This is a genomic window from Phreatobacter sp. AB_2022a, assembly GCF_026847585.1.
Classification (GTDB): Bacteria; Pseudomonadota; Alphaproteobacteria; order Rhizobiales; family Phreatobacteraceae; genus Phreatobacter.
The window spans coordinates 1-112305 of sequence record NZ_JAPSET010000019.1 but is presented as its reverse complement, the minus strand read 5'-3'; the positions used below and the strand labels follow the sequence as shown (position 1 = coordinate 112305).

The following is a 112305-nucleotide window of genomic DNA, read 5'->3' as shown; positions in this document are numbered from 1 at the left end:
ACGGCCGCAAGGGCCGGGGCCGCCGGCACGGCGCGCGCCGGCGGCGGCGCCGAGCTCGCCCCGCCGATGAAGACCGGGACGGGATCCATGGTCGGCCGATAGGGGCCGAGCAGCGAGGGAACCTGGCCGGAGGCGGCGGCAATGGCCTGCATGCCGGCCGAGCGGCGGCCGGCCGAGGGCTGCGCCATCATCTGCGCGTAGCTGAGATTGCCCGGATCGGTCGCCGAGGCGACCGGCTCGTTCTCCAGGTCCTCGCCCGATTCGATATAGACCGGGCCGCCACGGCCGCGGCGCCGGCAGGCCTGGTCGCGAATGTTGGCGGGCGCCGAGAACGTGTCGTTGGCGACGCTGTCGAGGCTGACGCCGGTGCCGCCGAAACTCGCGAAATGGCGCTCGAACAGGCCGGCGGCGGTCTCGGCCCGGCCGCGCGCCGAGGTCGCGCCGAGCACGACGACGATGAGCTGGCGTCCGCCGCGGGTGGCGGTCGCCACCACGTTGAAGCCGGAGGCGCAGGTGAAGCCGGTCTTGAAGCCGTCGGCGCCCGGATAGCGGCCGATCAGGTGGTTGTGGTTGCGGATGACGCGGTTGCCGTAGCGGATCGCCGGCATGCGCCAGAGCAGCGACTGGTCCGGGAATTCGCGCATCAGCGCGCGGGCGAGCACCGCCATGTCGCGCGCCGAGGTCTGCTGCCCGGTCGCCGGCAGGCCGTTCGGGTTGACGAAATGGGTCGCGGTCATGCCGAGCCGGCGCGCCTCGGCATTCATCATGGCGGCGAAGTTTTCCACCGACCCGCCGAGTCCCTCGGCAATGGTGATGGAGACGTCGTTCGCCGACTTCACCATGATGATCTTCAGGGCATTGTCGATGGTGAGGACGGTGCCCGGCCGGAAGCCCATCTTGGAGGGCGCGGCCCGCGCCGCCCGCTGCGACACGGTGAGGCCGGTATTCAGGCTGACCCGGCCCTGGCGTACCTGCGACAGCGCGACATAGGCGGTCATCATCTTGGTGAGCGAAGCCGGCAGCCAGGGCGCGCCGGCACGGTCGGACTGCAGGACCTGGCCGGTCGCGACGTCGACGACGATGGTCGGGCCGACCTGCTGCGCGGCGGCGGGCGGCGGCATGGCGACGCCGGCCCCGAGGCTGAGCGCGATCGTGGCGGCGAAGGCTGGGGCGCAGATCCGCAAAATCGAGCCTCTGTCGGAACAATGAGGTGGGAACTGACGTCTTGTACCTGCTTCGCGGGGCCTTCGCCAAGCCGTGGCGACGCCGCCGTGGCGGCGCCATGGCGATAGCGTGGCGCCACTGTCGTCCGCGGAACGGGCGAGGCGACGCCGCAGACCCTCTCGAAAGCCGGTCAGGACGGGCGAGGCCGGCTATCAAGCGCCGGAAGGCGGCCAAAGCATGGCCCCGCCTGCCCGCATGCTGCCGCATCGATGCACGCCTGAATTGATCGGCGCGCAACCTGCCGTAGCGACAGGCCGGGCTACCAGCGGACGCGATGGTCGTAGAGCCAGCCGAAATCGGGCGGCGACAGCCTGAGGACGAGGCGCAGGACGAGGCTCTGCACGTAGGCGCCGATCGGCCCGCGCTTCTTGGTCGCGCCGATCCGCCGGCTATAGGCGACGACGCGCTCCACCCGTCCGCGCCGCTCGCTCTCGAAGGCGGCGAGGGTGGCGGCAAGGTCGGCGAGGCCCCGCTCGCGCAGGAGGCGCGCCAGCGTCGCGGCATCCTCCAGCGCCATCGAGGCGCCCTGACCGGAATGGGGCGCGACGGCGTGGGCGGCATCGCCGACGAGGACGGCGCGGCCGCGCCACCAGCGCGGCAGGCTGGCAATGTCGAAGATGTCGATGGGCGGGATCATCTCGGTGGTCGTGCCGAGGATCTGCCGCACCATCGGGTTCCAGCCGCCGCCGGCGGCCAGCGTGGTGTCGAGACCGGCCTTGCCGGTGAGCGCGACGCGCGCGGCGGCATCGAGCGGCGCATCGCGGGCGAGCGAGGACCACCAGGTGCCGGCCGCCGCGCCGTTCTGTTCGGCCTGGGCGCAGCCGATAAAGGCGCCGGCGCCGAAGAACAGCGTCATGGCTCCGGCCCCGGGCAGGCCGGCCCGGGCGAGGGTCGCGGCCGGCACCCAGCCGCCGGTTCCGGTCAGCCCGGTATAGGTCGGTTCCGGCCCGTCGGGCAGCAGCACCCGGCGCACGCGCGAATGCAGGCCGTCGGCACCGACCAGCAGGTCGCCGCGCGCCGTCGTGCCATCCTCGAAGCGCGCGATGACCGCATCGCCGGTCTCCTCGTAGCCGGCGAGCCGCTTGCCGTGGACGACCGGAATGCCCGCGGCGAGCGCCTGGTCGTGCAGCACCTCCTGCAGGCTCGCGCGCGCCATCATGACCGGCAGACGGCCGCCGGCGGCCGGGCGGTTCGCCATCGTGCCGAGCAGACGGCCGCGGCCGTCGCGGAATTCGGCCCGCTCGCACAGGCAGCCGCGGGCGCTGAGCGTCTCGGCCAGCCCCAGCGCATCCAGCACGGCAAGGCCGTTCGGCGCGATCTGCAGGCCGCCGCCGATGCCGCGAATGTCGGGATAGGCCTCGAAGACCTGCGGCCGGAAGCCGGCCTTCGCGAGGAAGAGGGCGGTGGCGCAGCCGGCAATGCCGCCGCCGATCACCAGGATGTCGCCGGCGGTCGCCGGATGGGCCTTGTCGCTCATGGGTCGATGTCCTCGGGGGGCGCCTGGGAGCCATCGACGCGGCGGCCGCTCCGTGGCACAATCTTGAAGAGTATATATCTTTGTGGCTAAGAATAATGGCAAATGAGATAAACCGTCAAGGCCCGGCGGCCGATGTCGCCGCGCGCCTGATGCTGGCGCTGCGCCGGTCCTCTGCTGTCGGCGTGCTGCACAGCCAGGCCGTCGCGCGCCGGATCGGCATCAACGCGAGCGATCTGGAATGCCTCGACCTGATCCTCATGGGCGGCCCGGCGACGGCGGGCGAGATCGGCCGGCGGACCGGGCTGACCAGCGGCGCGGTCACCGGCCTGATCGACCGGCTGGAACGCCACGGCCTGGTCGAGCGGACCGCCGACGCGCGCGACCGGCGCAAGGTGCTGGTCAAGGTGCGCGAAGAGCGGATCGGTGAATTCGCCGTCCATTTCGAGCCGATGCAGCGGGCCATGAACGAGCTTTTCGCGCGTTATGATGCCGACCAGCTCGGTCTCATCGCCGAATTCATCGAGCGCGCCATCGATCTCTCGATGGTCAGGGTGACCGAGCTCAATGCGGGCCGATAGGAGGCTGCCGGACGGCGGGAAAGACCGGCCGGGGCTGCGATATCGCGCATCCCGCAATATGTCCTGATCGGTCTGGCCGCGGCGTCCTGGGCAGCCGTGGCGACCGCGCTTTGCGATCCTGGACCTGTGCCGGTGCGCGCGACCGTCTCGGCGGCCCGTCCATGTCCGGCGGGCACGGCCGGCAATGCCACCGGCACGGGCGGTGTTGCGGTCCTGCACCTGCGTTCGGGTGCGAAGGGGTGGGCCCTGGCCTGGGGCATCACGGCCCCGACGCGCCGGACCGCGCTTCCATCCGCCGGATGCGCCAGGCGGGGACGGTGCCGCCGGGCGGCGAAATATACCGTGGGCAGGCGAGACATAATGGGCTGCCGCTTGCGTGCGAAGCTTGTCGCCTGGCCGGGTGGCGCCGGGGCCGCGCGCGGCGGCGAGGCTTGTGGGGGACGCCATGACATCGACGTCGACAGGGCTGCGGGCCATCGAATATCTGCTCTACGCCGCGGCCGTCGTGATCTGGATGATCGCGATCATCGCCTATTTCGACGTCACGGCGCTGCCGTTCGCGGTGACCGTGTCAGGCAGCGGCCCGCCACGGATCGGCCTTCTCGCCAATGCCCTGGCCAGCGCCGGGATCGCCATCGGCTACGGACGGCAGGGCCGCCGCAAGCATGTCCTCCTGTTCGCCAGTCTCACCCTTCTCTGGGCGCTGCTCTCGCTGCCCCTCTGAGCCGCTCAAGGCGCCGGGCTCTCACGCGACCCGACCTGTCGGAACGGCAGGCATGCGCCTGATGGACGATGGCGAGAGCGGGGTGGCGCACCTATAATCAGGGCAACCCCCTGAGGAGCTTTCGCAATGACCGCCTGTATCGTGGGCTGGGCCCATACTCCCTTCGGCAAGCTTGAAAACGAAACGGTCGAAAGCCTGATCGTCAGGGTCGCGACCGACGCGCTCGTCGATGCCGGCATCGGCCCGGGCGATGTCGACGAGATCCTGCTCGGCCATTTCAACGCCGGCTTCTCGCCCCAGGACTTCACCGCCTCCCTCGTGCTGCAGGCCGATCCGGCGCTGCGCTTCAAGCGCGCGACGCGGGTCGAGAATGCCTGCGCCACCGGCTCGGCGGCGGTGCACCAGGCGGTGCGCGCGGTCAAGGCGGGCGACGCCCGTGTCGTCCTGGTGGTCGGCGTCGAGCAGATGACCAAGACGCCGGGGCCGGAGATCGGCAAGAACCTCCTGAAGGCCTCCTACCTGCCCGAGGACGGCGGCACGCCGGCGGGCTTTGCCGGCGTGTTCGGCCAGATCGCCCATTCCTATTTCCAGCGCTGGGGTGACCAGTCCGACGCGCTCGCCATGATCGCCGCCAAGAACCACAAGAACGGCGTCGACAATCCCTATGCCCAGATGCGCAAGGATTTCGGCTACGAGTTCTGCCGCACCGAGAGCGAGAAGAACCCCTTCGTCGCCGGCCCGCTGAAGCGCACCGACTGCTCGCTGGTGTCGGATGGAGCCGCCGCGCTGGTTGTCACCGACGTCGCGACCGCGCTCAGGCTGAACAAGGCGGTGGCCTTCCGCGGCGCCGCCCATGTGCAGGACTACCTGCCCATGTCGAAGCGCGACATCCTGAAATTCGAGGGCTGCACGGTGGCCTGGGGCAAGGCGCTGGCCGAGGCCGGCATCTCGCTGAGCGACCTCTCCTTCGTCGAGACGCATGACTGCTTCACCGTGGCCGAGCTGATCGAATACGAGGCCATGGGCCTCACGGCCGAAGGCCAGGGGGCGCGCGCCATCAAGGAAGGCTGGACGGCCAAGGACGGCAAGCTGCCGGTCAATCCGTCGGGCGGCCTCAAATCCAAGGGCCATCCGATCGGCGCCACCGGCGTGTCGATGCACGCGCTCAGCGCCATGCAGCTGATGGGCGATGCCGGCGGCATCCAGGTGAAGGACGCCAAGCTCGCCGGCATCTTCAACATGGGCGGCGCGGCCGTGGCCAATTACGTGAGCGTGCTCGAGCGCCTGCGCTGACCGCAGGCGGTTCCGCGATCGAGAAGCCCGCGGCCGGAGACGGTCCGCGGGCTTTTTCTTAGGGTTCGGGCGATGGGCTCGGGCAGGGCGCGCGGCACCGGGCGAGCCCGTGGTTCGAGGCCCGCGCGAGGGCGTGGGCGCCTCATGAGGTTGGGAGGTGAATGGCAGCAGGGTTGCTCATGAGGCTCCGAGCACGGCGCTTCGCAACCGCGCGCGATACCACGCTTTCCCGATCCTCATGGCGAGGTGCTCGCCCCCTTTGGGCGAGCCTCGAACCACGGCCCGTCCAGATGCAGCGCCGATGACCCGGCGCTCCGGCCCTACAGGAGATCGGCCGCCATCGGCATGGCCGGCACGCCCGGGCCGCTGACCGCCTTGGCGTTGAGCACGGCTCTCAGCACCGCGGCGGTGGTCACCTGGGCGGCGATGGCGCCGAGCGCCATCATGTTGCCGGGGAGGCCGCTCTTGCCCGTGCCGAGGGCGAACATCGTGTCGCCGTCCCACATGGTGTGGATCGGGTCGATGGCCCGGGCGAGGCCGTCATGGGCCATCTGGGCGAGCTTCTGGGCCTGCGCCTTGGTCAGCACCGCGTCGGTCGCGACGAGGCCGATCGTGGTGGCCATGCCGGCCTGGATCGAGGGCGGCAGCTCGCCCCGCAGGATCGCCTGGGTGACGCCGAGCGTGCGGCGGCCGTCCTCGGTGCGGGTGCCGGCGACGACCTGGCCGCTCGCAGGATCGATGACGTCGCCCACCGCATTGACCGCGACGATGGCGCCGACCGTGATCTTGCCGACCTTGACCGCTGCCGTGCCGATGCCGCCCTTCATGGCGCGTGCCATGCCGTAGAGCTTGCCGACGCTGGCGCCGGTGCCGGCCCCGACCGAGCCCTCGGCGGGCGCCGCCGTGCTCGCCGCCTCGCAGGCCTTGTAGCCGGCGGCCGCGTCCGGGCGGATCCGGTGGTCGCCGACGCCGAGGTCGAACAGGATCGCCGCCGGCACGATCGGCACCTTGGCGGGGCCGGCGGGAAAGCCGATGCCCTTCTCCTCCAGCCAGCGCACCACGCCGGTGGCGGCATCGAGGCCGAAGGCGCTGCCGCCGGCGAGCAGCACGGCATGGACCTTGTCGACCATGTTGGTCGGGTTGAGCAGGTCGGTCTCGCGCGTGCCGGGCGCGGCGCCGCGCACGTCGACGCCGGCGGTCGCGGCCTCCTCGGGGATGATCACGGTGCAGCCGGTCGGCCGGCGGTCATCGGTGAAATGGCCGATCCGGATGCCCGGAACGTCGGTGATGGCGCCGCCGAGCACGCGCGCCTTCAGCGCCTCCAGCGCCGGCCTCGGCGCCGGCGCCTGGGTCGGTGCCTGGCCCTGGGCGCCGGCTTCGCCAGCGGCGAGCGGCAGCAGCGCCGTGCCGAGCCCGAGGGCCGCCTTCGACCCGAATGTGCGCCTGTTCATCGTCTCTCCCCCCGGGGCCATCACATGCCTCTTCGGCGGGGAAGGATAGGCCGCCCGGCGCGCCGGTCAATTCGTGCCGATGCTCAGGCGCCCTTCGGGCGGAAGGCGATGCAATGGGCCGGATTGGTTTCGAGGCGCGGCCCGCCGATCAGGTCGATGCAATAGGGAATGGCCGGCATCACCGCGTCGAGGCATTCGCGGATCGCCGAGGGCTTGCCCGGCAGGTTGACGATCAGCGAGCAGCCGCGGATGCCGGCGGTCTGGCGCGACAGGATGGCGGTCGGCACCGCCTTCAGGCTGACCGCCCGCATCAGTTCGCCGAAACCCGGCATCAGCTTGTCCGAGACCGCCTCGGTCGCTTCCGGTGTCACGTCGCGCGGCGCCGGGCCGGTGCCGCCGGTGGTCAGGATCAGCGGGCAGCGTTCGGCATCGGCGAGGGCGATCAGCGTTTCGGCGATCAGCGCCCGCTCGTCGGCGATAACCCGCGCGACCGGATGCCAGGGCGAGGCGACGAGCTCGCTCAGCGCCGCGACGATGCCGGGGCCGCCCTTGTCCTCGTAGAGGCCGCGGCTCGCCCGGTCGGAGACGGTGACGACGCCGATGGGGACGGAGGTTTCGGTCATGGCACCCTCGATGCTGGCGCGCGCCCCGCTCAGGCGGAGGCCGGGCGCACGATCTCGGTATCGATATGCCGGACGAAGGCGCGCCGCGCCAGACTGTGGCGCTGCGATTCGCCCGTGCGTGCGAAGCCGAGCTTGTCCTGAACGTGCAGCGAGGCGGGGTTGTCGAAGAAGGCGCCGGCGACGATACGGTCGAGCCGCGGTTCGCGGAAGGCCACCGCGATCAGCGCCCGCGCCGCCTCGGTGGCGAAGCCGCGGCCCCAATAGGGCCGGCCGAGCCACCAGCCGATCTCGACCACCGGCAGCGCGCCGATGAACGACATGACGCCGATGAGCAGGTCCGGCGCGCCCTTCTCGGCAACCGCGAGGCCGAGGCCGCGGCCGTCGGCATTGATCGCTCCCATGGCGGCGACGAAGGTCTCGGCGTCCTTCTCGTTGTAGGGCAGGGGCACCACCGCCAGCATGCGGGCAACCCCGATATCGCCGACATAGCGGGCGATGCGGGGCGCATCGCCCCGCCGCAGCTCGCGCAGCACGAGGCGGGGCGTCTCGATGGGAACCGCGCCGCGCCAGGGCGATGTCGTCTCGGTCATGTCCGGGCCAGCCTGAAGCCGCAAAAAACCCCCGGCCCGTCGCGGGCCGGGGGTGGTTGAATATCAGCCGAGCTCGCCGATCACCACCTTCGGCGCGCTGCGCCTGAGGATCGGGTCGCGCCAGGCCTTCAGGCTGGTCCAGACGCTGCGGTCGAGCAGGAACTTGTCGACCGGCACTGAGCTCGCGAGCAGGCGCGAGCGGGTGAGGCCGGCGCCGACCCACTGGAAGCCGCATTTCTCGATGACCCGGCGCGAGGCCGGATTGACCACGCGGGCGCGGGCGGCGACCGCCTTGGCGCCATGGTCGGTGAACAGATGATCGACCACGGCGCGCGCCGCCTCGGTCGCGAAACCCCGGCCCCACCAGGCGGTGCCGATCCAGTAGCCGATTTCGGGATCGCCGATCTCAGGCATCACGAAACCCGTCGCTCCGATCAGGGCGCCGTCGGTTTTCGACGTGATGAGAAAAGGATGATCCTCGCCTTGCCAGGCATTGCTGATCCAGTTCTCCGCGTCTTTTTCCGCATAGGGATGCGGGAGGTTCGCCGTCATTTCGGCGATACGGCGATCATTGGCTACGCCAGTGATCGCACGCGCGTCCTCGAAACGCGGCGCACGGAGGACGAGCCGCTCAGTCTCGAGGACGGGGATACTGCATTCGGTGGAAAGGCCGCTTCCGCGGCATTCCAGGATGGTTTCCAGGGCGGTCATGACGAGGCTCCTTGGGCCTGATGCGGACCCCGAGACCATCCCGAGGACCAAAGAAGAAGGGGCGCCGGCCTTGCCGCCGGGCGCCCCTTGATCCTTGAACCCTGATCATCGGAGCTGCCTGGCGTCTTCGCCGGCGGCTCCGATGGGATGCCGCCGTCTTATTCGGCTGCGGCAATCATCGGAACGACCGACACATAGGTTCGGTTGTTCGATTTCGTGCGGAACTCGACGCGGCCGTCGGCGGTCGCAAAGAGGGTGTGGTCGGTGCCAAGGCCGACATTGGTGCCGGGATGGAACTTGGTGCCGCGCTGACGGACGAGGATGTTGCCGGATACGACGGCCTGGCCGCCGAAGCGCTTCACGCCGAGGCGCTTGGAGTGGGAATCGCGGCCGTTACGCGACGAGCCGCCTGCTTTTTTGTGAGCCATATCAAGCTCCCGATCTGTTCAATCTATAAAACGTGGTCTTGGTTGCGAAGACAAGCGGGAAACCGCTTACTTGTCCTCGCCGGATTTCAGCTCGGCCTGGTCGACCTTCGCGCGCGGCGGCTTGCCGGCGAGAAGCTCCTTGGCCTGCTCGACCCATTCCTCGCGGGTCGCGCGGCCGCGCAGCGCCAGCTCCTTGTCCTTGGCCTCGATGTCGGCCTCGGTCCAGGCGGCGATCTGCTCCCAGGAGGTGATCCCGGCAGCGCGCAGCTTCTTCTCGATCGTCGGGCCGATGCCGGCGATCAGCGACAGGTTCGAGGTGTCGCGCACCTCGCCCGCCGCGGCGGCAGCCTCCGCCTTGGCCGGCTTCGCGGCCTCGGTCTTGGCGGCCTTCTCGGCCTTGGCCGGCTTCTCGGTGGCGGCGGCGATGGCGGCCTTCGAGGTGACCGTCGGCTTGGCGCCGCCGGTGAGGATCTCGGCGATGCGCACGATGGTCAGGTCCTGGCGATGACCCTTCTTGCGCTTGGAATTCTGCCGGCGGCGCTTGCGGAAGGAGATGACCTTCGGGCCGCGCGCCTGGCGAACGACCTCGGCCGCAACGGACGCGCCCTCGACGAGCGGGGCGCCAACCGTGATGCCGGCGTCGCCGCCGACCATCAGCACCTCGGGGAACACCACGATCTCGCCGGCTTCCGCCGTCAGCTTCTCGATGGTGAGCGTGTCGGCCGCGGCGACCTTGTACTGCTTGCCGCCAGTCTTGATGACTGCGTACATGTTGAACATCCTTGCATTCGACGAACCTTGGCGCGCCCGATGAGGCCCGCCGGCCGTCTTCTTGGTTGATCTTGCCGGCCCTCGAAGGGGCACGGTTCTCACGACGAAAAGCGCGTGCCAGCCGGACGGGCCGCCGGGCGCGCGCTTCTTCAAGCGGCGCTCAATGCGGGAAAAGCCGCGCGAAGTCAAGGAAAACCGTGGGCGGTTTCATCATCGCCTCGTTATTCCGCGCCGAGGCGCTTGAACCGGCGCGCGCCTTCCGCTAAACGGCGCATGCTTTCGACGGGAGAGGCGGTCTTCGACCCGCTTTTTCTGGCACCGCGGAGAGGTGGCTGAGTGGTTGAAAGCACCGCACTCGAAATGCGGCATACGGGCAACCGTATCGGGGGTTCGAATCCCTCCCTCTCCGCCATCCTGCTTCGCTCTGCGAGCTTCGCAGGATTGGCAGTGTCCGCCGCGCGAAGCACGATGCCCTCCGGAGCTTCAGCGTAGGAGGGCCGTCTCGATGCGCTATGTCTACCTGCTCGAGAGCATCGAACATGCCGGCCAGCGCTATGTTGGCGCTACCTCCGATTTGAAACGCAGGCTCGCCGAGCACAATGCCGGCAAGTCACCTCGTACGTCGAAACAGCTGCCCTGGCGTCTGGCGGCCTACATTGCGTTCTCGACGCCGGACAAGGCATCGGCTTTCGAACGCTATCTGAAATCGGGCTCCGGCCACGCGTTTGCCCGGAAGCGGCTCTGGCAGGCGGTACGATCCCTTCGCAATTCAACTGGCTGCCTCCGACACGGCACTCTCGGCCAAGTGTGCCTGAGAGGCTTCACCAATCCATGGCGATGCAGGACGGCGTGGATGGTGCTGCGGGCCGGCACGCGCATGTCGCTGGCCAGCCGCCGCACGATCCGTTCGCGCAGATTGCGCGCGCGCCAATGTGGCTTGTCGCGCTTGAGCGCCGCGATCAGGCCTTCGGCCTGGCCGGGCAGATGATTGGCATAACGTACCGGCCGGCGTTCAGCGATCGCTCAGAGCCTCACGTCCGTGCGCGCGGTAGCGGCTGAAGATTGTGTAGCCCGTCTTGCGCGAGATGCCGAAGGCCCGGCAGGCCTCCGTCATCGCCTCTCCATCCAACAGGCGGGCAACGAAGCGCAGGCGTTCGTCCATGACCGAACTCTCCTTCCATGGCATCCCACCCTCCGCTTCCAGAACAAAAGCGGACAATGGAACCCATGTGTCCCGTACGGTCTGTCACCTGCGTCTCAGGCCGCTCATTTGGGTCGCGCGCCCTCTTACAGCTTGAACAGCAAGGAAATTTTCGAGTTCGAAAAGCCGAGCGACCTTATGGTTCGCGGAGGGATGGCGTACGAATGTGATCACTCTATCTTTCCACTATGGTCGATACGCTATCGGAAAAAGCTCGCTCCGAACGCATGGCGCGCATTCTCGGGAAAAACACCGGCCCCGAAATGATCGTTCGCAGGCTTGTCCATGGACTGGGCTACCGCTATCGGCTGCATGGCAAGCATCTGTGCGGTCGACCGGATTTGGTGTTCGCAAAGCGTCGCAAAGTCATTTTCGTCCACGGGTGTTTCTGGCATCGTCATGACGATTCGGCGTGTAAGCTCGCACGGCTTCCCAAATCGCGACTCGAGTTCTGGCTGCCCAAGCTGACTGCCAATGCCGAGCGCGACAAGCGGAACGTGGCGGAACTCACGGCATTGGGGTGGGACGTCATGACCATTTGGGAATGCGAGCTCAATGATTTGACGTTCCTTGGGCATAGAATCCAGGCATTCTTGCGATGATGAAGTCTATCGAATTATTCGCGGGAGCAGGCGGCCTCGGCATCGGATTACACGAAGCCGGTTTTAGGCCCATAAACGTTATTGAATGGGATTCTTACTGCTGCGATACTATCCGCGAAAACAAGACGCGCGGCATTAACGCGGTCAATAAATGGAATCTGACTGAAGGCGATGTCCGCTCCGTCGATTTTCGCGAATACGAAGGCCAAATCAAGTTGATCTCTGGCGGTCCGCCGTGCCAACCGTTTTCCCTTGGCGGGCGCCATCGTGCCTACGACGACGCGCGCGACATGTTCCCGCAAGCGATCCGCGCCGTGCGTGAAGCGCGACCCCAGGCCTTCATTTTTGAGAATGTGAAGGGGCTTACCCGTGCCACCTTCCGCAACTACTTCGAATACATCCGGCTCCAGCTTGAGCACCCCGATATAGTGGCGCGCAAGAGCGAGGATTGGGCTGATCATCTTGCCCGCCTCGAGCAGCACCACACCAGTGGTCGCCGAAGCGATCTAACGTACCATGTTGTGACGCAGGTGTTGAATGCCGCCGACTACGGCGTGCCGCAAAAGCGTGAGCGCGTGTTCTTCGTAGGGTTTCGCGATGATCTCGGCGTTAGTTGGCACTTTCCGCTTTCGACCCACTCGCACGACGCGCTGCTTTGGGATCAAGTGAAGGGTGATTACTGGGACCGCCACAAGGTGGCCCGCAAGGATCGCTTCATTTCCCGGAGCACTGATCACATTCGACGCATGGACGGGCCGCCTATCGAGCATCCATGGAATACGGTCCGTGATGCGCTAGTGGGGCTTCCGGATCCAGAGCATCAGCCCGACGTTGCGGCGACGCTCCTCAATCACCGCTTTCAGCCAGGCGCGCGTTCCTATCCAGGCCACACCGGCAGTCCGCTCGATGAACCTGGTAAGACGCTGAAGGCAGGCGTGCATGGCGTGCCGGGCGGTGAGAACATGTTGGTGCGTCCCGACGGGAGCATTCGGTACTTCACCGTTCGTGAGAGCGCTCGCCTGCAAACGTTCCCCGACGACTTTCTCTTCCACGGCTCATGGACAGAGACGATGCGGCAACTCGGAAACGCGGTTCCCGTCAAGCTCGCCCGCGTGGTGGGTGAGGACGTGGCCCGCCATCTGAAGGAAGCCGCATGACATCCGGCTTCGTTGAGTTCGAATTCGATCTCCCGGACGCGCTTCTCACCAGCCTTGTTGGTATCTTCGACAAGATGAAAGCCGCTCCGCTCACGCCCGAAGCCGTCGCGACGCTTCCCGACGAGCAAGGAGTCTATCAGTTATTGCTGAACGATGAGATCGTCTACATCGGCAAGACCGACGGTGATGCCGGGCTGCGCAAGCGTCTCAGCCGCCACTCCTTCACGATCCAACACCGTCAAAACCTCGATACGGCAACGGTGGTGTTCAAGGCTGTGCGCGTCTTCGTGTTCACGGCGATCGATCTTGAAACACAACTGATCCGTCACTACGGCGCGACGAAGCCGGTGGCTTGGAACAACAGTGGATTTGGGTCGAACGACCCTGGTCGCAACCGCGACGATACCGATCTCAAGCCGAAAGGCTTCGATGCGAATTATCCAATCGATCTAGATCAGCCGATTGACATCGAACTGGTACCAGGCGCTTCACTCGCCGCGATCATCAGCGCCATCCGTCAGGCCTTGCCGTACTATTTCCGGGCCGAGGCGGCGGCGCCGCGCAGCCGCGTCTCGCATCCCGATCTCCAGGCGGCAACGTTCGTCGGACCAGCGCTTTTCAAGCCCACGATGCGCACTGCGGTGCTTTCCATCCTGGCTTCACTGCCTGCAGGTTGGCAGGCGACGCTCCTGGCTGGGCGCGTGATCCTCTACAAGGAAGCGAAGGATTACCGCTGGGGCGTCACGATTGGGCGGTCCTAGGCGCGCGTCCGATGGCGCTCTATTCAAGCCAGACCAGCTTTTGAATTTCGAGTTTCTTGGCTGCGCTCTCGACAACAGCACGTGACTCTGGACTGGAATGCCGGGCATTCGCCTCAAATAGAACGGCACCGAATGCCGTGGCGTTTCCTTCGAACGCGCGCTCGTGCAACGCAAGTAGGGTTGCCTTCCACTCCGTGGCGCGGCTCCACGCAATTTCGCGGCCATCCGTCAAACGCCGTCCGTGGGGTTTAATATACGTTGTGCTGAAATCGATATTGCCGGGCAGGCCTAAGACACGGAGGACACGCGAAGCATCGGACGTGCGTTCTCGAGTGTAAGCCTTCAACAACGTATCCTTGATGTAAACGCGGACTTGGCGCGCATCCATGAAAGCCCCAAGGCGCCCGCCAAGGTCGGGTGTCTCGGTCCAAATAGTGTAGTAGCGCGACTTGGCGGGTAAGGTCAGTGTCGGCCAATCGAGGCGATCGGCCTCTGACCACAACTTTATCCGAACATCTTCGCGAATTGACTCTGGAATCCTCAATCCACGCCTCCCGGCAAGGGCGTATTCGGATAATCGAATTTCGGGAGCTCGAGCCGTGCGTCGCCCTCGCGAAGCATGAGATCGGCCTGATCCTTCATCCATTCGAGCATGAAGCTCCCTGCTGACTCGTCCCTGAAGCTGATCAGATGATGGCCCAAGGGCAGCCGTTCGGTTGGCCCGGAGGACGCCTTCTCCAATTGAATAACTTCGGCGACGCGCTGCAAGTCCGTCACGAAGTCCAGCACCACGACCTTGTCCTTGTTCGGGCTCATGCGAAGGCCACGCCCGAGCTGCTGAACGAAAATGCGTCGGCTGTGGGTTGCCCTCATGAAAACGATCAGATCGACATCAGGAACATCAACGCCTTCATTGAAGAGATCGACACTCGCGAGAACATCAATATCGCCGCGGCGGAACGATGCCATTAACCGGTCGCGCTCTCGATCGTCCTGATGAGATGAGATCGCCTCCGCGCGCAGGCTAAATGACCGCAAATGACCGGCGAAGCTCTCCGCATGATCGACGGTCGGGGAGAAGATTATCCCGCCACGCCGCTTCTCCGTTTGGAAGACATCCGCGATTTGTCGAGCGGCTTCCTCGTCACGTGTCGGAATGAGAAGCTTCTTATTCAGTTGCGTGAGTGAGTATTTGTGGTGTGAAAGCTCTTGAACGAACTTCCAGTCAACATTGTCGGCTAGAAGCCGGTAATCGACTTCGCAGAGATACTTGTTCTTGAGACCATCTGAAATGCCGACCTGTGCGAGCGGATGGCCAAGAATCTCATTGATGTCGAACGCGTCGCCTCGCCAGGGCGTTGCCGTCACGCCGCCCACGTGTGGTGGCCGAAGTAGTTCCAGGGCCCGCCTGAACGTCGGGGATCCAATGTGATGCGCTTCGTCAACCAGGACCAAACCAAACTTGGGGAGACTATCGGTGCGTCCTATGACGCTCTGCACTGTCGCAAAAGTGATTCCGTCCCAGAAGCTGGGGCTTTCGTTGCCCGACAGCAAATGCGTCGGGATGGACTTGGGTAGCTGATACCAAAATCCGAACTGCAGTTGTTTCACGAGCTCACGCTTGTCAGCGAGGACCAGAACGCGGCCCCCCTCGATCAGGCCATCGCGATAAAGATCAGCGACCAGTTCGGCCATGACGACCGTTTTGCCCAGGCCCGTGGCCAGCACGACCTGCGCCCTGCCGGTATCGAGAAGCCCTTCTCGGAACGCCTCGAGAGTGGCTTGCTGGTAAGGCCGAAGCCCGCGGCGCTATTTTGAATATTCCGGCACCGAAGACACAAAGCTCCGGAGCTTCGCGGGATCGAGCGTCTCGACGATGATCCCCACGCGCGCGAAGCGTTCGATCTCGGCCTGCAGGCTTCCGCCAATCGCGCGCGATGTGGCCACGAGCAGCCGGTCGGCCTTATAAAAGGCCCCCGCATCAACAATCTCTTGAACGGCGCTCTTTTGAGGGGGGGCCGTCGTTGTGTGCTTGCATTGAACGACCCATATCTGGCCGTTCTTCACTCCAACGATATCGGCGCCCTTATCACCGCTGCCGCCGACGACGCGCACATCCTCGAAGCCGGCGCAGATGAGCAGCCGTGCGACATCCCTCTCAAACGCTTGCCATGGCCCCTTTAAAAGGCGTCGCTCATCGAGAAACGATGGAGCCATCAGGTTGGCTCCGCGTCGGGCCTCAGTAGCCGCAGCGACATCGTCGCCCTGATCAACTCTTCCCGTGGGGCGTTCACAAGGTCGCTGCTGTCCTGCCTGGATAGCCAAATCGCATCGTTGAGCAACCCAATATACTTGGAGACGATTCCTGATCGGACACCGTCGGTGATTTCGGTGTCCCCGTAGTCAAGGGATTCATACGGCTCATCCCAGATCTTGCCTTCGAAGCAATACTCTGGGTGCTGCTCGATCAACGAGCGCAAGATCTCCATGGGCGCATATTGCAAGAACGATCCGTCGCCTGTCACATCCGTGGGCTTGATCTTTTTCGCGGCAAGCGCACGCATTACCATTTGCTGGTTCGCGACAGTCAGCTCGTTGAACAGCGCTGCTCGATCTTCTTCCTTGCAGCTTTGAACGAAAGCCCTGGCGATGTCGGTGAGAATGTTGGAGGCATCCGCTCCCATGGTCTTCGCGTCGAGAAGCGTTTCATCCCCATAGTTGGACCGAAGCTCCGCTAAGATTTCTCCGAGTTTTGGGCCTTCCTGCGATGTCCGCAGCAGCTCGCCCGTTAACCAGGCCAAATCGGTCAACAAGGCGTCGCGCGGTGTCATGGTGATCGAATGAAAGACCTCGTGGGCCGGGTCATAGAGGAAGTGATACGTCCTGGTCGCCACATCGGCCAAAACAGTCACCCAGGGCGAACCGCCCGGAAGCTGCGGATCCGTCGAAGCGACCTCGAAGGCGACCACCGGCCATGAGGTATTTGATTTTTGATAGAGATATTTACGCGACAGGCTCGGAATTTCACGCCGTGCGGGCGGTTTCGGCGGCTCGGGCGTAGATCCCTGCGGGTCTGCCGGCAGCGCCGATTTTGCACTATCATCGGGATCAAGAAGGCCAGCGGGGAGGGTTTCGCCTGGCTTCTTGTCGTCGTCATCGGATTTGGGTTTTCCGCCAGTGCCATAAAGCAACTCGCGATCCGCCTCCTCGACCAATTCCCACCACTTTGTGTCATCCTGATATTCAGGATTTCCATCGTGGAAGAGGTTGGCCATCTCCGACGCGCGGGCGTTGTCCTTCACAATCATGATGCGCGCATACGCGCCAGCGGTCTTGCTGTGTGGGCTTGTACGCCTGAAGGCCTTGAACAGCGCGAACAGGGGAGCGTCATTTTGAGAGTAGCCAAGGCTCTTCGCCTTCTCGGGGCGAAGCGGCCCTTCTCCGCGGATCAGCCTAACCATTTCGTCCCAGGACGGATCGGTGCGGTCGAACCGATCCTTGGCGTAGCTTACACGGCAATGGTCGATATGGATTTCTCCAACGATCCGGCCCTCGTTTCGGGGATCGTCGATGGGATATTCCCGCTCTTCACCATCCTCCCCGCGGTAGATAAAGAGATCCTTGTTCGATATCTCGATTTTTCGCCCATTGCGAATGAAGTCCAGACCGAACTCATTCTGATTGCGATAGCGCTGAATACCAATCCAGCCCGTGACCTTGCGGCTCCGCTTCGTCACTGTTCCCTTTGAAATACAGATGGGGCACGGGGCACTTGGATCGACATCCATTAGCCAGCTCATGCAGTTCGTGCAGTAAAAGCGCTGAGCCATTGAATGGTTGATCGGGATAACAGCGTGCACGGTCCCGAGGTCCGGTAAATCGACTTTCCTATCTTCGCTCCAAGTGCAATGCCGCAACCCTTCCACGCGTTTGTTATTGATGAAAAGGTCGAAGGAAATCGGAACGCCATTCTTGCGGAGCATCGATGAATAGGTTTGCGAAAGCCGTTTGCGCACGCCAGTCTGATTGGCGGGACGAGCCAGCCATTTCCTCTGCTCGGGCTTGAGCCGTTTGATTGTCACCTCCGTGCCGTGCTGATCTATGTCGGCCTTGGGACGACGAAGATGTGGCGTCTTGAAGTGGCGTTGGCTACGCAGCTGGTCGAAATCGATCGACAGCCCATGCCATTCAGCTTCCCCTTTGCGGGTCGTCCACACTTCCGTGACCGACCCCAAGCGAGCGGTCGCGATGTTGAAGCCCATTCCAAAAAGGCCAAGATTGTCGATGGGGTTGTTCCCCGACCAACCCGCGCGGACAGCACGCTCCAGCACTTCCGGGCTCATGCCACCGCCGTTGTCTGTAATTTTTAGTTGAGCGCCTTCCTTATCAGCGTTGGGCAGTGTCACATCGACACGAGGCCCCGTGATAGAATCGCCAGCGCGATGTGAGTTCAGAAAGCCGTCAATCGCATTGTCCACGAGTTCGGCGATACACCGCCACTGATCGATGTTGATCTCGCCGAGCATTGGCAGAACGCGCGTATCCGGCTGAAGGTCAAATTCCTTCGAGCCCGCGCCCGCTGACGTATCGTTCATGCCTTCCCCCCAATGCAACCACTTGGTATTTTGTGTTAAGAATACGCACAGATAATATCTAAAATGATATCTGCCAAGCGTACTATCGAAAAGGGAAAATTTGTCCGACATGCATCCACCAAGTGGAAAGCCAATACCGCAATCCAGCTTGGATGACGTGCTTGAGCGGCTACGGCCTACTATCGACGATACGATGGACAAACTCCGGCGCTCGACGTTCCGCGAGGATCCCATCGCGGATCGAAAATACTCACGGGCCACGAGCATTATAAGCTCGGCCTACAAGCGCCACGGACAAATTATCGACCAGGCGATATTGGAAAGACTGAAGGATTGTCCGCGCTTTAAAGTTTGGCGCGAGGATGAATTCAAGCTATCGCATGCGTCACTGAAAGAATTGAATGTGCATCAGCGTGTGGAAAAATGCCTGCGCATTGAACTTGCCTATGGTGATAGAGAGCGCGCAATTCCGATTGATATCCTGGTTTTTGACAACGAAACACGCCGCCTAACGTCGTATAATATCAAGCGTGGGAATGGTTCATACGATGGAGGAAGGCGGGGCATTATCAAAGCAGATCTACTGCGAACCAACATGCACCTGCTGGATTACGGCAAAAGCGTGGGCATTGAACCCATATCAGCCCAGGCTCACATCGTATTTTACTATGGACTGCTGTCGATTCCAAAACCCCTGGCAATTGCGGGCAGTGAGTTGGATGACCACTTCTCGTTTCCCGTGATCGGAGCCGTTGAGCATGTGAACAGCTACTTCAGACGGGCGCTTCACCAACTCATCGAAGAGGAATGATCGCTTCGTTTGAATGGGAACCCATTATGACCGACATTCATTAGGTTCCTGGTGAGCTGCCTGCTTTGCAACGGAGGCTAGCGGATTCCTGCCGGCGCGCAAGCACGAGGACACGTTCCCGCAATAGCCCCCTCACCTCCCTTCCCCAGAAACCCCTGCAGCCGCGGCACCACGAAGTCGAGGAACACGCGCACGCGGTGGGGCATGCGGGGGCCGCCGAGGAAGACGGCGTGGATCGGTTCCTCGTCCGGCTCGATCACGTCGGCGAGCACTTCGACGAGGCGGCCGGCGGCGAGGTCGGCGCGCACGTGATAGTCGCCCATGCGGGCGAGGCCGGCGCCGGCGAGGGCCATGCGCCGCACCGTCTCGCCATTGTTGGCGAGCAGCGGTCCGCCGACCGCGCGGTCGACGGTGCGGCCGCTCTCGCGGAGCGGCCAGACCGGCGCGGAACGGCGGAAATTGAAGCCGAGGCACTGGTGCCGGGCGAGGTCGTCGACCGTGCGCGGCGTGCCGTGGCGCTGGAGATAGGCGGGGGCGGCGACGATCTTGCGGTGGGCGAGGCCGATGCGCCGCGCGATCATGCCCGAGCTCGGCAGGGGGCCGATGCGGAAGGCGATGTCGGTCCGGTCGAGATAGAGGTCGACGATCTCGTCCGGTCCAAGGCGCCGATCGTCACCAACCAGGTCGAGCTGCACCCCTATCTGCCGCAGGCCGCGCTCGCCGCGGCAGCGAGGGCCGCCGGCATCGTGCTGACGGCCTATTACGGGATGGCCGACGGCGCCGTGCCGCAGGACGCGGTGCTGCAGCGGATCGGCGCGAAACACGGCAAGAGCGCCGCCCAGGTCGGGCTGCGCTGGCTGATCCAGCAGGGCCATGTCGCGCTCAGCAAGACCGCCCGGCCGGACCGCGTGAAGGAAAACATCGCCATCTTCGATTTCAGCCTCGCCGAAGCCGACATGGCCGCGATCGCCGCGCTGGCGCGACCGGACGGCCGCATCGTCAGCCCCGCCGGCCTCGCGCCGGACTGGGACGCATAAGGACAGGACCCGTGACCAGCTCCGCCTCGACGGCCACTGTTGCGGCTGAACCCTCGACTCATGCCCGCTGGGCGCTGCTCGCGCTCGCCATCGGCGCCTTCGGCATCGGCACCACCGAATTCTCGCCGATGGGCCTGCTGCCGGTCATCGCCGAAGGCGTCGACGTGTCGATCCCGACCGCCGGCCTGCTCATCAGCGCCTATGCGATCGGCGTCATGGCCGGCGCGCCGGTGATGACGCTCGCCTTCAGCCGCTTCGGCAAGCGCACCGCGCTGATCCTGCTGATGGTCATCTGCACCGCCGGAAACCTGATGTCGGCCATGGCGCCGGGCTATGTCACGCTGCTGGCGGCGCGGCTCGTCACCAGCCTCAACCACGGCGCCTTCTTCGGCCTCGGCGCGGTGGTGGCCGCGAGCGTCGTGCCGAAGGAGAAGCAGGCGAGCGCGGTGGCCGCCATGTTCATGGGCCTGACGATCGCCAATATCGGCGGCGTGCCGGCCGCGACCTGGATCGGCCAGCAGATCGGCTGGCGCATGGCCTTCGCCGGCACCGCGCTGATCGGGGTCGCCGCCATGGCGGCGCTGTGGCTCGCCCTGCCGCAGGGCGCGCGCGGCCGGATGCCGGATGTGCGGCGCGAGCTCGCCGTGCTGACCCGGCCGGTGGTGCTGCTCGCCATGGCGACCACCGTCATGGGCGCGGGCGCCATGTTCACGCTCTACACCTATGTCGCCCCGACGCTGAAGACCCTGACGGGTGCGTCCGACGGTTTCGTGACCTTCGCCCTGGCGCTGATCGGCGTCGGCTTCACCCTCGGCAACTGGCTCGGCGGGCGGCTCGCCGACTGGTCGCTGGACGGCGCGGCCAAGATCTTCCTCAGCGCGCTCGCCGCCATCATGGTGGTGCTGCCGCTCGCCTTCGCAAGCCATGCGGCGACGGCGATCGGCCTTCTCGCCTAGGGCGCCGCCGCCTTCGCCATCGTCCCGCCGGTGCAGATGCGGGTGATGCAGGCGGCCGCCGAAGCGCCGGGCCTTGCCTCCTCGATCAATGTCGGCGCCTTCAATCTCGGCAATGCGCTGGGCGCGGCGCTCGGCGCCGGCGTCATCAGCCTGGGGCTCGGTTACGCCGCGGTGACGGTCGCTGGTGGCCTGCTCGCCGCGGCCGGGCTCGGCCTGGTGCTGATCGGCGGCCGCGAGACGTCCCGCCAGCTCGCCGATTGCGAGGCCTGACGCGGGCGATAGGCCGCCCCTCTCCCGCGAGCGCCCGGCCGGCACGACGGCCGGGCGCATCGCCCATTCCGGGCGCCAGCTTCGCGCCCGTGCCGCCTCACGCATAACGCTTCAGCATCACCTCGGTATTGGCCTTGCGGTCGGCATTGACGCGCCGGACATGCGGGCGCTCGGCGAGGCGCTGCAGATAGGGCAGGGCGTCGGGCACGAGCTCGGCGAGCAGGTTGCGGCCGTAGATGATCTTGGTGGCGCTCGCCAGGATCGGCAGGTGGGTGACGGCGGCGCAGTCGGCCATGGTGAACATGTCGCCGGCGATGAAGGGCGTGTCGAAGCGGGCGAGCTGGGCGAAGGCGGGCAGGCTCTTCTTCAGCTGCCGCTCGGTCCGCTCCTTGACGGCGTCGTCGACCGTGCCGCCGAAAAAGGCTTCCGGATAGAGGTTGCGCACGACCAGCTCGAGATGCAGTTCGAGATAGATCGTCAGCTCGCGCACCTTGGCGGCCGCGAAGGGATCGGCCGGCAGCAGCGGCACCTGCGGATAGGCCGCCTCGATATATTCGTTGATGGCCGAGGATTCGCACAGCTTGCCGGCTTCGGTCCTCAGATAAGGCACCTTGCCGAGCGGCGAGGCGGACCGGTCGACCTCGCCGATCCAGACCAGTTCCTCCTCGAACGGCACGTCCTTTTCGAGCAGCGCGAGCTTGACCTTGTTGTAATAGTTGCTGGCGGCAAAGCCGCTGAGGATCAGCATCGGACCATCCCTCCCTCATCTGCCATGATCGGGAGGCTAGTCGGCGGCCGGCCGCAAGGCCAGCCCGGCCGAACGGCCGGCGGATGCGGCGCGCCGCGCCGTTTCCGTCAGCCTCAGGCGGCGTCCGGCTGGCGCCAGTCCCCGGCCTCGACGATGCGCCGGTATTCGTCGAGCAGCAGTTCGGCCGGCCGCGACAGGGCGCGCCCCGGCCTGCGCAGGATGCGCGAGCGGAACGACAGCGGGATCGCGAACGGCCGGACGACCAGGTCGCGGCCGGCATGGGGGCCGAGCGCGGCCTCCTCGACCAGCCCGACGCCGGTTCCGATCCGCACCGCCTCGATCAAAGTGGGCGAGGCGGTGATCTCGACATCCACCTGGAGGTCGTCGCCGGAGCGCGCGAAGGCCGCGCTGATCCAGCGGCCGAAGGTGGTGTTCGGCCCATAGGAGACGAAGGTCTCGCCGGCGAGATCGGCGCGCGACACCAGGTCCAGGCGGGCGAAGCGGTGCCCTGGCGGCGCGATGCAGAAGACGCGCTGGTCGCCGAAATCCTCCGTCTTCAGCTCCGGCGTCACCGCGATGGAATGGGCGAGGCCGAATTCGGCGCGCCCGGAGGCGACCGCGTCGATGATCGGCTGGTTGGCCAGGATCTCGAGCTTCACCCTGACGTCCGGATGGCGGGCCCGGAACGCCTTGATCGCCGGCACCATGAAGCGGGTCGCCTGGGTCGGGATCGCCGCGACCGAGATGGTCGTCCCGGCGTCGCCGCGCAGCGACGCGGCCAGCCGCTGGATGGACTCGTAGGTGCCGAACAGCCGCTCGACCTCGGCCTGCAGCAGCTCGGCCTCGCGCGTCAGGATCACGCGGTTGCCGTCCCGCTGCATCAGCGTCAGCCCGAGGCTGCGCTCGACCTGGCGCAGGATCTTGCTGACCGCCGGCTGCGACACGTTGAGCAGCCGCGCCGCCTCGCTCACGCCACGGGTCGCCAGCACCGCCCGCAGCGCGTCGAGCTGGGCGAGGGTCAGCCGCGGGCTCAGCGGACCGGTCTCGGTCATATCCATGGTCACCCTGCCTCAATCATGAGTAAAGGATATATGTCTTGCAATGAATCGACAAAAAGTTATCCTTCGCACAACTGCGGATCTGGGGAAAACGCTGCCATGGCCGATACGGGCTACCTTCGCGACGCACTTGCGCTTGCGCTTGAGACTAACGTGCAGCAGCCCGTCCAGCGACGCCAGCTGCTCGCCGCGCTCGGCGCGGCGGGGCTTGCCGGCATTCTGCCTGCCTCGGCGCAGATCCGGCGCCTCGTCGTCTGCAACTGGGGCGGCGACGCGCTGAAGCACCAGCCCACCGCATGGGGCCAGCCGTTCGAGCGGCAGTCGGGCGTGAAGGTCGAGTTCGACGGCTCAGGCCCGAGCTTCGGCAAGATCCGGACCATGGTGGAAAGCCGGAACGTCGTCTGGGACGTCTGCGACGCCAATCTCGCGGCCGCCTACAATCTCGGCCGGCGCGGCTATCTGGAGCCGATGGACTGGAGCCGCGTCGACCGCAACAAGGTGCGGCCCGGCTTCTACAACGACTGGGGCATATCGCATTTCCTCTACAGCTTCGTTTTGACCTACGACCGGCGGCGCTATGGCGACAACCCGCCGAAGAGCTGGGCCGACTTCTGGAACACCAAGGACTTCCCGGGAACCCGCACGCTCCCCGACCGCATCCTCGGCGCGCTCGAAGGGGCGCTGATGGCGGACGGCGTCGCCGCCGAGCGGGCGACGATCTATCCGATCGATGAGAAGCGGGCGCTGGAGAAGATCCGGGCGATCAAGGCCAATACCGTGTTCTGGAAGACCGGCGCGGAAAGCCAGCAGCTGATGCGCCAGGGCGAAGTGTCGATGGGCATGCTCTGGCACACCCGCGCCGTCGTCATGCGCCGCGAACGCAACAGCCGGATCGACTTCACCTGGAACCAGGGCATCCTGATCCCGGCCGGCTGGCTGGTGCCGAAGGGCAACCCCGCCGGCGCCACCGTGTTCGACTTCATCGCCTCCACCCAGTCGCCGGAATCGCAGGTCGAGCTCCTGCGGCTGATGGGCAACGGCCCGGCCAATCCGGCCGCCTCCGCGCTGGTGCCGGCGGAGCTGAAGCCGGACAATCCGACGGACGAGGCCAACATGGCCGTCCAGCTGCTCGCCAACCCGGAGTGGCACGGCGAGAACCAGGACCGCGTCTACAACGACTACGTCAAGGTCATCGCCGGCTGATGTCTGATACCGTCGACCTGGTGCTGACGCGCGGGCGCATCGCGACGCTCGATGCGACAAGGCCCTTCGCGGAAGCCCTCGCCATCGGCGGCGGGCGGATCCTTGCCGTCGGCAGCGACGGCGAGGTCGCGCCCTATGCCGGCCGGGCGGCCCGTGTCGTCGATCTCGGCGGCGCCTTCGTCATGCCGGGGCTCGTCGACAGCCACTGCCACCCCGACGGGGAGGCCGCCAAGCGCAGCCGCTGGCACGACCTGTCGACGCTGAGCGGCAGGCTCGACGATCTGTTCGCGCGGATCCGCGCCTTCGACGCCGCCGCGCCGGCCGGCCGCTGGTTCCTCGGCTACCGCTACGACGAGCAGGCCGTCGGCGGGCGCCACCCGACCCGCGCGGAGCTGGACGTCGCCGCGCCCGGCCGGCCGGTCTTCCTGCTCCGGCGCGACGCCCATGTCGGCATCGCCAGCAGCGCCGCCTTCGCGCTCGCGGGCATCGCGACACGCCATCCCGCGGCCGCTCCGGACCAGGTCGCTGTCGACGGCGGGGGCGAGACCACCGGCCGTACCGGCGGCCGCATGACCCAGCACGTGGTGAAGGTCGCCAATGGCGGCCAGGGGATCGGCGACTTCCTTGCCGGCTTTCCTTTTGTGTTCGGGGAAATCGCTTCCTTCGGCATCACCGCCGTTCACAATGCGCTCACGGCCGCCGACGCGATCGATGCCTATCGCCGGCTCCACCAGGACGGCCGCCTGCCGATCCGCGTCGCGATCATGGCCGACGGCCGCGATGAACAGCTGCTCGACCGGCTCCTCCGGTCGGGTCAGCGCTTCGGTGCCGGCGACGCGCGCCTGCGCCTCGCGGGTGTCGAATTCGGCTTCGACGGCAGCACCGGCGGCCGCACCGCGGCCTATCACCGGCCCTACCGGCCGGTGCCGGGGGATGACGGCGAAACCAGCGGCTTCGTCAACTATGCGGCCGAGGACATTGCCGAGAGGGGGCGGGCGGTGCGCGCGGCCGGGCTGCAGTTCTGCCTCACCGGCAATGGCGACCGGGGCATCGACCTCGCGCTCGACGCGATCGCGGCGAGCGCGCCGGCCGGCGCCGGCGGCCCTCCCGCCCGGGTCGAGCACTGCTGCTGCATGCCGCCGGCGACGCAGGCGCGCTTTGCCGCGAGCGGCACCATCGTCTCGTCGGCCGCGGCCTTCCTGCACGATCTCGGCGACAGCTATCTCAGCCAGCGGCCGGAGAGCGATCATCCCTGGCTCTGGCCGCACCGTTCGATGATGGCGCGCGGCGCGCTCGTCTGCGCCCATACCGACGCGCCGGTCTGCGGCCGCAGCCCGTTCACCACGATCGCGGCCATGGTGACCCGGCGCACCTGCTCCGGCGCGCTGATAGGGCCTCATGAAGCGATCGGGCGGCTGGAGGCGCTGCGCGCCTACACCACCCATCCGGCCATCGCCGCCGGCCTCGGCCATGAGCTCGGAATGCTCTCGCCCGGCCGTCTCGCCGACATCACCGTGGTCGATACCAATCTCCTCGCCTGTCCGGACGAGGCCATCGCGGCAGCTTCCGCGGTCATGACCATCGTCGGCGGCGCGATCATCTTCGACCGCGCCGGCGCCGGGCGGCCCAAGGCATCGGCCCTCCATGAGTGACAGCCGCTTCTCCACCTCCTGGGCCCTGGTTCTGCCCGCCCTCGCGGTCACGGCGGTCTGTTTCGCCGTTCCCGTCGCCAATGTCCTCAGGCTGTCCTTCGTCGAGCCGGCCGCAGGCTTCGGCAATTATGTCGAGCTCGTCGCCGAGCCGCTGTACCGCTCCATCGCCGCGACCACGCTGCGCATGGCGCTGGCGACCACCGCGATCAGCGTGCTGCTCGGCTATCTCGTCGCCTATGTGATCGCCCATACCGCGCCGCGCCACCGGCAATGGCTGCTGCTCGCCGTGCTGATGCCGTTCTGGCTGTCCGTGCTCGTCCGGGCCTTCGCCTGGGTCGTCCTGCTGCAGCGCGAGGGCCTGGTCAATGCCGCGCTGATGTCGCTCGGCCTCGTCGACCAGCCGCTGGCGCTGCTGCGCAACGAGACGGGCGTGCTCATCGGCATGGTGCACTACATGGTGCCCTATGCGGTGCTGCCGCTGCTCTCGACCATGATGGGCATCGACCATCGCCTGGTGCCGGCCGCGCGGGCCTGCGGCGCCGGGCCGGTGCGCAGCTTCCTCAAGGTGTTCCTGCCGCTGTCCCTGCCCGGCATCGTCGCCGCGACGATCCTCGTCTTCATCCTGTCGCTGGGCTTCCTGGTGACGCCGGCGCTGCTCGGCGGCGGCAAGGTGGTGATGGTCGCCCAGTATATCGAGTTCGGCATCAGCGAGACCCTGAACTGGGGCATCGCGACGGCGCTTGCCACCTGCCTCCTCATGCTGGTCGTGTTCTCCCTGGCGCTCGTCGCGAAGCTGGTTCCGGCCGACAAGCTGTTCGGTGCCAAATGACCCTCGTTCCCTCGGCCTGGTTCCAGTTCTGGCGGATCATGGCGGTGGGCGTGCTCGCCTTCCTGGTGCTGCCGGCGCTGGTCGTCGTGCCGGTGTCGCTGACCGACACGACATGGCTCGCCCTGCCGCAGAACGGCCTGTCGCTCGACCATTGGCGCACGCTCGCCAGCGAGCCGCTCTGGCGCGACAGCCTCGTCCGCAGCGTCGTGGTGGCCGTCGTCTCGACGGCCCTGTCGGTGATCCTCGGCACGCTCGCGGCCATCGGCTGCCGCAACCTCGCGCCCTCGATCGCCGGCCGGCTGCGCCTCGCCCTGCTGCTGCCGATGATCGTGCCGGGGGTGGTCGCCGGCCTTGCCTGGTACCGCATGTTCATTCCGCTCGGACTGCTCGACACCTATGCCGGCGTCGTGCTCGCCCATACGGTCGGCGGCATCCCGCCCGTCTTCGTCACCGTCTCGGCGGCGCTCGCCGCCTTCGACCCGCGGCTCGAACAGGCCGCCCGCTCCATGGGCGCCGGCACCGGCATCGTGCTGCGGCGCGTGCTTTTTCCCGCCGCGCTTCCGGGCATGGCGTCCGGCGCCGTCTTCGCCTTCATCGCCTCCTGGGACGAGGTGGTGGTGCTGCTCTTCATCACCAGCCGCCACGTCTACCTGCTGCCCCGCGCCATCTGGGACGGCATCAACGAGAATGTCGACCCGGTCATCGCTGCGGTCGCGACGCTGATGATCCTGGTCACCGTGACGGGGCTCCTGATCGTGCAATGGCTCGCCTGGCGGGCCGGAAGGAACTGACATGGCCGATCCGCAGGATCTGGAGGTCGTCGATCTCGTCAAGCGCTATGGCGGCGTCACAGCGCTCGACCGCGTCAGCTTCACCATGGCGGCGGGCGAGTTCCTCACCCTGCTCGGCCCGTCCGGCTCGGGCAAGACGACCACGCTGATGGCGATCGCCGGCTTCGTCCAGCTCGACAGCGGCGAGATCCGGATCAGCGGCCGCAACTTTGCCGGCGAACCGCCCGAACGGCGCGGCTTCGGCGTGGTGTTCCAGGGCTACGCGCTGTTTCCGCACATGACGGTCGCCGAGAACGTCGCCTTCCCGCTCGACGTGCGCGGGCTCGGCCGGGCCGAGCGCGACGCCGAGGTCAGGGCGGCGCTCGAGCGCGTGCAGCTGCTGCCCTATGCCGACCGCAAGCCGCGCGCCCTCTCCGGCGGCCAGCAGCAGCGCGTCGCGCTGGCCCGGGCGCTCGTCTACAAGCCGAAGGTGCTGCTGCTGGACGAACCCTTGAGCGCGCTCGACCGCAAGCTCCGCGCGGAGCTGCAATGGGAGCTGCGCTCGCTCCACCGCGATCTCGGTGTCTCCTTTCTCTACGTGACCCACGACCAGGAGGAGGCGCTGACCATGTCGGACCGCATCGCCATCTTCGAGCGCGGCCGCATCGTCCAGCACGGCACGCCCGAGACCCTGTTCGAGGCGCCGGTGAGCCATTTCGTCGCCGACTTCTTCGGCCGCAGCAACTTCTTCCCCGCCACGGCCCGGGCGGCCGAGGGCGGGGCCATCCGCGTCGCCTGGGAGGGCGGCGAAAGCGCGGTGCGCCGGACCACGGAGATCGCGCCCGGCGCCGCGGTCCAGGTGGCCATCCGGCCCCATCGCATCCGCCTCGCCGAGCCGGGCGCGGCCGCGCTCACCGGCGTCGTCACCGAGCGGTCCTATGTCGGCAATGTCCTGCACTGCCTCGTCCGCACGCCGGCGGGAACCGTCGTTCTCATCGAATTGCCCGCGGTGAGCGGCTATAGCGGCGCGCCCGAGATCGGCCGGACGGTCGGCCTCGCCTTCGACACGTCCGCCATGGTCGCCGTGCCGGAGGGCGGCCCGGCGCCGTCCCCGGCCCATCGGGCGCAGTGAAGGGCATTGCCATGAAGATCGTCTCAGCCGTCATCGCCCACGAGACCAACACCTTCTCGCCGCTGCCGACCGGCCTCGACCGCTTCGGGCCGGGCGGGCCGCGCCACGGGGCGGAAGCCCTTGCCTGGGTCAAGGCCGGGCGCCGGTCCATGACCGGCATGCTGGCGGTCGCGGAGAAGGCCGGGGCCGAGGTGGTCATGGCGGTGGCCGGCAATGCCCAGCCCTCGCGCGCCGTCGACGAGGCGGCCTACGAGCAGATGGCCGATGCCCTCTGCCGCGCCGTGCGCGAGGGCTGTGACGCAGTGTTCCTGGAGCTTCACGGCGCCATGGTGACGAGCCATCTCGGCGATGGCGAGGGCGAGCTGCTCGCCCGCGTCCGCGCCATCGCGCCGGATGTCCCGATCGCCGTCGCGCTGGACCTCCACGGCAATATCTCCGCCCGGACGATCGAGAACTGCACCACGCTCGTCGGCTACAGGACCTATCCGCATGTCGACATCGTCGAGACGGGCGTGCGCGCGGCCGAAACCCTCATTGCCGCGATGCGCGGCGAGATCCGCCCGACGCTCGCCTATGCCCATTGCCGCATCATGCCCAACATGATCCGCATGGCGACCGACAGCGGCGCCATGGCCGAGATCATGGCGATGGCGGCCAAGGCTGAGGCCGACGGCGCGCTCGCCGTCAGTGTCTTCGGCGGCTTCCCGCTGGCCGACTGCGCCGACACCGGCATGTCCGTCATCGCCATGACCGACGGCGACGCCGCCCGGGCCGAGGCCATCTGCGAGACGATCCGCAAGGCCGCCTGGGCGCGCCGGGACGCTTTCCAGATGGCGTTCGAGCCGCTCGGCGACACCATTGCCCGGGCCCGGCGGGCGACAGCCGGGCCCGTGCTTCTGGTCGACCATGCCGACAACTGCAATTCCGGCGGCACCCAGGATTCCATGGACGTCATCGCCGAGGCGCTCGCCCAGGGCCTGACCGGCATCGCCGCCGGGCCGATCGCCGATCCCGTGGCGGTGGCGCGCATGATCGAGGCCGGGGTCGGCGCGGTCGTCGAGCTGCCGGTCGGCGGCCGGACCGACCTGTCGCCGGTCGGCGGCTCCTGCGGGCCGCTGACGCTCCGGGGCACGGTCCGCACGATCTCCGACGGCCGCTTCACCGTGCGCGGGCCGGTCTTCACCGGCTCGGTCATCGACCTCGGCCGCACCGTGGTGCTCGATACCGGGGCCCTGAAGCTGATCGTCAGCGAGGGACGCTGCGAGCCGCTCGACCTCGCCATGTTCCGATTCGTCGGCATCGAGCCGACCAGCGAGCGCTACCTGATCATCAAGTCGAAGATCCAGTATCGGCCGACCTTCGGCGCCATTGCCGGCGAGATCCTCGAATGCAACGGCGCCGGCTATGCCAGCCTCGACTATTCGAAGTTCGATTTCCGCAAGGTCCGGCGCCCGATCCATCCCTTGGATCCGCACTGAAGGCGCCGGTCCGGGACACCAGAAACCGAGAGGGGGACTAAACCATGAGGCGCAGGGATTTCGTGATGGGCGTCGCCGCCGGCGGCGCGGTGTCCGCGCTTTCGACGCCGGCGCTGGTCCAGCCGGCCGCCGCGCGCATCCTGCGCTTCGTGCCGCAGGCCAATCTCGCCCACCCCGACCCGGTGTGGAGCACGGCCACCATGGCGACCATCAACGGCTTCATGATCTGGGACACGCTTTATGGCGTCGACCGGACCCTGACGCCGAAGCCGCAGATGTGCGAGGGCAGCGAGGTCTCGGACGACGGGCTGGCCTGGACCTTCACGCTGCGCGAAGGCCTGATGTTCCATGACGGCGAGCCGGTCCGGGCGGCCGACTGCGTCATGTCGATCCGGCGCTGGGCCGAGCGCAACCCGTTCGGCCAGCTGCTCGCCGCGCGCATGGACGAGATCGCGGCGCTCGACGACAGGCGCTTCCGGATCCGGCTGAAGCGGCCCTATCCGCCCATGCTCTATGCGCTGGCCGGCACCTCCGCCTGTTTCATGATGCCCGAGCGCATGGCCGCGACGCCCTCGAGCAAGGCCATCACGGAGTTCGTCGGCAGCGGGCCCTACCGGTTCCTGCCGGACCAGTGGGTTTCCGGCGTGAAGGCCGAATATGCCCGCTTCGACGGCTATCGGCCGCGACAGGAAGCTCCGGACTGCTATGCCGGCGGCAAGGTCGCCCATTTCGACCGGGTCCACTGGTCGATCCAGCCCGACCCGGCGACCGCCGCGGCGGCGTTGCGGACCGGCGAGGTCGACTGGGTGGAGCAGCCCCTGCTCGATCTCGTTCCCTCGCTCAAGCGCGCGCGCGGCGTGAAGGTCGAGCCCTTCGATCCGATGGGCACGGTCTATATGCTCGTGTTCAACCACCTGCAGGCGCCGTTCAACAACGAAAAGCTCCGGCGTGCGCTGCTGCCGGCGGTGGACCAGGCCGATTTCGTGCGCGCGATCGTCGGCGACCAGGACGATCTCGGACGGACCGGGGTGGGCTTCTTTCCCTTGGGATCGCCTTCCGCCTCGACGGTCGGCATGGAGGCCTTGACGAGCCCGCGCAGCATCGCCCGCGCCCGGGAGCTCGTGGCCGCGTCCGGTTATGCCGGCGAGCCGGTCGTGCTGATGGAGCCGAGCGATGTCGCGCCGCTCAGCGCGGTCGCGCAGGTCGCTGCCGACCTGTTCAAGAAGGTCGGCCTCAATGTGCGCTCCGACACGATGGACCTCGCCACCATGGTGGCGCGCCGGAACAAGAAGGAGCCTGTCGACCAGGGCGGCTGGAGCTGCTTTCCCGTGCAATGGAACGGGCTGCCGGTCGCAACCCCGCTGAGCAACCCGCTTTCGGCCAGCGGGCCGAACGGCTGGATCGGCTGGCCGAGCTCGCCGGCGCGCGAGGCGCTGCGGTCGGAATGGCTCGACGCCGGCAGCGAGGCGGAGCGCAGGCGGGTCAGCGAGGCGGTTCAGCGCGAGGCCTTCGCCTCGGTGCCGTTCATTCCGGCCTGCCAGTACTATCAGCCCGCAGCGTTCCGCGACGACCTGACCGGCTTCGTCAAGTCGCCGTTCTCGGTGTTCTGGGGCGTACGCCGCGTCTGATGCGTTCCGGACGTTGAGCGGATGCGCGGTGGCGCGTCCGTCCAGACGAGTTCCGCCAGCGGCGCCGCGGCATTGCGGCGCAGCCGTTTCGGTGTCGCGCCGAACCAGCGCTGGCACGCGCGGGTCAGGACGGACTGATCGGCGAAGCCGAGGAGATCGGCGACCTGGGCGAGGCCGAGGCCCTGCTGAAGCAGCAGCTGGCGGGCCCATTCCTTGCGCGCGGCGTCGCGCAGATCCTCGAAGGCTGCGCCTTCGGCCTTGAGCCGGCGCTGCAAGGCCCTGGGATGCTGCCCGAGGACGCGCGCCACCGTGCCGAGATCGGTCATGTCGGTGCGCACGAGATTGCCGAGGACGTTGCGCACCTGGTCGGCGACGGGCTGCACGCGGGGCGGCGACAGCCCCATCAGGAAGCCGCCGACGAAGCGCTGCAGCAGCTGGTTGTGCTGCGGCGACCGGTCGTTGGGCGGCAGCGGCCGCCGCCAGGCCAGCGAATTCACCGAAACGCCGTCGAAGGCGGCGTTGAAGCGCGGCATCTGGCCGAGATGCCGGCAATATTGCGCCTCGCTGCCGATCGGGGCATGGCGGAAATGAATGGCGGCCGGGCGCACCGCACCGCCGGACAGGAGGACGAGCAGGCGGCACTGGTAGGACACGCAGATCTCGGTGACCTGCAACATTTCGGCATCCGCTTCGAGGCGCTGGAACACTTCCAGGCATTCCAGTTCGCCGCCGGGATCCATGAAGCTGCGGTAGCCGAGCGCCGAATTGTGGAAATAGACATAGCGCGCGCCCAGCATCATGGCTTCGCGGACGCTCGAGGCGGACTGCATGACCAGGGCCAGCAGGCCCAGCGAATGGACGTCCTGAAGGGCGCAGAGGCGCAGGCCGAAATCGGCCGTGGCGAGGTTGCGCGCCGCCATGTCGATCGCCCTGGTCACGTTGCGGTAGGGCAGCGAGCGGTCAGGATCGGCGAGGGCGGCCGGGTCCAGCGCGCAGGACCTGAGGATGGCGGTGGGATCGCCGCCAAGGCGGCTGACGAGGTCGCCGAAGCCTGCGAGGGCCGCGGCCCGGACGACGTTCAGATGCTTCGGATCGCCTTGCATCGGGCACCTGCTGTCGCGCGACATCAAAACCCTGTCACATGAAAGCAAGATCCGCCGGCACATTGAACCTATCCTTTCAGCCGGGCTCGCCTGCCCCAAAATCAGGAGGAGACAGGTCTCATGGGCACTCTTTCGGATACGGCAACCGGCCACGCGGCTGCTCCGGCCCTCGATCGCGCGGATTTCGATTTCCTCATCGTCGGCGCCGGCATTTCCGGCATCGGCGCCGCCTGCAATCTCCGGCAGCGCTTTCCGGAGGCGACATTCGCCATCCTCGATGCGATGGCCGGCTTCGGCGGCACCTGGTGGACGCACCGCTATCCCGGCGCACGCTCCGACAGCGACCTCTATACCTATGGCTACAGCTTCAAGCCCTGGCGCGGCCGGTCGATCGCGACCGCCGACGAGATCCGCGCCTATCTGGGCGAGGTGATCGCCGAGAACGATCTCGCGCCGCATATCCGCTACCGGCACAAGCTGACCGCGGCGGACTGGTCGTCGCAGCACCAGCGCTGGACGCTGACGGTGGTGCGCACCGACACCGACGAGACGCTGACGGTCACCGCGCGCTTCCTCTGGATGTGCGCCGGCTACTACGACCACGGCAAGGGCTACACGCCGCAATGGCGCGGCATGGCGGATTTCCAGGGTCGGGTGGTGCATCCCCAGCACTGGCCCGAGGATCTCGACTGCACGGGCCGGCGCGTGGTCGTCATCGGGTCCGGCGCAACCGCCGCCACCCTGATCCCGGCCCTTGCGGACAAGGCCGGCCATATCACCATGCTGCAGCGCTCGCCGACCTTCTTTTCGGCGGATCCGCGCACCCATCCGCTGGAGGAGCCGCTGCGGGCGCTGAACCTGCCCGACGACTGGATGCACGAGATCATGCGGCGCGCCCATATCGCCCGCGGCGCGGAAATCATCCGCATGTCGTTCGAGCAGCCCGACGATCTCAGGGCCTTGTTCATCGAGCAGGCCGGTGCCCGCCTGCCCGAGGGCTTCGACATCGACCGGCATTTCAACCCGGCCTATCGCCCCTGGCAGCAACGCATCGCGATCACGCCGGACGGCGATCTCTACGCCGCCATCCGCTCGGGCAAGGCATCGGTCGTGACCGACACGATCGAGCGTTTCGATGCGACCGGCATCCAGCTCGGCGGCGGCGCGCATCTCGATGCCGACATCATCGTCACCGCCACCGGCTTCACCATGCAGCTCTTCGGCGGCGTGCCGTTCAGCGTCGACGGCACGGCGGTCGATTTCACCCGGCGCGTCACCTGGCGCGGCGTGATGATCGAGGGCGTGCCCAACATGGCCTATGTCATGGGCTATTTCCGCTCGAGCTGGACGCTGCGGGCGGACCTGATCAGCGATCTCATGTGCCGCGTCATCGACCATATGCGGCGCGAAGGCCGCGCCGTGGTCGAGCCGCGGCTCACCGCGGCCGATGCCGGCATGCCGCGCCTGCCCTGGATGGATCCGGACAATTTCAACGCCGGCTACGTGATGCGCGCCCAGGACCGGCTGTTCCGGCAAGGCGACCGCGCGCCCTGGAAGCACCTGCTCGAATATGCCGAGGAGGCCGCCACCCTGCCTGCCGTGCGGCCCGACGAGGCCGCACTGACCTATCGCTGACGTCGGCCGCGGCCCTGCGGGGCCGTCACATTCAACGAAAACACGAAGTCCGGGGAGATACAGCCATGGCGCTCGACACCCACCTTGCCAATGTCCTTGCGATGCTCGCGGTCCCCGAAGCCAAACCCATGTCCGAGGGTTCGCCCACGGAAGGGCGCGCCTCCTATCGGGCGCTGACGGCCGGCACGCTCAAGCCCGAGGAGGTCGTGCCGGTCGCCAGCGTAGAGGACGCCATCGTCGATGGCGCGGCCGGCCCGTTGAAGGCGCGCCTCTACCGGCCGGAGGGCGAGGGCCCGTTCCCGACCGTCGCCTTCTTCCACGGCGGCGGTTTCGTCATCGGCGATCTCGACACGCACGACAATATGTGCCGCGACATCTGCCGCGGCGCGCGAGCGGTGGTGGTCTCGGTCGACTATCGCCTGGCGCCCGAACATCCCTTTCCCGCCGGCATCGAGGATGCGCTGGCGGCAACCCGCTGGGTGGTTGCCCATGCCGCGGCGCTCGGCGGCAGCGACCGCGTCGGCGTCGCCGGCGACAGTGCCGGCGGCAATTTCTCGGCCGTCGTGGCGCAGCAGCTGCGCGATGCCGGCATTCCGCTCGCGGCGCAGTTCCTGATCTATCCGGCCGTCGATCATGCCGCGGCCGTCTATCCGAGCGTCGAGGCGAACGGCAGGGGCTATCTGCTCGAAACCACCACGATGGCCTGGTTCTACGACCATTATGCCGGCGGCTTCGGCAATGGGTTGGATCCGCGCCTCGCGCCACTGCGGGCGGAAAATCTCGCCGGCCTGCCGCCGGCCCTGGTGGTGACCGCCGAATTCGATCCCTTGCGCGATTCCGGCGCCGCCTATGCCGAGGCCCTGCGCGCGGCGGGCGGCAAGGTCGAACACATGGCCGGCCCCGGCATGATCCACGGCTTCTTCGACATGGGCCGCTGGTCGCCCGCCGCCCAGGAGCTCATCACGCGCAGCACCCGTCGTTTCGGCGAGATGCTGCGCGGCGGCTGAAGGCAAGCCAACTTTTTTGACGCGTTTTCTTCACGCGAACCGGTGCCCACTTCGCTTGAAAACGCTATGGCAGGGGCGGGCGGCGCGCCGTGATGATCCAGGCGCGCGAATCGAAGAGCACGCCCTCGGCGGTCGCATGCGCCGCCAGCACGTGGCGCAGCCGTTGTGACAGCGCGCCGGGCGGCTCTTTCGTGTCTGCAAGCGCCTGCCTGACGAACTGGAAGCCGGCGACGGCATCGAATGCCGCGTCGACGTCCGGACCGTAAAAAACCGGCTCGCGCACCTCGGCAAAGGCGATCGCGGCAAAGCCGGCCGTGCGCAGAAGCTCCGTCGCGGCCGCGACATTGCCGAGCGAAAAGGCCGGCAGGGTCCTGGCGGCGGCGGCGTCCAGGCCCAGGGCCTCGCGGATGGCGACCGACCAGGCGTTGCGGTCCTGGCTCTGCCACACCATCCATGCCAGCCGGGCGCCGGGCCGCATCGCCCTGCCGATATTGGCGAAGGCCGCCGCCGGATCGGCGAAGAACATGGTGCCGAACCGGCTGATGCAGAGGTCGAAACCCGAGGCCGGGAAGGCATGGGACTGCGCGTCGCCCTCCTCGAACACGACATTGCGCAATCCGTCCCCGGCGCAGCGCTGCCGCGCGATCGCCAGCATGTCCGCCGATGTATCGATGCCGAGCACACGGCCGTCCACGGCGCGGTGGGCGGCCTCGCGTGCCGTCTGGCCGGCGCCGCAGCCGATATCCAGCACCCGGTCGGCCCATCCGACATCGGCGGCGGCCTGGAAGTGCCCATTGTGGCGGGCGAGTTCCGCGTCATAGAAGTCGGCGCAGTTCAAGGCCATCGCACTCACCTCGTCCGGTCCCGGCACGCTGAAGATCGCGCCGGCCCTATCGGCCCCATCCCGCGCCGGACTGCAAGGGGTCCCAAGGGTCGCCATGGAGGTCGCTGAGGATCGACCCCGCCACGGGATGCCTGCGCTCCGGTTTTCGGGGGTCGATCCAAGCCATCTCGAATGGAGATGGCTCATTGAGGAAGGATCACTTTTTGGAACGATGGTGCGGGTGCTAGCTTTCCTCAAAATTGCAACAGGGGGAATGTCATCTTGGCTCCTGCCGATGCCGCAACGTCGAAACCGGCATGGTCCGGAACGCTCCCGCAGGCCCCGGCCGGGCCAGCCGCCATCACCTTTCGACAGGTCACGCAGCGCTTTCGGAGCGCATCGGGCCAGTCCTTCCAGGCGCTGAGCGAAACCGACCTGACGATCGCCGACGGCGAGTTCGTCTCCATCGTCGGCCCGACCGGCTGCGGCAAGTCGACCCTGCTCAACATTGCCGCCGGACTGGCCGCGCCCGTCTCGGGCGAGGTCGAGATCTACGGCGCGCCGCTGACCGGCCGCAACGAGCGGGCCGGCTACCTGTTCCAGGCGGAGTCGCTGATGCCCTGGAACAATGCGATCGACAATATCAAGCTCGGCCTCGTCTTCGATGGCGTCGGCGCCGACGAGGCCGAGGAGCGCGCGCAGGACTGGCTGCAGCGCGTCGGCCTCGGCGGCCATGGCCACCGCTATCCGCACCAGCTGTCCGGCGGCATGCGCAAGCGCGTCGCGCTGGCGCAGGTGCTGATCAAGAACCCGCGCATCATCCTGATGGATGAGCCGTTCAGCGCCCTCGACATCCAGACGCGGACGCTGATGGAGAACGAGCTTCTGTCGCTGTGGTCCGAGGATCGCAAGTCGATCATGTTCGTGACCCACGATCTGGAGGAGGCGATCTCGATGTCGGATCGCGTGATCCTGCTGGCCGCCGGCCCGGGATCGCACCCGATCGCCGAATTCCCGATCGATCTCGAACGGCCGCGCGACGTCGCCGAAATCCGCCATACGCGCGCCTTTGCCGACCAGCACGCCATGATCTGGGACGCCCTGCGCGCGGAAGTGCTCAAGGGCTACGCCCAGTCGAAGCGCTGACGGCGCCGGGGCAGGACATGAAGAACCAGACAAGACTGCATTTCGGCCTCTACCACGCCGTCATCGTCGGCGGGCTGTTCGCGCTCTGGCAGGTGCTCAGCAGCCGCGGCCTCATCTCGCCGTTCTTCTTCGGCGAGCCGGCCCATATTTTCGGGGTCATCGGCCGCTGGTTCACCTCGGGCGAGATCTATATCCACCTGCTGGTGACGCTCGCCGAGACGCTGTTCGCCTTCGCGATCGGCGCGATCCTCGGCATGGTGCTCGGCCTCTGGCTGGCGCTGAGCCCGTTCTGGTCGCGCCTCTTCGAACCCTATATCAAGGCCGCGAACGCCATGCCGCGGGTCATCTTCGCGCCGATCTTCGCGATCTGGTTCGGCCTCGGCATCTGGTCGAAGGTCGCGCTGGGCGTGACGCTGGTGCTCTTCGTCGTCTTCTTCAACGTCTATCAGGGCGTGCGCGAGGTCAGCCCGACGCTGATCGCCAATGCCCGCATGCTCGGCGCCTCGAAGAAGCACATGCTGCGCTACGTCTATCTGCCGTCGGCGGCGAGCTGGGTGTTCTCCAGCCTGCACAATGCGATCGGCCTCGCCTTTGTCGGCGCGGTGATCGGCGAATATCTCGGGTCCTCGCGCGGCGTCGGCCATCTCATCCTGCAGGCGGAAAGCGTGTTCGACGTGAACACCGTCTTTGCCGGCATCATCGTGCTGTCGGCCTTCGCATTGACGCTCGATGCCGTCATGACGCGGATCGAACGCAAGGTCCTGGTCTGGAGCCCCAACCACGGAACCTCGTCGCAGGCCTAGCAGCCAGGAAGCCGGCCGGCGCAGACCCGCCGCACCAGCAGGGGAGAGGAATCATGACGACATCGCGCCATCCAGAAGCCGGCTTGCCCGGGATCGTTCACGCGCCCGCCGGCGGCCACGCCGACACGGCGGCGACCACGGAGGGAGCGGCGATCAGCCGGCGCGACGCCGGCCTCGGCCTCCTGTCGGCCGCCGCGCTGGGTCTTGCCGCGCCGCGCCGCGCGCGGGCTCTCGAGAAGACGGCCGTCACCATTTCGGTCGGCGGCAAGTCCTCGCCCAACTATCTGGTCCTGACGGCGGCCGAGCGGCTGGGCCATTTCCAGGAGCAGGGGCTGACCGTCGCGATCAACGACTTCAACAGCGGTTCGCGCGCGATCCAGGCCCTCGTCGGCGGCAGCGTCGATGCGACCGTCGGCTATTTCGACCATGCCGTTCACCTGCAGGCCAAGGGGCAGCGGATCAAGTCGATCGTCCAGCTCGGCCGGTATCCGGCGCTGGTTCTCGCCAAGCGGGCGGACCTTGCCGACCAGATCAAGGGCTATGGCGACCTCAGGGGACGTCCGATCGGCGTGACCGGCCCCGGCTCGAGCACGCATTTCCTGCTCAGCCACCTGCTGGAAAAGAACGGCTTCGCCAAGGATTCCGTCTCGGTCATCGGGGTCGGGGTCGGCGCCAGCGTGGTTGCGGCGATCGACCAGAAGCGGGTTGACGCGATCGTGCAGGTCGAGCCGGTCGTGACCATGCTGGCGCGCGACCGCAAGGTGGAGATCATGCTCGACACGCGGACGCCCGAAGGCACGCAGGAGATCTATGGCGGTCCCTATCCGGCGGCCGTGCTGCTCGCCGGCCAGAAGGCGATCCAGGACAATCCGGCGACGATGCAGGCGCTGGTCTCGGCCTTCGTCAAGACGCTGCACTGGATCGCCAAGGCGACGCCGGACGAGATCGTCGCGCTGATGCCCGCCGACTACCAGCTCGGCGACAAGCCGCTCTATACGGAGGTCATCCGCAACAACAAGGCGACCTATTCGCCGACCGGGGTCATGGACCTCGCGGCGGCCGAAACGGCCGTCAGGTTCCTCGCCGAGATGGACCCTGTCGTGGCCAAGGCGGCCATCGATCCCAAGGGCGTCTTCGACAACCGGTTCGTCGAGGCCGTCCGGTGACCGGGCGCCGTCGATCGCGCGATCCGGGAAACCCGTCATGAGCGCAAAGACCCTGTTCGCGCGCCTGTGGGAGCTGCATGTCGTCAAGCCGCTGGGCGAGGGCTACGACCTCCTGCATATCGACCGGCATTTCGTCCACGATCTCTGCGCGCCCTGCTTCGACGACCTTGCGGGCAAGGGCCGCACGGTGCGCAATCCCGAATTGACGCTCGCCACCGCGGATCACGCGGTGTCGACCCGCCCGGATCGCGCGGGCGCGCTGCTGGCCGGCGGCGGCAAGCTGATCGAGACGCTGCGCGCCGCCGCGGCGGCCTACGGGTTCCGCAATTTCGAGATCGGCGGCGGCCGGCACGGCATCGTCCACGTCATCGGCCCGGAGACGGGGCTGACGCTGCCCGGCGCGACCATCGTCTGCGGCGACAGCCATACCTGCACGCAGGGCGCGCTCGGGGCGCTCGCCTTCGGCATCGGCTCCTCCGAGATCGTCCACGTGCTGGCGACGCAGACCCTCGTCCAGCGCCGCCCGGCGACGATGCGGGTCCTGCTGACCGGCCGGCGCGGCTTCGGTGTCGAAGCCAAGGACATCATCCTCGCGCTGATCGGCGCGATCGGGACGGATGGCGGGGCGGGTCATGCGATCGAATATGCCGGCCCGGTCGTCGAGGCGATGACCATCGAGGAGCGGATGACCATCTGCAATCTCTCGGTCGAGTTCGGCGCGAAGATCGGTTTCATCGCACCCGACGAAACGACCTTCGCCTATCTGAAGGGTCGCCCCCATGCGCCCGAAGGTGCCGACTGGCAGGCGGCGCTCGCCCATTGGCGCACGCTGAAGAGCGATCCGGACGCCGTCTTCGACCGTGAGATCACGCTCGATGTCACGACGGTCGCCCCGCAGGTGACCTGGGGCACGAGCCCCCAGGACGTCGTCCCGGTGACCGCCACGATCCCCGATCCGGAGCGCGAGGCGCCGGGCGCCCGGCGCGAGGCCATGCGTGCGGCCCTCGACTATATGGGTCTGCAGCCGGGCGCTCCGATCAACGGACTGCCGATCGACTATGTCTTCATCGGATCCTGCACCAACGGCCGGCTTTCGGACCTGCGCGCGGCGGCCGGCGTCCTCCGCGGGCGCGGCCGCGTTCCGGCCCATGTCGCGGCCTGGGTCGTTCCCGGCTCCGAGGAGGTCAAGCGCGCCGCCGAGGCCGAGGGCCTCGATGCGATCTTCCGCGCGGCGGGCTTCGACTGGCGCCAACCCGGCTGCTCGATGTGCCTCGCCGCCAACGGCGAGACGGTGCCATCGGGCAAGCGGGCCGTCTCGACCTCCAACCGCAACTTCGTCGGGCGCCAGGGACCGGGTGCCCGCACGCATCTGGCGAGCCCGATCATGGCCGCGGCCGCGGCGCTCGCGGGCCGCATCGTCGACGTGCGCGAGATGGGAGCATGACCTTGCAGCCCTTCACTCGGCTCGAGGCCATTGCCGCCCCGCTGCCGCGCGCCAATGTCGATACCGACATGATCGTCCGCGTCGAGCGGCTGGTCGCGCTGCGCCGCGGCGCGCTCGGCCCCTATGCCTTCGAGAGCCTGCGCTATCATGCCGACGGCACGGAGAACGACGCGTTCATCCTCAACCGGGCCGGCTATCGCGCGGCGCAGATCCTGGTGGCGGGGCCGAATTTCGGCTGCGGCAGTTCGCGCGAATCGGCGGTCTGGAGCCTCTGGGATTTCGGCATCCGCTGCATCATCGCGCCAAGCTTCGGCGAGATCTTCGAGAACAACTGCATCCAGAACGGCCTGCTGCCGATCACCCTGCCGCATGAGATCGTTGCCGAGCTCGCCGCCGCGATCGCGCCCGGTTCGAACACGCCGCACCTGACGGTCGATCTCGGCGCCCGCACCGTGACGCGGGCCGGCGCCGCCCCCATTTCCTTCGCCATCGACGAGCGTTCGCGCGCCGCCCTGCTCAACGGCTGGGATGCGATCGAACTGACCTTGCGCGACGAAGCCGACATCGCGGCCTTCCAGGTGCGCGACCAGGCAAGCCGCCCCTGGATCTACCGCATCTGATGCTTGGGGCGGCGATTTCGTCGGGTGCCGGCGAAACGATAGCAGAGGAGTTCCTTGCTTCGCCGAGATGAGCGGCATCGGGCTTGGCCGTCCTTCGAGGCTCGCCTCAAAGCCACGCATGTCCTTGGAAGCTTCGTCCCCGTCCCATGCTCCGCGGCGGGACACCTGAACCTGTTTCCGGAGCCTTGCGGAAAGGCTTTCCGACCGGCTGCCGATGGCGGCCGGAAACCTATCGAACGGACTTTCTCCATGCCAAAAGCCGACACGCAAGATCTGGAACTTCTGGTCATCCCCGGCGATGGCATCGGGCGGGAGGTGACTGATCAGGCCTGCCGTATCGCCGAATGGTTCATCGGGCGAGGCATGAGGCTCAGCCTGCGCCGGATCGCCTTCGGCCTCGAGGTCTGGGAGCGCCACGGTTGCCTGATGACCGCTGAGACGCTCGCGGCGATCCGTGCCTCCCGGGCGATCCTGTTCGGCGCGATCGGCGGCGATGCCTATGACGATATTCCACTCGACATCGTGCGCTCGCAGGGGCTGCTGCGGATCCGCAAGGAGCTGGATCTCTATGCCAATCTGCGCCCGGTCCGCACCTGGCCGTCGCTCGAACCGATCTGCCCGCTCGTGCCGGCTCTGGCGCGCGGGGTCGATCTCCTGATCGTGCGCGAACTGGCGGACGGGCTCTATTATGGTGAGCCGCGGGGCATTTCGACCGATGCCGACGGCGCCCGGACCGGCATCAACACGATGCGCTACAGCGAAGCCAGCATCCGCCGCATCGTGCGGGCCGCGCTCGAGGTCGCGGCGACGCGGTCGGGCCGGCTGACCTCGGTCGACAAGTCGAACGTGCTCGAAACCAGCCAGCTCTGGCGGCGCGTCATGCTGGAGGAGGCAGCGGCGAGGCCCGAGGTCGCGGTCGCGCACATGCTGGTCGACAATTGCGCGCTTCAGCTGATGCGCCGGCCCGGCCAGTTCGACGTGATCGTCACCGAGAACCTGTTCGGCGACATCCTGTCGGACGAAGCCGGGGCCATCACCGGATCGCTCGGCATGCTGCCCTCGGCCTCGCTGCGCTTCGGCGGCAAGGCCGCCGGCCGGCAGGGGCTCTACGAGCCGGTCCACGGCAGCGCGCCCGACATTGCCGGCCGTGGCATCGCCAATCCGCTCGGCGCCATCCTCAGCCTCGCGCTCGCCTTCCGTTTCAGTCTCGACGCCCCGCAGGCGGCGGACCTTCTCGAGGCGGCGGTCGAAGCGGCGCTGGCGGATGGTGCGCGGACCATCGACATCATGCATGCCGGTGGCCGGCAGGTGGATTGTAACGGGATGGGCGATGCCGTGCTCGCGGCGCTCGACATCCTGGCGCCGGCCACCAGCGGGCGAGGCTGAAGCGGCCGGGCTGTGGGGTCCGGAACCGGCCGGTCAGGCCGGCCCGCACGAGCGCGCCGGTCCCTTGCCGGCAAAGCGTTCGCGCGTCGCCTCGACGAACAGTCTCGACGGTTCGGAAATGTAGCCACGGCGCGGCAAGATCATCCAGATCTGGCGCGCGGCCCAGTCCTCCCGCAAGGCCACGGCGCAGAAGCGGTCGGGCTGGCCGAGCAGGCCGATATAGCCGAGCGGCATGATCGACACGCCGAGGCCGGCTCCGACGAGCTGCAGGGCGGCGTCGAAGGAACTGATCCGGGTGCGTACGCGCAGCGTCGCGTTGAGCCGCAATGCCTCGGTCTCCAGGCGCCGGGACAGGTCGCTGCCGGGGCGCAGGCCGACGAGATCGTAGGACAGGACCTCGTCGAAGCGGAGCTCCGCTCGCGCCGCGAGGGCGTGGTCGCTCGGCATCACCACCGCCAGCTGGTCGGTCACGAAGGGGATGAATTCGAGATCGTCGTCCCCGCCGCTGTGAAAGGCGAAACCGACATCGTGCTTCTGATCGCGGACGGAATTGACGATCTCGGCGCTGTTCAGCTCGTCGATCTGGAAACCGACGCGCGGATAGCGCTCGGAGAAGGATCGCAAGGCATCGGGCAGATGCAGGCAGACGGCCGACATGGTCGAGGCGACACGGATATTGCCCATGCCGCCACGCGTATAGTCGAGGATGTCATCCTCGATCATGCGGACGTCCTGCAGGATGCGGGTCGCGTGGCGCAGCACCGTCAAGGCCGGCGTGGTCGGCTCGAGCCCGCGCGCCGTGCGCTCGAACAGCGTCACGCCCAGCATCGCCTCGGCGTCGGACAGCCGCTTGCTGATGGCCGATGGCGAGATGTTCTGCTTCTTGGCGGCGGCCGCGATGCTGCCCTCGGTGATGACCGATACGAAATACCGGAGGGTCTGAAGATCCAGTCGCATATCCAAGCCTCGCACCGCGTCCATGCGCGCCGATTGTCCGATGCCGAAGGCCCCGGCACCAGCCTCGGGCAGGCGTCCTGGCGATGATCCCCAGGCGCGTGCCCAACGATCACCGCGCCGGCTCGATGCCGGGAATGGCGCCGATCCGCGCGGTGAAGAAATCGATGGCGAGGCGTACCCGGGCGATGCCGGCCCGTTCGGGCACGATCAGCATGCTCAGCGGCACGGCGGGCAGGGCGTAATCGGCAAGGATGACCTCCACCCTGCCGGCGCGCACGAGGTCATCGACCAGCCAGAGATGCGCCGGAGCGATGCCGCGGCCGGCGGCGATCGCCTCGCGCGCGGCAAGGCCGTGGTCGAGCCTCAGGCGGCTGCGCACGGCGACACGACGCTCGGTGCCGTCCGGCCCGGTGAAGGCGAGGCTGTCGCTGCCGGCTATGTTCGACATCCTGACGACGTCGTGGGCGGCGAGATCCTCCGGGGCCGCCGGCCGGCCGCGCCGGGCGAGATAGTCCGGTGCGGCCACCAGCACGCGGCGCGACCTGCCGAGCGATTTCAGCTTCGCGGCGCTGTCGGTGAGCGGGCCGAGCCGCAGGGCCATGTCGACGCCCTCCTTGACGAGATCGACGCGCTCGTCGGTCAGGCTGAGGTCGACGCCGATGCCGGGATGGGCATCCTGGAACGCGAAGACGAGGTGCGCGACATGCAGGACGCCCAGGGCGGCGGTGCAGGAGATGCGGATCGTGCCGGCCGTCGCGCCGCCTTCGCCACGGGCTTCGTCGCGCGCCTGCTCGACCAGCCGCAGGATCTGCACGCTGCTCGCATAATAGCGGCGGCCCTCGTCGGTCAGCGTGACGCGGCGGGTCGTCCGAGAGAGCAGGGGCACGCCGACCGCCGCTTCGAGCTCGGCCAGCTGGCGCGTGACGGTCGACTGGCCGAGCCCGAGTTCGCGCGCGACCGCCGAAAGATTGCCGCGTTCGGCAACCCGCACGAAGGTGCGCATGCGATCGAGCGTGATGTCGGATCTATCCATTTGTCGGCATAATCCTATCCATTCATCGCATCTACCGGATGGCGTACCGGGCGTCCATGTCCTGCGCGATTGTTCCGTTCCGAGGAGAGCCATCCATGAAGGTCCTGCTGGTCTTTGCTCATCCCGAGCCGCGCTCGTTCAACGGCGCGCTGCGCGATGTCGCGGTTGCCGAACTCAGCGCCCGCGGCCACGAGGTGCAGGTGTCCGATCTCTATGCCGCCGGCTGGAAACCGGCGGTCGACCGCGCCGATTTTCCCGGTCTCGACGGCGATCGGCCGCTGCAGCCGAGCCGGGCCTCGAAACAGGCCTTCCTCGCCGGCGAGCTGACGCCCGATGTCACGGCCGAGCAGGAGAAGCTCCGCTGGGCCGATCTCCTGATCCTGCAGTTCCCGCTCTGGTGGTTCACCATGCCGGCGATCCTGAAGGGCTGGGTCGACCGGGTCTTTTCCTACGGCTTCGCCTATGGCGTCGGCGAGCACAGCGACAAGCGCTGGGGCGACCGCTATGGCGAGGGCACCCTGGCGGGCAAGCGCGCCATGCTGATCGTCACGGCCGGCGGCTGGCCGGAGCACTATTCCGCCCGCGGCATCAACGGGCCGATCGACGACCTTCTGTTCCCGATCAATCACGGCATCCTGCACTATCCCGGCTACGAGGTCCTGCCGCCTTTCGTCGCCTACAAGGTCGACCTGCTCGGCGAGGCCGCCTTCGGCGCCGCGGCAAGCGCCCTGCGCCAGCGCCTTGCGGCCCTGGAGACCACGCCGCCGATCGCCTACCGCCAGCAGAACGGCGGCGACTACCTCGTTCCGACCATGGAGCTGAAGCCCGGGCTCGCCCCGCCCACGGCGAACGGTTTCGCCCTGCATGTCGGAGCGGCCGCGCGCGAACTCGGCTAGGTCCAGCCGCCCGGACCGGGCGGCACCGGCGCCGGCGCGGTGCCGGTGCGGCTCGGCCAAGGCCGCCAGATCCTGACGCCGAAAGTCGAATTCGAGGCTCCACCGCGCGCCGATAAGTTGCTAGTGATCCTTGTGATCTTCGACACTTGCTCGCGCTCGCCGCCGGGGCGGGGCAGATGCCGGACCCGGCCATTCGGGAAGGACGCATGGATACGGCAACGCATTCGGAAATCTTCTCCCATGTGAGGATCGTCCTCGGCATGGTCATCGGCCTCGGCATCACCCGGATCCTGATGGGCATGGCCAGCTTCATCCAGCATCCCGGCCGCTACCGCGTCTCGGTGCTGCACATGGCCTGGGCCGTGTCGATCCTCATCGAACTGGTCCTGTGGTGGTGGTGGGAATTCGGCCTGACCCGGGTCGACCGCTGGAGCTTCGGCGTCTTCCTGTTCCTGATCTGCTATGCCGTCGTGCTCTTCTCGCTGGCGGCGCTGCTGTTTCCCGACAACATTGCCGAATATGACGGCTACGAGGACTATTTCATCAAGCGCCGGCGCTGGTTCTTCGCGCTGCTCGCGGCCACATTCGTCCTCGATATCGTCGACACGATCATCAAGGGCGCGGCGCACTGGCAGCGTCTCAGCGCCGACTATCTCGTGCAGGTGCCGTTCGGCCTGACCCTTTGCGTGGTCGCCTGGATCTTCGCCAACCGGCGGGTCCAGCTCACGGCCGTCACCGTGCATGTCGTCTACCAGGCCTACTGGATCATCCGGGTGTTCAACACGATCCACCAGTGAGGCGCGACGAGCGGGTTGCCCGTGCCGGCCGGGCGACGGCGTCCTATTCGTCGGTCACGCTCTCGTCCGTCACGCGGCGGCCGGTGCCGGCACGCCTTGCTTCGTTCGGCTTGCCGCTGAACAGCGCTCGGCCGGCCATCTGATCGCCGACCAGTTCCAGCTCCAGCCGCTTCTCGTCGCGGTCGCGAAGTTCCGCGGTGATCTCTTCGATGGTCGCGGGCGTCGCCCCCAGCGTCTCCAGCGCCTTGCCGCCGAGCACCAGCGCCGATTCGAAGGTCTCGCGCACCTGTCCGTCGACGCCGGCATGGATCAGTTCCATGGCATGGCGCCGATCGTTGGCACGGGCGAGAACCGGCACGAAGGGAAACTCCGCCTTGATCAGCTCGACGATCCGCGTGGCGTCCTCGATGCCGTCGACGCAGACCATGACGGCACGCGAGCGCCCGGCGCCGGCGGCGTGAAGGATGTCGAGACGGGTGCCGTCGCCGTAGTAGACATTGAAGTCGAACCTGCGCGCCACGGCGATCATCTCGACATCGGTGTCGATGATGGAAATGTCGTGGCCGCCGGCGAGGAGGAGCTGGCTCGCGATCTGGCCGACGCGCCCGAAGCCGATGACCAGCACCGTGCCGCGCAGGTCCTCGGGCCGCTCGACGCCGTCGGTCGAGGGAGCGGCCGGCCGCTGGGCCAGCCGCAGCGCCATCATGGCGAGCGGCGTCAGCGCCATGGAAATGATGATGATGGCGGTGAGAATGGCGTTCTCGGCGCCGTTGATGATGCCGGCGGCGAGCGCCGCGCCATAGAGCACGAAGGCGAACTCGCCACCCTGCGCCATCATCACGGCGCGGTCCAGCGCCTCGCGGTGCGGTGATTTCAGGAGCCGGGCGACGGCATAGATGACGAGCGCCTTCACGACCATGTAGGCGACGACATAGAAGGCGATCAGCCGCCAGTTCCTGGCGACCACCGCGAGGTCGAGCGACATGCCGACCGCGATGAAGAACAGGCCGAGCAGGATGCCGCGGAACGGCTCGACATCGGCTTCGAGCTGGTGGCGGAAGCTCGATTCCGAGAGCAGCACGCCGGCGAGGAACGCACCCATCGCCATGGAGAGGCCGCCCGCCTGCATGGCATAGGCCGCGCCGAGCACGACCAGCAATGCGGCAGCCGTCATCACCTCGCGCGCGCCGGCCTGGGCCAGCACGCGGAAGAACGGGCCGAGCAGATAGCGTCCGGCGACCACCAGCCCGGCGATCGAGGCGAGGCCGAGACCGATCGCGGTCCAGTTGAGGCCGCCGCCGGCCGCGGCGTTGCCCGGCGCGATCGGGGCGAGGAAGGAGACCAGCGCCAGCAGCGGCACGATGGCGAGATCCTCGAGCAGGAGGATGGCGACGATCCGCTGGCCGGCCGGCGTCGTCGTCTCCTTCCGCTCGCCGAGAAGCTGCATGACGATCGCCGTCGAGGTCAGGACGAAGCCGGCCGCGGCGACGAAGGAGGGCGCGACGGGAAAGCCGGTGGCAACCCCGATCGAGGTCAGCAGCAGCGCGCAGCCGATCACCTGGACAAGGCCGAGCCCGAAGATCTCGCGCCGCAGGCCCCAGAGCCGCGAGGGCCGCATTTCGAGCCCGATGATGAACAGGAACATCACGACGCCGAGCTCGGCGACATGCAAGATCGCGGCGGGATCGGTGAGGACCCTGAGGCCGAAGGGGCCGATAACGACGCCCGCGGCGAGATAGCCGAGGATCGAGCCGAAGCCGAGGCGCTTGAACAGGGGCGCCGCGATCACCCCGGCGCCGAGCAGCGCCACGACGGGCAGGAGGTCGACTGCGTGCGATTCCGCGGCCATGCTTGTCCCGCCTCCCGTGCCCCGACGCGCCGCCGCGCGCCGCCCGGCCAGCTAACGGCAGTTTGCCGCCGACGGCAATCCGCGCCCGGTCCGACCGGCTGGCAGCCGCCGGCGCATGCCTCCCCTGAAGCAGTTGATTCGCCTGATCAATATTGACAATGGCGGCGCCGCCGCCGAGCTCTCGCCGATCTGTCGAAACGGAGGCGGCCATGTCCGACCATGGTTTCAGCGCCGGCCGGGAGCCGGCCGATCATTATCTCGGCGCGATCTGGACGGCCGCGGGCGGCGATGCCGTTCATCTGCGCCATCTCGATTGCGCGGGGACGGGCGCGCTGGCCTCGGTGTTCCCCGTCACCGATCTCGCCGCAGCCGCGATCGGCGCGGCGAGCCTGGCGGTCGCCGAGTTCGCCGCGCTGCGCTCGGCCGCCTTTGCCGCGGTTCAGGTCGACCGGCGCCTCGCCTCGTTCTGGTTCCTCACCTCGCTGCGGCCGCAGGGCTGGTCCATGCCGCCGCCCTGGGATCCGATCGCCGGCGACTATCGGGCCGCCGATGGCTGGATCCGGCTGCACACCAACGCGCCGCATCACCGCGACGCGGCTCTCGCCGTGCTCGACACCGTGGCCGATCGCGCGGTGGTGGAGCGCGCCGTCGCGACCTGGGAGGCGACGGCCCTGGAGGCGGCGATCGTCGCCAACAATGGCTGCGCGGCTTCGATGCGAAGCCTCGTCGAATGGGCGGATCACAGCCAGGGGCGCGCCGTCGATGGCGAGCCGCTGCTGCACCGGAGGCTGTACGACGGCGGTCGTCCGCCGCAATGGCCGTTCGCCGCCGGTCGGCCGCTGCAGGGGATCCGCGTGCTGGATCTGACCCGCATTCTCGCCGGCCCGATCGCAACCCGTTTCCTCGCCGGCTTCGGCGCCGAGGTGCTGCGCATCGACCCGCCCGGCTGGGAGGAGCCCGTGACGGTGCCGGAAGTCGCGCTGGGCAAGAGCTGCGCGCGGCTCGACCTGAAGCAGGCGGACGACCGCGCCGTGCTCGAACGGCTGCTCGCCGGAGCCGACGTCGTCGTCCACGGCTATCGCCCGGACGCACTCGTCCGGCTCGGGCTCGATGCCACGCGCCGGCGCGCGATCAATCCCGGCCTGGTCGACGTCTCGCTCGATGCCTATGGCTGGACCGGGCCGTGGGCCGGGCGGCGCGGTTTCGACAGCCTGATCCAGATGAGCACCGGCATTGCCGAGACCGGCATGCGCCTGCTCGGCCGCGACCGGCCGACGCCGTTGCCAGGGCAGGCGATCGACCATGCCACCGGCTACCTGATGGCGACCGCCGTCATTCGCGGCCTGACCGAGCGGCTTGCCACCGGGCGGGGCAGCGAAGCACGGGCTTCGCTCGCGCGCACGGCACAACTCCTCGTCTCCGGCGGCGGCCAGTCCGCGGACGCCGCACCGCTTGCTCCCGAACGCCCGGACGACCTCTCCGAAGCGATCGAAGAGACCGGGTGGGGGCCGGCCCGGCGGCTCCGCCCGCCGGCCACGATCGAAGGCATCCCGATGGCCTGGGACCGGCCGGCCGCGCGGCTCGGCACGGCGCCCGCGTGCTGGCCGTCGGACCGTCGCTAGATCTCAGCCTTGCCGTGGCGCGCGGCAATGCCCGCGATGGTTTCTTCGACGATGTCCTGCAGGTCCGCCCGGGTTGCGCCGTCCCTGGCCTGGATCGACATGCCCTGCATCACGGCGGTGAGGTAGCGCGCCAACCGGGACAGGTCATGCTCACCGGCAAAGGGCCGCAGCGCGTCGGCGATCCTGTCGCGCATCCGCTCGCGCCGGTCCGCGACCTCGCGGGCAAGTGCGGAATGATCGGGGTGGCAGGCCACCATGCCGCTCGAAATCGGGCAGCCGCGCTCGCGCGCCGGATGGACCACCGAATCGGCCGCGTTGTCCAGCAGCAGCCGGATCGCCTCGGCGAGCGAGCCCGCCGCGTCCGCCGTCGCCGCGTCGCATGGACCGAAGCTGCGTTCGTACCGATCGATCGCCTCCCGGTAGAGCCCCGCCTTGCTGCCGAAGGCGGCATAGAGGCTCGGCGGCGCAATGCCGATCGCTTGCGTCAGATCGCCGATCGATACGCCTTCATAGCCATGGCGCCAGAACAGGCGCAGCGCGGTTTCGATCGCCGCCTCGCGGTCGAAGCTCCAGGGTCGCCCGCCGCGTGATTTCGCCTCGCTTGCCATAGCGCTCACTAAACAACCCTTGACGGAGCGAGTCAAACGGGTTGAATAGCAATCGCTAATCAACTTGGAGAAAGCCGATGAGCCCCTCTCGACGCGTCGTCCTGGCCGGTCTTGCCGGTCTTGCGGCCGGGTCGCCCGGCAAGGCGCAGGCGTCCGACCGGGCGGACGCATCCGCGCCCCCGACGGCGCTGTTCACGGTGCACTCGCGCGATGGCACGCAGCTTTCAGGGCAGGCCCAGGGCGATCGGCAGTCGCCGGAAATCCTGTTCATCCACGGCCTACGCCAAAGCCGGCTGAGCTGGGACAAGCAGTTTGCCGATCCGGCGCTCGCCGGCTTCCGCCTCGTGAGCTTCGATCTGCGCGGCCATGGCGATTCCGACAAGCCGGCCGCACTCGAAGCCTATTCCGAGGCCGATCGGTGGGCGGACGACGTCGCGGCGGTCATCGCCGCCGCAGGCCTGCGACGTCCCGTCCTCGTCGGCTGGTCGCTCGGCGGTTTCGTGGCGGGCGCCTATTTGCGCAAATATGGCGGATCGGGCATTGCCGGCATCAATCTGGTCGATGCCGTCACCCGGCTGTCGCCGGATCTGCTCGGCGAGGACTCGGCAAGGTTCGGCCGCACCACGGTCTCGCACGATCTCGCCGAGCGCACGGCGGCCACGGCCGAGTTCCTGGCCGCCTGCTTTCACCAGCCGCCAGGCGCGGCCGACATGCAGCGCATGCTGGTGGTCAACGGCATGGCGGCCCGGGCCGTCGGCGAGGGTTTCGTCAAGACCGAGACGGCCGATCTCGAGCCCGTCTTCCAGGCCTATGCCGGTCCGATTCTCCTGACCCATGGCCGGCACGACCGGCTGGTCCGTCTCGCCATGTCGGAACGGATCAAGGCGATGCACGCCAACAGCCGGCTTTCGGTTTTCGACGCGAGCGGCCACAGTCCGTTCTACGAGGAGCCGGAGCGTTATGGCCGGGAGCTTGCCGAATTCGTGCGGGCCGCCGCTCGCGGCTGACCGGTCGTTCGGGCGGAGCCGAAGCGCCGCCGCGCGGGGCGCATCAGCCGTTGATGTCGCGCTCCCGGCAGCTCAGCCGCGCGAATTCGCCCGGTTCGCGGCCAAGCCCCAGCTCGGCCAGTCGCGCGCGTATGTCGGGCTGGTCGATGCTGACGCGGCATTTGTTGGCGGCCGCGAAGGCGGTCAGCTCGGACCGGTCGCCGCTGAGGCGCAGGATCGCGCCCGAGCCTTCGCTGACGCAGCAGCCGACATATTGCGTCATATATTCCTCCTCGATCACCAGGAGGTTCTGGCCGAGGAACTGGAAGGGCCGCTTCAGCACGCGATAATCGGTATAGTCCATGCGCCGCGTCGGCCGCCGGTCGACATAGCCCGCGGCGATGAACTGCCGGATGGCAGGGCCGGCCTCCAGGCGGCCGCCGGAGGACGGGTGCAGGCCCATGCCCGCCGCCAGAGCCCGCCGCAGACCATCGGGCGATGGCTGCGCTGTCGCCGGCACGGCCAGCGCAGTCGCCATGACGAGGACGGCCACGGCCAGAAGCCGCCTTGGACGATCCGGTATCCTGCGAGCCATCGGCTGTTTCCTCGTCTCTCCGCCGGCGACGCCGCGACCGGCATGTCCGCGCCCGACGGATTCTCAGCCTGACCAGGATAGCGGAAGGCGCGGCGAAGGCCATTGCATGTCCTTGGCCAGCCTTGGCTCGCTGCCCTCGCTCCTCCGCGGCAATTTCGCGGCGATCGGCATGGGAGATGGGCGCCGCGGCGACGGCAAGAGGGCGGAGCACCGGTGGACGATGCTTGCGGGAGACGGCAAGGTCGCGGGCCGGCCCTCAGCCGGCGCAATGTTTTCGCTGGCCTCCTCGGCGGTGCAGCCGCATCGGGCCTGGTCCACGCCGGCGCCGACGATCGAGACCGGCTGGTCGAGGCGCTGCACCGGGCCTTCGCCGGTCTGAGGCACGACGACGGGCCCGAGAGGGCGCTCGCGGGGCTGCAGGTCAGGATCCTGCGGTCGCCGCGATCAGCCGGCGCGGACCGCTGCCCTGGCGGCCGAGGCGGTCCCCGGCATTGCGCAAGGGGCATTCCTCCAGCGACAGGCAGCCGCAGCCGATGCAGCTCGTCAGCTGGTCGCGCAGCTGGGTGAGGCTGACGATGCGCTCCTCCAGCATGGCGCGCCAGGTGTCGGTGAAGCGCTGCCAGTCGGTGACGCCGGGCACATGGTCGTGCGGCATGTCGGCAAGCGCTTCGTGGATGGTGGCGAGGGGAATGCCGGCGCGCTGGGCAATGCGGATGATGGCGATGCGGCGCAGCACGGCGCGGTGATAGCGGCGCTGGTTGCCGGCGGTCCGCCAGCTCCGGATCAGGTCCTTGGCCTCATAGAAATGCACGGTGGAAACCGCGACGCCGCTACGCCGGGCGACGTCGCCGACGGTCAGCATGCGCTTGAGCCCGTGATCGGTCATGCGCCAAACCCCAACTATAGCTGAGGTCTTGTAGCAGGGCTGCTGCTGCGCCGCCATGGGCGGCGTGCCCTCCGGCCTCCCGGAAAGAGGCGGGCGACGGCGCGCGCGCCGGGCGCAGCCGATACTCCGTTTCCTATGGCCTGATATGACGGCCGCGCGCTGGTTCCGGGAAGCCGTCTCCGTCAGCCTGTTGTTCCGAACGGCTGTCATATCCGCATGGCCGGCCCCCCGACCGGACGCCATGTCGCAAGCCGCCCCACAGTCATCGGTCCCGCCGGCGCGTCTCGCATCCGGCCTCGCCGCCCTTGCCGGCGCCGTGCTGCTGCTCGGCATCGGCTGGCCGGTCAGCCGTTTCGCGGTCATGGGCGGCGCCGCGCCCCTGTGGCTCGCCTGCGGCCGCACCGCGCTGTCGGCGCTGGCGACCGCCGCGGTCCTCATCGCGCTCGGCCGGCTGCGCCCGCCCGGCCGGGCCGATCTGCCGGCCGTCATGATGCTCGGACTGCTGCAGATCGCCGCCTATTTCACCCTGTCCTATGCGGCTCTCGCCTGGATCCCGGCCGGCCGCACGGCGCTGTTCTCGAATGCGACGACCCTCTGGGTCGTGCCGCTGTCGCTGGTCGTGCTGAAGGAGGCGATTCCGCCCATCCGCTGGTTCGCGGTGGCGGTGAGCCTTGCCGGCCTTGTGGTGATGGCCGGACCCTGGGGCACGGACTGGAGCTCGCCGCCGGCGCTCGTCGGCACGGCCTTCCTGCTCGGCGCGGCCCTCGTCTGGGCGACCGCCATCGTGGTCATCAGACGCTCGCCGCCGCAGCGTCCGGTGCTCGACCTGATGCCCTGGTGCTTCGGGCTCGCAAGTCTTGCCATGCTGCCCTTCGCCATGCTGCAGCCGGTCGGGCATTGGGACGGGACCAATCTTGCCGTGCTCGCCGCGCTCGGTCTGCTGGCCGGCCCGCTCGGGGTGTGGTGCACCATGCAGGTGCAGATCCGCCTGCCGGCCGTGGTCGCCTCCATCGGGTTGATGATGGGGCCCGTGGTCGGCATCACCCTTTCGGCGCTCTGGCTCTCCGAACCGCTGACGCCGGATCTCGTCGTCGGCGCCCTCCTGATCGTCGGCGGCGCGGTGGTCGCCGCAGCCGGAGATCGCCTGACCCGGTCAGGAGTGACGCCGGGGTCGGCGGGACGACGCGACGGGCCATGACCTTTAGGAATAGAACGGGAAAATATTGAATTGGACGATTGGCTCCTCGCGGCCGACGATGACGCCGCGATGAAAGAAGCTGCCCGCGAAGAGGCGGCTCACGGCACAGGGGAGCCAGGGCCAATGGACCTTCGCACGCAGATGCGCCGCGCCGCCGGCTACTTCGCCGACCGGGAAGCGATCGTTCACGGCACGCGCCGGCTGACCTATGGCGAGGCCTGGACGCGCGGCGTGAGGCTTGCCAATGCGCTGGCCGAGCTCGGCCTGAAGCCCGGCGAGCGGATCGCGACGCTCGAAAAGAATTCGGTCGAGGCGGTCGACATCTATCTCGCCGCGGCGATCGGCAATTTCATCCGGGTGCCGCTCTATGCCCGCAACCGGCGCGAATCCCATGCCCAGATGATCGGCAATACCGGGGCGCGGCTCGCCATCGTCGACGAGGCGCTGTTGCCGGAGCTCGCCGGCCTCGATGCCGAACTGCCCGACCTCCAGCGCATCGTCGTCCGCGACAAGGACTATGAGGGCTGGCTGGCCGCGGCCTCCGACCGCGATCCCGATCCCCCGGTCCGGCCGGAGCAGTATTGCGTCATCCGCCATACCGGGGGCACCACCGGAAAACCGAAGGGCGTTGCCTACAGCCACCGCAACTGGCTCGCCATCTGCGCCTCGTTCCTCGAGCCGGCGCCGAAGGCCCAGCTGGGTGATGCCGTGCTGCATACAGGGCCGCTGTCGCATGCCTCCGGCTTCATGTTCTCGCCGTTCTGGGCGGTCGGCGGCCGCAACGTCATGATCGACGCTTTCGAACCCCTGTCGTTCCTGGCGACGCTGGACAAGGAGGAGATCGGCTACGGTTTCGTGGCGCCGACCATGCTCAACGCCATCGTCGCCCAGCCGGCGGCCTATGGCCGGCGGTTCCCCAAGCTGAAGGCGCTGATGATCGGTTCGGCGCCGCTGTCGGAGCGCACGGCGCTGAAATCCGCCGAGGTGTTCGGCGCGGCGGCGATGCACTCGGCCTATGGCCAGACCGAGGCGCTGGTGGTCGCGGCCATGGGGCCGAAGGACTGGTTCGCCCGCATCGAGGGATCGGCGCCGCTGCGCGCGGTCGGCCGGCCGCTCGCCGATACCGAGATCGAGATCCGCGATCCGGACGGCCGCGTGCTCGGGCCGAACGAGGAGGGCGAGATCGTGGTGCGCGTCGCGACGCGCCAGATGGACGGCTTCTGGAACGATCCGGCCGAGACCGAAAAGCGTCTGGTCGACGGCTGGGTCAGGACCGGCGATGTCGGCACGATCGACGGCAACGGTTTTCTCTACCTGCTCGACCGCGTCAACGACATGATCATTTCCGGCGGCTTCAACATCTATCCGGCCGAGCTTGAAAACGTCATCCAGGATCACCCGAAGGTGCAGGCCGCGGCGGTGTTCGGCATCCCTCATCCGAAATGGGGCGAGACGCCGCTGGCCATGGTGGTGGTCGCGCCGGGCACCGAGCTCGCCGAGCAGGAGATCATCGACCTCGTCGCCGAGCGGCTCGGCTCGATGAAGAAGCCGTCCAAGGTGGTCGTCACCACCGAGCCGCTGCCGCTCAGCAATGTCGGCAAGGTGCTGCGCTCGAAGTTGCGCGAGCCCTACTGGGCGGGCCAGGAGCGCCGCATTTCCGGCGCCTGACGGCCAGCCGCCGATCCCGCATGCCGGCACGGCCGGCGATCAGGAGGTTCTTCGCGTGTCCTTCGAACAGATCATCGTCGAGCGGCGCGGCGCCGCGCTCTGGATCACCCTGAACCGGCCGGCGGCGCTGAACAGCCTGACGCCGACGCTTGGCCGCGAGCTCGGCCGCGCGCTCGACCTCGCCGAGGCCGATCCCGCCATCCGCGCCGTGGTGCTGACCGGGGCGGGCCGCGCCTTCTGCGCCGGCGCCGACCTGATTGGCATCGGCAGCGCCGCGGACGGACAGGCGATCGCCGCGCGGATCGCCGCGCTGCTGCCGGTCATCGGCCGCGCGTTCGACCGGCTCGAGGCGTCGCGGCTGCCGGTCATCGCCGCGGTCAACGGCCTTGCGCTTGCCGGCGGCCTCGAGCTCGTCCTGTGCTGCGATCTGGTGATCGCCGCGGACAGCGCGCAGTTCGGCGACGCCCATGCCAATTACGGCCTGCTGCCGGGCGGCGGCGGCTCGATCCGACTGCCGCGCAAGATTGGGCCGACGCGGGCCAAATACCTGATGATGACCGGCACGTTCGCGAGCGCCGAGGAGATGCGCGCGGCGGGGCTGGTCAATACCGTGGTGCCCGGCGACGGGCTCATGGAGGCGACGCGCGACCTCGTCGCTGCACTCGCCGACAAGAGCGCGCTCGGCCTTGCCCGGATGAAGGAGCTGGTGGCGGCCGCGACCGACCTGCCGCTCGCCGAGGGCCTCGCCCGCGAGATCGAGGTGATCACCGCCTATGCCGGCTCGGCCGACATGCGCGAGGGGCTCGATGCCTTCCGCGAGAAGCGCAAGCCGCGGTTCACTGGCCGGTGAGCTGTGGGACATCAGGACGACAGGACGCGATCATGACGGATATCTTCATTGCAGGCGTCGGCATGACCGCCTTCGGCAAGCAGCTCGACCGGAGCCTGAAACATCTCGGCGCCGAGGCGACCGGCCTGGCGCTCGCCGATGCGGGGGCGGCGCAGCGCGACATCGAGGCGGTGTTCTTCGGCAATTGCGTCCAGGGCCATATGGAAGGCCAGGACATGATCCGCGGCGAGATCGTCGCGCGCGCCATGGGCATCGAGAGGGTGCCGGTGATCAATGTCGAGAATGCCTGCGCCACCGCCAGCACGGCGCTGCATCTCGCAGCCGCCTATGTCCGTTCCGGCGCAGCCGACATCGTGCTGGCGCTCGGCGCGGAAAAGATGTTCTCGACCGACAGGGCGCGCATGTTCGGTGCCTTCGACGGTGCCTGGGACGTGCACGAGACCGAGGCGAACCGGGACATCCTGCTCGCCATGGGCGAAGGCGTCGCGGTGCCCGAGGGCACCATGTCGACGCAGCCCTACAGTATCTTCATGGACGTCTACGCCGCCATGTCGCGCGCGCACATGCGCACCTACGGCTCGACGCAGGCGCAGCTCGCCGCCGTCGCGGCCAAGAACCATGTACATTCGACCGGCAATACGCTCGCGCAGTACCGCGTGCCGTTCACGGTCGAGGAGGTGTTGAAGGCCGCGCCGATCGCCTATCCGCTGACGCTGCCCATGTGCTCGCCGATCAGCGACGGCGCGGCGGCCGCGGTGATCTGCAACGCAACCGGCCTGAAGCGGCTCGGCGGCGGGCGCGACCGCGCCGTCCGCATTCTCGCTTCGGTGCTGCAGACCGGTTCGGAGCGCCAGCCGACCGACTATGACCGCCATGTCAGCCGGCTCGGCGCTGCGCGCGCCTATGAGCTCGCCGGCGTCGGACCGTCCGAGATGGACGTCGCCGAAGTGCATGACGCGACGGCGACCGGCGAGGTGATCGAGGTCGAGGCGCTCGGGCTGGTGCGGCCGGGCGAGGGCGGCCTAGCCGCGGAGCGCGGCGAGACGGCAATCGGCGGCCGCATCCCGGTCAACCCGTCCGGCGGCCTCGAATGCCGGGGTCATCCGATCGGCGCGACCGGGCTCGCGCAGGTCCACGAGCTCACCCTGCAGCTGCGCGGCGAGGCCGGCGGCCGGCAGGTGGCGGGCGCCCGGCTCGGCATTGCCCAGAACGGCGGCGGCATTGTCGGCGTCGAGGAGGCGGTGACCGCCGTCACCATTCTCGGCCGCTGAGCCGTTCAGCGGTCCCGCAACTCCATCGAGGACGAGAGCCATGATCCCGGAGCGGTCCGAAGAGCAGACGATGGTGGTCGAGAGCCTCAGGCGTTTTCTCGACAACAAGCTCGAACCGGAGATCCGGGCCCATGGCCAGGGTTTCATTCCGAAACCGCTGATGCGGCAGTGGACGCAGGCGCTGACCACCTTCGGCCATGTCACGGCGCCGCACGAGGAGCGCTGGGGCGGGCTCGGCCTCGGCTGGCTCACCCATCTCCTCGTTTTCGAGGAGATCGCCTATTCCTCGCTCGACGTCGCCATTCCCGGCTTCATCAACGCCTGCGGCGCGGAGCTCGTCCGCCGGCTCGGATCGGAGGCGATCAAGGCACGCTATCTCGCCGACCTCGTCGCCGCCGAAAAGTTCATCGCGATCGGCATTTCCGAACCGGATGTCGGTTCCGACGTCGCCGCGGTGAAGACGCGGGCGGTGCGCGACGGCGACCACTGGGTGATCAACGGTGAAAAGACCTGGATCACCAACGGCGCCTATTCCGACCTGTTCATCTGCACCTGCCGGACGGCCGAGAACGAGATCAGCCATATCCTGATCGACCGCGAGGAGAGCGGCTACGAGGCGCGCAACATCGAGAAGATGGCGCTGAACGGCCAGTCGACGGCGCAGATCTTCCTCACCGACTGCCGCGTGCCGGTGGCCAACACGCTGGGCGAGCTCGGCGCCGGCCTGCGCAACACGCTCCAGCTCTTCGAGATCGCCCGCTGCCACATGGCCATGTGGAGCATCGGCATTGCCAGGCGCGCGATGACGGAAGCGATCGGCTATGCCAAGGCTCGCGTCCAGCACGGCAAGCCGATCGCGGGGCACCAGCTGGTCGCCGACAAGATCGCCACCATGGCCACCAAGATCGACGCGGCGCGGCTTTTGACCCATCGCGCCATCGGGCTGGTCGAAGCCGGCATGCGCGCGGAACGCGAATGCGCCATGGCCAAGTGGTATGCGACGGAGATCGGCATCGCGGCGACGCGCGATGCCTTGCAGATCCATGGCGGCAATGGCGTCACCCGCGACTTCATCGTCGAACGCCTGGCGCGCGAGGCGATCATCTGCCCGATCCCCGACGGCACGACCGAGATCCAGAAGCTGATCATCGCGCGCGTCCTGACGGGCGTGCAGGCGTTCCGCTGAAGCGCGGGGGGGCCGGCCAGCCGGCGAACGGCATGCCACGGAGGATCCGGGGCCGCTGCCGGCATTGCGAGGGCATGCAGGCGGCGAACGGGCCGGACCGGCGGGCAGCCATGGCGATCGGTCTTCGGTTTTCGATGCGGGCCGGGCTGGCGCGGGCCGCGATCGCGATGTGCCCAACGCGGTGACCGGCGGGCCTGCCATTCCGCGCCGATCGGCGGGCTGGCATCGGTCGGCCGCGCGAGCTAATTCATTCTGCCGCTTCATCATTCCTGCGGGGAATGCCGATGTTCGACCCTCGCCTGAAACATGCCGTGGCCGTGGGCCGCCTCGGCTCCTTCTCCCGGGCGGCTGATGCCGTCGGCGTCACCCAGTCGGCCGTGACCAAAAGCGTCGCGGATCTCGAACGCAGCCTTGGTTTTGCGCTGTTCCATCGGACCTCGCGCGGTGCGCTGCCGACGGCGGAAGGGCGCGACTTCATCGACCGGGCCGCGCGCCTGCTGGCCGATGCCGCCGAGCTGATGGGCGAAGCCGAACGCCGCGCCGACCCCTACAAGGGGCCGCTGCGCATCGGCCTGTTTCCGGGCTCGATGGACTGGCTGCTGACCGAACCGCTGATCGCGCTGATCCGGCGGCATCCGGCCGTGCGGATCGAGATCCTCACCGGCAACAGCGAGCGAGGTGTCCAGCTCCTGTCGCGCGGCGACATCGACGTGGCCTTCGGCCTGCAAGCGGCCTTCGGCGTCTGGTCGCAGCTCCGGTGCGAAACGATCGCCTCGGCCGAGATCGTGCCCTTCGTGCGCCAGGACCACCCGATCCTGGCGCATCACCCGATCGGCGAGGACATGCTGATCCGCTACGACTTCGTCGTGCCGTCGTCGTCCGAGCCCTATACATCGATCATCCAGGAGATGTTCGAGCGCCACGGCCATCGCCCGAGCGACCGGCTGCATATGACCGACCATTTCCCGCTGATGCGCCGCATCGTCGCCTCGTCGGATGCGATCGGCCTGGTCGCCCGCGAATTCGCGCGGACGCCGCGATTCCGCGAGCGGTTCACCGTGCTGAACGAGGTCAAGGTGCTGGAGCCGCTGGTGATGTGCTACGCGGTCCGTACCCGCTGGCCGGTCAAGCCGGCGGTCCGGGCGCTCATCGGCGAGGTGCGCCATGTGCGTGCGCGGGTCGCAGCCCTTCTGCAAAACGCGGAGGACATGGATCAGCCTCGCTCGCACGCGTGATTGTTGCCAAATGTATTCGGACGATGTCGAAATATAATGTTGTAATATAAGCGTTGAACGACATTGGAGCGTCCAGCATTTTCGTCCGTGACGACCTGGATTCAGGGTCGAGAACGGAGAAAATCATGTCACTTCCCGCACGTTTGCTGGCGTTGACGCTGTTGGCGGCGGCGCCGGCCATGGCGGCCCAGCCGGTGCTGGCGCAGGGCGCCAGCGATGCCGCGCAGTCCTACTCGACCGAGGAACGGGCCTTCCTCGACGGCTACATCCGCCGCACCGCGGCGCCCTCCCAGACCATCCCGGGCGAGATCACGGTCGGCTCGCAGCTCGCCGGCAACCTCACCTATCATGCGATCGAGGGCCATCCGCGCTTCCGCGGCCAGCGCTACATCCACGTCAATAACAACCATGTGATCGTCGACGGCAGCAACCGCGTGATCGCGATCCACCGCCATCACTGACCGGGCCGATCGGCGTGGCCGGGCCTGCCGTCGCCGCCGGCGGCGGGTCCGGCTCGACCCTTCGGCGAACGCGCCGTACAATCCGTAACAATCGGGAAACATGTCCTCATGTTTCGCACTGTAGGGTCGCTGGGTGCCGGGTGCCGGTGGCGCCCCCTCATCCTCTCGTTGCGAGACCCCATGAGCGAACCGCATATCCTCCTGGTCGACGACGATGGCGAGATCCGCCGGCTCGTCACCAAGTTCCTCCGCGAATCCGGCTTCCGTGTCACCTCGGTGCGCGACGGCCGGGAAATGCGCGAGACACTGAAGTCCACGAGCGTCGACCTCATCGTCCTCGACCTGATGCTGCCGGGCATCAGCGGCCTGGAACTCTGCCGCGAGCTGCGCGCGGAATCGGCCATCCCGATCGTCATGCTCACCGCCCGCGGCGACGATCTCGACCGTGTGCTGGGCCTCGAATTCGGGGCCGACGACTATATTTCCAAACCGTTCAACACGCGGGAGCTCGCCGCGCGCATCCGCGCCGTGCTGCGCCGGACCACGGCCCAGGGTGAGACCCGGCTCGATCCCTCCTGGCGCTTCACCTTCGACGGCTGGGTGCTGGACACCCGCCGGCGCGAGCTCGTCAACGACCAGGGCGTGGTCGTCGATCTCTCGACCGGCGAATACGATCTTCTCCTGTCCTTCGTCGAGGCGCCCCAGCGCGTGCTCTCGCGGGACCATCTGCTGGATGCGGCGCGCAACCGTGTCTCCTCGGTGTTCGACCGCTCGATCGACGTGCAGGTCAGCCGGCTCCGGCGCAAGCTCGGCGGCGACGGCACCCCCGACATGATCAAGACCGTGCGCGGTCTCGGCTATCTCTTCGTTCCCGAGGTCGCCAAGGCGTGAGGTGGCTGTTCGAGACCCTGGTCGGGCGCACGGTCATCGTCCTGCTGCTCGGGATCGTGACCGTCCAGGGCGCCAGCCTCTGGTACTACGAGGCGACCCTCAACAACGAGGCGGTGCTGGCCAGCGAAAAGCAGCTCGCCGATCGGATCATCTCGATCTATCGCGCCGTGCTGCACGCGCCGGAACGCGACCGCGACGGCATCACCCACGACCTCGCCGGCGGTGTCATCGAAGCGCATTGGGGACGCCAGCCGAATGCCGTGGCCAATGAGCGGGTCATGTCGACCTGGAACGGCCTGCGCGAGCGGCTGATCGCCTTGAAGACCGATTTCGTCGAAGGCGACCTGATCGTCGGTGTCGACCGGCTGGACACGACGAGCCATCTGGCCTCGATCTCGATGAAGCTCTCCGACGGGTCCTGGCTGAATGTCGACCTGGTGCCGGCCCATGGGCTGCACGTCCGGTCCGACAGCGCGATCCTGTCCACCAGCCTGATGGCGCTCGGCGTCGTCATCGTCACGATTCTCCTGATCCGCTGGCTGACCCGGCCGCTCGATCTGTTCTCCAAGGCGGCGCGCACGCTCTACAGTTCCACCGACCGCGCGCCGGTGCCCGAGACCGGGCCGCGCGAGATCCGCACCCTCGCCCGGGCATTCAACGAGATGCAGGCGCGCATCCGCCGCCTCGTCGGCGCGCGCACGCAGGCGCTTGCCGCCGTCTCGCACGACCTGAAGACGCCGCTGACGCGTCTCAGGATGCGGCTCGACGAGGTCGGCAATGCCGAGACGCGCCAGGCGATCGCGGCCGATCTCACGGAGATGGAGAGCATGATCGACGCGACGCTGGGCTATCTGCGCGGCGATCGCTCGGAGGAGGAATTGCGGCCGGTCGATCTCGTCGCGATCCTCGGCACCATCGCCGCCGACGCCCAGGACGCAGGAGCGGAGGTCAGCCTTCAGTCGCCGCGCTCGATCGTCGTGCGCGGACGTCATCTGGCGTTGAAGCGCGCGATCACCAACATCGTCCAGAACGCCATCAAATATGGCGGCCGCGCCGGCATCGCCGCGCGCGCCGAACACGACAAGGCGCGGATCACCGTGGAGGACGATGGTCCGGGCATTCCCGAAGCCGACATGGACACGGTGTTCGAGCCGTTCACGCGGGTCGAGCGTTCGCGCAACCGGGACACCGGGGGCTTCGGCCTCGGGCTGACCATCGCCAGCGAGATCATCCAGGCCCATGGCGGCACCATCGGCCTGGAAAACCGTACGGAAGGCGGACTGAGGGTCACCGTTCTGCTGCCGCGCCAGTCCGATTGACGCCGTCACACTCCGTTACAGAGGCGAAATACGCCGACGCGCTTTCTCCATTACATCCCTCAGGCCAGGCCGCCGTTCCGCGGCTGCGGCAGCGGCCATGCGGCGCGCTGTCCGTTGCCGGCGCGTGTCCGGCGCGAGGGGTCCGTGACGGGCCCGTTCACGGAGGATGTTCCCCATGCTGAAACATGTCCTGGCCGCGGTCCTGGCTGCCGGCCTTTCCACGGCGGCCCTGGCGAGCGGCCCCGAGCGCGGCCCGAACGGCGGCTGGAAGGTGGATGCCGGTGCGCGCCACCATGTCGAGGTGGTGCTCGACGGCTCGACCAACGTGGTCGTCTACGTCAGCAACGAGCGCTCCCAGCCGATTCCGGCGGCCGGTTTCGCCGGCAATGCGACCATCGTCGTCAACGGCACGACACATCGGTTCCCGCTCGCCGCGGGCGAAGGTTCCCGGCTGACCGGAACGGCGCCGGCGCCGATTCCTGCGGGTTCGAAGGGCGCGATCCAGCTCACCGTTCCCGGCGGCTCGACGGTGCGCGCCACCTTCTGACCGCACGCTCCCCCGCTTTCGCTTGCCGCCGGACCGGGCGGCCCGGCCGTGCAAGGACAGATTCATGAAGCCGATCATCATCGCGGCCTCGGCGCTGGCCGCCGGCATCGCCCTGAGCGTCGCAGTGCCGCAGGTGCCGCAGGGCGCGCGCGGGCTGCTGACGCTGGCAGGGGTGCTGGCGCCGCAGGGGGTGAATGCCAGCGCGCCGGCGGAAGGCGGCGAAGCGGGGCACGGAGCCGGCGAAGCCGAGGGCGTGCTGCGCATGGATGCGGCGCGCATCGAGCAGGCGCGCATCACGCTGGCGCCAGTCGAGGGCGGCACGCTGGAGCGGCACCTCGCCGTGCCCGGCCTCGTGACCCCGGACCGCGAGCGGATCTGGCGCATTGCCGGCAAAGTGATTGGCACCGTGGCCGAGCTGCGCAAGACGCTCGGCGACACCGTCACGCAGGGCGAGGTGGTCGCCATCCTCGACAGCCGCGAGGTGGCCGACGCCAAGAGCGAATATGTCAGCGCCCAGGTCAATCTCGACCTGCAGAAGACGCTGTTCGAGCGTTCGGAAGCGCTGTGGCGCCGGCAGGTCCAGACCGAGCAGCAATATCTGCGCGACCGCAACGCCTTCATCGAAGCCGAGCAGCGGCTGCGGCTCGCACGCCAGAAGCTGTCGGCGCTGGGTGTCTCGGAGCAGGAGGTGCGCGGCTTGTCGCAGCAGACGGTCAACGGCCTCCAGCGCTACGAGATCCGCGCGCCGGGTACCGGCCGGATCGTCGAGCGGCTGGTCGATCTCGGCACACCGATGGGCGGCGAGGGCGAGGCCAAGGAGCTGTTCGTGGTGGTCGACCTCTCCTCGGTCTGGGTCGAGCTGACCGTTTCGACCGGCGATCTCGCCGAGATCAAGGAAGGCAACACCGTGCGCATCAGCGCGGCCGGCACCAGCCGGCGCTCGGTCGGTCGGGTGATGTTCGTCAATCCGCTCCTCAACGCCGAGACGCGGTCGGCACGCGTGGTCGCGATCATCGACAACAAGGACCAGGCCTGGCGGCCGGGCACCTTCGTCAATGCCGAGGTGACGATCGAGCAGGTCAAGGTGGACGTGCGCGTGCCGCGCGCCGCGCTGCAGACCATGGAAGGCTCGCCCGTGGTCTTCGTGCGCACCGAAACCGGCTTCGAGCGGCGCAAGGTGGTGATCGGCAAGGAGGATGACGAATTTGTCGAGATCGCCTTCGGCGTCGACCCGGGCGAGGTGATCGCCACGGCCAACACCTTCCTCCTGAAGGCCGAGCTCGGCAAGTCCGAAGCCGAGCACTCGCACTGAGGCCGCTCCGATGATCGCCCGCATCCTCGCCTTCTCGGTGCATCAGCGCTGGCTGGTCGTGCTCCTGACGTTCGCCGCGGCGGCGTTCGGCATCTGGTCGCTGACCAAGCTGCCGATCGACGCTGTGCCCGACATCACCAACAACCAGGTGCAGATCAATACGCTGGCGCCGGCCCTGTCGCCTGTTGATGTCGAGAAGCAGGTGACCTTTCCGCTGGAGACGGCGCTCGCCGGCATTCCCGGCCTCGAATATACCCGCTCGCTGTCGCGCAACGGCTTTTCGCAGGTGACCGCGGTCTTCTCCGAGCGCACCGACATCTATTTCGCCCGCCAGCAGGTGGGCGAGCGCCTGCGCGAGGCCGAGCGCACCATGCCGGTCGGCGTCTCGCCGCGCATGGGTCCGATCTCCACCGGCCTCGGCGAAATCTACATGTGGGCCGTGCATTTCAAGCCGGAGGGACAGCGCACGATCGCCGCGGCCGGCGCTCCGGGCTGGCAGCGCGACGGCAGCTACCTGACCCCGGAAGGCCAGCGCCTGACGACCGAGGTGGAGCGGGCGGCCTACCTGCGCACGGTGCAGGACTGGATCATCCGGCCGCAGCTGCGCACCGTGCCGGGGGTCGCCGGCGTCGACGTCATCGGCGGCTTCGAGAAGCAGTTCATGGTCCAGCCGGACCCGGCGAAGCTGACCGCGCTGAATCTGTCCCTGACCGACGTCGCGACCGCGCTCGAGAACAACAATGCCAATCGCGGCGCCGGCTATGTCGAGCGCAACGGCGAAGGCTACCAGGTGCGCGCCGCCGGGCGCCTGGAGACGATGGCCGACATCGGCAATGTCGTGGTGGCGACCCGCGGCGGCGTGCCGATCCGCATCCGCGACATCGCCGAGATCGGCATCGGCCGCGAGCTGCGCACCGGCAGCGCCAGCGAGGATGGGCGCGAGGTGGTCATCGGCACGGCCCTGATGCTGATCGGCGGCAACAGCCGGGCGGTGTCGGCGGCGGTCGACGCCAAGATGAAGGAGATCGGCCGCGGGCTGCCGCCGGGGGTCGAGGCCAAGACCGTGCTGAACCGCACGGTGCTGGTCGATGCCACCGTCAAGACGGTGGCCAAGAACCTTGCCGAGGGGGCGCTGCTCGTCATTCTCGTCCTGTTCCTGATGCTCGGCAATTTCCGGGCGGCGCTGATCACCGCCCTGGTCATTCCGGTCGCCATGCTGCTGACCGTCACCGGCATGGTGCAGGGCCGGATCAGCGCCAATCTGATGAGCCTCGGCGCGCTGGATTTCGGGCTGATCGTCGACGGCGCGGTGATCATCGCCGAGAACAGCCTGCGCCATCTGGCCGAACGGCAGCACGAGCTCGGCCGCAGGCTGACGCTCGGCGAACGGCTGAGCACGGTGATCGAATCGGCGGAGGAGATGATCAAGCCCTCGGTGTTCGGGCAGATGATCATCATCCTCGTCTATGTGCCGCTGCTCACCTTCTCGGGCGTCGAGGGCAAGATGTTCGAGCCGATGGCGCTGACCGTGATCATCGCGCTCGTCGCCGCCTTCGTCCTGTCGCTGACCTTCGTGCCGGCGATGATCGCCATCGCCATTACCGGCCGCGTGCAGGAAAAGGACAACATGTTCGTGCGCGGCCTGCGCCGCCTTTACGCGCCGCTGCTGAACCGCGCGGTCGGCCGACCGGCGCTGATGATCACGCTGTCGGTCGTGCTGCTCGCCGGCGCCGGGCTGATGTTCGGCCGGCTCGGCCAGGAGTTCATCCCGCAGCTCGACGAAAAGAACATCGCCATGCAGGCGCTGCGCATTCCGAGCGTCTCGCTGTCGCAGTCGCAGGCCATGCAGCTCGACGTCGAGCGCGCGGTGAGCCGCTTTCCGCAGGTCGCCTACGTCTTCTCCAAGACCGGCACGGCGGAAATGGCGGCCGACCCGATGCCGCCGAACGCCTCCGACACCTTCATCATGCTCAAGCCCCAAGCCGAGTGGCCGGACCCCGGCTTGGCCAAGGCCGAGCTGATCGAGCAGATCAAGGCGGCCGTCGAACAGCTCGTCGGCAACAACTACGAGTTCACCCAGCCGATCCAGATGCGCTTCAACGAGCTGCTGGCCGGGGTGCGCGGCGATCTCGCGGTCAAGGTGTTCGGCGAGGAGTTCGAGCCGATGCTGCGGACTGCCAACCAGATCGCGGCGGCGCTGCGCGCGACGCCCGGCGCCGAGGACGTCAAGGTCGAGCAGGTCGGCGGCCTGCCGTTCCTGGAGATCCGCATCGACAAGGCGGCGATCGCCCGCATGGGTCTCAGCACCTTCCAGGTGCAGGAGGTGATCGGCGCGGCGCTCGGCGGCCGCGACGCCGGCGTGATCTTCGAGGGCGACCGCCGCTTCCCGGTCGTGGTGCGCCTGCCGGACGCGGTCCGCGAGGACATCGAGAAGCTGAAGCACCTGCCGGTGCCGATCGCCGCCGAAGGCACGGGCCGGGCGACCTCCATCCTGCTCGAGCAGGTGGCGAGCCTCACCTTCGTCGAGGGGCCGAACCAGATCTCGCGCGAGAACGGCAAGCGGCGCGTCGTGGTCACCGCCAATGTCCGCGGCCGCGACATCGCCTCGGTGGTCGAGGAGGCCCAGGCCAAGGTCGCGCGGATCCCGCTGCCGGCGGGCTATTACGTCACCTGGGGCGGCCAGTTCGAAAACCTCGCGGCCGCGCGCCAGCGGCTGATGGTGGTGGTGCCGGCCTGCTTCTTCCTGATCTTCCTGCTGCTCTATTCGGCGCTCGGCACGCCGCGCGACGCGCTGCTGGTGTTCAGCGCCGTACCCCTCGCTCTGACCGGCGGCATCGCGGCCCTCTGGCTGCGCGGCATGCCCTTCTCGGTGGCGGCCGCGGTCGGCTTCATCGCGCTGTCGGGCGTCGCCGTGCTGAACGGCCTGGTCATGCTGACCTATATCAAGCAGCTCCTGGCGGAAGGGCTCGGCCAGCGCGAGGCGATCCTGCGTGGCGCGCTGACCCGGCTGAGGCCGGTCGTCATGACCGCGCTGGTCGCTTCCCTCGGCTTCGTGCCGATGGCGGTCGCGACCGGCACGGGGGCCGAGGTGCAGAAGCCGCTCGCGACCGTCGTCATCGGCGGCCTGATCAGCGCGACCCTGCTGACGCTGCTGGTGCTGCCGGCGCTCCATGCGCGCTTCGGCGGAAACCGTGCGGCCGAGACGGACGAGGCGCCGCCCGTCCCTGCGCCGGCGGCCCCGGCGAGCGGCGCTTGATCGGGCCGACGGCGGCGGGCTATGGTCCCGCCGCCATGATGTTCTCCATTCGCAACAGCGCCGCGGCCTTCTTCCTCGCCTGATCGCGGCCTTGCCCGCCTTGCGGGCTGGAAGAGGGGCGACAGCCCCGTCCGGATCTGGTGCCAAGCGGTCAGGACGGCCGCGCCGGTCCGGCCAGGTTTCCCGCCAGCCGCCCCGCCAGGAAGCGGAGGCCTTGCTGCTGGCCATCGTTGCGAGACATCACCATGCCGCATTCCGGCGAAACGACGCGCGCGCTCGGCGCCGCTGATATCGATCACTTCATCACCCAGGGCTTTGTCAGGATCGACGAGGCCTTTCCCGCCACCCGGGCCGAGGCGGCGCGGGCGCGGCTCTGGCGCGACACGGGCTGCGATCCCGATGACCCCGCCACCTGGACGCGCCCGGTCGTCCGGCTCGGACACTATACGGACGACGTCTTCGTCGGCAGCGCCAACACGCCGGTGCTGCACCGGGCCTTCGACCAGCTGGTCGGCAGCGGCGGCTGGCTTGCCTGCCGCAGCATGGGCACCTTCCCCGTGCGGTTTCCGTCGGCCGAGGATCCGGGCGATGCCGGTTGGCACATCGATGTCAGCTTCGGTTTCGACAATCCCGACTTCATGGCCTGGCGCGCCAATGTCGGCTCGCGCGGACGGGCGCTGCTCATGCTGTTCCTGTTTTCGGATGTCGGGCCCGACGATGCGCCGACCCGCATCCGGGCGGGCTCGCACCGCGACATCGCCCGGCAGCTCGCGCCGGCGGGGGAGGCCGGCCTGACGCTCGGCGCGCTGGCGGCGGACGGCTTTGCCGGCTCGGCGCATCGTGAGGAGGTGCTGGCGACCGGCCCGGCGGGCACGGTCTATCTCTGCCATCCGTTCCTCGTCCATGCCGCGCAGCCGCACCGCGGCACGACGCCGCGCTTCCTCGCCCAGCCGCCGCTGCTGCCGGCGCGGCCGGTACTGTCGGCAGGAGCTGGCGGCCGCCTTGCGCCGGTCGGCCGCGCGATCGTCGAGGCCCTCGCGCAGACCTGACGGATGAAGGAGGCCGGCCGGCTCGCGGTGCCGGCCGGCCTCCGCCCGTGGGCCCGGCATGATCGCGCAAACCAGGCCGAGCCGGCGGCTCACGTCATTGGATCCAATGAGTTGATTATGCGCCTGAAAAATTGGGTAGTTTTGGCGCGATGTAAATTTATTGGATCCATTCACTTGACAGCCGGTTCGTTCTGCGGCCCATTAGACCTCGTTCCAACGGGACGCCCCGGCTTGAGCCGAGGGCGTGCAAACGACCGGTTTCCCGCCCTGCTGCAGCTGTGTGCGCCCGCATCAGGTCGAATGGCAGACCGCGCAGGCGGACGGGCGATCGGGCTCGGCCCGCCGCATCCGATGGATCCATTCATGCCGATGGGAGGGGCAGACCATGACCGGACTTTCGCGCAGGCATTTCAGCGCCGCGGTTCTTGCCGCGTCGACCATGCCGCTCCATGCCGCCGAACCGCGCTTGCGCGGCGGCGTGCTCAACCTGATCGCGCAGCCGGAGCCGGCGACGCTCGCCCTCGGACTCAACCTGCAGGCGCCGACCATCTATATCGGCGGCAAGATCTTCCAGGGCCTCCTGACCTATTCGGAAAAGCTCGAGCCGCGTCCCTCTCTGGCGCGCAGCTGGGCGGTGTCCGCCGACGGTCTGACTTACACGTTCACGCTGCAGGACAATGTGCGCTGGCATGACGGCCAGCCGTTCACGGCCGAGGACGTGGTGTTCAGCGCCGGCACCTTGCTGCGCGAGGCACATCCGCGCTGGCGGCTGATCCACGAGACCTATGTCGCCGAGGTTGCGGCCGGTCCCGGCGGCACGGTGGTGTTCCGCCTGAAGAAGCCGTTCTCGGCCTTCCTCTACGCCTTCGAGCTGAGCTCGCTGCCGATCCTGCCGAAACATGTCTATGCCGGCACCGACTACCGCACCAATCCGGCCAATCTGGCACCCGTCGGCACCGGCCCGTTCAAGTTCAAGGCCTGGCGCCGCGGCCAGCACATCCATCTCGTCCGCAACGAGGACTATTGGAAGCCGGAGCGGCCGTTCATCGACGAGATCTATTTCCGCATCATCCCCGATGCCGCCTCGCGCGCCATCGCCTTCGACCGCGGCATCGTCGACGTGCTGCGCAGCGGCGATGCCGAAGGTTTCGAGATCCGCCGCATCGTCGCCCGGCCCAATGTGATCAGCACGACCAAGGGCGAGGAGATGTATGCGCCTCACGCCTTCCTGCAGATGAACCTGCGCCGCCCGCCGTTCGACAGCAAGCTGGTGCGCAAGGCGGTGATGCATGCGCTCGACCGGACCTTCATCGCCCGCAACATCTGGTTCGGCTGGGCGACTCCGGCGCGCGGCGCGGTATCTTCCTCGACCCGCTTCTACACGCCCGATGTGCCGCAATATGCCTACGACCTGAAGCTGGCAAAAGACCTGCTCGAGCGCTCCGGCGTCGACAGGGCGAGCCTCAGGATCAGGCTGCTGCCGCTGCCCTATGGCCAGCAATGGGACCGGCTCGCCGAATATATCAAGCAGCAGCTCGCCCAGATCGGCTTCGACGTCACCATCCAGGCCACCGATGTCGCCGGCTGGTCGCAGGCGGTCTCCGACTGGAACTTCGACGCGGCGCTCAACTACACCTACCAGTACGGCGACCCGGCGCTCGGCGTCGCCCGCCACTATCTCTCGACCAACATCATCAAGGGAACGCCGGCGGCGAACAACCACGGCTATGCCAATGCGGAGGCCGACCGGCTGTTCGCGGAGGCCGCAGGCGCCATTTCCGAGGCCTCGGCGCGCGAGGCCTATGCCAAGGTGCAGGCGCTGCTCGCCGACGAGGTCGCGCTCGGCTGGCTCTTCGAGATGCGCAGCGTCGTGGTGAGCCGGCCGGCGGCGCGCGATCTCGTCACCACCGCCATCGGCGTGTCCGACGCGCTCGACGAAGCCTGGATCGCAAGGTGAGCCGCCGGGCGCGTCCGGCTCCGCCCGGCGCGCCGCTACCCTGGATCCAGCGCGGAGAACGACATTGAGACATCTGGATTTCGCCGCGCGCCGGCTGGCCAAGGCCCTGGCCGTGCTGATCGGTGTGGTCGTGCTGAACTTCACGCTCATCCACCTCGCGCCCGGCGACCCCGCCGCGGTCTTCGCGGGCGAGGCCGGAGCCGGCGACGAGGCCTTCCTCGCCGAGCTCAAGATCCGCTTCGGCCTCGACCAGCCCGCCTGGTGGCAATTGTGGCTCTATCTGAAAGGCGTCGCCGCCGGCGATCTCGGCTTTTCCTATCGCAATCAGGTGCCCGTGCTCACGCTCATCGCCGAGCGGCTGCCGGCGACGCTGCTGCTGACCGGCTGCGCCTTCCTGTTCTCGCTCGCGCTCGGCACGGCGCTCGGCGTCGCCGCCGCGCGCCGCCGCGGCGGGGCGGTCGACAGCATGGTCATGGCGGGCGCGCTCGTCTTCTACGCGACGCCGCTGTTCTGGATCGCGCTCATGGCCGTGCTGGTCTTTTCCGTGCACCTCGAATGGTTCCCGCCATTCGGCATGGAGAGCCTCGGCGGCGACGCCCGGGGGCTTGCCCGCATGTTCGACATCGCCTGGCATCTCGTCCTGCCGACCGTCACGCTCGGCCTGTTCTTCACCGCGGTCTATGCCCGGCTGATGCGCGCCTCGATGCTGGAGGTGCTCGGCCTCGACTTCGTCAAGACGGCACGTGCCAAGGGCGTGCCGCAAGCTCTCATCGTCCGGCGCCATGTCCTGCGCAATGCGCTGCTGCCGGTCTTTACCCTGGCGAGCGTCCAGGCCGGCCAGCTCGTCGGCGGCGCCGTGCTGACGGAAACGGTGTTCGCCTGGCCGGGCATCGGCCGGCTGATGTTCGACGCGCTGATGCAGCGGGACTATCCGGTCATCCTGGGCGTCTTCCTGGTCACGGCGGCGGTCGTGGTCCTCGTCAATCTCCTGTCGGATCTTTGCTACGGCCTCGTCGATCCGCGCATCGAACTCGCCGGTTGAGACAACCTCCATGACCTTCCTGCGTCGCTACATCGCCAATCCCGGCGCGGCCATCGGGCTCGGCATCATTCTCGTCACGGCGCTGGTGGCGATCGCCGCGCCGCTCATCTTTCCGGCCAGCCCCTGGCAAAGCGCGGGCGAGCCGCTGCTGCCGCCGTTCCGGGACTGGTCGTTTCCGCTCGGCACGGATCTGCTCGGCCGCGACATCGCCGCCGGCCTCGCCTATGGCGCGCGCGTCTCGCTGCTGGTCGGCGTGGTCTCGACCCTGGTCTCGGTGCTGGCGGGCATCTCCATCGGCGCACTGGCCGGCTACTACGGCGGACATGTCGACGATATGCTGATGCGCTTCACCGAATTCTTCCAGACCATCCCGGCCTTCGCCATGGCGATCGTGCTGGTCGCCATCTTCAGCCCGTCGATCGCCTCGATCACCCTGGCGATCGCGGTCGTCTCCTGGCCGCCGGTGGCGCGCCTGGTGCGGGGCGAGTTCCTCAGCCTCAGGTCGCGCGAATTCGTCCAGGCGGCGGTCGTGATCGGCCAGAGCGGCCCGCGCATCATGATCTCGCAGATCCTGCCCAATGCGGTTTCGCCGATCGTCGTCATGGCCTCGCTGATGGTCGCCACCGCCATCCTGACCGAAAGCGCGCTGTCCTTCCTCGGGCTCGGCGACCGCAACATGATGAGCTGGGGGTTCATGATCGGCGCGGCGCGGACCATGCTGCGCGAGGCCTGGTGGATGAGCGTCTTCCCCGGCCTCACGATCCTCGCGACCGTGCTCGCCATCAATCTCATCGGCGAGGGGTTGAACGATGCGATGAACCCGCAGCTCAGGGACCGGCGAGGCTGACATGAACCGAGCCCCTTCCGACATGGCCGGCGCGCCGCTGCTCAGCGTCGAGAACCTGACCATTCCGCTGCCTCCGGGCATGGACCGGGCACATGCCGTCGAGCGGCTGAGCTACGAGGTGAAGGCCGGCGAGATCGTCTGCGTGGTCGGCGAATCCGGCTCGGGCAAATCGATGACCGCCAACGCCGTTATGGGCCTGCTGCCGGCCTATCTCAGGCCGTCGTCCGGGCGGCTCATCCTGCAAGGGCGCGATCTCCTCGCCATGCCCGAGCCGGAGCGCGAGACCCAGCGCGGCCGCACGGTGGCGATGATCTTCCAGGAGCCGCTGTCGGCACTCAACCCGCTGATGCGCGTCGGCGACCAGATCGCGGAGGTGATGGAGGTGCATGGCGAGCGCGATGCCGTGCGCAACGCGGCGCGCGTCGCCGAGCTCATCGCCTATGTCGGCCTGCCCGATCCTGCCGAGCTCGTCCGGGCCTATCCGTTCCGCCTCTCCGGCGGCCAGCGCCAGCGCGTGATGATCGCCATGGCCCTGGCGCTGGAGCCGGCCCTCCTCATCGCCGACGAGCCGACGACGGCGCTCGACGTCACCACGCAGGCCCAGATCCTGGAGCTGATCCGCAGGATCCAGCGCGCCAAGGGCATGGGGGTGATGTTCATCACCCACGATTTCGGGGTCGTCGCCGACATTGCCGACCGCGTGGTGGTGATGGAGCGCGGCTGCGCCGTCGAACAGGGTGCCGCCGCCGCGGTGCTGAACCATCCGGCGCATCCCTACACCCGCCGGCTGGTGGCCGCGGTGCCGCATGGCAGGGCGAATGCCGCGCCGGCCGGGGCCGGTCGGCAACCCCTGCTGGAGGTCCGCAATCTCATGAAGACCTATCGCAGCGGCGGCGGCCTGTTCTCCAGGCCGCGCGTGGTCAGCGCGGTGGACGGGATCGACCTGACCCTGGCGGCGGGCGAGACGCTCGGCCTCGTCGGCGAATCCGGCTCGGGCAAATCGACGCTCGGCCGCTGCCTGCTCAAGCTGCTCAGCGTCGACGGCGGCGAGATCCTGTTCCGCGGGCGCGATGTCGTACCGCTGTCTCAGGCGGCGTTCAGGCCGCTGCGCCGGCACATGCAGATGATCTTCCAGGATCCCTTCGCCTCGCTCAATCCGCGCCAGACGGTCGGGCGCATCCTCAGCGACGGGCCGGTCGCCAACGGCAGCGGCCGGGATGATGCGATGGCCAAGGCGCGGGACCTGCTCGCGCTGGTCGGGCTCGAACCGTCGGCCATCGATCGCTATCCGCACGAGTTCTCCGGCGGCCAGCGCCAGCGGATCGGGATTGCGCGGGCGCTCGCGCTGGAGCCGGATCTGCTGGTCGCGGACGAGAGCGTCTCCGCGCTCGACGTCTCGGTCCAGGCGCAGGTCCTCGATCTCCTTCAGGAGCTGAAGGCGAAGCTGGGGCTCGCCATGATCTTCATCACCCACGACCTCAGGGTGGCAGCCCAGATTTGCGACCGGATCGCGGTCATGCACCGCGGCAGCATCGTGGAATGCGGTCCGGCGGCGCAGATCTTCGATGCGCCGGTCCATCCCTATACGCGCCGGCTGATCGCCGCCGTTCCCGGCCGGTCCTGGCAGCCGCCGCGGGGACCGCAGGCGCTGCCGCAGGGCGCCACCATGGCATCCTGAGGATGGCGCGATCGCGCGGCTAGCGCCCGGCCTTCCGGCCGCGCGGCTTCGCCTCGAAAATATCCTGGTGGCGCTCGAGCTCGAGGCGCGTGCGCCGGATATGGCCATAGAGGATGCGCTCGGCCTCTTCGGCATCGTGCCGCTTCAGCGCCTCGATCAGCAGGCGGTGCTCGTAATGCACCAGCCTGAGGCCCTCCACGCCCATGACGGTGGCAAAGGCCCGCCGATAGTGCTGTGTCGAATTCCAGAAGCGCTCGATCATCCGGTTGAGCTTCGGCATGTTCGACGGGCCGTAGCTCATCAGGTGGAATTCGCGGTCGAGGCGAATGAAATCCTCGATGTCCTCGATCTGCTCCATCTCGGTGGCGAGCTGCTCCATCCGTTCGAGAATGGCGGCCGGCAGGCTGCCGGCGCCCTCCCCGAGCGCCAGGGGCTCCAGCCGCTCGCGCATCTTGTAGACCTCGATGCATTCGGCAAGGTCGAGCTTGGCGACCCAGGCGCCGCTGTTGGGCACCAGGATGATCAGGCCTTCGCTCTCCAGCCGCTTCAGCGCTTCGCGCACCGGCAGGCGGCTGGTGCCGAACTCGTCGGCCAGCTCCTCCTGCCGGATCCGCGAACCCGGCGTGAAGCGGCCGCCGAGGATCGCGGAACGGATCGCGGCGGTGACGCGCTCGCTGGCGACGGGCGAGCTGGCGGAGGGATCCGGCTGCTCGAATTCTGCCGTCGGAAGATGGAAATCGGCCATGGCACTTCGATCCGGGCGATGCCCGCGAGGCTAGAGGTTCGGGGCTGCAGGATGCCACAGTCGCCGGGACGTGTCCCGTTCGTAGGCCTTGCCGCCGGGAAAGCTCAGAAGCTCGAGCTGCATGCCCCAGGGGGTCAGGAAATAGACCCAGGTCTGGCCGGCGCTCGGCCCGCTGGTGCGTACCGTCGGCTCGCCCAGGACGCGTACGCCATGGGCTTTCAGATACGCGACCGCGGCTGCGATGTCGTCGACATAGAAGCCGAGGTGATGGCCTCCGACATCCGAATTGCGCGGCTGTGTGACGTTCTGATCCGGCGCGGCATATTCGAAGATCTCGAAATTCGGCCCGGTCCGGCAGCGCAGGAACTTCAGCCGCTTCATGGTGGTGCGCGGATGAACGCCGAGATGCGCGGCCATCCAGTCGTCCGCCGCCTGGAACGGGCCCAGCTCGTAGAAGGGCTCGCAACCGATGACCCGCACGAAGAAGTCGATCGCCTGGTCGAGGTCCGGCACGGTGAAGCCGATATGTTCGGTGCCCCTGAGGCCGGGCAGGCCGGGGCCTGGGGCTGGTCCTTCCGCAGGGCCGGCGGAACGCGTCGTGGTCATCGTGGTGAGTCCTCCAATCAAAAATGGATCCAATAAAGCCAAATGATCGGGCAAATGGAAACTAGAATCCATTCATTGGATCCATTCTCTTGACACGGAGGCAGGACGGCGACTATCCCTGGCGCTGACGACGGGCCGCGCGACATTCGCCGCGCGCCGATGCACGAGGGCATGCCGATGGCGAGATCCACCCCCATGCGCAGCCAGGCGCCCTGGCTCGGCTTCGAGGCTTCGAAAGCCGATTGGTCGAAGGCGGACCGGGGACTGCTCGACACGATGCTGACCCAGCTCCATCTCGTCCGCGCCTTCGAGGAGGTGGTGCTGCAGCTCGCCGGCGAGGGACTGGTCCACGGCCCGGCCCATTCCTCGATCGGCCAGGAGGGCGGAGCGGTCGGATCCATCCTGGCGCTCCGCACCGACGACCAGATCAACGGCTCGCACCGCGGCCACCACCAGTTCCTGGCCAAATCGCTTCTGACGGTGGCGCCGGACGGGCTCGATCCACGCGGCAGCTTCCGCGGGCCGGTGCGCGACCTCATGAAGCGGGCGCTCGCCGAAATCATGGGCCTGGCCCAGGGCTTCTGCCGCGGGCGGGGCGGCTCCATGCATCTGCGCTGGGCGGAGGCTGGCGTGCTCGGCACCAATGCCATCGTCGGCGGCGGCGTGCCGCTCGCGGCGGGTGCGGCCTGGGCGCACAAGCAGGCCGGTACCGATGTCGTCGCGGTCACCTATTTCGGGGACGGCGCGGTCAATATCGGCTCGGTGCTCGAGACGATGAACCTTGCGGCGACCTGGAGGCTGCCGCTCTGCTTCTTCATCGAAAACAACGGCTATGCCGTCGCCACGACAGTGGATGAAGCCACCGCCGAGCCGCGCCTGTCGTCGCGCGGCCAGGCCTTCGGCATTCCCGCCTGGCGGGTCGACGGCATGAATCCGCTGGCGACCCATCTCGCCATGACCGCGGCAGTCCAGCATATGCGCTCGGGCGCCGGGCCGGTCATCGTCGAGGCCGAGGTCTACCGCTACTTCCATCAGAATGGCGGTCTGCCGGGCAGTGCATTCGGCTATCGCTCCAAGCAGGAAGAAGCGGACTGGCGCCAGCGCGATCCGCTGGACCGGGTCGCTCGGGAAATGGTGGCGCTGTCGCTGATCGACGACGGCGTCGTGGCGGATCTGCGCGATCGCAGCCGCGCCCTGATGGCGGAGCTTGCAGGCGAACTGACCGAGCCGGCCGGCGGCAACCGCCGGCGCATCCCCGACAATCTCTGGCCATCGGCGGATTTCCGCGACGTCGGCGTCCGCGGCGACCTCTCCGAACTGGCCGGCCGGCGCGAGAGCGCGCCCGAAAGCCACGCCGGCCGCATCGAGGAGCGCAAGTTCGTCGACGTCATTGCCGACGTCATCGGGCGGCGCATGGAAACCGATCCCGGCATCGTCGTCCTCGGCGAGGACATCCACCGGCTCAAGGGCGGCACCAATGGCGCGACGCGCGGCCTGAAGGAGCGGTTTCCCGACCGGATCCTCGGCACGCCGATCAGCGAGAACGCCTTCTGCGGGCTCGGCGGTGGCATCGCCATGGATGGCCGCTACCGGCCGATCATCGAGTTCATGTATCCGGATTTCATGTGGGTGGCAGCCGACCAGGTGTTCAACCAGATCGGCAAGGCGCGCCACATGTTCGGCGGCGACCTTCAGGTCCCGCTGGTGCTGCGCACCAAGGTGGCAATGGGGACGGGCTACGGGTCGCAGCATTCGATGGATCCGGCCGGCATCTTCGCCACGGCGCCCGGCTGGCGCATCGTCGCGCCCTCCACGCCGTTCGACTATGTCGGCCTGATGAACGCCGCGCTCGCCTGCAGCGACCCGGTCCTCGTCATCGAGCACGTCGATCTCTACGCATCGTCCGGGCCCGCGCCGGTCGACGATCTCGACTTCATCATCCCGTTTGGCAAGGCGGCGGTCCGCCGGAGCGGCAGCCGCGCCACCGTCCTGACCTATCTCGCCATGGTCCCGCAGACCCTCGCGGCGGTCGAGGCGATGGGGGCCGATGTCGAGGTGATCGACTTGCGCACGCTCGACCGGGCCGGGCTCGACTGGGACACGATCGGCCGCTCCATCACCAAGACCAACCGGGTGGTCATCGTCGAGCAGGGAGTTCGCGGCACGTCCTACGGCGCCTGGCTCGCCGACGAGATCCAGCGGCGCTTCTTCGACTGGCTCGATCATCCGATCGAACGGGTCACCGGGGGCGAGGCTTCGCCGAGCATTTCCAAGGTGCTCGAACGTGCCGCCTTCGCGGGTGTCGCCGAGGTCGCCGAGGCGCTCGCCGGCCTGATCGGCGAGCGGGTCTGACGCGATGACGCAGGCATCGGCTGCTCAACGGACAGGAGAGGCCGGAGGAGGGCGCGTCTTTGCGACGCCGCTCGCCCGCAGGCTCGCCCGCGACAATGGCCTCGATCTCGCTTGCCTCCGCGGCAGCGGCCCGCGCGGCCGGATCGTCGAACGGGACATCCGCGGCGCCCTGGCCGGACGGGCTATCCCGTCGCCGCGGCCGCCAGGCGCGGCGGAGGCTGGACCGGCGCCCGCGCCGCTGGCCGCGACGCTGGGGCTTTCGCATTTCCAGATCGATTGCGAGATCGATGCCCTGCAGGCCCTGCGCGCCGAGCTGAATGCCGCCCGCCCCGCGGCGGCACGGCTGTCGCTCGCCGATTTCCTCATCCGTGTCGCGGCGGTCGCGACGCGGCGCGTGCCAGCCTTTGCCGGCGAAGCCGACGCGGTCGACCTCGCCCTGGTTCTCACCGGTGCCGCGGGCGAAGCCATGCCGGTGCTGCGGGCCGCGGATCGCAAACCGCTGTCGATCATCCACCGAGAGACCCGCGCGCTCGCCGAACGCGCCCGCAGCGGCACACTGGCTGCTGCCGACCAAGCCGGGGGGCTGCTCGCGCTCGCCAATCCGGGTCGCGAGGGCATCAGGCATGCAGCGATGGCGCTTCCGCCGGCGCGGTCAGTCCTGTGCAGTTTCGGCGCGGCCGAGCGGCGCCCGCGTCTTGCCGGCGGCGCGGTGGTCGAGAGCGAGACGATCGGCCTGACCCTGTCGGTCGATGGCGGCAGGATCAATCCTGCGGCCGCGGCCGACTGGCTGAAAACGTTCAGGAGCCTCATCGAGGCTCCCTTGTCCGTGCTGGTGTGAGCAGAAACGATCAGAGGCGGGAAACGGCGATGCATATCCTCCACTCCGAAAAACACGCATTGCATGTGCCCGGCGATGTCATGCGCCTCGGCGTCTACCGCCCCGGCCGCGACCTGCCCGAGCGCGTCGCGGTGCTGCGCAAGGCGGCGCTCGCCGCAGGCCTGACGCCGGCCGAGGCGAAGGACCACGGCATGGCGCCGATCGCAGCGGTGCATTCGCCGGAATATCTCGACTTCCTGGCGGTCGCCCATGCCGAGTGGAGCAAGCTCGAAGGGGCCTCGGAGCGCGTCTTCGCCAATATCTTCCCGGTGCGCGGCATGGTCGGCGGCTACCCGACCTCCATTGTCGGGCGCGCCGGCTACCACATGCACGATCAGCTCGCGCCGATCGGTCCCGGAACCTTCGAGGCCGCCGTCGCCGCGGCCAATCTGGCGGCGGATGCGGCGGCGCGTCTGCTCGCCGGCGAAGCGGCGGTCTATGCGCTCTGCCGTCCGTCCGGCCATCACGCCTATGGCGACATGGGGGGCGGCGCGACCTATCTGAACAATGCCGCCATCGCGGCCCAGTACCTGCTGCGGCGCCTCGGCCGCGTCGCGCTCATCGACATCGACGTCCACCACGGCAACGGCACGCAGGGCATCTTCTATGATCGCGCCGACGTCCTGTTCGTCTCGCTGCACCGGGATCCCACCGACTACCATCCCTATTTCGTCGGCTACGGACACGAGCGCGGCGCCGGCGCGGGCCTTGGCTACACCCTGAACCTGCCGCTTCCCGCCGGCACCGGCGACGAGGCCTATCTCGCCGCCCTTGGCACGGCCTGCGACCGGATCGCGGCCTATGCGCCCGACGCCCTGGTGGTCTCGCTGGGGCTCGATGCCCATCGGGAGGATCCGAGCCTCGGCCTCGACCTCAGCCACGAGGGCTTCGCCCGGATCGGGGGTGCGCTCGGCCGCCTTGGCCTGCCGACCGCCCTGATCCAGGAGGGCGGCTACAATGTCGCGACCATCGGGCAGTCGCTCGGAGCCTTCCTCGACGGCTTCACCGGGGCCCATTTCATTTCGAACAAAGGCAGGCGCTGAGCGCCGGGCCGCCGCCGCACGGCGAACATCCAAGGAAACCCGTCATGAAACACCTGATCGCTCCCGATATCGCCCCGCCCTTCGGCAAATACAGCCATGCCGTCGAGATCCCGCCGGGCGCCCGTGTCCTGTCGATCGCCGGCCAGGTCGGCTGCGATGCCGGCGGCCATGTGCCCGACAGCGCGGCGGCGCAGACCGAGCTCGTCTTCGCCAATATCGAGCGGGTTCTCGCCGCCGCCGGGATGACCCTCGGCGATCTCGTCAAGCTCAACCTGTTCGTCGTCTCGCGCGAGGATCTGCCGGCCATCCGGGAGGTCCGCAACCGGATCCTGCCGACACCGCCGCCGGCCATGTCGCTCATGCTCGTCGCCGGGCTCGGCCAGGAAAGCTGGCGGCTCGAAGTGGACGGCATCGCCGCCCGAGTCGACTGACCGCGACGGGGGCGGATCGATGACCGACGAACTTCTTCGCCTGGACGGGCTCGGCCAGGCCGCGCTGGTCGCATCCGGCGCGATCTCTCCGGCCGAGCTGCTCGACGCTGTCATCGCCCGGATCGAGGCGCTGAACCCGGCGATCAACGCGGTGATCATGCCTCTCTATGACGAGGCGCGGGCAGCGATCGCGGCCGGACTGCCGGAGGGGCCGTTCCGGGGCGTGCCGTTCCTCGTCAAGGATTTCTACTGCCATGTGGCGGGCACGCCGACCACCAATGGCAGCAAGCTGTTCGTCGGCAATGTCGTCGATCACGACAGCGAGCTGACCCGCCGCTACCGCTCGGCCGGCCTGGTGATCGCGGGCAAGACCAACGTGCCGGAAATGGTGACGATCGGCACGACCGAGCCGATGCTCTACGGTCCGACCCGCAATCCCTGGCATGTCGGCCATTCCGCCGGCGGCTCCAGCGGCGGCGCGGCGGCGGCGGTTGCCGCCGGCTTCGTCGCCCTGGCCCATGCCAATGACGGCGCCGGTTCGACCCGGATCCCCGCCTCCTCCTGCGGCCTGTTCGGACTGAAGCCCTCGCGCGGCCGGATCACGCTCGGCCCGGATGTCGGCGAGTCGATCGGCGGCATCACCAGCGAACATGTCGTCACCCGGTCGGTGCGCGACAGCGCAGCCATGCTCGATGCGACCGCCGGCTCCATGCCGGGCGATCCCTATCGCGCGCCGGCGGCGCAGGGCAGCTTCCTCGCCGCGCTCGCGCAGCGCGACCGGCCGCTGCGGATCGCGGTGATGGACGAGGCGCTGTTCGCCACCGAGGTCGACCCGCGCTGCCGCGCCGCCGTCGCCGAGGCCGCGGATCTGCTCGGCGGGCTCGGCCACGCCGTGACCTGGACCCGTCCGGCCGTCGACGGCGAAGCCTTCCATCGGGCGCTGCGCCGGTTCTGGCCATTGACCGTGACGCGCGGCATCACCGCCGCCGCCGAAGCGCGCGGCCTTGCCGTCGACGATCTCGCGCGCGAGCTCGAGCCGCTCAACCAGTATCTCGTCGAGCTCGGCCGGCGACGGCTCGCCGTCGACTATATCGGCGATCTCGTCTGCTTCCAGACGCTCACGCGCGGCCTTGGCCGCTTCCTCGACGAATACGACGTCCTGTTGACCCCGACGCTCGCCTTCCCGCCACCGCCGCTCGGCTACTACGACGCGGCGCGGGTCGGCGGCGAGGCGGCATTCGACCGCGTGATCGCCTCGTTCGCCTTCACCGCGCCGGCGAATGTCGCCGGCCTGCCGGCGGCGAGCGTGCCGTTCGCGGCGACCGGCGAGGGGCTGCCGATCGGCATCCAGATCACCGCCGGTCTCGGCGGCGAGCATGTGCTGTTCCGCCTTGCCGCGGAGATCGAGAAGGCCCGGCCCTGGGCGCATCTCCATCCGAAGCTTTGACGCCGTGCCGCTCCCCCGAACCGAGCCCATGCCCATGCAGATCTCCGGCACCACCCGTCTCGTCGGCCTTCTCGCCGATCCGATCGCCCAGGTCCGGACGCCCCAGGCCTTCAATGCCCTCTTCGCCGAACGTGGGCTCGATGCGGTGACGGTCGGGCTGCATGCCGCCGCCGAAGGCCTCGCCGAGGCCTGGCGGGGCCTTGCCCGGCTCGGCAATCTCGCAGGTTTCGTCGTCTCCATCCCGCACAAGCTCGACGCCGCCCGCCTCTGCGACGAGCTCGGGCCGCGCGCCCGGCTCGCCGGCACGGTCAATGCCGTCAGGCGCGAGCCTGACGGGCGGCTCGTCGGCGAAACCTTCGACGGCGAAGGCTTCGTCACAGGCCTGAGGGCCGAAGGTTTCGATCCGGCCGGCGCCCGCGTCCTGCTGGCGGGAGCCGGCGGCGCGGCGGCGTCGATCGCCTTTGCGCTGGCCGCGGCGAGGGCCGGGAGCATCGACATCGTCAACCGCAGCCCGGCCAGGGCGAAGGATCTCGCCGGCCGGATCGCCGCGGCCTGCCCGCGGCTCGCCGTCTCGGCCAGCGCCACGGGCAGGCCCGGCGCCGATCTGGTCGTCAACGCGACCTCGCTCGGACTGTCGCCCGGGGACGGTCTGCCGTTCGACGCGGCGCTGATCGGGCCGGGATCCTGGGTCGCCGAGGCGCTCATCGCGCCGATGCCGACCGCGCTCGCCCATGCCGCCGCCGCGCGGAGCGCCCGCCATATCGATGGCAGGCCCATGCTGAACGGGCAGCTCATGCCGCTGCTCGGCCATATCCTGCCCGATCATTTCGCCTGATCTGAATGCAACGACCGCGAGGCCGCCATGACCCATGCCGCTCTGCCCGATGCCGTTCTGCCCGCAGCCCCTCCGTCCGAGGGCATCGCCTATGTCGACGGCCAGTATGTGCCGCTCGGCGAAGCCCGGATCCCGATCATCGATCGCGGCTTCGTCAGGTCGGACGCAACCTATGACGTGGTCCATGTCTGGAAGGGGCGCTTCTTCCGGCTCGACGACTATGTCGACCGCTTCTACGCGTCGATGGCGGGCCTGCGCATGACGCTGCCCTGCTCGCGCGCCGAGCTGATCGAGATCCTGCATCAATGCGTCAGCCGCAGCGGCCTCAGGGACGCCTATGTCCAGATGACCTGCACGCGCGGCGTGCCGCCACGCGGCACCCGCGATCCGCGGCTCTGCCAGAACCGGCTCTACGTCTTCGCGCAGCCCTTCGTCTGGATCGCCAATGACGAGCAGCGGCGCGACGGCCTCAGCATGATCGTCGCCTCGCAGCAGCGCATTCCGCCCGAGGCGGTCGATCCGCGGATCAAGAACTTCCACTGGCTCGACCTGACCATGGGCATTTTCGAGGCCTATGACCGCGACGCGGTGGTGGCGGTCCTGCCGGACCGGGACGGCAACGTCACCGAGGGCGCCGGCTTCAACCTGTTCGCGGTCAGGAACGGCCGGCTGGCGACGCCCGACCGCGGGGTGTTCGAGGGCATGACCCGGCGCACGATGATCGAGCTCGCCGCCGAGCTGCAGATCCCGGTCGAGGTCCGGCCGGTCAGCGTGGCCGAACTCGCGGAAGCCGACGAGATCTTCCTGACCAGCACGGCGGGCGGGGTGATGCCGGTCACGCGGCTCGACGGCCGGCAGCTCGGCGACGGCCGGCCCGGTCCCATCGCGCGCCGGCTGCACGACCTCTACTGGCAGCGCCATGACGAGGGCTGGCTCGCCACCCCGGTCATCTATGCGGACTGACCCATGACACGTGATCATGACGTCGTGCTGGTCACCGGTGGCACCCACGGCATCGGCGCGGCCACGGTGCGCCGGCTTGCGGCGGCCGGCGCCCGGGTGGTGTTCACCGGCCGGGACGAGACCGCCGCCGCCGCGCTCGCGGCGACGGCGCCGGGCGCGGTCTTCGTGGCCGGTGATGCGAGCGATGAAACGCACTGCCTCGAGGCGGTGGCAGCAGCAATGCGGCTCGGCGGCGGTCGGATTGCGGGACTGGTCAACAATGCCGGCATGACCGCCCGCCAGGATTTCGCACGGGCGACCGTCGCCGACTGGGACAGGCTGATGGCGGTCAATGTCCGTTCGGCCTTCCTGTTCACCCGGCACGCGCTCGCGGGCCTCGCGGCGGCGGGCGGCGCCGTGGTGATGATGTCGTCGGTCGCGGGCAAGGTCGGCGAAGAGGGATTGGCGCTCTACAGCGCGTCCAAGGCGGCGCTGCTCGGCCTGACCCAGGCGCTTGCGCTGGAGATCGGCGCGAGCGTGCGCGTCAATGCCATCTGCCCGGGCCAGGTCGAGACGCGCATGATGGCGGCGACGCTGGCCATCCCCGGACGGCGCGCCCAGCTTGCGAGCCGCATCCCGGCGAACCGGCTCGGCACGCCGGACGACATTGCCGAAGCGGTCGCCTGGCTTCTGTCGCCGCAATCCTCCTTCGTCAACGGCACCATCCTGACCGTCGACGGCGGCGAGACTGCCGGGCTGAAGAACATGGCGCCGCGTGGCGACTGACGAAGGCAGCGTCCGCTTCACGCGACGATCCATCTATGCTGCAATCCGATGCTCCTTCCTCGCCGGCGCGGAACCGGCGGGAGCGGCGCATCAGAGGGGATGCAGGCGGAGGATCGCCCATGAAGATCACCATCAATATCGACTGCACGCCGGTGGAGGCCCGCGCCTTTCTCGGCCTGCCCGACGTCCAGCCCATGCAGCAGGCCTTTCTCGCCGAGGTCGAGAAACGCATGATGGCCGAGGCGCAGCGATTTTCGCCCGAAGGCCTGGCGCGCATGTGGCTGTCGGGCATCCCGGGCAGCACCGACTGGATGCCGGAACTGTTCAAGGGGCTGTTCGGGCAGATGTCGGGCCAGCCGTCGCCGGGCAGTGGAACCAAAGGCAAGGGAGAGAGTTAACTTTCCCGGTGCCGCCGGAGCCGGCGAACGATGTCGCGTCCCCCGCGATAGAAGAAGGCTTCGGCAGTCCATGTTGAACGGAGCGGATTCCAAGTTTCGATCGGGCGGGTGACAGACCGGACGGAACCTCCTAGTCTCTCCCCCGGTAATGGCTCGCCGAGGATGCATTCATGCCGCCGTCCCCTAGCCCGATATCGTCGACGCCCCTGTTGCAGTCCTTCCGCTCCCTGACCAAGCCTGCCGCCGTTACCTTCGCCGCCCTTGCTATCGCGCTGCTCGTCTCCGGTTGCGCGAGCACGCCCGAGCCGGGCGCGCAGCAGCGCGCGAGCCTGCCGGGCGCCTATCCGACCGAAGGCCTGGTCGGGCGCTGGGGCGTCGCCTCCTATCGGCGCGACCAGGACCGGGCGCGCACCGAGGCGCAGGCGCGCACCCAGTGCCGCCAGCCCTATGTGATCACCAAGGGCCCGACCGACGGCGTGATGATGCATATTGCCGACGACGCGACGCCCTACGAGCTGAAGCTGAAGGGCAGTCCCGACGGCAAGACCTATCTCGGCTTCGACGTGCCGGTCGGCGACCGCAACGACCGCGAAGTCGTCTCCTTCAGCTCGTCGCTCGTGGTGCTGCGCTTCATCAATCCGGAGATCGCCGAGCGCTACGGCACCATGGTCTATGTGCGCTGCCCGGGCTGACGGCGCCTTCTCGCCTTTTCCCATGACGAACGAGGTGGACAGCATGACATCGGCTTTTCGCATGGAGTGTCCGGCGCGCCCGTCCTGGCGGGCCATGGCTTTCGGCCTGGCGCTGGCCGGCTGCGGCCTGGCGACCCTCGGCGCAGGCACGGCGCTCGCCCAGGGCGCACCGGCGTCGGCCGCGCGCGAGACGATGGATATCGGCGACGAACCAGGGCGGGTGCCGACGCCGGAAGCCGAACGGCTCGAAGGCCCCTTCGCGCGCCAGATGGTCTATTTCCGCACCAACGAGCCGCCGGGAACCGTCATCATCCACACCTCCGAGCGCTTCCTCTATCTCGTCCAGGGCAACAACCGGGCCCTGCGCTACGGCATCGGCGTCGGCCGCGAGGGCTTCCAGTGGTCGGGCGTCCAGCGGATCTCGCGCAAGGCCGAATGGCCGGACTGGCGGCCGCCGCCGGAGATGATCACGCGCCAGCCCTATCTGCCGCGCTTCATGGCCGGCGGCCCGGGCAATCCGATGGGCGCGCGGGGGCTCTATCTCGGCGCCACCATCTACCGCATCCACGGCACCAACCAGCCGCAGACGATCGGCCAGTCCGTGTCATCGGGCTGCTTCCGGCTGGTCAATAGCGACGTCACCGACCTCTATGACCGTGTGCCCGTCGGCACCAAGGTCGTCGTCCGGCACGCCGCGGCGCTCTGACGCCGCGGGTCCCCCTCTCGACCCGGAGCAGAGATCCCATGTCCTCGGTTGCCCCGCCGGCCCGCCCGTGCGTCGCCGTCTTCGCCACCATCCAGCGGCTCGCTCTCGCGGCGACGCTGGTCCTCGCCGGCGCGGCCGCGGCTTCGGCACAGACCCTGAAGACCGTGCGCGATCGCGGCAAGCTCGTCTGCGGCGTCAGCCAGGGCCTCGCAGGCTTCTCGGCGCACGACGACAAGGGCCAGTGGGCGGGCTTCGACGTCGACTTCTGCCGGGCGCTGGCGGCGGCGATCTTCAACGATCCGGCCAAGGTCGAATTCGTGCCGCTCGCCGCCAACGAGCGTTTCGAGGCGCTGGTGCAGAGGCGTATCGACGTGCTCTCGCGCAATTCGACCTGGGCGCTCGAGCGTGAGACCGGCGCCCAGGGCGTGCTGTTCGCCGGCATCACCTATCATGACGGCCAGGGCTTCATGGTGGCCCGGCGGCCGGCGGTCACCTCGGCCCTCGAACTCGACGGCGCGACCGTCTGCGTGCAGCCGGGCACGACCACCGAAGCCAATCTGCGCGACTTCTTCCAGGCCAACGGCATGAAGCTGGAGGCGCGGCCGTACCCGACCGCCGCCGAAGCGCTCAAGGCCTTCGAAACCGGCACCTGCGACGTGATGACCCGGGACATGTCGGCGCTCTATGCCGATCGCCTCAGCCTGCCGCGGCCGGCCGATGCGGTGATCCTGCCCGACGTCATCTCCAAGGAGCCGCTCGGGCCGGCCGTGCGCCAGGACGACGTCGCCTGGTTCAACATCGTCAAATGGGTAGGCTTCGCCCTCGTCAATGCCGAGGAGCTCGGCATCTCCTCGCAGACCGTCGCGGATGCGATGAACTCGGCCAAGCCCGACGTGCGCCGCTTCGTCGGCGCCGACGGCGGCTTCGGCGCGCGGCTCGGGCTCGATCCGACCTGGGCGGTCCAGGCGGTCAAGGCGGTCGGCAACTATGCCGAGATCTATGAACGCAATGTCGGCGTCCAGTCGCGCCTCGGCATCCCGCGCGGGCTGAACCAGCTCTGGAACCTCGGCGGCATCCTCTACGCGCCGCCGCTGCGGTGAAGCGAGAGCATAGCCGCTGCGCCGGCTATGCTCCGCAGCAGGAGCCGTCGCGCTTCGAGGCTCGCCGCGCTCGGGTCTCGAAGGACGCCGCCGTCTGCGCAGCGCCCGACCGGTACGGCGCTACGCGCCGGTGCCGCCGAAATAGGCGGGACGGGGAATGGTCCACTGGTCGCCCCAGACCTGGTTGCCGCCATCCACCACCATCACCTCGCCGGTGACGAAGGCGCCGCTCGGGCCGACGAGATAGGTGACCGCGTCGGCGACGTCGCGGGCCTTGCCGAACCGCTGCATCAGGTTCGAACGGGGCAGGTCGCGCCGGGCTTCGTCGGAATAGACGTCCATGCCCTCGGTGCCGATCGCCCCGGGCGCGACGCAGTTGACGCGGATGCCGAGCGGCGCCCATTCGATCGCCACCGTCTTGGAGAGATAGATGACGCCGGCACGGGCCGCGCAGGTATGGGCGACGCCGGGCATGCCACGCCAGATCACCGTGACGATGTTGACGATCGAGCCCTCGATGCCGCGGTCGCGCCAGGCGCGGGCGGCGGCCTGCATCATGTGCCAGGTGCCGGTCAGGTTGGTGTCGATGACCGCGTTCCAGCCCTTCACCGAATAGTCGATGGCCGCCTGCGGGAACTGGCCGCCGGCATTGTTGACGAGATGGTCGAGCCGGCCGAAATGCTGCCAGACCTCGGCATGAAGGCGGCCGACCTCGTCGGGATCGCGGATCGACACCGGGCGCACCAGCACATCACCGCCGAAGCCGCGGATCAGCGCGGCGGTCGCCTCGAGCTTTTCGACCTTGCGGCCGCAGATGGCGACCCGCGCGCCGAGCCGGGCGCACTGGATGGCGATCGCCTTGCCGATGCCGCTGCCGGCGCCGGAAACCAGCACGACCTGGCCGTCGAGCAGGTCGTCGCGATAGGTGAGCGGACCGGTGACGAGATCGTCGGCCGGATCGGCGGGACGGTCGGTCATGCGCGGCTCCTGTCGGTCAGGGATGCGGCCAGCCCGGCCGGCACGGGAATGGCGATATCCATCAGCATCTGGGCGAAGGCCTTGCCCTGCGGGTCGATCCGCAGCGAAGCGACGCCGCCGCCGCCGAGGCAGTCGTGCAGCACGAAGTTGAGTGCATGGGTGCCCGGCAGGTCGAAGCGCTCGACCCGGGTGACGCCGGTCTGGCGGAAATAGGCGGCAATGCGCTCGGGTGTCAGCGCGGCGCGGATGAACGGCAGGTATTCGGCCTTGCGCGCGATGACGCCGACATTGGCGGAATTGCCCTTGTCGCCGCTGCGTCCGACCGCGAGTGCGACGAGCGGCACGGCCGTCGCCGCGTCTGCTGGCAGCGCTTCGGCGGGCAGCTCCGGGAACGGCGCCTGCGGCTGTGCGGATCCTGCCGGCTCAGCGGCCGGCAGATCGACGCTCTGGCCGTCGATGGCGACCCTTGCCGCGACCTCGCCGGCCGGCAGCAGGAAGGAGAAGCCGCGCAGCACCGGCTGGACGCCCGGCCGCCCGGCGAAGAACCCGGTCAGGCCCTGCGCCATGGCGGTGGCGGCGGGTGCGATCTCGCGGGCGAGAATGGCGAGCGCCGCTTCGTTCGGATGGCGCGCGCCGATCTTGAGCACGACCTCGCGGGCGGCGGCCGCCTCGGGCCGGGCCTCGGCGCCATAGGTGGCTTCGCTGCCCAGCACCTCGATCGAGGTTTCCGAGAAATCGCCGAGGCCGGCCTGGGCGGCGAGCCGGCGCGCCCGCGCAATGATCGCCTCGCCCGTGCGCCGGGCTTTCGGTGCGGCATCGCGGCCGGCGATGGTCACCGTGCCCATGGTGCGGAAGCCGTCGGGATAGGTCGCGCTCACTTTCAGCGTGCCGGTCGGCGGACGGCCGCGCGCACCGGCCACCGCGACGCGGTCGGGACCGTCCTGGACCATCGTCACGCCGCGGAAGTCGCAGGCGACGTCGGGCAGCAGATAGGCGGCCGGGTCGCCGATCTCGTAGAGCATCTGCTCGGCGACGGTGAGCGGGGTGATGAGGCCGCCGGTCGCCGGCGGCTTGGTGACGACGAAGGTGCCGTCGGCGCGGCATTCGGCGATCGGGAAGCCCATATCGTCCCAGCCGGGCACCTCGGCCCAGTCGGTGGCGAGGCCGCCGGTCGCCTGGGCGCCGCATTCCAGCAGGTGGCCGGCCAGGCTGCCGCCGGCGAGGCGGTCGTGGTCGGTCGCGGCCCAGCCGAATTCGTGCATCAGCGCGCCGAGCGTGACGGCCGAATCGACGCAGCGCCCGGTCACCACGATGTCGGCGCCGAGGCCGAGCGCAACGGCGATCGGGCCGGCGCCGAGATAGGCGTTGGCGCTGGCGAACCGCTCGGGCATCGGCGCGCCGGTGAACATTTCGCGGATGCCGCGGTCGCGCAGCATCTCGATGCGCGGCAGCAGATCGTCGCCGGTGACCACCGCGATCTTCAGGTTGAGGCCGAGCGCGGCGGCGCGGCGGCTCAGTTCGGCGCCGGCGGCCTGCGGGTTCATGCCGCCGCCGTTGGAGACCACCTTGATGCCGCGCGAGGCGATCTCGGGCAGCAGGCCGGCGACGGTCTCGACGAAGTCGGGCACGAAGCCGAGCTCCGGTTTCTTCGCCCGGATGCGGGCGAGCAGGGCAAGCGTGATCTCGGCGAGGTAATCGAAGACGAGATAGTCGATCGCGCCGCGTTCGACGAGCTGGCGGGCACCGGCCGGCGTGTCGCCCCAGAAGCCCGAGGCGCAGCCGATGCGGACGGTTCTTGCCGGTTCGGTCATGGCGTCACCCAGCTCGGCTTGCGGCGTTCGTTGAAGGCCTTGAAGCCCTCGACCGCGTCGTCGGTCCGGGCGAGCAGCGGCAGCACGCGCTGGGCATATTCGAGGCCGGCGAGATAGGGCATCTCGGCAATGGTGTTGAGCGCGCGGCGGCCGAACCGCATGGCGGTGGGAGCGCCGCCGGCAATGTCGGCGACCAGCGCGTCGACCGCCGCGTCGAGGTCGGCCGCGGGAACCGCGCGCGTGACGGCGCCGATCGCCTCGGCCTCGGCGGCCGAGACCGGCTTGCCGGTGACGGCGAGCCGGGTGGCGTCGCGCCGCGACAGGACGCGCAGGATCGAGGGCAGGATCATCAGCGGGAACAGGCCGAGCGTGATCTCGGGCGTGCCGAGCCGGGCATGGTCGGCGGCGACCGCGAAGTCGCAGGCGCAGACGAGGCCGAAACCGCCGCCGAGCGCATGGCCGTTGACCCGCGCGATGGTGGCGACCGGACAGTCCTCGATGGCGCGCAGGAGATCGGCGACCGGATTGTCGAGCCGGTTCGGGTCGACCCGGAACGGGTCGCCTTCGGCGTCCTGCTTCAGGTTGCCGCCGGCACAGAAGACCTTGGCGCCGGCGCCGGTGATCACCACCGCGCGGATGCCGGGCCGATCGCCGACGCCGCGCACGGCCGTGGTCAGTTCGCGCAGCACGGCATCGTCGAGGGCGTTGCGCCTGTCCTCACGGTCGATGGTGAGCCACAGCGCCTGCCCCCGTGTCTCGACACGGACCTCGGTCATCGTTTTCTCCCATTGAATGATATTCATTTTTGAGAGACTGTAGCTGAAATCATGCCGGGTTCAAGGGCGGAGCTGCGAGGAAACATGACCGATCCCATCACCGGAGCAACGGAGAGCGCGGCCGAGGCGCCCGTCATCGTCAGCCGCGACGGCGCCGTCGCCATCGTCAGGCTCAATCGGCCGAAGCAGCTCAACGTGCTCGACGTCGCCATGGGCGAAGCGCTGCTCGCCGCCTTCGAGCGCCTGTCGGCGGATGCGACGGTGCGGGCCGTGGTGCTCGCCGGCGCCGGCCGGTCGTTCATGGCCGGCGGCGACCTGACCGTATTCCATGCCGATCCGGGCGCAGCGCCGCAGGCGGCCGCCCGACTGATCGATCTTTTTCATGCGACCATGCTGGCCATACGGGGCATGGCGCAGCCGGTCATCGGCGCGCTGCAGGGCCCGGTGGCGGGCGGCGGCCTCGGCCTGGCGCTCGCCTGCGATCTCGGCATCGCCAGCGACGATGCGACTTTCCTGTCGGCCTATACGAAGATCGCGACCAGCCCGGACGGCGGCACGACCTGGTCGCTGACGCGGCTGCTCGGTCCTCGCCGCGCGCTGGAGGTGATGCTGCTGAACGAACCCATGGACGCCAAGACCGCGCTGGCCTTCGGCCTCGTCAACCGCGTCGTGCCGCCGGGCGAGGTCGAGGCCGAAGCCGTGGCGCTGGCGCATCGCATCGCGGCTGGCGCCCATGGCGCGACGGCCGCCGTGAAGCGGCTCGTCGATCATGCCGTGACGGCGACCTTCGCCGCGCAGCTCGCGGCCGAAAAAGCATCCTTCGTCGAGCGCGCCGGCACCGCCGATTTCCGGGAGGGCATTGCCGCCTTCCTCGAGCGCCGGGCGCCCCGCTTCGAACCCTGAAGCGGGGCGCGGCCGCTCAGCGCAGCAGCTCGCCCGCGATGATCAGCTTGCGCACTTCCGTGGTGCCGGCGCCGATCTCCAGGAGCTTGGAGGCGCGGTAGAGCCGGTTGACCTCGGTCTCGCGCATGTAGCCGGCGCCGCCGAAGATCTGCACGGCGTCGGCCACCACCTTGGAGCAGCCCTCCGCCGCGAACATGATGGCGGCGGCGGTGACCTTGTGGATCTCGCCGCGTCCGCCCGCGCCCTCGGCCAGGTCATTGGCCTCGGCGAGCGTGCGGTAGCACAGCGACTTCATCGCCTCGACCGTGACATACATCTCGGCGAGCTTGCCCTGGACGAGCTGGAAATCGCCGATCCGCCGGCCGAACTGCTGGCGCGTCTTGGCATAGTCGATGGCAAGTTCCAGCGCGCGCTCGGCCATGCCGACATTGATCATGGCGACGATGGCGCGTTCGAGGTCGAGCCCGCTCATCACCACGGCCACGCCGTTGTTCTCGGTGCCGACCAGATTGGCCGCCGGGATCCGGCAATCGTCGAAGGTGAGCTCGGCTGTCGTCGAGCCGCGGAAGCCCATCTTGTCGAGCTTCTGCGCGACCGCGAAACCCGGCGTGCCCTTCTCGACCACGAAGGCGGAAATGCCCTTGGCGCCGCGCGCCTTGTCGGTCTTGGCATAGACCAGCACGACGTCGGCCACCGGCCCATTGGTGATGAACAGCTTGCGGCCGTTCAGCACATAGCCGTCGCCGTCGCGTGTCGCGGTGGTCGCCATCGAACCCAGGGCGTCGGAGCCGGCGCCCGGCTCGGTCAGGCCGAGCGCGCCGATCTTCGAGCCGTCGCAGAGCCCCGGCACGATGCGCCGCCTGAGGTCGGCGCCGGCATTGCGGGCGATGTTGTTGAGGCAGAGATTTTCGTGCGCGACATAGGACAGCGCGACCGCCGGATTGTAGCGCGCCAGCCCTTGCGTGATCAGCGCCGAGGTGAAGAAGTCCGAGCCGCTGCCGCCGAGTTCCTCGGGTACGGTGACGCCAAGGAAGCCCATGCCGGCCAGCGCCGGCATCGCCTCCGGCGGCCACCATTCCTCGTCGTCCATCCGCTGCTGCAGCGGCAGCAGTTCGTCGCGCGCGAAACGCGAGGCGAGATCAAGCACCTCGTGCTGCTCGGAGGTCAGATCGAAGGCCGTGACCCTGGTGTTGCGACCGTCGATCGCGTGCGTCTCCATGGTGTCCTCCCCAGGACGTTTTCGCCATTCCGGCGTGTTGACAGGCTTCAATGAATAATATTCACTATGGTCAACTTGGCAAGCGCCCGACAGAAAACGAGTGGCGCTCCGGGGAGGACATCATGCTCAGGGACTGGCGCGGCCTCGCCGCGGCTCAGGCGCGCCCATGCCTGTGATCAGCGCGAAACGGATGCAGGATCGGCGCGACTCGATCCTGGCCGCGGCCAAGCAGGTCTTTGCCGAGAAGGGTTTCGAGGCGACCTCGATCGCCGACATCGCCCGCGCCGCCGGCATTTCCGATGGACTCGCCTATCGCTATTTCCAGGGCAAGCGCGACCTCCTGAACGAGGTGCTGCGCGCCTTCTACGAGCGGACGATGGTCGACCTCGAGATCATCGCCGGCCGCGACGCGCCGTTCGAGACGCGCCTGCACGACCTCATCCATCGCCATCTGTTCGCCTTCGTCGCCGATGCAGACCTTTGCCGGCTCTTCATCTCGGAGGTCCGGACCGCAAGCGACTATCAGGGTTCGCCCGTCCACGAGCTGAACCGGCGCTATACCTCGATCCTCGTGCGCATCGTCGAGGATGGCGTCGCCAACGGCGAGGTGCGCGGCGACATCGATATCCGCCTGGTGCGCGACGTCATCTTCGGCGCCATCGAGCACCGCTCCTGGGCGGCGGTGAACGGCCGGCCGCTCGATGTCGACGCCACCGCGCGCAACCTCGTCGAACTCCTGCGCTACGGCCTGGTGGCACGGCCACAAACGGGATCCAGCCGATGAGCCGCCTCTCCTTCGATACCCTGCTGGTCGCCAACCGGGGCGAGATCGCCTTGCGGATCATCAGGACCGCCAGGCGCCTCGGCCTGAGGACGGTTGTCGTCTGCCATGACGCCGATCTCGATTCGCCCGCGGCGGCCGCGGCCGACACCGTCGTGCGCCTTGAGGGCCGCACCGGTGTCGCGGCCTATCTCGACGGTGCGCAGATCATCGCGGCGGCGACGCGGACCGGCGCCCAGGCGATCCATCCCGGCTACGGCTTCCTGTCGGAAAACGCCGCCTTTGCCCGGGCGGTCGCCGCGGCCGGCCTGATCTTCGTCGGGCCGACGCCCGAGGCCATCGACCTGATGGGCGACAAGGTGCGCGCCCGCGCCTTCGTCGCCCGCCACGGCTTCCCCGTGGCGCCCTCGGCAATCGAGGACGACGACCCGAAGAGCTTCGTCGATCGCGCCCGCGCGCTCGGTGCGCCGCTGCTGGTCAAGCCGTCGGCCGGCGGCGGCGGCAAGGGCATGCGCATCGTCCGCGACATGGCCCTCATCGAACAGGAGATCGCCCAGGCGCGCAGCGAGGGCGAACGCTATTTCGGCGACGGCCGGCTCTATGTCGAACGCTTCGTCGAGCGCCCCCGGCATATCGAGGTGCAAGTGCTGGGCGATGCGGCCGGCCATGTCGTGCATCTCGGCGAGCGCGAGTGCTCGGTGCAGCGGCGCTTCCAGAAGATCGTCGAGGAGACGCCGTCGCCGGCCCTGACGCCCGCCCTGCGCGCGCGCATCTGCGAGACCGCGGCGGGCATCGCGCGCGCCGCGGGCTATCGCAATGCCGGAACGGTCGAATTCATCTATGGCGCGGGCGAGTTCTATTTCCTGGAAATGAACACGCGCCTGCAGGTCGAGCATCCGGTGACCGAAATGGTCACCGGCATCGACCTCGTCGAGCAGCAGCTGAAGGTCGCCGCTGGCGAGCCGCTCGGCTTCGGCCAGGCCGAGATCCCGGCGAATGGTCACGCGATCGAGCTGCGCGTCTATGCCGAATCCGCCGCGCGCGGCTTCACGCCGACGACCGGCCGCGTGCTGGCGCTCGACCTGCCGCAGGGCGAAGGCGTCCGGGTGGACAGCGGCATCGGGCAGGGCCAGCGGGTGACCACCGCCTTCGATCCGATGCTGGCAAAACTCATCGTGCACGGTGCCGACCGCGCCGAGGCGATCGCCCGGGCCAGGCGCGCGCTCGCCGATTTCGTACTGCTCGGCTGCGAGACCAATACACCGTTCCTCGGCCGGCTGATCGCCGATCCGGCCTTTGCCGAGGGCGCCGTCCATACCGGCTGGCTCGACGAAAATCCCGCGCTCGCCGCCGAGCCCGCGCTCGACCGGGCGACGGAGACGAAGCTGCTGGCGGCGGCGGCGCTGCTCACGCGCGCCGTGCGCGACGGCGCCGATGCCGTGCCGAGCCTGCACGCGGCGATCGGCGGCTGGAGGAACTGACCATGCGCCACGCCTTCGACATTGCCGGTTCCGAGATCGAGCTCTGGCTCGGCCGCGACGGCGAGGCCTACCGGCTGAACGGACCCGACGGGACGACGCGTGTCGCGTTGTCCGAGGGGCCGGCGCCCCGGCGGGTGCTGACCGTCGACGGTCTCAGCCAGCCGATCGTGGTGGCGGTGGAGGGCGAGCTCGTCCACATCCATCTCGACGGCCACAGCCACACGATCCGCCATCTCGATCCGGCGCGGCGTTTCGCCGAGGCCGAAGCGGGCGGCGGCGCCGACATGGCGCGCGCACCCATGCCGGGCACGGTGGTGCGCGTCGTGGTCGCGGCCGGCGAGGCCGTCGCCTCGGGCGATCCGCTCGTCGTCATCGAAAGCATGAAGCTCGAGACCACGATCCGCGCCTGGCATGACGGCCGGGTCGAGGCGGTCCATGTGAGCGAGGGCCAGACCTTCGACCGGGACGCGCCGCTGGTCAGCCTGTCCGCGAACGAGGCCTGACATGCGCAAGATCGTCTCCTCGCTCGATACCCGCTCCTCCGAGTTCCTTGCCAATCTCGCGCACAACAGGGGCCTTGCCGCCGCGCTGAAGGAGCGCCAGCGCGAGGCCCGGCTGGTCCGGCCCGAGCGCGATCTCCAGCGCCTCGCGCGGCAGAACAAGATGTTCGTGCGCGATCGGATCGAGGCCCTGCTCGATCCCGGCACGCCGTTCCTGGAACTGTCGACGCTCGCGGCGGGCGAGGCCTATGGCGGCGACGTGCCGGGGGCCGGCATCGTCTCCGGCATCGGCATCGTCTCCGGCCGCGAGGTGATCATCCATGCGGACGATGCCAGCGTGAAGGGCGGCGCCTGGTATCCGCTGTCGGTGAAGAAGATCGTCCGCACGCTCGACATCGCCATCGAGAACCGCCTGCCGGTGGTGCATCTGTGCGACAGCGCCGGCGGCTTCCTGCCGCTGCAGGCGGAACTCTTCGGCGACCGCTATCTTGCCGGCCGCATCTTCCGCAACCAGGCGACGCTGTCGAAGATGGGCGTGCCGCAGGTGGCGATCGTGCTCGGCCATTGCACCGCGGGCGGCGCCTATGTGCCGGCGCTCAGCGAATACAATGTCATCGTCAAGGGAACGGGCGCGATCTTCCTCGGCGGGCCGCCGCTGGTGAAGGCGGCGACCGGCGAGGAGGTGACGGTGGACGAGCTCGGCGGCGCCGACGTCCATACCCGCATTTCCGGCACGGCCGACTATCCGGCGACCAGCGAGCGCCATGCCATCGCGATTGCACGCGAGATCGTCGGCACCTTCCCGAAGCGGGCCAAGGCAGCGCTCCAATGGGCCAGCCCCGAGCCGCCGGCCTATGATCCCGACGAGCTCTACGGCGTCATCCCGCGCGACATCAAGGTGCAGTTCGACATGCGCGAGGTGATCGCCCGCATGGTCGACGGCAGCCGCTTCCACGAATACCAGCCGGCCTATGGCACGACGCTCGTCTGCGGCTTCGCCCATATCTGGGGCTGCCCGGTCGGCATCCTTGCCAACAATGGCGTGCTGTTCAACGACAGCGCGCTGAAGGGCGCCCATTTCATGCAGCTCTGCGACCAGAACCGCACGCCGGTCCTGTTCCTGCAGAACATCACCGGCTACATGGTCGGGCGCGAATACGAGCACCGCGGCATCACCAAGGACGGCGCCAAGATGATCATGGCGGTGTCGGGCCTGGAGGTGCCGAAGATCACCGTGGTGGTCAACGGCTCGTTCGGCGCCGGCAATTACGGCATGTCGGGCCGCGCCTTCGATCCGCGCTTCCTGTTCATGTGGCCGCAGAGCCAGATTTCGGTGATGGGCGCCGAACAGGCGTCCAACGTGCTCGCCGACATCAAGATCCGCCAGCTCGCGCGCCAGGGCGAGGCGCTCGACGCCGCCGGCATCGCCGCGATCCGCGAGCCGATCCTGGAGGAATACCGGCGCCAGTCGAGCGCCTATTATTCCACTTCGGAAATCTGGGACGACGGCATTCTCGATCCCGTCGATACCCGCAATGCGCTGGCCATCGCCCTGTCCGCGGCGCTCAATGCGCCAGGACGGGATCCCCACTACGGCGTCTTCAGGATGTGAGGCGTGCCATGGACCGAACCGGCATCGACATTCCATCCCCATCCGCCCGCCCGGTGGTGCTGGCCTGCCGCGACATCGAGCGCTCCTTCGGCGGCCTGAAGGCGTTGAAGGGAGCGTCGCTCGATGTGCGCGAGGGCGAGATCTTCGGCCTGGTCGGGCCGAACGGCAGCGGCAAGACGACGCTCGTCAACGTCGTTACCGGCTTCTATCCGCCCAATGCCGGCAGCGTCACGCTGTTCGGCGAGAACATCACCCATGTCGCGCCGCATCTGGTGGCGCGCCGCGGGGTGGCGCGCACCTTCCAGAACCTCGCCCTGTTCAAGGGCATGAGCGTGCTCGACAACATCCTGATCGGCCGCCACGTGCACATGCGGCCGAGCGCGCTCGGCACCTTCTTCTACTGGTGGTGGGCGCAGAAGGAGGAGCTGGCGAACCGGCGGATCGTCGAGGAGATCATCGAGTTCATGCAGCTCCAGGACATCCGCGACGAGCCGGTGGACGTCATCCCGCTCGGCCTGCAGAAGCGTGTCGAGCTTGCCCGCGCGCTGGTCGCCGAGCCGCGCTTCCTGATCCTCGACGAGCCGATGGCCGGCATGAACCAGGAGGAGAAGGAATATATCGCACGCTTCATCCTGGACGCGCGCGAGGCGCGCGGCGTCACCATCCTGATCATCGAGCACCACATGGACGTGGTGACCGCGATCTGCGACCGGGTGGTGGTGCTCAGCTACGGCGAGATCATCTCCGAGGGCAAGCCGCATGAGGCGATCGCGCATCCGCGCGTCGTATCGGCCTATCTCGGCGAACGGGCGGCCAAGCGCCACCAGGAAGCGGTGACGTCATGAACGCGCTTTCGACCGACATCGCAAAGGCGGCGGCGGCCGATGGCCAGCCGGCGACGCTGGTCGCCGCGCTTGCCCGCAATGCCGCGCGTTCGCCCGACCGCATCGCCTTCCGCGAACGCAAATACGGCGTCTGGCAGGAGCTGACCTGGAAGCAGGTGCAGGACGAGGTGCTGGCGATGGCGGCGGCGCTGGACGCGCGCGGCCTCAACCCGGGATCGGCGCTCATCGTGATCGGCGACAACCGGCCGCGGCTCTATTTCGCCATGCTGGCGGCCAATGTGCTGAAGGCCTTTCCCTCGCCCGTCTACCCGGACGTGCCGCTCGACGAGCTCGTCGTCTCGACCCGCCACGGCGCGCCCGACTTCGCGGTGGCCGAGGACCAGGAACAGGTCGACAAGCTGATCGAGCTGCGCGAGCGGATCGGCCGGCCGGCGACCATCGTCTACGATGATCCACGCGGCCTCGACGGCTATGCCGCGGCCGGCCTCGTCTCGCTCGAGGCGCTCGTCGCCGAGGGGCGCGCACGGCTCGAGCGGGAGCCGGGCCTGGCCGCGGCGCTGGCCGGCCGCGCCGGCCCCGACGACGTCACGGTGCTCCTCCATTCCTCGGGCACGACCGGCGAGCCCAAGGGCATTCCGCTCAGCCATGCCAATGTCACGCGCGGCGTCATGAACGCGGCGGCCAGCGGCTATTTCCGCGAACACGAGGAGCTCTTCGCCTATCTGCCGACGGCCTGGGTCGGCGACTTCGTGTTCACGCTCGGCGCCGGCCTGATGCTGACGGCGACCATCAACATCCCCGAGCGGCAGGAAACGGTGATGCACGACCTGCGCGAGGTGGCGCCGACCTTCTATCTCGCCGCGCCGCGCGCCTGGGACCAGATGCTGACGCGCATCCAGGTCGGCATGAAGAACTCGACGCCGCTGAAGCGGCGGCTGTTCGACACGTTCATGCCACGGGCGGTGGCCCTGGAGAAGAAGCGCCTCGCCGGCGAGCAGCCCGGGCTCGGCGAGCGGTTGATGCACCGGATCGGCGACGTCCTGGTCTATGCGCCGCTGCGCGACTATCTCGGCCTCGGGCGGGCCGAGCGCGCCTTTACCGGCGGCGAGGCGCTCGGCGAGGACACGTTCCTGTTCTTCCGCGCGCTCGGCATCAAGCTGAAGCAGTTCTACGGCCAGACCGAGACCTGCGCGCTGACCGCCGCGCAGAGCGAGGGCCGGGTCAAGCTGCACACCGTCGGCCGGCCGATGGAGGGCGTCGCGGTCCGCATCGACGACAGCGGCGAGATCCTGGTCAGGTCGCCGTCGGTGATCACGGGCTATTTCGACGATCCGGCAAGCTCGGCCAAGGCCATCGTCGACGGTTGGCTGCACACCGGCGATGCCGGCTTCCTCGACGAGGACGGCGATCTCGTCGTGCTCGGCCGCGTCTCGGAGGTGGTGCGCACGGCGGCCGGCGAGCGCTACATTCCGAACTTCATCGAGAACCGGCTGAAGTTCAGCCCCTATATCCGCAATGTCGCCGTCATCGGCGCCGGCCGCGACCAGCTCACCGCCATCGTCTGCATCGATTTCGACGCGGTCGGCCATTGGGCGGAGGAGCGGCGCATCTCCTACACGTCCTATGCCGATCTCTCGCAGAAGCCCGAGGTGCAGGAGCTGGTGGGCTCGGTCATCGCCCATGTCAACACGCTCCAGCCCGAAGGGCTGAAGGTCCGCCGCTTCGTCAACCTGCACAAGGATTTCGACGCGGACGACGGCGAGATCACGCGCACCCGCAAGCTGCGCCGCAACACGATCGAGACGACCTATGCCGCGTTGATCGCGGCGCTCTATGGCGGCGAGCGGCAGACCGTGTTCGACGCGGCCATCACCTATGAGAGCGGCGAGCGCGGCGTGATCCGGCGCACCCTTACGATCAGCGAGGTTCCGGCCTGATGGACGTCCTGCTCATTTCGGAACTGGCGCTCAGCGGCGCCTTCGTCGGCCTGATGTATGCCCTGGTCTCGCTCGGCATCGTGCTCATCTACAAGACCTCGGGCCTTGCCAATCTCGCCCAGGGCGCCATCGCCATGACCGGCGCCTATATCACCTGGGCCCTCTCGGCCGGCCTCGGCGCGCCCATGTGGCTCGCCATCGTGCTGGCCCTCCTCGTCATGTTCTTTGCCGGCGCCATGGTCGAGCGCCTGGCGCTGCGCCGGATGATCGGCCAGCCCGTCATCATGACCATCATGCTGACGCTCGGCATCGAGATCCTCTTGCGCGGCCTGATGCCGGGTGTGTTCGGAGCGGCGGTCAAGCGTCTCGACATCGGCATCCCGCAGGCTCCCGTCTTCATCGGCGAGCTCCTGATCAACCGGGCAACGCTGATCGGCGGCTCGCTGTCCTTCCTGCTCATCGTGCTGTCGCTGGTCTTCTTCAATTCGCGTTACGGCATCGTCATGCGCGCGGTGGCCGACGACCAGACCGCCTCCTGGTCGGTCGGCATCCGCGTGGAGAAGGCGATCGCGGTCGCCTGGGGCCTGAGCGCGGTGATCGCGACCGGCGCCGGCATCCTCTGGGGCGCGACGCAGGGCGTCGACTGGTCGCTGTCGCTGCTGCTGATCAAGGCGCTGGCGATCGCCATCCTCGGCGGCCTCGACTCGATCCCCGGCGTGCTCATCGCGGGCCTCATCGTCGGCGTCGCCGAGAGCCTTGCGACCGGCATACTCGATCCGCTGGTCGGCGGCGGCACCCGCGACATCGTCGCCTCCGTCATCATCCTGCTCACGCTGCTCCTGAAGCCGCACGGCCTGTTCGGCCGCGAGCATATCGAGCGCGTCTAGGAGCCAGCCCATGTTCTACCGTCGCGCCGGCATCCGCCACACCCGCTACGAGGACGAGCGGCAGCTCTTTCCGCTCGGCTTCGACCGGGCGCTGATCCTTCTCGTCCTCGCCTTCCTGGTGCTCGCGCCGTTCACGCTCGACCGGCTCTATCTCGCCGGCTATCTGCTGCCCTGGCTGATCTGGTCGACGGCGGCGCTCGGGCTCAACCTGGTCATGGGCGGCGCCGGCCAGATCCATCTCGGCTATGGCGCGGTGATGGCGATCGGCGCCTATACCGCCGTGCATCTCGTGCGCTTCGGCGTGCCGCTCGAATTCGCGATGATCGCCGGCGGCCTGATGAGCGCCGCCATCGGCATCATCTTCGGCGCGGCGGCGCTCAGAGTGAAGGGCATCTACCTCGCCATGGCGACGCTCGCCATGCAGTACATCGTCGACTTCGTCATCTCGCAGACGCCGGCAATCAGCGGCGGCACGCTCGCCACCATCCAGGTGCCGCCGGTGCGCTTCCTCGGCATCAGCCTGCGCGGCGACGTCGAAACCTATTTCGTCGCGCTCGTCGTCTGCGTGCTGGTCACCCTGTTCATGCTCAATGTCCGGCGCACCAGCTTCGGCCGGGCGCTCGCGGCAGTGCGCGAGAAGGACTATGCCGCGCAGATCCTCGGCGTCAGCACGTTCAAATACAAGCTGCTCGCCTTCTGGGTGTCCTCCTTCATCGGCGGCGTTGTCGGCTCGGTGCTGGCGGTCTGCTATCTGCGCGCCGTCTCGCCCGACCAGTTCCATATCGAACTGTCGATCCAGCTGCTCGCCATGGTCATCGTCGGCGGCCTCGGCAGCGTGCTCGGGCCGTTCTTCGGCGCCGCGCTGATCCTGTTCGCGCCGATCGTGCTCAACAATCTCATGGGGTTCATGGCGACGACGCTCGGCCTCGGCATGTCGATCGATCTGCGCGCCCATGTGCCGCTGATGGCTTATGGCGCGCTCGTCATCGGCTTCCTTCTCTACGAGCCGCTGGGCCTTGCCAAGATCTATGACAATCTGAGGAATTACCTCCTCGTATGGCCGTTCCGCCACGCCCAGCGGTAACGGCGCCAGAACAAGGGGCGGAGGAAACACGTCATGTCAGTCAACCGGCGCATCTTTCTCAGTGGAACAGCCGCGGCGCTGGCCGCGCCCACCGTGTCGACGTCAGGAGCCTTTGCCCAGGAGCGGGTCGTCCGCTTCACGCTGGCGCAGGACTTCACCCGCATCTACACCTTCGTCACCTCGGAATATAACCAGGGCCAGCGGGACTATTTCACGCTCGTCAACGAGCGCGGCGGGGTTGGCGGCTACCGCATCGTCGCCGACGTGTCGGACCACGCCAACGACCTGCCGCGGGCGATCGAGGCCTATGAGCGGGGCAAGCGCGAGGGTGCGGTGCTGATCGATCCCCTGTCGACGCCGGTCGCCCGGGCGCTCGTGCCGCGCGCGCTCGAGGACAAGATCAACCTGGTCACCGCCTATTCCGGCCGGAGCGATGCCGCCGACGGCACGAGCTTTCCCTATGTGCTGCCGCTGTCGATCAACTACTGGACCCAGGCCGGCCTGATCATCGACTATTTTGCCAAGAGTTCGGGCGGCAACCTGCGCGGCAAGAAGATCGTCTTCGTCCACATCGACACGCCCTTCGGCAAGGAGCCGCTGCCGATCCTGCAGGTGCTGGCCCAGCGCCAGGGCTTCGAGCTGCTGCCCTTCCCCTACACGCCGCCGGGCAACGACCAGGCCGCGATCTGGCCGCAGGTGCGGCGCGCCCGGCCGGACTTCGTGATCTTCTGGGGCGCCGGCGTCGGCCAGACCGTGGCGCTGACCGAAGCGGTGCGCAACGGCCTGCCGATGGACCGCGTCTCCTCCAGCGTCTGGCTGTCGGAATCCGACATGGGAGTCGTCGGCAAGGATGCGGTGAAGGGCGTTCTGAAGATCGAGCCCTGCGCCAGCGGCCGCGATCCGAAGCCGATCCAGGACATCATCAACGAGGTGGTCGGCAAGGGCAAGGGCGCGGGGCCCAGCGGCAAGGTCGGCACCAGCTACTACAATTACGGTGTCCAGATGGCCTCGCTGATGGTCGAGGGCGTGCGCAAGGCGGCCGAGAAGGCGCCGAACGGACCGGTGACCGGCGCCTGGCTGAACGAAGGCCTGCGCTCCATCACCAACTTCACCGCCGAAGGCCTGCTGCCGCCCACCACGGTGACCAAGGAAGACCATCAGGGCGGCGGCCAGGGCCGCGTCGCGCGCTGGGACGGCAGCAAGTTCGTGCCGGTGACCGACTGGTTCACCGCCAACCAGGACATCGTCTGGGCCGAGATCCGGAAATATTCGGAGGAGTTCCGCCGCTCCGGCAAGTGAGCGCCGGCCCGGAACGACCGATATCGCGGCGCCCGCACGGATCCGTGCGGGCCCGTTCGTCCGGCGTGCCCGCCGCGGGCCGGACGCCTCACAGCGGAGCCCTTCATGACCCTTCTCGCGCTCAACAATGTCGAGGTGGTCTATGACCGCGTCTTCCTCGCGGTCAAAGGCGTGTCGATCGAGGTGCCCGATCGCGGCCTCGTCGCGCTGCTCGGCGCCAATGGCGCGGGCAAGAGCACCATCCTGAAATCGATCAGCGGCCTGTTGAAACCCGAGCGCGGCGAGGTCTCGCGCGGCGAGGTGCATTTCGCCGGCGAGGATATCCTGGCGCTCGATCCGCCCGACCGGGTCCGGCGCGGCATCGCCCATGTGCTGGAGGGCCGGCGCGTCTTCGGCCATCTCACCCCCGAGGAGAACCTGATCGCAGCCGCTTCCATGCACCGCGACCGCGGCCATGTGGCGGCTCTCATCGACAAGGTCATGACGCTGTTTCCGCGCCTGAAGCAGCGGGCCAAGGCGAAGGCGGGCTATCTCTCCGGCGGCGAGCAGCAGATGCTGGCGATCGGCCGGGCGCTGATGACCGAGCCGAAGCTCCTCATGCTCGACGAGCCGAGCCTCGGGCTTGCGCCGTTCCTGGTCGACGAGATCTTCGACATTGTGCGCAGCATCAATGCCGACAGCGGCGTCGCCGTGCTGCTGGTCGAGCAGAATGCCGCCGCCGCGCTGGAGATCGCGGACGAGGCCTATCTCATCGAGAACGGCCGGATCCTGATGGGCGGGCCGGCGGAGGTGCTGAGCAGCAACCCGGATATTGCCGAGGCCTATCTTGGCGGCCACAACAAGGTCGACTATCACGCGGTGAAACATTATCGCCGGCGCAAGCGCTGGCTTGCCTGACGACGAGGCCGATGCGCGACGGGCTCTACAGACTGCGATTCCAGGGCCCGCGCGGCTGGGGCGCCGGCATTCTCTTCGTCACCGGCGAACGCGTGCGCGGCGGCGATGGCGGCTTCTATTATTTCGGCTCGGTGGCGCGCGAGGGCGACAAGGTCGAGATCAAGGTCGAGACCCGCCGGCACAGCCAGAGCGCCGGTCTTGAGACCATTTTTGGCCTGGACGAGGTGCATGTCACGCTCACCGGCAGCCATGCCGCAGAGCGCATCCTGTGCGAGGGCAGCGTCGCCGAAATGCCCGGCGCACAGTTCCTGGCCGAGCTGAGCTGGCTTTCGGAATAATACGCCGGGTCGCAAGCCTGCATGGCAGGAAAGGCAGCCGTCCCTCGAGGCTCGCTTCGCTCGCTCCTCAGGATGAGGATTGTAGAGACTTGCATGGGGCTCGATTGCGCGATCTCGCAAGCGCTCGATATCAAGACATTGATGCAATACTCCACAAATCTCATCCTGAGGTGCGAAAGCGCCAGCGTGAGCCTCGAAGGACGGGCGACCTTCATGCGATGCCCGCTCGATCGCTGGAGGTGCCTGTTCAGCCGGTCCTTGGCCGATCGAGGCCGGCCTTGCTCAGCATGCGCAGCGTCGCGACGACCGCGATCGCCGACAATGCCGTCGACAGGGCGAAGAGCGGGCCGTAGCCAAGCCAGTCGGCGATCCGCCCGGACAGGAGCGAGCCGGCGAGATAGACCACCAGCTGGGCGCAGGCGAGGATGGTGAAATCGGTGCCCGGCTGGTCGGACGAGCTCACCGCCATGAACAGGCTGTAGAGCGCGACGATCTCCATGTAGCGGATCAGCGTCTGGAAGCCGGCCGCGCCGAACAGCGCCTCCTTGCCCGAGACGATGGCGAAGGCGTGCAGGGCGAAGAGCAAGAAGCACAGGGTGCGCATGCCGCCGAGCAGGCTCAGCACGAAGCCGAGGCCGCGCGTCCTGATCAGCCAGGCGGCGAGCGCTGAGCCGCCGAGACCGGCGGTCGCCGCCGCCGTGCCGGACAGGAGGCCGATCTGGTCGAGCGGCACGCCGGCATCGACGAGATAGGGCGCCTCCATTGCCTTCACGAAGCCTTCACTCGCCCGGTAGGTCAGCGCGATCCAGAGGATCTGGCGCGCTTCCGGGCGGCGGAGGAAGGCCATGACCGAGGGGCGCGGCGCCGCCGCCGAGGCCGCGCCGGTATCGTCCTCGCGCATCATCAGCGCGGCGGCGAGCGGCAGGACCGAAAAGGCGGCGATGGTCAGCAGCATCGCCGTCCAGCCGACATGGTGATAGAGCACCAGTCCGAGCGTGCCGCCGACCACCACGCCGAAGGCGACCGCGCCGCCCTGGATGGCGTTGCCGACGGCGCGGTCGGCCTCGGGCAGGTATTTGGCGGCATAGCCGTCGGTGGCGATGTCCTGGGTGGAGAGCAGCATCGAGGCGACGAACCCGATGGTCAGCACGGTGCGCACGTCGGTCGGCTGGACCCAGAGCAGGGCGAGGATGCAGGCGATGATGCCGGCCTGGGTCAGGAACACCCAGCTGGCGCGATGCGCCCTTGCGACCGGCCGGATGCGGTCGACCAGCGGCGCCCAGAGGAATTTCAGCACCAGCGGCAGGAACAGGATCGAGACGAAGCCGATCGCCGTACGCGAGACGCCCTGCTCGCGCATGATGGGCGGAAGGGCGGCGGCGAACAGGTAGGTCGGGATCGCCTGGGCGACATAGAGCCCGGCAAGCACCACGAACAGGCGCAGGCGTCCGGCGCGGGCCGGACCCTGATCGTGGCTGGCGGCGAGGTTGGTCATGCTCCGGCTCCGATGAGGGGCAGCAGCGCGGCGCGGCCGGCCGTTTCATCCGGCGCGAGCGCTACCGGGAAGGACCAGAGCCGCTGGAACGTCGCGGCGGTGTCGGCGGTCGCGTCGGGGCGGATGATGGCCAGGCCACGGCAATTGCGGTTCATGCTTTCGCGCGTCGCCTTGTACCAGAGCGCCTGGGCGCGCTCGCCGGCCGGCGAGAGGGCGCGGCCGCCGCCGAGCACGGCGATGAGGGCGAAGGGCCGGTCGAGCCGGCCGATCGTCTCGAGCGCGCCGAGATAGGCCGCTTCGTCCCCCGCGCCGTAGGGCTGGGTGAGGCGCAGGGTGACGATGCCGCCGGCGTCGTGGTCGAGCTCCACCATGGCGGCTCAGAACGTGCGGCGGAAGCCGGCGGTCACCGTGCGGCCCCAGGCATAGCTCGTGAGGTTGCGCACCGAGGTGGCGGTCGGGTTCTCGTAGAGCGTGTCGAACAGGTTGTTGACGGCGAGGAAGGCCTGGCCGCCGAAGACCGGCGCCGCGACCGAGGCGTTCATCGTGAAGCCGGACTTGATCGGGTAGATCGTGCCGGCAAGATTGATCGGCTGGTTGCGGCCGGTGAAGCCGACGCCTTCGATCCGCACGGTGACGTCGTTGTCGAAGCGGTAGCTGCCGTAGATCATGCCGCGGAATGGATTGGCGATGCGGTTGTTGGGCAGCCAGCTGTCGAGCCGCCCGTCCTTGTTGGAATCGTAGCGGCCCTCGCGATAGGTCATGTTGGTACCGAGCGTCAGGGCACTGGTCACCTGCATCTCGCCCTGGAACTCGACGCCGTAGATCATCTCCTTCTGCTGCGACATGGTGTTGCTGAGCGGATCGAAGGTGACGCCGTCGTTCGAGGTGCTGATGAAGCCGGCCAGGCTGCCGCGGAAGGCGCCGACGCGGCCGCGAATGCCGACCTCGTAGTTGTTCACGAGCTGGGCGCGCGGGCCGATGCTGCCATAGCTGACGGCGGTGCCGGCCGGCAGGCAGGTCGGCCGCGTGAGCGGGCAGGCATAAGCGAGCGTCGAGCCGGCACGCCGGGTGAAGGCGCCGACATCCGGCAGGGCATAGCCCTGGCTGAAGCCGCCATAGAGGTCGATCGTATCGGTCAGCTTGAAGGTCGCGCCGAGATTGTAGGTCGGCGCGGAATAGGTGAACGAGCCGCCGAGAACGGGGATCGCCGGCAGCAGAAAGACCGAGGTCCCGCTGAGGCCGGCATAGATGTCGGGGCGGGTATAGTCCTGCACGGTCAGGGCGAAGCGCTCGTAGCGCAGGCCCGCGCGCACCGTCAGGCGGTCGGTGACCGGCACCTGGAGCTGCGCGAAGCCGGCGAGCGTCGTCTGGCCGAGCGGCGTGAACACCTCGCGTCCGTCGACGAGGTGCTGGGACGTGTGGTCGCGGATGACGTCGGCGCCCCAGGTCAGGCGCGTGCCGCGCCAGAGGAAGTCGAGCGGCGTATCGATGGTGGCGGTCAGGCCGTAGCGCGTCGAATGCAGCACGGTCTGGTTGGCCGGGCTCGTCGGCGAGCGCGGATTGCCGGAATAGTAGACCTGGCTGTTATAGGGGAACGAATAGTTGCTGTAGTTGAAGCGCTTGTTGGTCTCGTTGTAGAAGCTCTGCACCGAGAGCGCGCCGAGCAGGAACGACTGGTCGGTGTAGCGCGCCTGGAACGAGCTCGTCCGTTCCATCACGCTGAAGCCGGAATAGAGGCTCGACGTGTCCGGGCGCGCATAGGTGCCGGAATAGAGCGTGTTGTATTGCGGGTTCTGCTCGAGCCGGATCATGGTGGCCGACACTTCGAAGCGCCGGGCCGGATCGAAATTGTAGCCGAGGCGCGCGAACAGGTTGCCGTTCCAGTAGCGGTCGCCGCCGCCCTGGCCGAGCATGGCGTCGGAGGGCAGCTCGCGGCCGGCGCCGTCATAGGTGCGGCCGGCGGAGCGGCCGGTGGCGACGATCGAATAGTCGAAGCCGTTATGGCCGCCGAGCATGCTGACCGAAACTTCGGGCGCCAGCGAGTTGGCGGCATTGCTGGTGAAGGCGCGCAGGGCCGTGCTGACGGTCACCTGCGGCCGGCCGTCGACCGGCCGACGGGTGATGAAATTGACCGTGCCGCCGGTGGCGCCGGCGCCATAGAGGCTGGAGGCGCCGGAGGCGACCTCGATGCGCTCGACCGCATTGAGGTCGATCAGCGAGGCGATGCGCGAGACGTCGCGCAGCGGCGTGTTGAGCGGCACGCCGTCGATCATCACCAGCAGGCCGCGGCCGCGATAGCTCTCCGAAGCGTTGGAGATCGTCTCGGTCGAGGCGGAATAGCCGGGCACCAGCTTGGACAGCGCGACGGCCGGATTGGACGAGAACCTGAGCTGCTGCTCGATCTCGGCGCGCTCGACCACCTGCACGGTCGTCGGAACCTGTTCGATCGGGCGCGCGGCCCGGGTTGCGGTGACGGTAATCTCGTCGAGAACCTGAACGTCCTGCGCTGTGGCCGGCAAGGCTAGGCTGGCACTGACGAGGCTGCCGAGGCCTGCGCCGATCAGTGTCATCCTGCCCTTGGGCAATCTTGTCGCGCGCCGCATGTCCGTCGTCCAGGTTCAATGCCTTAGAAGCGCCGGAAAATGCAGGGCCAACATTGTGACGTCAACAATGAATTCGGGGAATCTGGAACTATATACTTGTTCTAGACACGGTACTTTTTAAAAGTTTTCAAAAGAGAAATTCGATTTGAATGACTCTAAATTGATGCCTGTTTCGATGGCACGGCCAAGCGCGGGGAGGATGGCTCCAATGCGGGGGAAACCGGCCCGACGCGCTGGCACGGCCCTGATGACATGTTAGCTTTGCGCCACCTCGTCCCCTGAAGTGGAAGCTGCGTATGCCCGTTCTCGACAAGATCAAGGCCTTTGAAAACGACATGACGGCCTGGCGCCAGGACCTGCACCGTCATCCCGAGATCGGCTTCGAGGAGAAGCGCACCTCCGACTTCGTGGCGCGCACGCTGGAGGGTTTCGGCTACGAGGTTCACCGCGGCGTCGGCAAGACCGGCGTGGTCGGCCGCCTGAAGGTCGGCGAATCCAGCCGATCGATCGGCCTGCGCGCCGATATGGACGCGCTGCCGATGCAGGAGGCCAACACCTTCGCCCACCGTTCGACCATCGACGGGCGCATGCATGCCTGCGGCCATGACGGCCATACGGCGAGCCTGCTCGGCGCGGCGCGCTATCTGGCCGAGACGCGCCAGTTCGACGGCACGGTCAACCTGATCTTCCAGCCGGCCGAGGAAGGGCTCGGCGGCGCCAACGCGATGCTCGCCGACGGCCTGCTCGACCGCTTTCCCTGCGACGTCCTGTTCGGCTTCCACAATGCGCCGAACCTGCCGCTCGGTCATTTCGCCATCCGCCCCGGCCCGATGATGGCCGGCGGCGCCTTCTTCGACATCATCGTCAAGGGCAAGGGCTCGCACGGCGCCCATCCCGAATTCAGCGTCGACCCCGTGCTGACCGCCTGCCACATCGTCACCGCGCTGCAGTCGATCCCGGCGCGCAATGTCGGCGCGGTGGATTCGGCGGTGATCAGCGTCACCCGGATCGAGGGCGGCGATGCCTACAACGTCGTGCCGAACCAGGCGGCGGTGCGCGGCACGGCGCGCTGGTTCAAGCCGGAGGTCCTGAAGATCATCGAGACCAATATGCGGCGCATCGCCACCGGCGTCGCCGAGGGTTTCGGCGCGACGGCGGAGGTGGATTTCCGGCTGATCTTCGCGCCGCTGGTCAACAGCGCCGACGATGCGACCTTCGCCGCCGACGTCGCGGCGGAAATCGTCGGCGAGGCCAAGGTCAATCGCGCGCGCGACCTGATCATGGGCTCGGAAGACTTCTCGTTCATGCTGGAGAAGGTGCCCGGCGCCTATATCAATATCGGCAATGGCGATGGCGCCAATGTCCACAATCCCAGCTACGACTTCAACGATGCGCTGCTGCCCTATGCGGCGAGCCTCTATGCGCGTCTCGTCGAGCGGCGGCTTGCGACCAACCGGTAGAGCGAAGGCCACCATCGAGCCGGGCGCGCCTTGGCGCTCCCGGCCGAGCCGCCCGACAGCCTGCCGCTCCACCGGAGCCCGCCGATGAAAAAGCTCGTCAACGACCCGCGTCACGTCGTACGCGAAATGCTGGAGGGCCTGGTCGCGCTGTCGCCGGGCCAGGCGCTGCTCGCCGACGAGGACGTGGTGGTGCAGGCCGGCCTGCCCGAACCCGCGCGCCGGCCGGTCGCGGTGCTCTCGGGCGGCGGCGCCGGCCATGAGCCGGCCCATGCCGGCTATGTCGGCGCGGGGCTTTTGACGGCGGCGGTGTCGGGCGACGTCTTCACCTCGCCGAGCACCGATGCGGTGCTGGCCGCGATCCGCGCCGCGGCCGGGCCGGCGGGCGCCGTGCTGGTGGTCAAGAACTATACCGGCGATCGGCTCAATTTCGGCCTCGCCGCGGAGCTGGCCCGGGCCGAGGGCATTCCGACCGAGGTGGTCGTCGTCGCCGACGACGTCGCCTTGCACGATACCGTGCCGGCCGAGCGCCGGCGCGGCATTGCCGGCACCGTGCTGGTGCACAAGGTGGCGGGGGCCGCAGCCGCGGCGGGCTGGCCGCTCGGCCGTGTCGCCGACACGGCTCGTGCGGCGGCCGCAGGGCTCGGCACGATGGGCGTCGCGCTCGGCGCCTGCACGGTTCCGGCCGCCGGCCGGCCGGGCTTCGTGCTCGGCGAGGACGAGGTCGAGCTCGGCCTCGGCATCCATGGCGAGCAGGGTGTGCGGCGCGGTGCACTGGAGACCGCCGACCGTCTGGTCGACGCCATGCTGGAGGTGATCGTCGGGGATCGCGGCCTTGCGGCCGGCGCGCGGGTGGCGCTGCTGGTCAACGGCCTCGGCGGCACGCCGCCGATGGAGCTTGCCATCGTCGCACGCCGGGCGCTCGCGGCGCTGCGCGAGCGCGGGATCGTTGTCGAGCGGGCGTGGAGCGGCAATTTCCTGACCGCGATCGAAATGCCGGGCTGTTCGCTGTCGCTGCTCGCGGTCGACGACGATCGGCTCGCCCTCATCGATGCGCCCGCCGCGGCACCGGCCTGGCCGGGCGGCGGCAAGATCGCGCCGGCGCGTATCGTGGCGGCGCCGGCAGCGGCGGATAGGACAACGGCGGGCGGCAAGGCCGACCCGGCGATCCGCGGCGCGCTGCTCAAGGTGGCGGACGCCCTCGACGCCGCCGAACCTCACCTGACCGCCCTCGACAGCGCCACGGGCGACGGCGACCTCGGCCTCAGCATGCAGCGCGGCGCGAATGCCTTGCGCGCCTTGCCGGACGGCGCCTTCACCGGTGCGGCGACGGTGCTCGCGGCGCTTGCAGGAGCCCTGCGTCGCGCCATTGCCGGCAGCTCCGGGCCCTTCTACGCGGTTGCGCTGATGCGCGCCGCGCGCCACCTCGAGGGTAACACCGGGCCGGATGCCGCGGCTCTTGCAGCCGCGTTCCGGGCCGGCGTCGACGCGATCGCGGAGCTCGGCGGCGCGCGGGTCGGCGACCGCACCATGCTGGATGCGCTCATGCCGGCGG

102 protein-coding genes, 1 tRNA gene and 6 pseudogenes are annotated in these 112305 nt (G+C 68.4%); 75 read left to right on the top strand and 34 right to left on the bottom strand.

Features of this window, described 5'->3' with window-relative positions; translation table 11 throughout:
- Nucleotides 1–1184 (bottom strand): D-alanyl-D-alanine carboxypeptidase family protein (locus tag OZ671_RS15750; protein WP_328286366.1); only part of this gene is annotated, 1184 nt, incomplete at its 3' end.
- 299 nt (nt 1185–1483) lie between these two features.
- A complete protein-coding gene (locus OZ671_RS15745; RefSeq protein WP_268861627.1) occupies nt 1484–2701 on the bottom strand; it encodes an FAD-dependent oxidoreductase in 1218 nt (405 codons plus the stop codon).
- A 95-nt stretch (nt 2702–2796) separates the two neighbouring features.
- Here OZ671_RS15745 and OZ671_RS15740 point away from each other — a divergent pair, with 95 nt between their 5' ends.
- The 3 genes from OZ671_RS15740 (at nt 2797) to OZ671_RS15730 (ending at nt 5296) form a co-directional block, all read left to right on the top strand.
- Complete coding sequence (locus OZ671_RS15740; RefSeq protein ID WP_268861626.1) at nt 2797–3279, top strand: MarR family winged helix-turn-helix transcriptional regulator; 483 nt, start codon at nt 2797–2799, stop codon at nt 3277–3279.
- 445 nt (nt 3280–3724) lie between these two features.
- A complete protein-coding gene (locus OZ671_RS15735) occupies nt 3725–4003 on the top strand; it encodes a hypothetical protein (protein ID WP_268861625.1) in 279 nt (92 codons plus the stop codon).
- 126 nt (nt 4004–4129) lie between these two features.
- Nucleotides 4130–5296, top strand: coding sequence for an acetyl-CoA acetyltransferase (locus tag OZ671_RS15730; RefSeq protein WP_268861624.1), 1167 nt, complete (start codon nt 4130–4132; stop codon nt 5294–5296).
- Nucleotides 5297–5616: 320 nt separating this feature from the next.
- Here OZ671_RS15730 and OZ671_RS15725 read toward each other — a convergent pair whose 3' ends face one another.
- The 4 genes from OZ671_RS15725 to OZ671_RS15710 form a co-directional block, all read right to left on the bottom strand.
- Nucleotides 5617–6747 carry a P1 family peptidase gene (locus tag OZ671_RS15725; protein WP_268861623.1) on the bottom strand — a complete coding sequence of 377 codons (1131 nt, stop codon included), beginning with the start codon at nt 6745–6747 and terminating at the stop codon, nt 5617–5619.
- Between the two features lie 83 nt (nt 6748–6830).
- Nucleotides 6831–7370, bottom strand: a complete 540-nt coding sequence (mog, locus tag OZ671_RS15720; protein ID WP_268861622.1) for a molybdopterin adenylyltransferase — start codon at nt 7368–7370, stop codon at nt 6831–6833.
- Nucleotides 7371–7399: 29 nt separating this feature from the next.
- Nucleotides 7400–7960 carry a GNAT family N-acetyltransferase gene (locus OZ671_RS15715; RefSeq protein WP_268861621.1) on the bottom strand — a complete coding sequence of 187 codons (561 nt, stop codon included), beginning with the start codon at nt 7958–7960 and terminating at the stop codon, nt 7400–7402.
- A 63-nt stretch (nt 7961–8023) separates the two neighbouring features.
- On the bottom strand, nt 8024–8548 hold the full coding sequence (locus OZ671_RS15710; RefSeq protein ID WP_328286367.1) for a GNAT family N-acetyltransferase: 525 nt from the start codon (nt 8546–8548) through the stop codon (nt 8024–8026).
- On the opposite strand from OZ671_RS15710, the gene OZ671_RS31965 reads away from it, so the two are divergent.
- Nucleotides 8432–8692, top strand: a complete 261-nt coding sequence (locus OZ671_RS31965) for a hypothetical protein (protein ID WP_328286368.1) — start codon at nt 8432–8434, stop codon at nt 8690–8692. The two genes, OZ671_RS15710 and OZ671_RS31965, sit on opposite strands and share 117 nt — an antisense overlap.
- A gap of 137 nt (nt 8693–8829) precedes the next feature.
- On the opposite strand, the gene rpmA is transcribed toward OZ671_RS31965, so the two are convergent.
- Both rpmA and OZ671_RS15700 read right to left on the bottom strand, forming a co-directional pair.
- On the bottom strand, nt 8830–9099 hold the full coding sequence (rpmA, locus tag OZ671_RS15705; protein WP_038303758.1) for a 50S ribosomal protein L27: 270 nt from the start codon (nt 9097–9099) through the stop codon (nt 8830–8832).
- A gap of 66 nt (nt 9100–9165) precedes the next feature.
- Nucleotides 9166–9870, bottom strand: coding sequence for a 50S ribosomal protein L21 (locus OZ671_RS15700; RefSeq protein ID WP_268861619.1), 705 nt, complete (start codon nt 9868–9870; stop codon nt 9166–9168).
- Nucleotides 9871–10192: 322 nt separating this feature from the next.
- Between OZ671_RS15700 and OZ671_RS15695 the strand changes: the two genes are divergently transcribed.
- Nucleotides 10193–10282, top strand: a tRNA-Ser gene (locus tag OZ671_RS15695).
- A gap of 93 nt (nt 10283–10375) precedes the next feature.
- Nucleotides 10376–10567, top strand: a pseudogene (locus tag OZ671_RS32095) (GIY-YIG nuclease family protein); the annotation flags it as partial.
- 113 nt (nt 10568–10680) lie between these two features.
- Here the strand turns inward: OZ671_RS32095 and OZ671_RS32090 are convergent.
- Nucleotides 10681–11056, bottom strand: a pseudogene (locus OZ671_RS32090) (helix-turn-helix domain-containing protein); the annotation flags it as partial.
- Nucleotides 11057–11259: 203 nt separating this feature from the next.
- Between OZ671_RS32090 and OZ671_RS15680 the strand changes: the two are divergent.
- From OZ671_RS15680 to OZ671_RS15670, 3 genes are read left to right on the top strand one after another with little or no spacing between them, the layout of a single operon-like run.
- Nucleotides 11260–11673, top strand: coding sequence for a very short patch repair endonuclease (locus OZ671_RS15680; protein WP_268861616.1), 414 nt, complete (start codon nt 11260–11262; stop codon nt 11671–11673).
- Complete coding sequence (locus OZ671_RS15675) at nt 11670–12830, top strand: DNA cytosine methyltransferase (protein ID WP_268861615.1); 1161 nt, start codon at nt 11670–11672, stop codon at nt 12828–12830. The genes OZ671_RS15680 and OZ671_RS15675 overlap by 4 nt, the downstream gene beginning before the upstream one ends.
- Nucleotides 12827–13591 (top strand): GIY-YIG nuclease family protein, encoded by a 765-nt coding sequence (locus OZ671_RS15670; RefSeq protein WP_268861614.1) that lies wholly within the window; start codon nt 12827–12829, stop codon nt 13589–13591. The genes OZ671_RS15675 and OZ671_RS15670 overlap by 4 nt, the downstream gene beginning before the upstream one ends.
- Nucleotides 13592–13610: 19 nt before the next feature.
- Here the strand turns inward: OZ671_RS15670 and OZ671_RS15665 are convergent, their stop codons facing one another.
- The 5 genes and pseudogenes from OZ671_RS15665 to OZ671_RS15645 form a co-directional block, all read right to left on the bottom strand.
- Nucleotides 13611–14135 carry a hypothetical protein gene (locus OZ671_RS15665; protein WP_268861613.1) on the bottom strand — a complete coding sequence of 175 codons (525 nt, stop codon included), beginning with the start codon at nt 14133–14135 and terminating at the stop codon, nt 13611–13613.
- A complete protein-coding gene (locus OZ671_RS15660; RefSeq protein WP_268861630.1) occupies nt 14132–14959 on the bottom strand; it encodes a DEAD/DEAH box helicase in 828 nt (275 codons plus the stop codon). Before OZ671_RS15660 ends, OZ671_RS15665 begins: the two co-directional genes overlap by 4 nt.
- Nucleotides 14957–15379: pseudogene (locus tag OZ671_RS15655) on the bottom strand (DEAD/DEAH box helicase family protein); the annotation flags it as partial. The pseudogene OZ671_RS15655 and the gene OZ671_RS15660, both read right to left, overlap by 3 nt.
- Nucleotides 15380–15400: 21 nt before the next feature.
- Nucleotides 15401–15808: a restriction endonuclease gene (locus OZ671_RS15650; protein ID WP_268861612.1), complete on the bottom strand. Its 408-nt coding sequence runs from the start codon at nt 15806–15808 to the stop codon at nt 15401–15403.
- Complete coding sequence (locus tag OZ671_RS15645) at nt 15808–18186, bottom strand: ATP-binding protein (RefSeq protein ID WP_268861611.1); 2379 nt, start codon at nt 18184–18186, stop codon at nt 15808–15810. Before OZ671_RS15645 ends, OZ671_RS15650 begins: the two co-directional genes overlap by 1 nt.
- A 100-nt stretch (nt 18187–18286) precedes the next feature.
- Between OZ671_RS15645 and OZ671_RS15640 the strand changes: the two genes are divergently transcribed.
- Nucleotides 18287–18997: a hypothetical protein gene (locus OZ671_RS15640; protein WP_268861610.1), complete on the top strand. Its 711-nt coding sequence runs from the start codon at nt 18287–18289 to the stop codon at nt 18995–18997.
- Between the two features lie 77 nt (nt 18998–19074).
- Here the strand turns inward: OZ671_RS15640 and OZ671_RS15635 are convergent.
- Nucleotides 19075–19650, bottom strand: a pseudogene (locus OZ671_RS15635) (LysR substrate-binding domain-containing protein); the annotation flags it as partial.
- Here OZ671_RS15635 and OZ671_RS15630 point away from each other — a divergent pair.
- Both OZ671_RS15630 and OZ671_RS15625 read left to right on the top strand, forming a co-directional pair.
- Nucleotides 19651–20034 (top strand): annotated as a pseudogene (locus OZ671_RS15630) (aldo/keto reductase); the annotation flags it as partial.
- Between the two features lie 11 nt (nt 20035–20045).
- A pseudogene (locus tag OZ671_RS15625) lies at nt 20046–21260 on the top strand (MFS transporter).
- A gap of 97 nt (nt 21261–21357) precedes the next feature.
- Here the strand turns inward: OZ671_RS15625 and OZ671_RS15620 are convergent.
- Entirely contained in the window at nt 21358–22008 is a 651-nt protein-coding gene (locus tag OZ671_RS15620; RefSeq protein ID WP_268861609.1) for a glutathione S-transferase family protein, read from the bottom strand.
- A gap of 113 nt (nt 22009–22121) precedes the next feature.
- Nucleotides 22122–23066: a LysR family transcriptional regulator gene (locus tag OZ671_RS15615; RefSeq protein ID WP_268861608.1), complete on the bottom strand. Its 945-nt coding sequence runs from the start codon at nt 23064–23066 to the stop codon at nt 22122–22124.
- A 153-nt stretch (nt 23067–23219) separates the two neighbouring features.
- On the opposite strand from OZ671_RS15615, the gene OZ671_RS15610 reads away from it, so the two are divergent.
- Genes OZ671_RS15610 through OZ671_RS15580 form a run of 7 tightly spaced genes read left to right on the top strand, consistent with a single transcriptional unit; the run spans nt 23220 to nt 31758 of the window.
- Nucleotides 23220–24269: an ABC transporter substrate-binding protein gene (locus tag OZ671_RS15610; protein ID WP_268861607.1), complete on the top strand. Its 1050-nt coding sequence runs from the start codon at nt 23220–23222 to the stop codon at nt 24267–24269.
- Nucleotides 24269–25921 (top strand): amidohydrolase, encoded by a 1653-nt coding sequence (locus tag OZ671_RS15605; protein ID WP_268861606.1) that lies wholly within the window; start codon nt 24269–24271, stop codon nt 25919–25921. Before OZ671_RS15610 ends, OZ671_RS15605 begins: the two co-directional genes overlap by 1 nt.
- Nucleotides 25914–26750, top strand: a complete 837-nt coding sequence (locus OZ671_RS15600; RefSeq protein ID WP_268861605.1) for an ABC transporter permease — start codon at nt 25914–25916, stop codon at nt 26748–26750. The genes OZ671_RS15605 and OZ671_RS15600 overlap by 8 nt, the downstream gene beginning before the upstream one ends.
- Entirely contained in the window at nt 26747–27541 is a 795-nt protein-coding gene (locus OZ671_RS15595; protein ID WP_268861604.1) for an ABC transporter permease, read from the top strand. The genes OZ671_RS15600 and OZ671_RS15595 overlap by 4 nt, the downstream gene beginning before the upstream one ends.
- A 1-nt stretch (nt 27542) precedes the next feature.
- Nucleotides 27543–28652 carry an ABC transporter ATP-binding protein gene (locus tag OZ671_RS15590; protein WP_268861603.1) on the top strand — a complete coding sequence of 370 codons (1110 nt, stop codon included), beginning with the start codon at nt 27543–27545 and terminating at the stop codon, nt 28650–28652.
- 11 nt (nt 28653–28663) lie between these two features.
- The gene (locus tag OZ671_RS15585) at nt 28664–30130 is read left to right on the top strand and encodes a M81 family metallopeptidase (RefSeq protein ID WP_268861602.1); all 1467 of its coding nucleotides are present in this window, start codon (nt 28664–28666) and stop codon (nt 30128–30130) included.
- A gap of 44 nt (nt 30131–30174) precedes the next feature.
- The gene (locus tag OZ671_RS15580) at nt 30175–31758 is read left to right on the top strand and encodes an ABC transporter substrate-binding protein (RefSeq protein WP_268861601.1); all 1584 of its coding nucleotides are present in this window, start codon (nt 30175–30177) and stop codon (nt 31756–31758) included.
- Here OZ671_RS15580 and OZ671_RS15575 read toward each other — a convergent pair.
- Nucleotides 31677–32861, bottom strand: a complete 1185-nt coding sequence (locus OZ671_RS15575; RefSeq protein WP_268861600.1) for an AraC family transcriptional regulator — start codon at nt 32859–32861, stop codon at nt 31677–31679. The two genes, OZ671_RS15580 and OZ671_RS15575, sit on opposite strands and share 82 nt — an antisense overlap.
- A gap of 120 nt (nt 32862–32981) precedes the next feature.
- Between OZ671_RS15575 and OZ671_RS15570 the strand changes: the two genes are divergently transcribed.
- Together OZ671_RS15570 and OZ671_RS15565 are read left to right on the top strand one after the other, a co-directional pair.
- Nucleotides 32982–34496 carry a flavin-containing monooxygenase gene (locus OZ671_RS15570; RefSeq protein ID WP_268861599.1) on the top strand — a complete coding sequence of 505 codons (1515 nt, stop codon included), beginning with the start codon at nt 32982–32984 and terminating at the stop codon, nt 34494–34496.
- A 65-nt stretch (nt 34497–34561) separates the two neighbouring features.
- Nucleotides 34562–35503 (top strand): alpha/beta hydrolase, encoded by a 942-nt coding sequence (locus OZ671_RS15565; RefSeq protein ID WP_268861598.1) that lies wholly within the window; start codon nt 34562–34564, stop codon nt 35501–35503.
- Between the two features lie 64 nt (nt 35504–35567).
- Here the strand turns inward: OZ671_RS15565 and OZ671_RS15560 are convergent, their stop codons facing one another.
- A complete protein-coding gene (locus OZ671_RS15560; protein ID WP_268861597.1) occupies nt 35568–36347 on the bottom strand; it encodes a class I SAM-dependent methyltransferase in 780 nt (259 codons plus the stop codon).
- A 261-nt stretch (nt 36348–36608) separates the two neighbouring features.
- On the opposite strand from OZ671_RS15560, the gene OZ671_RS15555 reads away from it, so the two are divergent.
- The 6 genes from OZ671_RS15555 to leuB all read left to right on the top strand — a co-directional run bounded on the left by OZ671_RS15555 (nt 36609) and on the right by leuB (nt 42891).
- The gene (locus tag OZ671_RS15555) at nt 36609–37472 is read left to right on the top strand and encodes an ABC transporter ATP-binding protein (RefSeq protein ID WP_442957087.1); all 864 of its coding nucleotides are present in this window, start codon (nt 36609–36611) and stop codon (nt 37470–37472) included.
- Nucleotides 37473–37489: 17 nt separating this feature from the next.
- Entirely contained in the window at nt 37490–38275 is a 786-nt protein-coding gene (locus OZ671_RS15550) for an ABC transporter permease (RefSeq protein ID WP_268861596.1), read from the top strand.
- 53 nt (nt 38276–38328) lie between these two features.
- Nucleotides 38329–39441: an ABC transporter substrate-binding protein gene (locus OZ671_RS15545; RefSeq protein ID WP_268861595.1), complete on the top strand. Its 1113-nt coding sequence runs from the start codon at nt 38329–38331 to the stop codon at nt 39439–39441.
- Nucleotides 39442–39478: 37 nt separating this feature from the next.
- On the top strand, nt 39479–40885 hold the full coding sequence (gene leuC / locus OZ671_RS15540; protein WP_268861594.1) for a 3-isopropylmalate dehydratase large subunit: 1407 nt from the start codon (nt 39479–39481) through the stop codon (nt 40883–40885).
- On the top strand, nt 40882–41505 hold the full coding sequence (gene leuD, locus OZ671_RS15535; protein ID WP_268861593.1) for a 3-isopropylmalate dehydratase small subunit: 624 nt from the start codon (nt 40882–40884) through the stop codon (nt 41503–41505). The genes leuC and leuD overlap by 4 nt, the downstream gene beginning before the upstream one ends.
- Nucleotides 41506–41754: 249 nt before the next feature.
- A complete protein-coding gene (gene leuB / locus OZ671_RS15530) occupies nt 41755–42891 on the top strand; it encodes a 3-isopropylmalate dehydrogenase (RefSeq protein ID WP_268861592.1) in 1137 nt (378 codons plus the stop codon).
- 33 nt (nt 42892–42924) lie between these two features.
- Here leuB and OZ671_RS15525 read toward each other — a convergent pair whose 3' ends face one another.
- Together OZ671_RS15525 and OZ671_RS15520 are read right to left on the bottom strand one after the other, a co-directional pair.
- Nucleotides 42925–43848, bottom strand: coding sequence for a LysR family transcriptional regulator (locus tag OZ671_RS15525; RefSeq protein WP_268861591.1), 924 nt, complete (start codon nt 43846–43848; stop codon nt 42925–42927).
- 109 nt (nt 43849–43957) lie between these two features.
- Complete coding sequence (locus OZ671_RS15520) at nt 43958–44881, bottom strand: LysR family transcriptional regulator (RefSeq protein WP_268861590.1); 924 nt, start codon at nt 44879–44881, stop codon at nt 43958–43960.
- A gap of 95 nt (nt 44882–44976) precedes the next feature.
- Between OZ671_RS15520 and OZ671_RS15515 the strand changes: the two genes are divergently transcribed.
- The gene (locus OZ671_RS15515) at nt 44977–45777 is read left to right on the top strand and encodes an NAD(P)H-dependent oxidoreductase (RefSeq protein ID WP_268861589.1); all 801 of its coding nucleotides are present in this window, start codon (nt 44977–44979) and stop codon (nt 45775–45777) included.
- 206 nt (nt 45778–45983) lie between these two features.
- Entirely contained in the window at nt 45984–46574 is a 591-nt protein-coding gene (locus tag OZ671_RS15510; RefSeq protein ID WP_038303717.1) for a membrane protein, read from the top strand.
- 43 nt (nt 46575–46617) lie between these two features.
- Here the strand turns inward: OZ671_RS15510 and OZ671_RS15505 are convergent, their stop codons facing one another.
- Complete coding sequence (locus OZ671_RS15505) at nt 46618–48423, bottom strand: monovalent cation:proton antiporter-2 (CPA2) family protein (protein WP_268861588.1); 1806 nt, start codon at nt 48421–48423, stop codon at nt 46618–46620.
- 209 nt (nt 48424–48632) lie between these two features.
- Here OZ671_RS15505 and OZ671_RS15500 point away from each other — a divergent pair, with 209 nt between their 5' ends.
- Complete coding sequence (locus OZ671_RS15500) at nt 48633–50045, top strand: CoA transferase (RefSeq protein WP_268861587.1); 1413 nt, start codon at nt 48633–48635, stop codon at nt 50043–50045.
- Here OZ671_RS15500 and OZ671_RS15495 read toward each other — a convergent pair.
- Complete coding sequence (locus OZ671_RS15495; RefSeq protein ID WP_268861586.1) at nt 50042–50653, bottom strand: TetR/AcrR family transcriptional regulator; 612 nt, start codon at nt 50651–50653, stop codon at nt 50042–50044. The two genes, OZ671_RS15500 and OZ671_RS15495, sit on opposite strands and share 4 nt — an antisense overlap.
- 77 nt (nt 50654–50730) lie before the next feature.
- Between OZ671_RS15495 and OZ671_RS15490 the strand changes: the two genes are divergently transcribed.
- Nucleotides 50731–51660: an alpha/beta fold hydrolase gene (locus OZ671_RS15490; RefSeq protein ID WP_268861585.1), complete on the top strand. Its 930-nt coding sequence runs from the start codon at nt 50731–50733 to the stop codon at nt 51658–51660.
- A 43-nt stretch (nt 51661–51703) separates the two neighbouring features.
- Here OZ671_RS15490 and OZ671_RS15485 read toward each other — a convergent pair whose 3' ends face one another.
- Nucleotides 51704–52234: a hypothetical protein gene (locus tag OZ671_RS15485; protein ID WP_268861584.1), complete on the bottom strand. Its 531-nt coding sequence runs from the start codon at nt 52232–52234 to the stop codon at nt 51704–51706.
- Nucleotides 52235–52340: 106 nt separating this feature from the next.
- Here OZ671_RS15485 and OZ671_RS15480 point away from each other — a divergent pair, with 106 nt between their 5' ends.
- Nucleotides 52341–52613 (top strand): hypothetical protein, encoded by a 273-nt coding sequence (locus tag OZ671_RS15480; RefSeq protein WP_268861583.1) that lies wholly within the window; start codon nt 52341–52343, stop codon nt 52611–52613.
- Between the two features lie 42 nt (nt 52614–52655).
- Here OZ671_RS15480 and soxR read toward each other — a convergent pair whose 3' ends face one another.
- Nucleotides 52656–53120, bottom strand: a complete 465-nt coding sequence (soxR, locus tag OZ671_RS15475) for a redox-sensitive transcriptional activator SoxR (protein ID WP_268861582.1) — start codon at nt 53118–53120, stop codon at nt 52656–52658.
- A 241-nt stretch (nt 53121–53361) separates the two neighbouring features.
- Between soxR and OZ671_RS15470 the strand changes: the two genes are divergently transcribed.
- The 17 genes from OZ671_RS15470 to OZ671_RS15390 all read left to right on the top strand — a co-directional run bounded on the left by OZ671_RS15470 (nt 53362) and on the right by OZ671_RS15390 (nt 74887).
- A complete protein-coding gene (locus OZ671_RS15470) occupies nt 53362–54318 on the top strand; it encodes a DMT family transporter (RefSeq protein WP_268861581.1) in 957 nt (318 codons plus the stop codon).
- 123 nt (nt 54319–54441) lie between these two features.
- On the top strand, nt 54442–55986 hold the full coding sequence (locus OZ671_RS15465) for a class I adenylate-forming enzyme family protein (protein WP_268861580.1): 1545 nt from the start codon (nt 54442–54444) through the stop codon (nt 55984–55986).
- Nucleotides 55987–56041: 55 nt separating this feature from the next.
- Entirely contained in the window at nt 56042–56836 is a 795-nt protein-coding gene (locus OZ671_RS15460) for an enoyl-CoA hydratase/isomerase family protein (protein WP_268861579.1), read from the top strand.
- 32 nt (nt 56837–56868) lie between these two features.
- Nucleotides 56869–58107 (top strand): thiolase family protein, encoded by a 1239-nt coding sequence (locus OZ671_RS15455; RefSeq protein WP_268861578.1) that lies wholly within the window; start codon nt 56869–56871, stop codon nt 58105–58107.
- A 40-nt stretch (nt 58108–58147) separates the two neighbouring features.
- Complete coding sequence (locus tag OZ671_RS15450; RefSeq protein WP_268861577.1) at nt 58148–59293, top strand: acyl-CoA dehydrogenase family protein; 1146 nt, start codon at nt 58148–58150, stop codon at nt 59291–59293.
- A gap of 284 nt (nt 59294–59577) precedes the next feature.
- The gene (locus tag OZ671_RS15445) at nt 59578–60528 is read left to right on the top strand and encodes a LysR family transcriptional regulator (RefSeq protein ID WP_268861576.1); all 951 of its coding nucleotides are present in this window, start codon (nt 59578–59580) and stop codon (nt 60526–60528) included.
- A gap of 125 nt (nt 60529–60653) precedes the next feature.
- Nucleotides 60654–60989 (top strand): hypothetical protein, encoded by a 336-nt coding sequence (locus tag OZ671_RS15440; RefSeq protein WP_268861575.1) that lies wholly within the window; start codon nt 60654–60656, stop codon nt 60987–60989.
- 180 nt (nt 60990–61169) lie between these two features.
- The gene (locus tag OZ671_RS15435; protein WP_268861574.1) at nt 61170–61880 is read left to right on the top strand and encodes a response regulator; all 711 of its coding nucleotides are present in this window, start codon (nt 61170–61172) and stop codon (nt 61878–61880) included.
- The gene (locus OZ671_RS15430; protein WP_268861573.1) at nt 61877–63199 is read left to right on the top strand and encodes an ATP-binding protein; all 1323 of its coding nucleotides are present in this window, start codon (nt 61877–61879) and stop codon (nt 63197–63199) included. Before OZ671_RS15435 ends, OZ671_RS15430 begins: the two co-directional genes overlap by 4 nt.
- Nucleotides 63200–63374: 175 nt before the next feature.
- The gene (locus OZ671_RS15425) at nt 63375–63746 is read left to right on the top strand and encodes a hypothetical protein (RefSeq protein ID WP_268861572.1); all 372 of its coding nucleotides are present in this window, start codon (nt 63375–63377) and stop codon (nt 63744–63746) included.
- 64 nt (nt 63747–63810) lie between these two features.
- Nucleotides 63811–65058: an efflux RND transporter periplasmic adaptor subunit gene (locus OZ671_RS15420; RefSeq protein ID WP_268861571.1), complete on the top strand. Its 1248-nt coding sequence runs from the start codon at nt 63811–63813 to the stop codon at nt 65056–65058.
- Nucleotides 65059–65068: 10 nt separating this feature from the next.
- Nucleotides 65069–68314 carry an efflux RND transporter permease subunit gene (locus OZ671_RS15415; protein WP_268861570.1) on the top strand — a complete coding sequence of 1082 codons (3246 nt, stop codon included), beginning with the start codon at nt 65069–65071 and terminating at the stop codon, nt 68312–68314.
- A 245-nt stretch (nt 68315–68559) separates the two neighbouring features.
- Nucleotides 68560–69363: a phytanoyl-CoA dioxygenase family protein gene (locus tag OZ671_RS15410; protein ID WP_268861569.1), complete on the top strand. Its 804-nt coding sequence runs from the start codon at nt 68560–68562 to the stop codon at nt 69361–69363.
- 385 nt (nt 69364–69748) lie between these two features.
- On the top strand, nt 69749–71320 hold the full coding sequence (locus tag OZ671_RS15405; protein ID WP_268861568.1) for an ABC transporter substrate-binding protein: 1572 nt from the start codon (nt 69749–69751) through the stop codon (nt 71318–71320).
- A 64-nt stretch (nt 71321–71384) separates the two neighbouring features.
- Nucleotides 71385–72362: an ABC transporter permease gene (locus OZ671_RS15400; RefSeq protein WP_268861567.1), complete on the top strand. Its 978-nt coding sequence runs from the start codon at nt 71385–71387 to the stop codon at nt 72360–72362.
- 10 nt (nt 72363–72372) lie between these two features.
- Nucleotides 72373–73209: an ABC transporter permease gene (locus OZ671_RS15395; protein ID WP_268861566.1), complete on the top strand. Its 837-nt coding sequence runs from the start codon at nt 72373–72375 to the stop codon at nt 73207–73209.
- A 1-nt stretch (nt 73210) separates the two neighbouring features.
- The gene (locus tag OZ671_RS15390; protein WP_268861565.1) at nt 73211–74887 is read left to right on the top strand and encodes an ABC transporter ATP-binding protein; all 1677 of its coding nucleotides are present in this window, start codon (nt 73211–73213) and stop codon (nt 74885–74887) included.
- A gap of 19 nt (nt 74888–74906) precedes the next feature.
- On the opposite strand, the gene OZ671_RS15385 is transcribed toward OZ671_RS15390, so the two are convergent.
- Together OZ671_RS15385 and OZ671_RS15380 are read right to left on the bottom strand one after the other, a co-directional pair.
- Nucleotides 74907–75632 carry a GntR family transcriptional regulator gene (locus OZ671_RS15385; RefSeq protein ID WP_268861564.1) on the bottom strand — a complete coding sequence of 242 codons (726 nt, stop codon included), beginning with the start codon at nt 75630–75632 and terminating at the stop codon, nt 74907–74909.
- Between the two features lie 30 nt (nt 75633–75662).
- Nucleotides 75663–76238 carry a VOC family protein gene (locus OZ671_RS15380; RefSeq protein WP_268861563.1) on the bottom strand — a complete coding sequence of 192 codons (576 nt, stop codon included), beginning with the start codon at nt 76236–76238 and terminating at the stop codon, nt 75663–75665.
- Nucleotides 76239–76415: 177 nt separating this feature from the next.
- Between OZ671_RS15380 and OZ671_RS15375 the strand changes: the two genes are divergently transcribed.
- The 12 genes from OZ671_RS15375 to OZ671_RS15320 all read left to right on the top strand — a co-directional run bounded on the left by OZ671_RS15375 (nt 76416) and on the right by OZ671_RS15320 (nt 87847).
- Nucleotides 76416–78590 (top strand): alpha-ketoacid dehydrogenase subunit alpha/beta, encoded by a 2175-nt coding sequence (locus tag OZ671_RS15375; protein ID WP_268861562.1) that lies wholly within the window; start codon nt 76416–76418, stop codon nt 78588–78590.
- 4 nt (nt 78591–78594) lie between these two features.
- Nucleotides 78595–79428, top strand: coding sequence for a 2-oxo acid dehydrogenase subunit E2 (locus OZ671_RS15370; protein WP_268861561.1), 834 nt, complete (start codon nt 78595–78597; stop codon nt 79426–79428).
- Between the two features lie 29 nt (nt 79429–79457).
- Nucleotides 79458–80510 (top strand): histone deacetylase family protein, encoded by a 1053-nt coding sequence (locus OZ671_RS15365; protein WP_268861560.1) that lies wholly within the window; start codon nt 79458–79460, stop codon nt 80508–80510.
- A 44-nt stretch (nt 80511–80554) separates the two neighbouring features.
- Nucleotides 80555–80941 carry a RidA family protein gene (locus OZ671_RS15360; RefSeq protein WP_038303677.1) on the top strand — a complete coding sequence of 129 codons (387 nt, stop codon included), beginning with the start codon at nt 80555–80557 and terminating at the stop codon, nt 80939–80941.
- 19 nt (nt 80942–80960) lie between these two features.
- Complete coding sequence (locus OZ671_RS15355) at nt 80961–82388, top strand: amidase (RefSeq protein ID WP_268861559.1); 1428 nt, start codon at nt 80961–80963, stop codon at nt 82386–82388.
- Nucleotides 82389–82416: 28 nt separating this feature from the next.
- Nucleotides 82417–83223, top strand: coding sequence for a shikimate dehydrogenase family protein (locus tag OZ671_RS15350; RefSeq protein WP_268861558.1), 807 nt, complete (start codon nt 82417–82419; stop codon nt 83221–83223).
- Between the two features lie 27 nt (nt 83224–83250).
- Nucleotides 83251–84186, top strand: a complete 936-nt coding sequence (locus OZ671_RS15345; RefSeq protein ID WP_268861557.1) for an aminotransferase class IV — start codon at nt 83251–83253, stop codon at nt 84184–84186.
- Nucleotides 84187–84189: 3 nt separating this feature from the next.
- Nucleotides 84190–84951 (top strand): SDR family NAD(P)-dependent oxidoreductase, encoded by a 762-nt coding sequence (locus OZ671_RS15340; protein WP_268861556.1) that lies wholly within the window; start codon nt 84190–84192, stop codon nt 84949–84951.
- A 35-nt stretch (nt 84952–84986) separates the two neighbouring features.
- Nucleotides 84987–85349, top strand: coding sequence for a DUF6489 family protein (locus tag OZ671_RS15335; RefSeq protein ID WP_268861555.1), 363 nt, complete (start codon nt 84987–84989; stop codon nt 85347–85349).
- A gap of 170 nt (nt 85350–85519) precedes the next feature.
- A complete protein-coding gene (locus tag OZ671_RS15330; RefSeq protein WP_268861554.1) occupies nt 85520–86041 on the top strand; it encodes a hypothetical protein in 522 nt (173 codons plus the stop codon).
- A 94-nt stretch (nt 86042–86135) separates the two neighbouring features.
- Nucleotides 86136–86747 carry a L,D-transpeptidase gene (locus tag OZ671_RS15325; protein WP_442957088.1) on the top strand — a complete coding sequence of 204 codons (612 nt, stop codon included), beginning with the start codon at nt 86136–86138 and terminating at the stop codon, nt 86745–86747.
- A gap of 89 nt (nt 86748–86836) precedes the next feature.
- On the top strand, nt 86837–87847 hold the full coding sequence (locus OZ671_RS15320) for an amino acid ABC transporter substrate-binding protein (RefSeq protein WP_268861628.1): 1011 nt from the start codon (nt 86837–86839) through the stop codon (nt 87845–87847).
- 120 nt (nt 87848–87967) lie between these two features.
- On the opposite strand, the gene OZ671_RS15315 is transcribed toward OZ671_RS15320, so the two are convergent.
- Genes OZ671_RS15315 through OZ671_RS15305 form a run of 3 tightly spaced genes read right to left on the bottom strand, consistent with a single transcriptional unit; the run spans nt 87968 to nt 91412 of the window.
- Complete coding sequence (locus tag OZ671_RS15315; protein ID WP_268861552.1) at nt 87968–88825, bottom strand: SDR family oxidoreductase; 858 nt, start codon at nt 88823–88825, stop codon at nt 87968–87970.
- Complete coding sequence (locus OZ671_RS15310; RefSeq protein WP_268861551.1) at nt 88822–90636, bottom strand: acyclic terpene utilization AtuA family protein; 1815 nt, start codon at nt 90634–90636, stop codon at nt 88822–88824. The genes OZ671_RS15315 and OZ671_RS15310 overlap by 4 nt, the downstream gene beginning before the upstream one ends.
- On the bottom strand, nt 90633–91412 hold the full coding sequence (locus OZ671_RS15305) for an enoyl-CoA hydratase-related protein (RefSeq protein ID WP_268861550.1): 780 nt from the start codon (nt 91410–91412) through the stop codon (nt 90633–90635). Before OZ671_RS15305 ends, OZ671_RS15310 begins: the two co-directional genes overlap by 4 nt.
- A gap of 84 nt (nt 91413–91496) precedes the next feature.
- On the opposite strand from OZ671_RS15305, the gene OZ671_RS15300 reads away from it, so the two are divergent.
- Nucleotides 91497–92315, top strand: coding sequence for an enoyl-CoA hydratase/isomerase family protein (locus OZ671_RS15300; protein ID WP_268861549.1), 819 nt, complete (start codon nt 91497–91499; stop codon nt 92313–92315).
- 16 nt (nt 92316–92331) lie between these two features.
- Here OZ671_RS15300 and OZ671_RS15295 read toward each other — a convergent pair whose 3' ends face one another.
- Nucleotides 92332–93534: an acyl-CoA dehydrogenase family protein gene (locus tag OZ671_RS15295; protein ID WP_268861548.1), complete on the bottom strand. Its 1203-nt coding sequence runs from the start codon at nt 93532–93534 to the stop codon at nt 92332–92334.
- A gap of 166 nt (nt 93535–93700) precedes the next feature.
- Between OZ671_RS15295 and OZ671_RS15290 the strand changes: the two genes are divergently transcribed.
- From OZ671_RS15290 to OZ671_RS15240, 11 genes are all read left to right on the top strand, one after another.
- Entirely contained in the window at nt 93701–94318 is a 618-nt protein-coding gene (locus OZ671_RS15290; RefSeq protein ID WP_268861547.1) for a TetR/AcrR family transcriptional regulator, read from the top strand.
- The gene (locus tag OZ671_RS15285; RefSeq protein ID WP_268861546.1) at nt 94315–95796 is read left to right on the top strand and encodes an acetyl-CoA carboxylase biotin carboxylase subunit; all 1482 of its coding nucleotides are present in this window, start codon (nt 94315–94317) and stop codon (nt 95794–95796) included. Before OZ671_RS15290 ends, OZ671_RS15285 begins: the two co-directional genes overlap by 4 nt.
- 2 nt (nt 95797–95798) lie before the next feature.
- Entirely contained in the window at nt 95799–96299 is a 501-nt protein-coding gene (locus OZ671_RS15280) for an acetyl-CoA carboxylase biotin carboxyl carrier protein subunit (protein ID WP_268861545.1), read from the top strand.
- A gap of 1 nt (nt 96300) precedes the next feature.
- Nucleotides 96301–97908, top strand: a complete 1608-nt coding sequence (locus OZ671_RS15275) for an acyl-CoA carboxylase subunit beta (RefSeq protein ID WP_268861544.1) — start codon at nt 96301–96303, stop codon at nt 97906–97908.
- 8 nt (nt 97909–97916) lie between these two features.
- Entirely contained in the window at nt 97917–98753 is an 837-nt protein-coding gene (locus tag OZ671_RS15270) for an ABC transporter ATP-binding protein (RefSeq protein ID WP_268861543.1), read from the top strand.
- Nucleotides 98750–100690 carry an AMP-dependent synthetase/ligase gene (locus tag OZ671_RS15265; protein WP_268861542.1) on the top strand — a complete coding sequence of 647 codons (1941 nt, stop codon included), beginning with the start codon at nt 98750–98752 and terminating at the stop codon, nt 100688–100690. The genes OZ671_RS15270 and OZ671_RS15265 overlap by 4 nt, the downstream gene beginning before the upstream one ends.
- Nucleotides 100690–101577 (top strand): branched-chain amino acid ABC transporter permease, encoded by an 888-nt coding sequence (locus OZ671_RS15260; RefSeq protein WP_268861541.1) that lies wholly within the window; start codon nt 100690–100692, stop codon nt 101575–101577. The genes OZ671_RS15265 and OZ671_RS15260 overlap by 1 nt, the downstream gene beginning before the upstream one ends.
- 10 nt (nt 101578–101587) lie before the next feature.
- Nucleotides 101588–102661 (top strand): branched-chain amino acid ABC transporter permease, encoded by a 1074-nt coding sequence (locus tag OZ671_RS15255; RefSeq protein WP_268861540.1) that lies wholly within the window; start codon nt 101588–101590, stop codon nt 102659–102661.
- A 33-nt stretch (nt 102662–102694) separates the two neighbouring features.
- Nucleotides 102695–103960 carry an ABC transporter substrate-binding protein gene (locus tag OZ671_RS15250; RefSeq protein ID WP_268861539.1) on the top strand — a complete coding sequence of 422 codons (1266 nt, stop codon included), beginning with the start codon at nt 102695–102697 and terminating at the stop codon, nt 103958–103960.
- Between the two features lie 105 nt (nt 103961–104065).
- Entirely contained in the window at nt 104066–104857 is a 792-nt protein-coding gene (locus OZ671_RS15245) for an ABC transporter ATP-binding protein (RefSeq protein WP_268861538.1), read from the top strand.
- Nucleotides 104858–104868: 11 nt separating this feature from the next.
- Nucleotides 104869–105195, top strand: coding sequence for a hypothetical protein (locus tag OZ671_RS15240; protein ID WP_268861537.1), 327 nt, complete (start codon nt 104869–104871; stop codon nt 105193–105195).
- Between the two features lie 247 nt (nt 105196–105442).
- On the opposite strand, the gene OZ671_RS15235 is transcribed toward OZ671_RS15240, so the two are convergent.
- From OZ671_RS15235 to OZ671_RS15225, 3 genes are read right to left on the bottom strand one after another with little or no spacing between them, the layout of a single operon-like run.
- Nucleotides 105443–106690 (bottom strand): MFS transporter, encoded by a 1248-nt coding sequence (locus OZ671_RS15235; RefSeq protein ID WP_268861536.1) that lies wholly within the window; start codon nt 106688–106690, stop codon nt 105443–105445.
- On the bottom strand, nt 106687–107061 hold the full coding sequence (locus OZ671_RS15230) for a hypothetical protein (RefSeq protein WP_268861535.1): 375 nt from the start codon (nt 107059–107061) through the stop codon (nt 106687–106689). Before OZ671_RS15230 ends, OZ671_RS15235 begins: the two co-directional genes overlap by 4 nt.
- Before the next feature lie 6 nt (nt 107062–107067).
- Nucleotides 107068–109260, bottom strand: a complete 2193-nt coding sequence (locus OZ671_RS15225; protein WP_328286365.1) for a TonB-dependent receptor — start codon at nt 109258–109260, stop codon at nt 107068–107070.
- Between the two features lie 329 nt (nt 109261–109589).
- Between OZ671_RS15225 and OZ671_RS15220 the strand changes: the two genes are divergently transcribed.
- The gene (locus OZ671_RS15220) at nt 109590–110753 is read left to right on the top strand and encodes a M20 aminoacylase family protein (protein WP_268861534.1); all 1164 of its coding nucleotides are present in this window, start codon (nt 109590–109592) and stop codon (nt 110751–110753) included.
- Between the two features lie 84 nt (nt 110754–110837).
- Nucleotides 110838–112305 (top strand): dihydroxyacetone kinase family protein (locus OZ671_RS15215; protein ID WP_268861533.1); only part of this gene is annotated, 1468 nt, incomplete at its 3' end.

Bases quoted from the DNA above. Each gene is read 5' to 3' on its own strand.
- OZ671_RS15465 (WP_268861580.1), top strand. From the start codon at position 54,442: ATGGACCTTCGCACGCAGATGCGCCGCGCCGCCGGCTACTTCGCCGAC.
- OZ671_RS15490 (WP_268861585.1), top strand. From the start codon at position 50,731: ATGAGCCCCTCTCGACGCGTCGTCCTGGCCGGTCTTGCCGGTCTTGCG.
- OZ671_RS15250 (WP_268861539.1), top strand. From the start codon at position 102,695: ATGTCAGTCAACCGGCGCATCTTTCTCAGTGGAACAGCCGCGGCGCTG.
- OZ671_RS15580 (WP_268861601.1), top strand. From the start codon at position 30,175: ATGAGGCGCAGGGATTTCGTGATGGGCGTCGCCGCCGGCGGCGCGGTG.
- OZ671_RS15675 (WP_268861615.1), top strand. From the start codon at position 11,670: ATGATGAAGTCTATCGAATTATTCGCGGGAGCAGGCGGCCTCGGCATC.
- OZ671_RS15745 (WP_268861627.1), bottom strand. From the start codon at position 2,701: ATGAGCGACAAGGCCCATCCGGCGACCGCCGGCGACATCCTGGTGATC.
- OZ671_RS15220 (WP_268861534.1), top strand. From the start codon at position 109,590: ATGCCCGTTCTCGACAAGATCAAGGCCTTTGAAAACGACATGACGGCC.
- OZ671_RS15285 (WP_268861546.1), top strand. From the start codon at position 94,315: ATGAGCCGCCTCTCCTTCGATACCCTGCTGGTCGCCAACCGGGGCGAG.
- OZ671_RS15335 (WP_268861555.1), top strand. From the start codon at position 84,987: ATGCTGCAATCCGATGCTCCTTCCTCGCCGGCGCGGAACCGGCGGGAG.
- OZ671_RS15325 (WP_442957088.1), top strand. From the start codon at position 86,136: ATGGCTTTCGGCCTGGCGCTGGCCGGCTGCGGCCTGGCGACCCTCGGC.
- OZ671_RS15590 (WP_268861603.1), top strand. From the start codon at position 27,543: ATGGCCGATCCGCAGGATCTGGAGGTCGTCGATCTCGTCAAGCGCTAT.
- leuC (WP_268861594.1), top strand. From the start codon at position 39,479: ATGAGCGCAAAGACCCTGTTCGCGCGCCTGTGGGAGCTGCATGTCGTC.
- OZ671_RS15405 (WP_268861568.1), top strand. From the start codon at position 69,749: ATGACCGGACTTTCGCGCAGGCATTTCAGCGCCGCGGTTCTTGCCGCG.
- OZ671_RS31965 (WP_328286368.1), top strand. From the start codon at position 8,432: ATGATCCTCGCCTTGCCAGGCATTGCTGATCCAGTTCTCCGCGTCTTT.
- OZ671_RS15310 (WP_268861551.1), bottom strand. From the start codon at position 90,636: ATGACCGAACCGGCAAGAACCGTCCGCATCGGCTGCGCCTCGGGCTTC.
- OZ671_RS15595 (WP_268861604.1), top strand. From the start codon at position 26,747: ATGACCCTCGTTCCCTCGGCCTGGTTCCAGTTCTGGCGGATCATGGCG.
- OZ671_RS15740 (WP_268861626.1), top strand. From the start codon at position 2,797: ATGGCAAATGAGATAAACCGTCAAGGCCCGGCGGCCGATGTCGCCGCG.
- OZ671_RS15715 (WP_268861621.1), bottom strand. From the start codon at position 7,960: ATGACCGAGACGACATCGCCCTGGCGCGGCGCGGTTCCCATCGAGACG.
- mog (WP_268861622.1), bottom strand. From the start codon at position 7,370: ATGACCGAAACCTCCGTCCCCATCGGCGTCGTCACCGTCTCCGACCGG.
- OZ671_RS15645 (WP_268861611.1), bottom strand. From the start codon at position 18,186: ATGAACGATACGTCAGCGGGCGCGGGCTCGAAGGAATTTGACCTTCAG.
- OZ671_RS15390 (WP_268861565.1), top strand. From the start codon at position 73,211: ATGAACCGAGCCCCTTCCGACATGGCCGGCGCGCCGCTGCTCAGCGTC.
- OZ671_RS15730 (WP_268861624.1), top strand. From the start codon at position 4,130: ATGACCGCCTGTATCGTGGGCTGGGCCCATACTCCCTTCGGCAAGCTT.
- OZ671_RS15370 (WP_268861561.1), top strand. From the start codon at position 78,595: ATGACGCAGGCATCGGCTGCTCAACGGACAGGAGAGGCCGGAGGAGGG.
- OZ671_RS15305 (WP_268861550.1), bottom strand. From the start codon at position 91,412: ATGACCGAGGTCCGTGTCGAGACACGGGGGCAGGCGCTGTGGCTCACC.
- OZ671_RS15315 (WP_268861552.1), bottom strand. From the start codon at position 88,825: ATGACCGACCGTCCCGCCGATCCGGCCGACGATCTCGTCACCGGTCCG.
- OZ671_RS15565 (WP_268861598.1), top strand. From the start codon at position 34,562: ATGGCGCTCGACACCCACCTTGCCAATGTCCTTGCGATGCTCGCGGTC.
- OZ671_RS15225 (WP_328286365.1), bottom strand. From the start codon at position 109,260: ATGACACTGATCGGCGCAGGCCTCGGCAGCCTCGTCAGTGCCAGCCTA.
- OZ671_RS15515 (WP_268861589.1), top strand. From the start codon at position 44,977: ATGAAGGTCCTGCTGGTCTTTGCTCATCCCGAGCCGCGCTCGTTCAAC.
- OZ671_RS15700 (WP_268861619.1), bottom strand. From the start codon at position 9,870: ATGTACGCAGTCATCAAGACTGGCGGCAAGCAGTACAAGGTCGCCGCG.
- OZ671_RS15295 (WP_268861548.1), bottom strand. From the start codon at position 93,534: ATGGAGACGCACGCGATCGACGGTCGCAACACCAGGGTCACGGCCTTC.
- OZ671_RS15355 (WP_268861559.1), top strand. From the start codon at position 80,961: ATGACCGACGAACTTCTTCGCCTGGACGGGCTCGGCCAGGCCGCGCTG.
- OZ671_RS15570 (WP_268861599.1), top strand. From the start codon at position 32,982: ATGGGCACTCTTTCGGATACGGCAACCGGCCACGCGGCTGCTCCGGCC.
- OZ671_RS15560 (WP_268861597.1), bottom strand. From the start codon at position 36,347: ATGGCCTTGAACTGCGCCGACTTCTATGACGCGGAACTCGCCCGCCAC.
- OZ671_RS15680 (WP_268861616.1), top strand. From the start codon at position 11,260: ATGGTCGATACGCTATCGGAAAAAGCTCGCTCCGAACGCATGGCGCGC.
- OZ671_RS15350 (WP_268861558.1), top strand. From the start codon at position 82,417: ATGCCCATGCAGATCTCCGGCACCACCCGTCTCGTCGGCCTTCTCGCC.
- OZ671_RS15420 (WP_268861571.1), top strand. From the start codon at position 63,811: ATGAAGCCGATCATCATCGCGGCCTCGGCGCTGGCCGCCGGCATCGCC.
- OZ671_RS15500 (WP_268861587.1), top strand. From the start codon at position 48,633: ATGTCCGACCATGGTTTCAGCGCCGGCCGGGAGCCGGCCGATCATTAT.
- OZ671_RS15360 (WP_038303677.1), top strand. From the start codon at position 80,555: ATGAAACACCTGATCGCTCCCGATATCGCCCCGCCCTTCGGCAAATAC.
- OZ671_RS15605 (WP_268861606.1), top strand. From the start codon at position 24,269: ATGTCTGATACCGTCGACCTGGTGCTGACGCGCGGGCGCATCGCGACG.
- OZ671_RS15445 (WP_268861576.1), top strand. From the start codon at position 59,578: ATGTTCGACCCTCGCCTGAAACATGCCGTGGCCGTGGGCCGCCTCGGC.
- OZ671_RS15415 (WP_268861570.1), top strand. From the start codon at position 65,069: ATGATCGCCCGCATCCTCGCCTTCTCGGTGCATCAGCGCTGGCTGGTC.
- OZ671_RS15260 (WP_268861541.1), top strand. From the start codon at position 100,690: ATGGACGTCCTGCTCATTTCGGAACTGGCGCTCAGCGGCGCCTTCGTC.
- OZ671_RS15725 (WP_268861623.1), bottom strand. From the start codon at position 6,747: ATGAACAGGCGCACATTCGGGTCGAAGGCGGCCCTCGGGCTCGGCACG.
- OZ671_RS15670 (WP_268861614.1), top strand. From the start codon at position 12,827: ATGACATCCGGCTTCGTTGAGTTCGAATTCGATCTCCCGGACGCGCTT.
- OZ671_RS15275 (WP_268861544.1), top strand. From the start codon at position 96,301: ATGCGCAAGATCGTCTCCTCGCTCGATACCCGCTCCTCCGAGTTCCTT.
- OZ671_RS15735 (WP_268861625.1), top strand. From the start codon at position 3,725: ATGACATCGACGTCGACAGGGCTGCGGGCCATCGAATATCTGCTCTAC.
- OZ671_RS15615 (WP_268861608.1), bottom strand. From the start codon at position 23,066: ATGGATATGACCGAGACCGGTCCGCTGAGCCCGCGGCTGACCCTCGCC.
- OZ671_RS15620 (WP_268861609.1), bottom strand. From the start codon at position 22,008: ATGCTGATCCTCAGCGGCTTTGCCGCCAGCAACTATTACAACAAGGTC.
- OZ671_RS15520 (WP_268861590.1), bottom strand. From the start codon at position 44,881: ATGGATAGATCCGACATCACGCTCGATCGCATGCGCACCTTCGTGCGG.
- OZ671_RS15385 (WP_268861564.1), bottom strand. From the start codon at position 75,632: ATGGCCGATTTCCATCTTCCGACGGCAGAATTCGAGCAGCCGGATCCC.
- OZ671_RS15410 (WP_268861569.1), top strand. From the start codon at position 68,560: ATGCCGCATTCCGGCGAAACGACGCGCGCGCTCGGCGCCGCTGATATC.
- OZ671_RS15290 (WP_268861547.1), top strand. From the start codon at position 93,701: ATGCCTGTGATCAGCGCGAAACGGATGCAGGATCGGCGCGACTCGATC.
- OZ671_RS15235 (WP_268861536.1), bottom strand. From the start codon at position 106,690: ATGACCAACCTCGCCGCCAGCCACGATCAGGGTCCGGCCCGCGCCGGA.
- OZ671_RS15245 (WP_268861538.1), top strand. From the start codon at position 104,066: ATGACCCTTCTCGCGCTCAACAATGTCGAGGTGGTCTATGACCGCGTC.
- OZ671_RS15505 (WP_268861588.1), bottom strand. From the start codon at position 48,423: ATGGCCGCGGAATCGCACGCAGTCGACCTCCTGCCCGTCGTGGCGCTG.
- OZ671_RS15330 (WP_268861554.1), top strand. From the start codon at position 85,520: ATGCCGCCGTCCCCTAGCCCGATATCGTCGACGCCCCTGTTGCAGTCC.
- OZ671_RS15365 (WP_268861560.1), top strand. From the start codon at position 79,458: ATGCATATCCTCCACTCCGAAAAACACGCATTGCATGTGCCCGGCGAT.
- OZ671_RS15550 (WP_268861596.1), top strand. From the start codon at position 37,490: ATGAAGAACCAGACAAGACTGCATTTCGGCCTCTACCACGCCGTCATC.
- OZ671_RS15340 (WP_268861556.1), top strand. From the start codon at position 84,190: ATGACACGTGATCATGACGTCGTGCTGGTCACCGGTGGCACCCACGGC.
- OZ671_RS15230 (WP_268861535.1), bottom strand. From the start codon at position 107,061: ATGGTGGAGCTCGACCACGACGCCGGCGGCATCGTCACCCTGCGCCTC.
- rpmA (WP_038303758.1), bottom strand. From the start codon at position 9,099: ATGGCTCACAAAAAAGCAGGCGGCTCGTCGCGTAACGGCCGCGATTCC.
- OZ671_RS15255 (WP_268861540.1), top strand. From the start codon at position 101,588: ATGTTCTACCGTCGCGCCGGCATCCGCCACACCCGCTACGAGGACGAG.
- OZ671_RS15450 (WP_268861577.1), top strand. From the start codon at position 58,148: ATGATCCCGGAGCGGTCCGAAGAGCAGACGATGGTGGTCGAGAGCCTC.
- OZ671_RS15510 (WP_038303717.1), top strand. From the start codon at position 45,984: ATGGATACGGCAACGCATTCGGAAATCTTCTCCCATGTGAGGATCGTC.
- leuD (WP_268861593.1), top strand. From the start codon at position 40,882: ATGACCTTGCAGCCCTTCACTCGGCTCGAGGCCATTGCCGCCCCGCTG.
- OZ671_RS15375 (WP_268861562.1), top strand. From the start codon at position 76,416: ATGGCGAGATCCACCCCCATGCGCAGCCAGGCGCCCTGGCTCGGCTTC.
- OZ671_RS15425 (WP_268861572.1), top strand. From the start codon at position 63,375: ATGCTGAAACATGTCCTGGCCGCGGTCCTGGCTGCCGGCCTTTCCACG.
- OZ671_RS15455 (WP_268861578.1), top strand. From the start codon at position 56,869: ATGACGGATATCTTCATTGCAGGCGTCGGCATGACCGCCTTCGGCAAG.
- OZ671_RS15265 (WP_268861542.1), top strand. From the start codon at position 98,750: ATGAACGCGCTTTCGACCGACATCGCAAAGGCGGCGGCGGCCGATGGC.
- OZ671_RS15650 (WP_268861612.1), bottom strand. From the start codon at position 15,808: ATGGCTCCATCGTTTCTCGATGAGCGACGCCTTTTAAAGGGGCCATGG.
- soxR (WP_268861582.1), bottom strand. From the start codon at position 53,120: ATGACCGATCACGGGCTCAAGCGCATGCTGACCGTCGGCGACGTCGCC.
- OZ671_RS15280 (WP_268861545.1), top strand. From the start codon at position 95,799: ATGCGCCACGCCTTCGACATTGCCGGTTCCGAGATCGAGCTCTGGCTC.
- OZ671_RS15545 (WP_268861595.1), top strand. From the start codon at position 38,329: ATGACGACATCGCGCCATCCAGAAGCCGGCTTGCCCGGGATCGTTCAC.
- OZ671_RS15495 (WP_268861586.1), bottom strand. From the start codon at position 50,653: ATGGCAAGCGAGGCGAAATCACGCGGCGGGCGACCCTGGAGCTTCGAC.
- OZ671_RS15480 (WP_268861583.1), top strand. From the start codon at position 52,341: ATGTCCTTGGCCAGCCTTGGCTCGCTGCCCTCGCTCCTCCGCGGCAAT.
- OZ671_RS15345 (WP_268861557.1), top strand. From the start codon at position 83,251: ATGACCCATGCCGCTCTGCCCGATGCCGTTCTGCCCGCAGCCCCTCCG.
- leuB (WP_268861592.1), top strand. From the start codon at position 41,755: ATGCCAAAAGCCGACACGCAAGATCTGGAACTTCTGGTCATCCCCGGC.
- OZ671_RS15300 (WP_268861549.1), top strand. From the start codon at position 91,497: ATGACCGATCCCATCACCGGAGCAACGGAGAGCGCGGCCGAGGCGCCC.
- OZ671_RS15485 (WP_268861584.1), bottom strand. From the start codon at position 52,234: ATGGCTCGCAGGATACCGGATCGTCCAAGGCGGCTTCTGGCCGTGGCC.
- OZ671_RS15240 (WP_268861537.1), top strand. From the start codon at position 104,869: ATGCGCGACGGGCTCTACAGACTGCGATTCCAGGGCCCGCGCGGCTGG.
- OZ671_RS15395 (WP_268861566.1), top strand. From the start codon at position 72,373: ATGACCTTCCTGCGTCGCTACATCGCCAATCCCGGCGCGGCCATCGGG.
- OZ671_RS15525 (WP_268861591.1), bottom strand. From the start codon at position 43,848: ATGCGACTGGATCTTCAGACCCTCCGGTATTTCGTATCGGTCATCACC.
- OZ671_RS15470 (WP_268861581.1), top strand. From the start codon at position 53,362: ATGTCGCAAGCCGCCCCACAGTCATCGGTCCCGCCGGCGCGTCTCGCA.
- OZ671_RS15435 (WP_268861574.1), top strand. From the start codon at position 61,170: ATGAGCGAACCGCATATCCTCCTGGTCGACGACGATGGCGAGATCCGC.
- OZ671_RS15585 (WP_268861602.1), top strand. From the start codon at position 28,664: ATGAAGATCGTCTCAGCCGTCATCGCCCACGAGACCAACACCTTCTCG.
- OZ671_RS15600 (WP_268861605.1), top strand. From the start codon at position 25,914: ATGAGTGACAGCCGCTTCTCCACCTCCTGGGCCCTGGTTCTGCCCGCC.
- OZ671_RS15575 (WP_268861600.1), bottom strand. From the start codon at position 32,861: ATGCAAGGCGATCCGAAGCATCTGAACGTCGTCCGGGCCGCGGCCCTC.
- OZ671_RS15440 (WP_268861575.1), top strand. From the start codon at position 60,654: ATGTCACTTCCCGCACGTTTGCTGGCGTTGACGCTGTTGGCGGCGGCG.
- OZ671_RS15380 (WP_268861563.1), bottom strand. From the start codon at position 76,238: ATGACCACGACGCGTTCCGCCGGCCCTGCGGAAGGACCAGCCCCAGGC.
- OZ671_RS15270 (WP_268861543.1), top strand. From the start codon at position 97,917: ATGGACCGAACCGGCATCGACATTCCATCCCCATCCGCCCGCCCGGTG.